Raw genomic sequence first — 115,343 nt, forward strand, 5'->3', positions numbered from 1 at the left:
ATCGTATCCATCGTTCCGATGGATACCCAGACCTAAATACACAAACTTCTTGACGCTACCCTTTTGCGGGTGGCCTCCGCAATTTTAGCGTCCCTAGATTCTTAATTAGCGAACAATGGGTCGTTAAAGTAAGAGAGGCCTGCCACTACCCATTCCTTGTATAAGCTCAAACGGTGCATACAAAGCCAGTTTGGCTAATGCAAAACTCTTAGGAGGATTCACATATGAGCTCAAACCCGTTAAAGCTGCTCCTGGTCGACGATCAGGACTTGATTAGAGAAAGTTTACATATCGTGCTCGATATGGACCCTGACATCAACGTAGTGGGCCTTGCTGAGAATGGTCATGCAGCGCTGAAGCAGTGCGAAGAACTGCAGCCTGACGTCGTCCTCATGGACATACACATGCCTGTCATGGACGGTGTCGAAGCCACACGTCAAATCAAGGCCGCATGGCCGCACATTCATGTTATTATTTTGACCACCTTCCAAGAGATCAACTATGTCGTCGATGCGCTCGGCGCGGGCGCTGAAGGCTACCTGCTTAAGGCGATTCACCCCAAAGACCTTGCCGCCGGCATCAAGTGGGTACATCAGGGAGGAACGCTCATTCCTCAAGACATCGCCAAAATGCTTGTAGAGCAAGCACGTGGCGCGAGTGATTCACCCGATCGTGAGTCAGCAGCGAAGCCAACAGTCGAAGAAGCTGTGCGAACGGACGTCTACGGACTGAGCGAACGGGAAGTCCAAGTGCTTCACTGTATCGCCGACGGACTCAGCAACAAGGAAATTGCCGAGAAGCTGTACCTATCCGAAGGCACAGTCAAGAACTACATCTCCAGCATCTACTCTAAAATGGATGTCCGCGATCGCATCCAAGCCTCGAAAAAAGCGCATGAGGAAGGTCTGCTTTAATTTGCGCGGACTCAATGAGACTTTTCATTGCCGCTTAACTGAACTTAGCGCGGTTAAACGGTACAAACCCGGGCATAGCCATCATGTTTAATTCTATCGGATGCACCGATTGCTTCGTATAATTCGAGTGCTGAAAAAAGCGCCAAGTTTATGCGTAGCTACTCATGCAGTACTTTAACTAAACACTTATCAGTTGTCCCGGTTACTGGCATAATCCTACTGAAAAACAGCACTTAACCTGACACATCCAGTCATGCTATCTCTGCTTACTGTCATCCCGCATCCCTGCATACTAAAAGCCGCCCCCTTTACATCAAGGAGGCGGCTTCGTGCTATTCAAACAATTTCTCTAGAAACGATTTTCTTCTTTTGCGAATTTTTCTGTAACTCTTTACTCTGGAATAGGTTGGTTGGGGCTCCTCAATTGGAGCGGGAAGTGTCGTCAATTCTTCCGGTACGGTCTCGCCAGGGAGTAGCTCAGTTTCTTGCGCGATGTCCGGCTTCCGCTGCAGCTCCAATCCTTTGGCCAATTGCTGCCCAAGCTGCTGTTCGAGCTGGTACTTGAATTGTCGGAGGAGCTGCTCCTGCTGTTTTTGTTGAGTGAGAAAATGCTCATGAAGCTCATCTTGAAGAGTTTCCACTTTTCTAGAAAGCAGCACAACCGCTTTTTGCAAGGAGATTAAATGCTGTGCACCAATAGGCTCGTCCGTTCCAGCATCAGGCAACGCTTCCCCGTTCTCGGCAAGCAGCACACTCAACTCTTCTAGCGTAATGAGCTCTTCTTTCTTCATGGGCTACCCCTCAATCCGTTCAAAATTGGCTGCTCCACATTGGGATTTATGCGGCCTATTACCTCTATTGTACATGAACCTTGCGAAATGTTCATCTTTTGAAACTCCGGGTTAACTTCAAGCCTGTGCTGTACCACCATCAGGGGTTGCCCCAAAATGGGCTCTCCCAATTAGCAAAGTGTATTTAATACAGTTAAATTTGCTTTAATAACTTGATTTTCTGGTTCTACGTGCATTTCCTACAGGTAATTTGACCTGAATCCCGTGGGTATGCTTAAATCACTTGATCTAGATGTATTTTTTGCAGTTCGTGTAGGAGAAAGAGTAGCTGCACCTGGAAAAGATGTACATTTTGCAGTTCCTGTAGGAGAAAGAGTAACTGCACTTGGAAAAGATGTACACTCTGCAGTTCATGCAAGAGGAACAGTAAATTCGGAAAAAATGTACACTCTGCAGTTTTCTTAGTTAAGCTTCAGTTTTACCCGGAATAATGGCAAGAAAACATCTATCCAAAAATTAAAAAGGCTATCCAGTAGACTATGGATAACCTCATCATGCGAAAGACTGCCCCGCAGCGGACCGGTGGTCTACTAGGAAGCAGTCTTTTTTCTTAAAACAGCTTAAGGCAAGTTCGACGATCCCATGAGATAGCGATCGACTTCACGAGCCGCAGCGCGACCTTCGTTGATCGCCCAAACGACAAGGCTTTGACCGCGACGCATGTCGCCCGCTGCGAAGATGCCCGGCACGCTTGTCGCGAATTTGCCGTATTCGGCCTTCGCATTGGAGCGCTCATCCTTCTCGACGCCAAGCTGATCCAGCACCGTGTTCTCCGGTCCTGTGAAGCCCATGGCGATCAGCACCAGCTGCGCTGGGTAGACCTTCTCGCTGCCCGGCACTTCGACGGGCACGAAAGCGCCCTTCTCGTTTTTCTGCCACTCGATCAGAACCGTGTGCAGCTCTTTCAAGTTGCCATTCTCATCACCAACGAATTTCTTCGTGTTGATGAGATACTGGCGCGGATCGGCTCCCTGCACGGCCGCCGCTTCTTGTTGGCCGTAGTCCACCTTGTGGACTTTCGGCCACTCCGGCCAAGGATTGTTCGCCGGTCGTGTGTCCGGTGACTTCGGCATGATCTCGAACTGGGTGACGCTCTTGCACTTGTGGCGCAAGGACGTGCCCACGCAGTCCGTTCCGGTATCGCCGCCGCCGATGACGATGACATCTTTGCCTTCGGCAGAAATATATGCGCCGTCAGCGTGTTCGGAATCGAGCAAACTCTTCGTGTTTTTACTCAGGAACTCCATCGCCAAATGAATGCCGTTCAACTCACGGCCTTCAATCGGAAGATCGCGCCCTTTCGTGGCGCCGCCGCAAAGGACGATCGCATCGAATTCCTCTTGCAGCTTCTCGATCGGATAATTCACGCCTACATGGGCGCCGGTTATGAACGTCACGCCCTCTGCTTCAAGCAGATCCACACGGCGCTGTACGTACTTCTTATCCAGCTTCATGTTCGGGATGCCGTACATGAGCAGACCGCCGACGCGATCCGCGCGCTCGAACACCGTTACCCAGTGACCGGCTTTGTTTAACTGAGCGGCTGCGGCAAGCCCGGATGGACCGGAGCCTACGACAGCCACTTTCTTGCCGGTGCGGACTTCCGGAGGCTCGGGAGTAATCCAGCCCTCCGAAAAGCCTTTATCAATAATGGCTTTCTCAATGCTCTTAATCGTGACAGGCGTATCTTTCAGGCCTACCGTACAAGAACCTTCGCACGGAGCGGGGCATACACGGCCTGTAAATTCCGGAAAATTATTCGTCTTGTGTAGACGATCCAAGGCTTCTCTCCATTGACCGCGATACACAAGATCGTTCCATTCCGGTATCAGGTTGTTGACCGGGCAACCGGCGGCCATACCGCTGATCAGCTTACCCGTGTGACAGAACGGAATGCCGCAGTCCATGCATCTGGAACCTTGCGTCTGCAGCTTCTCCTCTGTCAGCGGAGTTGCGAACTCTTTCCAATGGCCGATCCGCTGCAGCGGGGCCGCTTCGGTCGCAACTTCACGACTATATTCCATAAAACCAGTGGGTTTACCCATTGCGTTATCCTCCTGAGAATATCGATATCGTATTAGTTTCCGCCGACACGGGAAACGTCCTTCATATTCGCCTCGAATGCGACCATGATGGCTTCCTGCTGACTAAGTCCGGAACGTTTAACCTTCTCGATCGCATCAAACATCCGTTTGTAGTCTTTCGGAATGACCTTCACGAATTTCCAAACGTATTCATCCCAGTGGTTTAATACGCGATGGGCCACACTGCTGTCCGTAAATGTGGCATGATGCTGAATCATCGTCTTCAGCTCATTCATTTCATAGGATTCTTCCAACGTTTCGAGTAAAATCATTTCTCTGTTCACTTTGCTGGAGAAGTCACCTTTCTCATCGAGAACGTAGGCGATACCGCCGGACATCCCCGCTGCAAAGTTGCGGCCTGTGGGACCAAGCACGACAACGCGTCCGCCTGTCATGTACTCACAGCCATGGTCGCCCACACCTTCGACAACCGCACGCACGCCGCTGTTTCTTACGCAGAAACGCTCGCCGGCAATACCGCGAATGTAAGCATCCCCATCAGTTGCACCGTAGAAAGCGGTATTTCCGATAATGATGTTCTCCTCCGGCACGAATGTCGCCTTGTTGGATGGGAAGATCGCCAACTTGCCGCCTGACAGTCCTTTACCGACGTAGTCGTTCGCATCGCCTTCGAGCGAAAGCGTGATCCCCTTCGGCACGAAAGCGCCGAAGCTTTGACCAGCTGAGCCGTTAAAGTGAAGGCGAATCGTATCGTGCGGCAAGCCTTCCGCGCCGTAACGGCGGGTCACTTCACTGCCGACAATCGTACCGACGACACGATTGACATTGCGAATCGGCAGGATCGCGTGCACATGCTCCTTGCGCTCAATAGCAGGCTCGCAAATCGCAAGCAGCTGTGTGACGTCAAGAGAGCGATCCAAGCCATGGTCCTGCGCCTCTGTACAGAAACGGCCAACGTCTTCGCCGACTTCCGGTTGATGCAGCAGCGGCGCCAGATCTACGCCTTTGGCTTTCCAATGCTCGATGGCATCCTTCGGCTCCAGCACATCCGTGCGTCCCACCATCTCTTCGATGGTTCTGAAGCCAAGCTCCGCCATCAGCTCACGCACATCCTGTGCGATAAACGTCATGAAATTCACGACATGCTGCGGGTCTCCGGCAAATTTCTTGCGAAGCTCCGGGTTTTGCGTCGCTACGCCGACCGGACATGTGTCCAAGTGGCAGACGCGCATCATGACGCAGCCGATTGTAATGAGAGGCGTCGTCGCGAAGCCGAACTCCTCGGCGCCAAGCAGCGCCGCCACAACAACGTCGCGTCCCGTCATCAGCTTGCCGTCCGTCTCGACGACGATCCGGCTGCGCAGATTGTTCAGCACGAGCGTCTGGTGCGTCTCGGCAAGACCCAGCTCCCACGGCAATCCCGCGTGGCGGATACTTGTTTGCGGCGACGCGCCCGTTCCTCCGTCGTAGCCGGAGATGAGGACGACGTCCGCTTTCCCTTTGGCGACGCCGGCAGCGATCGTGCCAACGCCCACTTCGGATACCAGCTTCACGCTGATCCGGGCGCGCGGGTTGGCATTTTTGAGATCGTGGATCAGCTCGGCGAGATCCTCGATCGAATAGATGTCATGATGCGGCGGAGGCGAAATCAAGCCTACGCCAGGGGTAACCCCGCGGACCTCGGCGACCCAAGGGTACACCTTCGTTCCCGGCAGCTGCCCACCCTCGCCGGGCTTGGCGCCCTGCGCCATCTTGATCTGAATCTCGTCCGCGTTGACGAGATAGTTGCTGGTGACGCCGAAGCGGCCGGACGCCACCTGCTTGATCGCGCTGCGGCGAAGGTCGCCGTTCGCATCCGGCGTAAAGCGCTCCGGATGCTCGCCGCCCTCGCCGGTATTGCTCTTGCCGCCGATGCGGTTCATCGCGATCGCCAAAGTCTCATGCGCTTCCTTACTGATGGAGCCATACGACATGGCTCCGGTCTTGAAGCGCTTGAAGATCGATTCGATCGGCTCGACCTCTTCGATCGGGATCGGCTGGCGGCCTGCTTTAAAGCCCAGCAGCCCGCGCAGCGCCATAAATTTCTCATCTTCGCGAGTAATGAACTTCACGAAGTTTTTGTACATGGCGTAGTTGTTCGTACGCACCGCGGTTTGCAAGGCGTGAATCGTCTCCGGCGTATACAGATGCTCCTCGCCGTCTTTGCGCCACTGGAGGTCGCCGCCCGTATCCAGTACAGGGTCGCGTCCCTCCTGTTCGGAGAACGCACGGTTGTGGCGTAGCACGGCTTCCTGAGCTACGACATCAATACCGATTCCGCCGACTGGCGTAAACGTCCAGGTGAAGTATTGGTCAACGAACGCTTGGCTTAGCCCGATCGCTTCGAAAATCTGAGCGCCACGATAACTTTGAATCGTGGAAATCCCCATTTTCGCCAATACTTTCACGACGCCCTTCGTTACTGCCTTGATGTAATTGTAAGTTGCTTTCTCGTAATCCACGCCCACGAGCTGTTTGCGGCGGATCATATCGTCCAGCGTCTCTAAAGCCAGGTAAGGGTTGATCGCGCCCGCTCCATAACCGAGCAGCAATGCAAAATGATGCACTTCACGCGGCTCGCCGGACTCGACGAGCAAGCCGACTTTCGTGCGCGTGCCTTCACGAATCAAATGATGGTGCAGCCCGGATGTAGCAAGCAACGCCGGGATTGGCGCATGCTTACTGTCCACGCCACGGTCGGACAGAATAAGGAGCGTAGCCCCGTCCGCAATCGCTTGATCCGCAGCCGAGTACAAAGCTTGCATCGCGCTCTCCAGACCCGCCGTACCTTTCGATGCCACAAAAAGGGTCGGTAATGTGACTGTTTTGAAGCCGACGCGCTTCATATGGCGCAGTTTCGCCAGCTCTTCATTGGTGATGAACGGCGTTTTCAGGCGAATTTGCCGGCAGCTCTCAGGCTCCGGACTAATCAGATTGCGTTCAGGCCCGATCGTCGTGCCCTGCGCTGTAATAATCTCTTCAAAGTTCGCATCAATCGGGGGGTTCGTCACCTGTGCGAACAATTGTTTGAAATAGTTGTACAGCAGCTGCGGGCGATCCGACAGCACCGCAAGCGGTGCATCGGTACCCATCGAGCCGATTGGGTCCACGCCGGTTTTGGCCATTGGTTCCAGCGTCTTGCGCAGCTGCTCAAATGTATAGCCGAACGCTTGTTGACGCTGCAGCACCGTATCATAATCGGAACCGAGCACGATATCGGCGTCCTCCAGATCCTCGAGGCTAACGAGATGCTGGTTAAGCCATTCACGGTAAGGCTGCTCGCTAGCGATACAGCTTTTGATTTCCTCATCAGCGACAATTCGTCCTTGGACGGTATCAACCAGCAGCATGCGGCCCGGGCGAAGACGTTCTTTGTGCACGATACGTTCAGGCTCGATATCCAGCACGCCAACTTCCGAGGCCAAGACGATTAAATCGTCGCTGGTTACATAGTAGCGAGATGGGCGCAGACCGTTACGGTCAAGCACCGCGCCGATGATGCTGCCGTCCGTGAAAGCGATGGCGGCAGGGCCATCCCATGGCTCCATTAAGGTACTGTGGTATTCGTAGAACGCTTTTTTCTCATCATCCATCGTCTCGTGCTTGGACCATGGCTCAGGAATCATCATCATGGCCGCATGCGGCAGCGAGCGTCCGGAAAGCATGAGAAATTCCAGTGTATTATCGAACATTTGCGAATCGGAACCGTCGTTATCAATAATAGGAAGAATGCGTTTGAAATCCTCGCCGAATAAATCCGTATCGCACATCGCCTGACGGGCATGCATCCAGTTCACGTTTCCGCGCAGGGTATTAATCTCTCCATTATGGATCAAATAGCGGTAAGGATGCGCGCGCTCCCAGCTTGGGAAGGTGTTCGTACTGAACCGGGAGTGAACGAGCGCAAGCGCGGTGGACAATCTCTCATCTTGCAGTTCAACATAGTAGGCATCGACTTGTTCAGGCGTTAGCATGCCTTTATATACGATCGTTCTGCTAGACAAGCTAGAATAGTAAAACTGAATGCCGCTATGCGCATTACGGATAGCGTTTTCAGAAAGTTTGCGAATCACGTATAGCTTCCGTTCAAAATCCAAATTGCTAGTTACACTTGCGCTTTGTCCAATAAAGACTTGGCGGACAAAAGGTTCGGCCGATTTGGCGGATTTCCCTAAAGAGCTGTTGTCCGTTGGGACGGTTCTCCAGCCCAGAAATTGCTGACCTTCTTCGATCACAATGCGCTCAATGATGCTTTCGCATGCTTGACGAGCCTCCAGATCCTGAGGCAAATAGACCATTCCCACGCCGTAGCTGCCGGCTGCAGGGAGCTTGATGTTCACATCAAGGCTGGCTGCCTGAAGATACGCATCGGGAATTTGCATAAGAATACCAGCGCCGTCCCCTGTATTCTTCTCGCTACCCTGGCCCCCGCGATGATCTAAATTGCAAAGTACACGGAGCGCTTGCTTAACGATTTCATGCGATTTGACCCCTTTGATATTCGCCACGAAGCCAATACCGCAGGCATCACGCTCAAACTGAGGATCGTACAATCCCTGCTTGGGAGGTAATCCTTTTTTAGTCATGTTGTGCAACCTTTCTCTTCTGGTTTTTGGCCATTCCTTTGATGCTTTGTCCGAGGTGCGCTTTAAAGTATTAAATTGTCGAAGCGTGACAATTTCTATTTCACCGTATGTAAAAGAATGCCTAAGAATGCGAATTGATGAAATAGTCTTAATATTTTTTATATTATAGTAACATTTGAAATCGTATAGTTCAATTCAAAATTTATTATATTGTAAGGGGTTTCACGTTCATATTTTCCCATCTGCTTTCATAGTCTTCGCATGGTCCGTGTCCGGTACGATCTAATGTTATTTTGGCCCTTTCGACGGCCGCGCATCATCCCAAACATCTTTACTATCAAATAAAGGAAGCAATCTCTGCCTTTGATCATGCAGCCCGATTCCGTCAATATGCCTGCGGTCCATCATGACGCTGTCGCCTGTGAAATGCAAGTAGGGAGCAGGTCCTACCGCACAGATCATTTGAAAGCCGGATTGAAGCAGGAATTGATACTTGGCGTCCTTTAGAGGCACACTGCTTCCGTATGGGTAGATGTATATGGAGGTAGGACCGGTCAAGGGTTCGACTTCTTTTTCCCATCTTTCGGTATCCTTCTTGAAGCGCTCCAAGGAGACCTTAGCGGCATCCAGATGACCGTAACCATGAGAAGCAAACGACCAACCGGTAGCTTTTAACCGCTCGATGACCGCCATCGCTCCTTCTTTTTCATGCGCATATTCCGCCGAATCCAATTGATCCGTTCTGTACCCCAAAACGCCTTCGTACCCTGTCAGCGCGATCACTCCTTTCGCCCCCTGCAGCGAAAAATCCGGATGTTTCTGGACAAATTCGTCAAGGATCGGAACGATTTCATTATCTTTGGATACGACTTCTTTCCGGTCCGGCGTCACCGAATAGGTGGCCACCTCGCCGTTTTCGTCCAAAACTAGACGGTAAGCATTGCCGTTTTCCTTCATATAGGTGTAGTAGTTGAGATCGTCGATAGATAGGATGATCGGCTTTTTGCCGGGAGGCAGATGAAGCTCTTTCGGTTTCACAACCGTGCGATTGTCAACGACAGAAGATTCGTATAAGGCGTGTATATCAATCAGGATGTAATTTTTACTGTAGAGGGAGTCGAGAATGCTACGAAATTCTTTGATCGTGACGAACCAGTCATCGTATCCTTTACTCATCGAATCGCCGTCAAAAGCGAGCTGCGGGTACACGATAAGCGGATGGAAGAAAATGTGCTCGACCGGTCCTTTGTAGGGGACAAGCTGCTCCACGCTAGGAGCAGAGGGCTCAGGAGTCGTTATGGGGGACGAAGTAGAGAATGGAACCATTGACGGCTGAAGCGATGGCTCACTCGAAGGTTGCATCGAAGGCTGCGCAGCTGCAGGGCTTGCCGAAATTGCCGGTGCCGGTGCCTGCTCCCGCCAAGCTGCACGCATATTTTTGCCTGTTGGCAGCAAGAAGGCAGCACTCCCCGCTATACAGAGAATAGCTGCTGCGCCTATCCATAATTTATTTGATACTTTCATCCTCATCGCCCCCCACGTCATATCCTTATCATAGGAATAGACGCTGCTGCGGGGATGTCGGTTCAAGCATACAAGCCTATCTTCCGGTAATCCATAGGCATGTTTTGAGTTTCTTTTTCATACCCTCATGATAGCGAACTTTCTATGTTTCATGCTATGATAGCTTATGCCGTTGCAATGAAACAAACATCCAGATCCCACAGCTTAGGAGGAACTCTGTTTTGAGTATACAGCATTCTTGTTCAGCCGGAACGGTTTGGGAGCCTTTATATAGATGGAACATAGCTGCCCTTCCGGTCGAAGTTCAGCTTATCCGGTCGAAGCCGGTCCGCCGTTTGAAGTTTCTGCATCACTTCGGCGCGTCTGCACTTTTCTCACCGATGACACATTCCCGCTTCGAGCACACGGTTGGTGTGTGGTCGCTTGCGGCGCATTTTTTTCCAGACGATGTGATGCTTCGCATTGCGGCGCTATTGCACGATATTGGCCATCTGCCCTTTTCCCATGCTGTCGAGCGGACACTCGGCTATGATCATCATAAGCATACGGAGCGCTTGATCGAAACCGGAGAAGTTGCGGACATTTTGAACAAACACGGCATTTTGCCATCCGACATCGTCACCCTATTGAATCAGGACAGCCCTATCACTAACAAAACCCCACTAATGGGTTTAGATCACCTAGACAGCTTTCTCAGAGATACTTATCACGCCGGCAAAAACGAGCTGCATCCTGCTGAATTAGTAAAAGGGCTCCAATTTCGCGGCCATTATCTGGAAGCGGATGAGGCAACGGCTGTTGCTCTTGTCGACGCAGTTGTGGAGGATCACCGCATCATGCTGCATCCGGAATTTCTGGCGATGGATGCGCTGCTGGCCAAAGCGGTTAAGCACCATTGCGATGCCCATCCCGGCATGTCGGAGCGCATTCCCTCCCTGCTGGACCATGAACTGATTCAAGAGCTTCTGCAAAGCAGTTGCGTGACAGCCAAAGAGATCATGAACGTACTGATGTATGAGCCTCACCGCATTCAAGTTACAGATGAACCCGTCCCGGGAAGCATCCAAGTCCAAATCAGCAAGCTGTATAAAAAACAGCCGCTCATCGGAGATAAGCCCGCTGCTGAAGCGAGCTTCAATGTGGCTGTCAAGCTGACAGAGCTCGATATGCTGAAAGCAACCTACTTTTTTACGATTTAATACACCGCAGAGAGGACTGTCTCGCTTGGCAAAATTATATTTTCGTTATGGCACGATGAACAGCGGCAAATCGATTGAAGTACTGCGCGTCGCGCACAATTACGAAGAGCAAGGAAAGAAAGTGCTGCTCTTAACGCCTGTAGTAGATGACAGATATGGCGTGGGACAGGTCGCCTCCCGAATTGGCATGCAGAAGAACGCACTCGTCGTCGACGATCAGCTGGATATGATCGAACTGGCTCGTGCGGAGCAGCCGAATTGCATTTTGGTCGATGAAGCGCAGTTCTTGAATAAACTGCAAGTCGCTCAGCTCATCGACATTGTAGATGATTTGAATATCCCCGTCATCGCGTATGGCCTCAGAGCCGATTTCATGGGAGAGCTGTTTGAAGGCAGCACCGCCCTTATCGCTGTCGCGGATACGATTGAAGAAATTAAGACCGTCTGCTGGTATTGCGATAAAAAAGCGATTATGAATATGCGCTGCAAAGACGGAGAACCTATTTTTCACGGTGAGCAGATTCAGATCGGGGGCAATGAAAGCTACGTGCCGGTATGCCGGAAGTGCTATGCCTCGAGAAAAAAAGCGGCTCTGGCCGCAGAATGAAGGGATACGGATTGGAAATATCGTCCAATCTCTGTAAAGGTAGTTTAAACCGTTTCACAAAGAAAGGTGAGTTCCTTGCGAAAAAAACGGATTTTGCTCTTATCCGAGGGCTTCGGGAAAGGTCATACGCAAGCGGCTCATGCGTTGTCGGTAGAACTCAGACAGAATTCTTCTGAGGTGATTACCCGCGTGATCGAGCTCGGCGCATTTCTGCATCCGACTTTGGCCCCTTGGATCTTTTCGGCATACCGCCGCACGGTTACTTCACAACCCAAACTTTATGGTATGCTTTACCGCAATCAGTATAAAAAATCGCTTAACCGCGTGGCAGGCCTTGCGCTGCATCGCCTCTTCTATGCGCAGACCAAAGCGCTGATTAAGCAGCTCAAACCGGATATCATCGTTTGTACGCATCCTTTTCCAAGCATCATCGTTTCCCGGCTGAAGCGCGCCGGACTGCCTATTCCCCTCTTCACCGTCATTACCGACTATGATGTGCATGGAACTTGGATCGATGCCTCCGTCGACAAATATTTGGTCTCGACACCGGCCGTTCGCGAGCACTTGCTGGGGCGCGGGGTTCCGGAAACGCATGTGGAAGTGACAGGTATTCCCGTGCATCCGAATTTCCGGCAAGAGCATAGCAAGGAACAGATCCGCAGTGAGTTCGGACTGAAAGCCATGCCTACGGTCATGGTGATGGGCGGCGGCTGGGGGGTCTTCAAGAAAGAAGAGAAGGAAGAACTCCTGACTTACATCGCCTCTTGGAGCGATCGTGTCCAGCTCCTGATCTGCTTGGGCACGAACGAAAAGGCGCGTCAGCAGCTGCTGGAAGAAGAAGTATTTCGTCATCCGAACGTCCATCTCATCGGTTTTACCCGAGAAATCAACAAGCTGATGGATATATCGGATCTGCTTATTACGAAGCCGGGCGGCATGACTTGTACCGAAGCGATGGCCAAAGGCATTCCCATGCTGTTCTACTCGCCGATTCCCGGGCAAGAAGAGAAGAACTGCGAGTACTTTCAGGAGCAGGGCTATGGCCAAATGATTACGTCGCTAGATATGATCGATCACTGGTTTAAGCTGCTGCTCGAACAGTATCCCGAGCTCTCCAAGCGCAGGTCGGATGTCCGCAGCCATCAGCAATTTCGCGCTCAAGCTTGCTCAACCGCGATTATTCAATATTTAAAAATGTCCGACAAACGTCCCTACATAAAGTCTTCTACAACAACACCGCTCATACAATGGTACTAACCATATGTAAGGCGGTGTTTTTTTTATGGAGCCACTCCACAAGTTCGGCAAACAGTCCATTTTTGCTTATTTGCTTCTATGGTTCATCGGCAGTCTGTGGATGATGGCGCTGCTCGGCAGCGGCGTCTTTCACGGCAAGCTTTGGGGCATCGACATGAACCTGTATCGGGAATACGCCTCTTTCGGCTTCGCCGGCGCCTTGGGCGGGACGCTGTACGGATTGCGCATGTTTCACGAACATTACCACGACCTTACCACTCAGTGGATTTACTGGTACTTTATGCGGCCGATCGTATGCTTCGGCTCGGCTATCATCACCATCATCCTCTTCGAAAGCGGCATCCTGCTGCTGCAGGTAGGCGATTCGATGGCCGCGCGCATCAGCGTAGCGTTCCTCACCGGCTACGGCTACGGGAAGTTTATGGATAAACTCCGGGCGCTGACGGATACGTTTTTTAATGGGAACGGCAGCAACGGTGCCGGTGGGGGGAATGGAAGTAAAGGCGGAAATGGTAATGATGAGCCGCCAAAGTAGCGGAGATAAAAAACAGCCTAGTCGCAAAAGAAGTATTCATTCCCGGTGGACACGGGAAACAGCGGATGGACCAGCCTACCTGCTACGATGCAAAACATCGTTCCAGCGGTCTTCTGCGGTCAGGCATTCGCCTACTCTCCCTCAGACTTACAGTAATTCCTTTGGTTATCCACAAAAATGACAAATATTAACATAAAATGCGGGCACAATACTCGATAATGGCAGTGTAGTACTGTACAGCTCGGCAAAGGGCGGATTGTTCCGTTACACAAGCGTCGACGAGATCAAAATTCCTCGTGAACTAGCAACTGGCGTAACGTTTACCGATAATGACTCGAAAATAGGCAGCATACAAGGCATAGTGAACTGGACAAATCCGGCCGATACCTCCTATTTATCCGGATTCAGCCTTTATTTCCTAGATGGGCAAGGGCACCCGATCAGTTTGATCACAAGAGTACCAAAAACGGCAACCTCGTTTACGATTAACACGATGTCCATACCGTCCGGTGCCGTACGAATCGGTGTATACTCTTATAATCAATGGGCCGAAAGTGTGAAGTGTACATCGACACCAATTTGGGATTTTAGCAGTTTCCTGCCCAAAAATATAAATTTTCTTGATACAAATCCGGCTAAAGGACAAATTCACGGCTTGTTATCTTGGACACCGGCTGCAGACGAGTCACTCTTCAGCAAATACGCCGTTTATTTCACGGATAATACAGGACATAAGATAGGTCCTGAACCATTTGCGTTGGTAACAAACGGACAGACCACGTACTCGCTTGAAATCCCAGAATCCGACATGCCTGCCGGTGCCAGTACGGTCACCATTTACAGTTATACAAATAGCGGCGAAATGCCAACCTGGAACGCATTTGTGCGGATCACCGATAACATTTTATCTGAAGCGCCTAGTGTGGCCTCTGTTACCTATGGCCTCCCCGGCACCGGTATCCCGACGAATCCATCCTATCAAGATCTGAATCCAACCCTTGGCAAAATAAATGGGCAGATTTCCTGGACAGGTTTAAGCACAGATACGCTAGGGAGCTCATACAAAGTATATTTTTTAGATACCTCTTACAAAACGGTTGGCTCGGTTGCCGAGGTGCCAGTTGACGTTCTGAAGAGCTATCGCATCACGCTTCCTTCGGATACCACGCTGCCGGCAGGAGCCACGTATTTCGGTATCGTTAGAAAGTCATCTTCTGGAAATGAAGATACGAAAGCTTTGATTCTATCTATAAATGATCTTGGAGGAACCGTAACTCCAGCGCCAACGCCAACGCCGGCACCGGAGGGAGAACCGGATCATTCGGGTACGACGCCTCTTGGTAACGACACTGAACCATCGTCGTCACCACAACCAGACAGCTCGTCCAATCTTCCTAAACCGGTTGTCACCACCGGTACAGATAGAAAAATTACGGTAACTTTAACCTTTACCGATGAACAAATGAAGGTATGGTTAGCTAACCAATCCGCAAGTGGGGGAAACACAGTAAAGATAGAAATCCCTGGGGATGGCTCTACCATTCAGAGCGTGCTCGCAGGAACTGCTATTCAACAAATCTTAGCCGCCAACTCCAAGGCCTCCCTTGAAGCAAGCACCTCGCTCGCAGCCATTACGATCCAAGCTGCGGAAGTGCAGCGGACATTGCAGCAAATTGGACAAAATGTATCCAACGTGAACATATCCATTTCGGTATCTCAAGCCGATACGCAAATACGGAGCCAGCTGGAATCCCTGTTGAATGGTTCCCATATTACGCAGATGACACAACCGATTGACTTCCGTATAACAGCAACAGCAACGTCCGACAACCAACAATACGTGATTAGCACGACCACTTCTTATGTCATTCATACAATTCCGCTGCCAACATCGGAAACGCCTGGATCCACCAAAACACTTGCAGGCATAATGTATGATCCTGGGACCAATAAGTATTACCCAGTCCCTACCGTATTCACTACAGATTCTGACGGCACGCTACAAGCGTCTTTGTACCGCCAAGGAAACTCAATATATACAGTTGTCTCAAACCCGAAAACGTTCGCAGATGTACCCGTTAAGCATTATGCCAAAGATGCTATCGAGACGCTCGCCAGCAAATTCATTATCTCGGGTTATGATGATAACACATTCAAGTCCGAGAAACCCGTGACCCGTGCTGAGTTTGCCGCTCTTCTGATTAGAGCGATGGGTATTATACCGAAAAAGGTGACTAAAGCGCCTTTCCAAGACATTCGTGACGGCGATTGGTACTATGACGCAGTTTCGGCTGCGACGGACGCCGGCTTCATTTCCGGGTATAAGGATGGGACGTTCCGTCCGAATCAAACCGTCAGGTGATGCTGCTGCCGATCGTGCCCAAGCGGCCATAATGCTCTACCGTATGATGAAGACCCTGCATTTTATCAACTAAGCCATGATCTAAAAGACCTCCGTCGAATCGTTTGCTTTAGTACGACTCGACAGGGTATTCCACACTTATGTGGTTCGCTAATTCTTAAAGAGTCATCAATAACAACATCGCTCTTACTATGGTACTAACCATGTGTAAGGCGGTGTTTTTTTATGGGCCACTCCAGAGATTCGGCAAGCAATCCATGTTCGCTTATTTGCTCCTGTGGTTCATCGGTAGTCTGTGGATGATGGTACCGCTCGACAGCGGTACCTTTCACGGCAAACTATTGGGCATCGACGTGAAACCGTATCGGGGAGTATGCATCTTTCGGCTTCACCGGTGCCTTGGGTAGGGTACTTTACGAATTGCGCATGTTTCACGAGCATTACCACGACATTACCATGCAATGGGTATAACAGTACCTGATGCGACCAGCGGTACGGGCAGCGGTGATCTGCCGAAATGAGAAAAAGAGTCTAGTCCTATGAATCAGGACTAGACTCTTCTTTTTATTTTTGCGTCAAAGCATTATAAAGATTCGCTTCTCCAGCGCCATATAGCTGGTCAGTTCCTTTTTTACCCCAATCTAATGCGGTTTTGCTGATCAGAGCTGCTACCTGTGAAGGCGTTAGCTCCGGATGTGCGGCTTTGATGACGCCGGCCACGCCCGCAACCTTAGGCGCCGCCATCGATGTGCCATGAAGCAATGCATAGCTGGTCAGGTTGGAAGTAAAGTAAGAAGGCAAATAAGTTGGCCAAGTGCTTAGTGTACGGTAATGGAAATCCCGTTGATTCAAATCTCTGGTCGCGTCGTACACCGGTCCATTGTCGCCACCGGGAGCGGCAACATCGATCGACCTGGTCCCATAATTCGAATAAAAGGCAATCTTATCCGTAGACCATTGATTGGAGGAGGATACGGTTATGACGCCCGGTGTTTGACCCGGAACTTCTCTCGCTGCCCCTTTAAAGCTGAAGCCAAGGTTGCCGTATTCCGCATTCATGTAATCCGTGATTTCAGTAGGATTGTTCAGATTCAACGATTCGTTGCCTGCTGCTACGACTACGGTAACATTTTTACTTATCGCGTATTGGACAGCGCGTTTGTAGATGAGCGCGTCGGCTATATCGCTATAGCTTCCTCCATCGAAGGTATAACGCGAAATGGCATCAAACCCGCCGATGGACATGTTGATAACATCCACATGGTCATTAGCCGCTTGTACGATGGCGGCGGCGATCCATGAGGTAGGCGCCCCCTGACCTTCCGGGAATACACGGTAAGAGCGAATGCCCAAATCCGGTCCGATCCCTTTCACTTTACCGTTCGCCGCGATGGATCCCGCAACGTGGGTTCCGTGTCCGTCCCTGTCGCGAATGTCCGCAGGATCACCGGTTTCGCTGGCATCTACGCCGGCAGGAACAAAGTTCTTTCCGCCAACCACATTGGCCTTCAGGTCGGGATGATTCGCGTCTATGCCTGAATCGATAATACCTACGATCGCTTTATGCTTGAGAGAACCGCCGCTTAAGCCTCCTCCCGTTTCAATCTTATATGTCGCTCCGTTGTTCGTTACTTGCTTGACATCCCATTGATAGTCCCAAAAGTTTGCCGCCGATTGCGGAATATCTGTCACCGGCTGCCCATCCGATGCGGCAGGATCCAGCCGCTTATAATCAAGTTTATGCACGAGTTCGAGGTTCGCTCCGCGAATGCCGGTCAGCTTTTGAACATTTGCCAAAAACGCAGCATTAGAAGATTCGACTTCGATAGAACTCAGCTCAGGCAGGATACGCAGTACTTTTCCTCCTGCGCCTGCAATGGAAGCCTCATAATCAGTAGGAATATTGCTCTGATAGGCGATCACGTACTTTTTGGCAGCCGAGGCTTCGGGTGGCGAAGCCGGTTTGGACAAGCCGACACTGCTGAAAAGCGTCGATGTGACAATGGCGGATGAGAGAAAAGCGACAGATAGTTTCGTTTTCATGGTACTCCTCCTCGGTATGGGATTACCTGGTAACTATTCGCGCTATCCCTAAAGATCCCCTTTGATAAAAAATGTCGAATTGAACAATGGTTAAAAAATCATACTTACGACCTACTTCCCTCGATATGCGGAATTGAGGGTGTCAGGCACCTGAATTAGCTGCAGCAGGTTAATTCAGAACCCGCTTCGCAGTAACGAAACGCCCCTTCCAGGCCCCGTCCAGTTCAGAGACCGTAACCCCGATTCCAGGCCGGAAGGTATGCAGCAAACGTCCATCGCCAAGGTACACCGCTACGTGCCCGATATGGTCGATGCCGCTTTGGGCTTTCCTTTTGGGTGTGGTAAAAAACACCAAATCGCCCTCACGCAGCTGATCCAGTGACACCGTCGTCCCTCGCTGGCTCTGCTGGCGGGAATCACGCGGCAGCGTTACCCCAACGCTTGCAAATATGTATTTCAAAAACGAAGAACAGTCGAAAGAATCCGTTTGGCCTGTCTTCGCACCGAATACATAAGGCGTTCCGAGGTAGCCCAGTCCTTTAACAATAAGATGGTCGGCATTGCGCTTCCAACTTGGTTCATTTTCATCCGAATCGGCAATCTGCTCAAATTGGTTCACGACTTGAGCGATTTCAGCATCGGTGATCCGCACCTTCTTCGTAGTTGGGACCGGGTCGTTGTCATCTACAATACCTCCGCCATCCGATGCAGAAGTCTGCTTGTACTCATTGTTGTCCGTTGCAGACGTATTGCTGTCTGCAGGACTAGATTGTTCTGTAGTCTCTGTCACTGGAGTAGGCGCAGCTTTCGATCCTGAGGATGTCGGTTCAGTCGCAGCCTTTTGGCCTACTGCGACAACCGGCTTAGCGCTTGATGATGACTGGGCGAATGCCGCCTGTGCCTCTGATTTGTCCGGGACAGACTTTGAATTGTTCTTCTCAGCGTCAGCTGAAGTTTGGGAAGCCTGCTTGCTCAGTTGCTCCATTATTTCCGCTGTGGAAGTAGCTCCTCCGGCAGGTGCAGCGGTCGACCCAGCTATCGCCGCTTGATCGGCAGTGTGGCCGTCGAGGGACAATGCTGCGGCAGACTTTGTATTCTCTCCGTAATAAATAATAGAGCCTATTAGTCCCGCAAGGACTATGGCAAGTGTTATCTTAAGTTTCTTCGCTTGCATGCTGGGCCTCCTCCTCTTGATGAGCAAGTATATCTATACCATTCTCATGCTCATCTTAAGGTTAGGGGGTAAGGCGAATGGTAGTTCATGGGTGACATGTACGGCAGCGACTCTCTAGGGATAATCGCATATGCAGCTTCCACAATAGCTGGAAATCCTCCCGTTATTAAATCGGATTTCACTCTATCATTCTCATTAACCGGAAAACCTCCCGTTAATTCCAGTACTTTCGGCTAAATACTGAAAAAATGGCTAAATTAGAGGGATGTTTTCCCGCTAAATGTCGCCAGCTTGGAATTAATGACCATTTAACTGGAGAATTTCCATGTAATCTGGCGGGCGGAGCTGGCACTGCGGAGCAGGCGCCGCGAAGCTGGCACTGCGAAGCTCGCACCGCGAAGCTGGCACTGCGAAGCTCGCACCGCGAAGCTGGCGCGCCCCCGCAGAGGCCGAAGCCTCTGCTTAAACCGACAAAAGCCTTACCGAGCCACGCCCGGTAAGGCTTCCCATCATTTCGGCGCATCGAAGGTATGCACCTTTTTCCAACCGTCACCACCCGTAGCGGTGGTGTACATCACAGATGGCTGCGAGTTGTCGTTCGTGATCAGCCATCCTTGGTTCGCATCCGCCATGGCCAGCAGCATGTCGCCAAAGCCGGTGAACGATTCCTTGCCGTTCACCCATGTTTTGCCGCCGTCCTTGGTCCAGCCGAGGGTGTTCGGTTTGTCGCAGGCGGGACACTGACCGCCCATGAACGCAACTTCCGGGCTCACCACGTAGAGAGGGCCTGGTTTTGAGCCGTTATTTTTATGAGCTTGCGTATCACCGTCAGGGACGCCGGGCGCCGGCCCGCCGCCTGCCGTGCTATTCGCGAGTACCGTCTGCCAATCCTTGCCTCCATTGGACGTATGGAACAATGAATAGGAAGTCTGGGTCATCCCCGAATCCCCGATAAGTTCGATCCATGCATCATTGGCACCGGCGGAACGGATGACCGCGTCAGTGGGCGGAGCTACCGTTTTGCGCGCCATGACCGCATGCCATGTTTTGCCCCCATCCTTCGTCCGTTCTACCTGGATCGTGTCGCCAACCTGCTTCACGCCCCAACCGTTTGCTTTATCATGGAAATAGGCAACTTTCCCCGTGATGCCGTCAGGAACTGGCAAGGAAGTCCAGCTTTTGCCGCCATCTACCGTCATGGCATTGCCGCTGAAGCCTTCCTGCTTCGTGACGAAGTGAAGGAACCCGGCATTCGGCACTTTACCGACGGCGGCCCAATGCTTTCCTCCATCCGTCGTGCCAAGCAGCTTGGCATCATCACCGACTACTGCCCACGCATCCTGCCCATTCAAAGCGAATAATTGTTTCACGTCACCCGCGCCCTCGTACTGGATCTGCCATTTGGCCCCTCCATCGGAGGTATGGGCAATCCAGCCCTTTCCTCCGATCCATCCTTGCTTGGCATCCGCCAACCTGGCAGCCGTTACCGGACTCATCGGAGCTTTCGAAGGTAATTCACTGGCCGTACCCGAACCGGTGCGGGTATCCGGCGTAGGTGTTGCTGTGGCTGTCGATGCAGGTGTCGTAGGCTGTGCGGCAGCAGTAGATTCCGCTTGCGGCGAATCCGTACTATTCGCCGTTCCACTTGTCGTTCCGGACGATTGCTGACATCCAGAGAGCACAAACAGGGAGAGCGCAATCGTTATCATTGATTTTTTTATGAACATAAGATTGTTACCTGTCCTTTCTCATTAATATCTTTATTCTTTGTATATCTCAATAGACGTAATAACCTCCAAAAAGTTGAGGAGCTAATCAAAACTACGAATAGAAAGTTCTGTAAATCCAATTTCCGACAAAAAGAACACCGCCCAAAGCGAGATTGAACCATCCCAAAATACGAGTTACCTTTGCCTCTTTTATCAGATTGCTGAGCTTGTAGCTCTTCAAATCAAAACGCAGCATAATAAACCCTGTCATCCACAACAACATAATCGTGAACTGAACGTAGCCAATAGATGTCCCTGAAGCCATCCAGGTTCCTCCATTCAATCGTGAATGGCCAATTTCTTAAGTCGCTTTCATGCCGACACGACGAATTTGTATTTGTACAGTAAGGTCGACCTTAATATCCCGATACATTTCCTGCCATTTTTCCTTCGTCTTAATATTTTGATCCCAATATTTCCACTGTCTTGCACGCACGTGTTCGCCAAAACCGAATATGTCAGATCCCTTCTTCTGCGTCCGATGGATTAAATCCAAAAACTCTTTCTCAGCGTCTTTCTCCAGCTGTTTTTCCATGGTTTGAATGATATCATGACTTAACACGACCTCTTCATTGGATTTCTCCCGTATATTCCCTTCCAGAAGGATTCTCACATTTATATGCGGTTGTCCATTCACGATATCGACTCGTGTTATCGCTTTTCGGCTTCTTCCGCTGTATTCCAAGTACTCCGACGTGCCTGGAATCTTAACGAACGCCTGTCCTCCAGACGGATTCATCCCCATGACAGACATATAAAAAATGATATCGACGGGTTTTGTCACTCCAACTAATTTATCGCCCCGGAAATAAGCAAAGCCATCGATCTCGATGTTGTCACGGCCTATATGTTCAGCATATGGCAAGTACCCCTCCTTACCTTTGGAAGACATGGAACTCCAGAAAATACCTAGAAAATCATTCGGAAACCGGCCCATTTTGACCGATTGGTCCATAGTTGTCATCAGGTATATAGTAGGTACCCGTTCCAGCTGAGGTGAGGCTTTCATAATGTCCATAGCGCTCCCTTTGGAGATAAACATCCAACTCATTCGCCGGATATCGGGATTACGGCGAAAGTAATCGTTTAAATTTTGCATTCCTTTTTTAGCTACCTTTTCGGAAACGACAATGATCCGCAAATGTCCAAAAAATAACGGAGGCGCTATGCGCTGCTGCAGACCTGTAAGCGCATCATCCATCGTATGACCTACGCCGGAAACGATCCACAACGTCTTGTTTCCTCCGGCACTTGACTCACCGCCTGCACCGGGACCTAAGGGAATACGTCCGGGAACGGCAACTTGCACGGTCAGACGAATCATCCCTTGCTCAGGTGGAGTCAGAGTGCCTGGCTTATGGGCAATCGATTCCTCTTTTTGCGCGGCACCGGGTTCTGCTTGATCAACCCCAATACCTAGAACAACAGCGCGTTCCTCGATTTCCTGTCGATCCCAGCACCCTGCAGTCACCATAAAAAGACTGACCAGCAGTACACCTTTTAAAAAGTTGGACATCCATCCTTTATTGATCATCAGTTGTCCCTCGCTGCTTGCGGATGGAAGCTACGATAAGGAGAAGCAAAGGATAGGCGATGGTGATGATGAGGCCATATTGACCAACAATTTGGATAACCTCATACATCTGCAAAATACTTTGAGGAAGCATCGCCATCACGAACAAAAAGGGCACTACAAACAGGGAGAGCATGCGATGATCCCGCAATCCGATTAATTTGCTTGCTAAGTGAATGGTGAGGTAATAACTGGAAAACAGGGTTGTAAATACAGCCGTTACCCACACCGCCAAGAAAGCTGCGTCCAGTCGTTCCAAAATGTTCCCTGGCAATGTCGTTGTTTTGGCTAACTCCAAAGTAGGCCACAATAATTGTTTTGTTTCCTCAGGGCCAAACACGCCTACAGCGGCTACTACAATGGTTATGTAAAGAGAACCTACGATAAACATACCCCAAAAACTGGCCTTCATCGCATTCTGTGGTCGACGCATAGCCGGAATGACTATCGCTTGTACAAAAGATCCTTGGAATAAAGCCGCGATGATCAACACGCCGCTCAGCATATTTCGCGGTGCATTACCCCAGAGCGGCAGCAAATAATCGGCATTCGCATTTTTCAAAGATAGAGAAACGATGAGTATGGCTGGCCCTAAGATAATAGGCAAATAGAGATGGTTAATGTAGGTAAATGTGGTCATATCATTACGTGCCGCCAGTGTCGCCAGCAGCAGCATGATGATGACCGTCACTTCAAGCGGTGTTTTCTTCAAGACGGACGTGATAACGACCTCTCCAAATTCCCTGGACGCCAAGGAAGCGAGAAGAGCGAAAAAGAGGATGACCACCCAACTGCCGATCCTCCCCGGCCATTTGCCCAAAATGACTTCGCTATATTGCGTCAATTGCTGTCTTGGAAATCTCATGCCTAATTTGGTTACGACCCATAGCCCGAACGAAGAAAGCAGCACGGCCAAGAATGTGACCAGAGGCGCTCCCGTATTTGCTGAGCGAACAGCAAATAGCGGAAGCGGAAGCACCCCTACACCAATGATCGTACTAATGAGAATCGCTGCCGCTTGAATCGTTGTGACTTGTCTGGGATACTCCATCGGACACCTCCCATTTGGTATTCCCTACTTTTAGAGGGTCTAAGGTATTGTGGGGCGATTCTTTGAGATTGTTCATCACACTGCCGTCTACACGATTCCGATTAGGTGTATGCAAAAGCGAGGGACGTTTCTTCATCCACCATAACGGCCCGCGGATGACCGTGTCTTTCATGCCTTCATAATTTCCCGGAACGATCGGACTCATATAAGGAACCCCAAAAGATTTCAAAGAAAGCACATGGTTTGCAATTAAAATCAATCCCACCATCACGCCGTAAAGACCAAACATTCCCGCAAAAAAAACGAGAGGAAAACGTAGCAATCTTAATGCTAACGCTGCATTGTAAGCCGGTGTTGCGAACGAACCAATGGTCGTCAAAGCAATGACAACAACGGTGATCGGGCTTACAAAGCCCGCAGACACCGCTGCTTGTCCAATAACCAGGACGCCCACGATCGATAGGGCACCACCGACCTGCTGCGGCAAGCGAAGAGTCGCTTCTCGAAGCACCTCCATGGACACATCCATCAGCAGCACTTCCACCACGGACGGAAACGGAACCCCCGCTCTACCTCCTGCTACCGCGACTGCGAACTTCGTTGGAATCAGCTCCGGATTGAATGAAATAACCGCTACATATAGGGAGGGAGTAACCAGAGAGAAGACAAGTGCCAGTAAGCGAGCCAAACGAATAAAGCTGACCATCAGAAAACGTTCCGCATAGTCTTCAGTCGTTTGATAGAACTGTGTGAACACCGACGGGGCAATAAGGGCAAAGGGAGAGCCGTCGACGAGAATAATGACTCTTCCTTCCAGCAGGTTAGCGACCGCTTTATCTGGCCGTTCGGTATTCTGGATCTGCGGGAATGGCGACAGATGGTTGTCTTCAATAAATTGCTCCAGGTAGCCGACATCCAGTACACCGTCGATATCAACCTCGGATATGCGTCTCTCGACTTCCTCCACAAGTGCATCGTTTGCAATGCCTTTGAGATAACAAACCGCTACACGGGATTTCGTCACCCGTCCGACTTCCTGAAACTTAAGCGTAAAATCCGTTGTCGGCAACCGGTAGCGCAGCAGTGCGATATTCGTGCCAAGCTGTTCTATGAAACCTTCGCGCGCCCCGCGAATAACCTGTTCGGTTTGTGGTTGATCGATCGCGCGTTTATCGACTTTGGTTGTTCCTATAATAAACGCTTCATCCATGCCATCGACAACGATAATCGTCTGTCCGCGTAAAACGACTTCAACGATAGCGGACAACTTATTTTCAAGCTTGCCCATACTGTGATAAAGCGTCTCGTATAAAATGACTTCCTTCAACCGGCTCAAGTCAAAATCGGTTGTTAAGAGATGAGCTGGCGCCGTCATCAATGGCCGCATGATGTCAGCATTAACCGCCTCTTGATCAATCATATTGAGGAAATACACCATGACAGCCTGATATTGCCCAAAAATACGAAATTTGCGAGTAATCAAATCATCGTTATCTCCGAGGACCGTTTGAATGAAGTTGATCGTGTCATCTAGGCTACCCGACAATTTATCGTTGCGGTGCTGCTCCAGAAAACTATCGGGTATGATTTTAGGCGTTTTTTCCTTTTCACGCTGATTAGTCGGTGCCGGCCTATATTTCATCCACTGCCAAACAGACATTCGAAATCACCTCGCTTGTCTCATGCTATACGCCCATCTAGTATGCCCCGCCATTTTTAAAGTCATGTATAATTTTCCATGTTTGCCGGTACGGCAAAAAGGCCAGCAGGCACAATGGCGCAGCTGACCGTATCGATCATTTATTATTTCGCTAGTAACTTTCTCATCTTATTTAAAGTATCATACTCATCTCTTGGCGTATTAACGGTAACTTGCAAATCAGGCGATTCATTAACCTGAAAGGTAATGTGGTTAAAAGACATTGGCCCTGCGATGGGATGATAGATGACTTTCTGGCCTTCCGGGTTATCCAGCACGTCATGAAGCTGCCACCATGCTCTAAATTCCGGGCTGATTTCCGAAAGATTGTGAATGAATTGGTTCCACCATTGATCCTCCGTATGTTTCCCGTAATGCGCCCGAAACTGGGCAAGACGGCGTCTAGCGTGGCTTTCCCAATGCTCTCCGCGCAGTTCCCGAATATAGGGCGATGTGAACGCTCGCCAAACCGTATTTTTCTCCATCTCCGGCATGTGGTTGTAATCTCCAAACACGGCACAGGCCGCATCATTCCACGCGACGACATCCCACCTGGCATTCGTAACAATGGCTAAAGTCGTACCCAATTGATCCAGAAAATCCTGCAAAGCCGGACTGACGATCGCTTGCTGTGAATGAGCGTCCGGCGGGATATGATGAAGCGCCAAAACATACAGGTGTTTTCTTTCATTATTGTTCAGCTGAAGCGCCCGCGCCAAGCTCTCCAATACTTGCGCAGATACCTGAATATCTCGCCCCTGCTCCAGCCACGTATACCAGTCTGCGCTGACTCCAGCGAGCATCGCCACTTCCGAACGCCTAAGCCCCGGCGTTCTTCGCCTGCTTCCACGTGGAAATCCTGCTTGCTCCGGGGAAATTCGCGCTCTTCTCGTTTGTAGAAATTGGGCAAGCTCCTTCAATCTTCCTTGATTACTGGTTTCCATTCCATCTATTCTCCATTTTTACCGTCTAGGGTTGATCATAGAACTTTTTCTCCTAGGATAAATGCCTTCCTAGCTCGGATATCCAAATAAACCTACAATGCCTCTATGATACCATCTTCAACATGAGAAAGGAGTTTTTTCATTGAGAAAAAAATCAGGTTTATTACTTCTAGGTGTATCCTTGGGATACTTCATGGTGCTGCTCGATACGACCATCGTCTCCGTAGCGCTGCCTTCCATTCAAGAAGAGCTGGGCGGCAGTCTCTCGAAGCTGGAGTGGATAACCAACGCCTATACATTAGTATTTGCAAGCTTGTTGCTGACCATGGGAAGCTTGAGCGATAAGCTTGGCGGTAAAAGGATGTACAGCATTGGCCTTGCCATCCTTGGCCTCGCTTCCGTTATCATGGTCGCCACCTCATCGGTTGGCGTCCTCATCGGCATGCGTGCTGTTCTTGGCATCGGCGCTGCTGCTTTGCTCCCTTCTTCGATGACCCTTCTCTCGCACGCTTTTCCGGTACCTGCTGAACGCGCTCGCGCGCTTGGTATCTGGGCCGGGGTAACAGGCGCTGCACTGGCGGCTGGCCCTGTCGTAGGCGGCATACTTATCGATGCGATAGGCTGGCGAAGCATTTTCTTGCTGAATGTACCCATCGCGTTGATCAGTTTTGGGTTAACGTGGACCTTGCTTAAGGAGACACCACGGCAGACACAGAAACATATCGACTTCCCGGGTCAGATAGCGGCAATGATCACGCTGGGATTCTTAACATTTGCTCTCATCGAGAGCCAGACGTTAGGCTGGAGCTCACTCGGGGTGCTTACTTCTCTTGGCATCGCTCTCCTTGCAGCCTGTATGTTTCTCTGGATTGAACTGCGTACCAGCCATCCTATGCTGCCCCTTCATCTGTTCCGTCAACGAACCTTATCTGCAGGACTGCTCGCAGGTATGCTTATTAATTTTGGATTTTCGGGCATTTTGTTTATCATGCCCCTATTCTTCCATCACGTTCTGGGATACACAGCTTCTCTTACCGGGCTTGCCTTCCTCCCTCTGACTGTTCCTACCGTGGTGGGTCCGATGATTTCCGGCAGAGTGGTTAGTCGGATCGGTTCGAGAATACCTATGTCCCTCGGTTTTATCGCCACATCTCTTGGGACATTCCTGCTAGCCGCAGCAAGCTCCAGCTATGCAGTCATGTTGATCGGTTTTGTGCTTATTGGAACCGGCGTTGCATTTACAATTCCACCGCTTGTCACCGCTACCCTCTCCGCTGCACCCCAAGGACAAGCCGGCATTGTCTCCGGGGCCCTGAATGCGAGCCGACAGCTTGGCGCCGTGTTAGGTATCGCGATTTTAGGGGCGATTTTGCAAGGAAATTCTTCTTATTCCAGAGGGTTTGAGCTGGATCTGATCATCATCGGCATTTTACTGTTGGTCGGCGCCTTGCTTTCTTATCGGTACATGGTCGGAGGCAGCAGACAAAATAAGGGGGTATGACGTTCATTATTGTCCAAATAAAGTAGTCATGACTCTACTTGCCCACGAATACAATCGAATCAAGGAGGGGGACTTTGTCACGGAAAGGAAGAGGATCGGTTGAAGTTCATCTGGGGTAAGAAGGAATTCACCTTAATGATCATTCCGGGCGCCAACCGCCGAACCGTAAGAATCAAGCTTCCACACAGCAGTTTATATGTTGTGCCCAGCGTGATCCTGCTCGTACTGGTTGGATTTTTTGTGACGATTTACTTGATGAACACCTACTTCCATCAGACCACGAACACGATGCAGCAATCGTTTGATGGACAAGAGCGCCAATTGGTTGATCAAATTACACTTAAAAATAGCGAACTCGAACAGCTTCAAAACAATTTGATTGACCTGTCCCAACAAGCCGGTGAATTCAAAGCCAAGCTCGAAGAAATCAAAAAGCTGGATCATGTCGTTCAACTGATGAGCCAAACAGACGGGACAAGCAAAAAATCCGCGGGTCCCACTACCGGAACCGGCTCTGGTGTCGGCGGCGCCGAAGTTCCCGTCACATCGCAGGAAGTTTCCCAGCTCGTTACCAACACAAAGCAAGGCCTAACCTCACTTGTCGGGGACATTAATGCGCTGCTCACGAATTTGACAGAATCCGAGGCGAAGCTGCAAGAAGCCGAGCGGCTTCGCAACATTACACCGACCCTTTGGCCCACCGTTACACACAGCATCACATCCGGATTCGGCATACGCAAAGACCCTTTCACGCAAAAGCCCACTATGCACACCGGACTAGACCTCGACGGCGAACTGAACGATTCCGTGTATGTAACGGCCGCAGGCAAAGTGGTGGAAGCCGGCTATGACGATCAGCATGGAAACCACATTATTGTCGATCATACGCGCGGGCTGCAGACCGAGTATATGCATCTGAATAAAATGCTCGTGAAACGCGGAGACTCAGTAACGAAAGGGCAAAAGATCGGCCTCATGGGAACGACGGGGCGAAGCACAGGTACCCATCTCCATTATGAAGTGCATAAGAACGGTGTCCAGATCGACCCCTCCCCTTATCTTATCCAGGATAGAAAGGATGACCGCTAATGCTTGGAAGCAGCAAATCCAAACCCATCAACGATAAGACGACAGACACCCTAATCGGCGGAAGTACGATCTGTGAAGGTAAAATCATGTCCGAAGCCAGCCTTCGCATCGAAGGCCAAATGAACGGCGACATCGAATGCGCGGGCGACATCACCATTGGCGAGAACGCCGTCGTGCAGTCCAACATCCACGCCCGTGATGTTATCATTGCCGGTAAAGTTAAAGGCAATGTCCATACCAAGGGCAAGCTCATTGTAACCAGCTCCGGCGTGCTGGTGGGCAACATTGATGTGCGCTCCTTCATCATTCAGGAGGGCGGAATTTTCCAAGGCAGCAGCTCTATGAATATGACGACGGCGGATCGAAGCAGCGGCAAGGTCATCGACGCCAAAGCCCATAAGCAGCAAAAGAGCGAGCAGCAAGCTGCTTCCGGCGGTAATTAGGGGTTGAACCTGACACAACGAGCTCATAAGGCTCGTTGTGTTTTTTTTGGATAGAGTATAATGAAAAAAAGGAGGAATCTCGATGAAAGAGCTCGTAGGACACTGTCAAGAATGTCAAAAGGAAATCTATTGCTTGGACGGCTTCCTGGATGGGATCGTGAGAGAGGATCAGTCGCTTATTTGCTTCGAATGCTTGGGTAAAGAACGGGATTCGTCTCTTGCTTTCTATTTCACCCGCGAAGATTAACTCCGTGCTCTTTTTTACGCGTGCATGCATCCTAAATATGGTAATATGGATAACATCTGATCTTATATGCTATATGATTTTAAGCGGAGGTAGAGCATTCCTTGAAAAAGAAGCTTTTATATATAGAAGACGATAAGGAAATGGGCACTTGGGTAAATGAAGATTTAACGGAAAGAGGCTATCATGTAACTTGGCTTACATCTGGAGATGGCGCAACCCCGCATATGGAAGAAACCGACCTGGTGATACTCGATATTATGCTTCCTGGACTGGATGGCTTTTCAGTCGGACAACGTTTGAAAAAGGGGTTCTCCAAGACCCCTATTTTAATGCTTTCCGCGAGATCGGCAATTGAGGATAAACTGCAGGGGCTTCAGTTTGCAGACGATTATATGACCAAACCTTTTCACCCTGATGAGCTGGCGGCAAGGGTTGAAGTGCTGCTCCGACGGTTTGAGAAAATATCCCCTCCGCTCATTGAACTCTCTCATCTGCACATCTTTTTAGATCAAAATGTCATTATGGATGCAAGGTCTAACCGTGAAGTTATACTGACGGCAAAGCAATTCCAAATTTTCATTTATCTACTTCGTCACCAAAATCAAATATTAACAAAGGAACAAATTTATGAAGCTGTTTGGGGCGATCCCTATATCGAAGGGGATAAAACCTTAATGGTACATATTCGTCATTTGCGAGAGAAAATTGAACAGGATCCGAACAATCCGCAAATTGTAGAAACGATCCGGGGAATCGGATACAGGGTGAAAGTATGAAATTACGTCATTCCCTGTTGACCAAGTATTTACTAATCGTAATTGCTGCTCTTGCTATATGGCCGCTTGTTTTGCCCCTCTATTACCTCCCTGGGCTACTCCTTGATAAAAATGCGGAGCAAAAATCAAAATACTATAATACCCAAAAATTGGAATACATGTGGCGAGATGAAGCGAAAAAGTTGAACGGCGCCTCCTCGGAGCAGGTAACCAATCAACTTCTTAGTTTAAAAGAACAATATTCTTTGGCGACAATGTTCTGGGTTGACGGGGCAGGAAAAACGAAGTTTAAGCTTTCCGACGATTCAGAGAGTATACCTGACGAATGGACATTTACAACGAATATGAAGTTTATTGAGAAAAGTGTCGGTAATGGCCCATTCACGATCATTTCTTTTATTGGAGGCGATCCTAACCAAGGCGTCATGGTTTTCCAGGTGCCGCTCTCCCTTACCAAGTCACCCAGCTTATCGCTTATTGATGACAGGTATTTACTGGTCTACGTCTTTTCTGTATTCGTTGTTTTTCTGTTTGTCTCCTGGTTGTTTTTCTCAAGTATTCGGAAGCGGCTCGTTCACCTCCAAAACGCAATGACGCTTGCGGATGAGACTGGAATTCCCGCCCCGATTGTCGTGAATAAACAAGATGAAATCGGAGAATTAGGATTGGCATTTAATCACATGACCGTCGAATTGAAAAACAGCAAGAAAAGGGAGCAAGAAGAGGAATCACTGCGCAAGGAACTCATTTCCAGCCTGTCTCACGATTTGCGCACCCCGCTCACCAATATTCAGGGTCATACGTATACACTGCAAAAAGAAAACTTATCTTCAAAAGGAATAGAATCGCTTCTTTTGATTGAAGACAAAGTGGCTGTACTGGACCAATTGCTGGAGAACCTTCTTTCCTTTACGTTATTATCTGCAGGAAAGTATACCTTGCGGAAAAAAATGACGGATATGATACGTTTAATCCGCACGTCTGCAGCCGGTTGGTACCCGGTATTTGAAAAGGAGAACTTTGAGGTCGATGTCCGGTTGCCGGAAACTTCGCTAATCTGGGATGTAGACCCGCAATGGTTCAACCGCATATTGGACAACCTTTTCCAAAATGTAATTAGACATGCGCAAAACGGTCGTTACTTGGGCATATACACAGAAGAACTTGCTGGAAGTACAGCAATTGTCATTGAAGACAAAGGGCCTGGTATGCAGGGAGTTTCTGATCGAAAAGGGGCCGGAATCGGCTTGTCCATCGTTTCGCTCATGCTTCAGGAAATGAATCTGAAATGGAAAATATCAAGTTCAGCGACTGGAACCCGCATTCATTTATATATTTAAACGAAATTTAAACAAGACCCTACCTTCATTTTAACCTTCGCCGGTTAGAGTGGATGTAGGGTTAATTTATGTAATAGATGCGAAATTGGAGGAGGATGGTTATGAATTTATTTGAACGGTTTACAAAAGCTTCGGTATGGCCTGCTTATGCAGGTTTCCTAATGGCGCTCTTTTATGCGATTTTCGTTCGTTTCTATGAAGCGGCAGGCGGTAAAATAGGCGGTGGGGAAAGTCAATTCAAAGATCCGATAGTTCTACAAGGGTTTTATATGGCCAGCTACATCGCTGGTGTCATCATCCTGATCTGCGGCTTTATCCTGCTCGCACTCGTTAAGCCGTGGGGAAAAGTTATTCCGGCGAACATCCCTTTGATAGGAGGAAAGCAGATCCACCGTCTGCTCATATTGATTCCCACCCTTGTTTGTACGGCTTTTTTACTTGCGCATGGAATGAGTGGGATCATAACAAAGTCCTTGTTTTTGTGTGGGATTATTACGATTCATTTCCCTAACTTGATCGGCGATCTCCGTCATATGGCTTTATGGGATCTCTTATTCTACGAGCCTTGGTTTGTGATCATGGGCATCTTGGCCGGCTTAACGGCTGCCCATTACGCTCAAGCGACCGGCGCTTCTCCTCGCACATTCAGACGGGGGACGGTCGTTTATTTGCTCCTCATTGTTCTTCTGACCACGCTTTTTGTACTGGCAATAAGTCGAAACTCAGCCAATTTCGATCAAGGTTTATTCGCCCAATTTAACTTTTTTCATAAGTAGAGGTGATTGAAATGAATGAAATTCAAATGAACAAGGAAAATAGAACAATGAATAATACAGGAAACAAATGGCTTTACTCAAAGCTATGGGGTTATACAGCAGCTGTAGTATTAATGCCTTATGCCGTTATGAAAACTTTATGGGCATTTGGAATCGCTCTGGGTTGGTCCGATAAAGGCGTTTCAGAACTGCACATTTCCATGAATTCGGGGAATCCCGTCATATATTTTCTTTATTCGTACGGGATCGATATCACCGCTATTCTTGCCTGCATAGCCTCACTGCTTGGGCTGTCACTAGTTCAATCCTGGGGGAGAAAGATCGATCGCCGGTTGATACTTTTGCCGGCTTGGCTAGGCGGTACGGCATTCACTTATTTTGGATCCGCTGGCTTGAATATTCTTCGTCATGCAGCAATCGGAGATATGCAGCTTTGGGTCTGCATCCTTGTATATGGCGGGTTTCTTCTATGGGGGATGACAACCATATTGGCCGCTGTATCTTTCCAAAATAGAAAATGAATGATCCTAGTCCTTATTTTGTCGGATAAAAGCTTCCATGTCTTCCCTGTCCGGCGTGCCGGTGCTGCCTCCGTAAGCTCCGACCGACAGAGCTCCGCAGGCATTGCCGTACAGCAGGCATGTTTCAACATTTTCGCCCGTTAAATACCCGTATATGTAGCCGGCATTAAAAGAATCGCCCGCTCCTGTCGTATCGACCACCTGAACCGAAAACCCCGGCTTATGCGTTTGCAAGTCATCCTTCATCGCAACGGCGCCTTTCGAACCGAGTTTGATGACAACATGGCTGCAATAGCCCGACATATAACTCAAGCTGTCATCTATATGCTCGAAGCCGGTATAATGATGTGCTTCGGTTTCGTTCATGAGGAAGACATCCACATGACGCATCAACTCGAATACCCCGGAATACCACTCTCCGGTATCATCCCAGCCAACGTCGCAAGACAGCGTGACGCCTGTCTCTTTCAACTTTTTGACCATTGTGACGAACTCATCATGATTGCGCCGTCCTCGATAACCGGTTATATGGACATGTCGGCCTAATGCTGCTTGGGCCAGATCCAGATCGCCTACTTGAAGCTCGCCGTTGGAACCCGCATATGTAATAAAGGAACGATCTTGCTCCGGATTAATCGCGATCGTGATCCCCGTTTGGCTCGTTTTACTGATCCGAATCATGCTGGTATCGATACCATATTGAGCGAACTGCTCCCGGATATAATGACCGTAGCCATCATTTCCAAGAACGCCGTCAAAGGCCACATGCAGCCCCAGCTTGGCTAATGAGATCGAGAATAATGCCGCTCCGCCGCCTACGTGCAGCATCATATTCTCAACAAAAATTTCCTGACCCGGTTGAGGAAGCTGGTTACAACCGACCACCACAAGATCTATATTGGCATCACCGATGACAACCGCATCAAATTTTTTCAATGTGCTACCCCTCTTTCCGATAAGCCCTGCAGCTGTCGCGGACGATCAGCTTGTGCTTCAAAATCAAATCTTCCCGCGGGGCATCCGCTTGTTCTGATATCAACTCGATCAACGTATTGACCGTAATTTTCCCCATTTCCTGGATAGGCTGCTCCATCGAGGACAACCGCGGACGAACCAGCTCCGTGAGCTGGCTTCCGTCGAATCCGATAACGGAGATATCGTCCGGTACTTTGAGCCGGTGGTCATGAATGCAGTTGATCGCTCCGACCGCCATATCGTCACTGACCGCAAAAACGGCAGTAGGACGAGGCTCGCAGGACAGAAGCTCCTTCATTAAAAGGTACCCGCTTTGCGTCTTATAGTCACCGAATCGGATATAATCGTACACGATTTTGATACGCTGATCCGTAAGGGCATTGCGATAGCCTACATAACGGTTTTGACCTGAAGTGACGTCGCGCATATCCCCGCCGATAAAAGCAATTCGCTCGTGCCCAAGCTCGATTAAATAGCGGGTAGCGTCATAAGCGGCCTCATAATCGTCAATAATGACGGATACGAATTTCTGATCTATGGGTCTTACGCTTGAGAAAATCACCGGAATATCCAGCTTATTGATAAAACTGCGAATTTCATCGCTTAATTTTTCATGCATAATAATAATGCCGTCAACGCGCATTTCTTTGAACACGTTTAAATATTTAAGCTCTTTATCCGTATCCTCGATAATGTTGCAAACCAGAAGATTGTAATCATTGATACTCGCCGTTTCTTCGATGCTGCTGAGTATCGTGGAATAGAAACTTGATGTAAGATCAGGAACAATGACGCCAATCAGGTTCGTCTTCTTCCGCACCAGACTCCTTGCGATATGGCTCGGCGCATAGCCTAGCTCATCAATCGCCTGCTTGACTCTGGCTTTCAGATCGTCCTTTACGTATTTTTCTCCGTTCAGCACCCTGGAGACGGTTGTCACGGATACGCCCGCTTTCTTGGCCACGTCCTTAATCTTCGGCGCCATGATCATCATCCTTCCTGCTTGTAACATTATCTCTTATGATTCGACAAAAAGCGGCTGAGAAAATGTTCCGAATCCGCCTTTTATACATTTTATCATACAATAGGATCGACCGAAGATCATAAATAATTTGCGTTCACAACTTCGTTACCGTTATGCCGCTGCATTTATTCTTTGACGGATCCGATCATCGCGCCCTTGGCGAAATATTTTTGAATAAAGGGATAAGCGCAAATAATCGGCGCCACGACGACGATGATCGTGGCCATCTTCAAGGAGTCCCCAGTAAGCTGCATGCGTTCCAGCATTTGAAACTGCGTCGAACCGGCTGCCTGCATAAGAGATTCCCGGATCGCATCTTGCTTGGTTAACATCTCCTGCAGCAGTGTGGATAAAGGTCTAAGAGAAGCGGTTCTGACATAAAAAGCTCCCGTAAACCAGTCATTCCAGTGACTTACTGCGGTAAAGAGAGAGATGGTTGCCAGTACAGGCTTGCTGAGCGGCAAAATGATCCGCATAAAAATGCCAAAATCATTGCAGCCGTCAAGCTTAGCCGATTCTTCCAGGCTGATGCTGATTTGCTGGAAGAACGTGCGCATGATGATCAGATTCCACGCACTATATAGCCCCGGAATCACATAGACCCAGATCGTATTGGTCAAATGCAGGTTTTTGAGCAGCATATAATATGGAATAATCCCGCCGGAAAAAAGCATCGTAAAGAAGACCATAAGCGTAAAAGGACGTACACCCGGCATCGTCTTGCTCTTTAACGCATAGGCAGCCATAGCTGATAAAAAGACGCCTGCCAAGGTCCCCAAGGCCGTCCGGAATATGGAAATGGCAAACGCTTTGCCAATATTGGCCGATGTAAACACTTCGCGATAATTTTCCAGCGTCCAAACCCGGGGCCAGAAGTAGATGCCTCCACGTTCTGCATCTTTGCCTGCATTGAAGGATAGTGCCAGTATATTCAGAAACGGCAGTACGATAGAGAGGCACAGGAGAATAATCATTGCATAATTAACGAACTTAAATATCTTTTCACCTGCTGAGAGCTTGTAAAATTCATTTACCACGTTAATCTCTCCCCGTGCTCAGAAGTGCGCCCCGCCAAGGGGGCCGCCTGCAAAGTCGCTTCTTCCCTTTGTCGGCAGCCCGCCACCCTGCGGGTGCGCCGACTCCCCAGCTCAACAAAATTCGATTATTTGAGAATGACCTTCGTTTTCGGATCGCTGTCTTTCTTCTGCAGCAGCTCTTCGAATTGATCCAAACCGGCTGCTTGCAATTGTTTTTTTGCAGCATCCAGAATTTTTTGCGCTTCATCCGTGCTCTTGGCATAGAACGCGCGAATGACGTTTTCATTATAGTTGGTTAACGCTGTTTTCAATTCATTACCTTGGGCGAACTCGTTTATGAAGGAGAGCGGACGGTAGCCGTCGTTCATGATGGCGTTTTTCTTTTTCTCGTCATAGCCCCAATATTCGGCAATTTTCAATGGTGCCGCATTCGCTTCCGGCGCGACGGCATCGCCATACTGCATTTCACCGAAATCGCCTAGTCTGTTGATATCCGTACTGCCGAGATAGCCTCCCCAGCTATTTCCCACGCCGTCAAAGCCCAACTCTTTAGCCGCTTTCGGATCTTTGTTCCGAAGCTCAATCACTTCTTTTTTAACCAAAGGGTTGCCTTTGGCATCAAGCGTATAATCTCTTCCTTCCAGACCATACTGCCATAGCAGCTTCCCTTCACGACTGGCCAAGAAATCGGCAAATTTGACGATATCCTGCGGATTCTTCGTTGTTTTCGGAATGGACCAAGCCATGTACCCGCTCTTATAGTCAACCGCCATCTGGTAGCTGCCATCTACGGAGTTAATAGGACCAAGCGGAAGATAGGTCAGATCTTTATCGAAATCCAGATAATTGTGCATATCGCCGATAATGCCGAATGAGCCGTTAATCGCTCCTTCCGTCGCTTTGTTTTCCGGCATGGCGTAATAATCGGGTGCCATCAATTTTTCCTTCAAAAGCTTTTGAACCAGCTCGATACGCTTCATCGGATATTCCGTTTGGCTTTCATGAACGATTTTGCCGTCCTTGTTCTTTTCAAAACCTTGGTCAATCGCTCCCCAAGTCAGATCACTGAACAGAGGCCCGTTCTCATGATTGCTATTTCCCCAATAACGCGGTCCAATCGGGATAATTTCTTTTCCGTTTTTATCTTTGAAATTGCCCGCTTTGATCTTTTGCGCAAGCTCATACACTTGCTCCGTTGTATGTATCGTTCTAGGATCGACCTTCAGCGCATCAGCGATATCTTTACGAATGTACGGCCCTCCGACATATTTCCGCTCTTCGTAGCCGCCCTCTCTTTGAACGTTCATATGGACAAAATAACTGGACCCGTTAAATTCCGGACGGAACATAACACCGTACTTCGTATCCAGCGGCAAATACTTCTCCTCCAGATATTTGCTGTATACCTTGGTGCCTTTCAGAAGAGGAGTCAGATCCGTGAACATATCTTCTTTCGCTGCTTTCATAATAACCGGCATTTCCTTACGTCCGCTGTTGTTCAGATAGTAAACGATAAAGTCCGGCAAATCATTTGAAGCAAGCCCTGCAATCAGACCGTCAATCGCATGCTCCGAGTTTACGCCTTCCATTTGCAAAGTAATCCCCGTCATTTCTTTCAGCTTTTTGGCAATCTCCGGGTTGATGTCTTTAGTTACATCGTCGCTGTCAATAAACAGCAGCCCCTTGATGGTTCTGTCAGCAATCCAGGTTGCGGGCTTGCTGCTGTCGGTCGTAACGGCTGAAGGCGTAGGACTGTTCCCTTCCCCCGCAGTAGGACTGGAACTTTCGCAACCGGCAAGCAGCAAGCTTGCTGCCAGAGGCACGGAAAACCATTTGACCCATCTTTTGCTCATACCTGACTCCTCTTCTCCATTAATTTTTATGAAAAACACCTGGAGGTGTCCTTCAACATTGAAAAGCGGAACATCCTGGTATCGCTACCATATTGATTCGTCAAAAAACTTTCTTGATGCCCGATTGGCAGCAACGACTAGAATTAATCCTATGATGCCCTGCATCAAGCCTACAGCAGTCGCATAGCCGTATTGTCCGTTTTGAAGTCCGACGCGAATGATATAGGTATCAAGAATATCGGCCAGTTCCATATTTCCGGGCGTTCTCATCAGATAAATTTGATCAAATCCGGCCTGAAGGATACTGCCCAGCGACAATATAAAGAGAATGGAAATCGTTAACCTGATACCTGGCAAGGTCACATGCCAGATTTCATGCCATTTGTTCGCGCCGTCGATTCTGGCGGCTTCGTGCAGCTCCGGATTGATCCCGGCCATTGCAGCCAAATAAATGATCGAATCCCATCCTATGCTTTGCCAGATATGGCTTCCAAACATGAGCGGATAGAAGTATTTGCTCTCCATCATGAAGAAGGTGCTTCCGTCCCCCCCGAAAAATTGGATCGCTTCGTTGAGCAGCCCCGTATCAGGAGCAAGTACCCGCTGCATGAGACCGACGACGATGACCCAAGAAAGAAAATGCGGGAGATACGAAATGCTTTGTGTGATACCCCTGAATCTGCGATTTTTGACCTCGTTGAACATCAGCGCAAGCAGAATCGGAAAGGGCAGGCCTAGAAATACCTTGATACTGCTGATAATCAGTGTGTTTTTAATCAACATCCCGCTCTGATAATCGTTAAAAAAAGCCTTGAAATACGTAAATCCCACCCACGGACTGCCCAGGATCCCTTTGTTAAACTGATAATTCTTGAAGGCCAGCATCAGTCCGCCCATCGGGATGTACGAAAAAATAACGAAGAATACGATACAAGGAAGGAGCATGAGATACAAATACTTGTGCTGCAGTATCCTTTTCCCCAAAAGAGCGTTGCTCTTTTTCGCCGCAGTACCCACTCTGGTTTGCGACAAATTCGTTTCCATGAGATAACCACCTTCCTATGGGTTGCTGCTAATCCATATGGTAGCGATTCCAAAATGCGAATGACAGAAAACATTTCTTTTTTGGCATGGCACCCGCATAAAGTAAGCGTTTTCTGGTATCGATACCATATACAACTATTCCCAGTATAAGACCATCATTTTGTTTTGACAACACAATTTTAATTTAACATTCTAAATTATCTGTAAATTAGGTGGACGTTCCTATACTAGACAACTTTTTATTCGCATAAATCTGTCTTACATCATTTCCGAATAGGGACGAAATCAGCTTTCTGGAGATTGAATGTATTAATGATTTAGTCATAACTTGTGGCGAGTTCGTAACAGAGGACATGGACGGGTTTCGCAAAACCGAACATGGACGAGTTAGCAAGAGAGAACCTAAGCGATTTTCGTAATAACGAACATGAGGCGCTAATAGTGTACCAGTTTGACGCAAATTTAGTGAAAATTGGTCAAAATCGAGCTCGATAGAACAAAAGTCTATAATTAAAGAACATTATTCGTTATACATGGAATCTTGTTCTCTATGCTATCTTTGGCGGGTTGAATCTCACATTTTTAGAGTCATTTGAGTGTCTTATTAGAGAACCATGGGCCTTAGAATAGTCTGGGAGAGTGAGTGAGTGAGTGAGTGAGTGAGTGAGTGAGTGAGTGAGTGAGTGAGTGAGTGAGTGAGTGAGTGAGTGAGTGAGTGAGTGAGTGAGTGAGTGAGTGAGTGAGTGAGTGAGTGAGTGAGTGAGTGAGTGAGTGAGTGAGTGAGTGAGTGAGTGAGTGAGTGAGTGAGTGAGTGAGTGAGTGAGTGAGTGAGTGAGTGAGTGAGTGAGTGAGTGAGTGAGTGAGTGAGTGAGTGAGTGAGTGAGTGAGTGAGTGAGTGAGTGAGTGAGTGAGTGAGTGAGTGAGTGAGTGAGTGAGTGAGTGAGTGAGTGAGTGAGTGAGTGAGTGAGTGAGTGAGTGAGTGAGTGAGTGAGTGAGTGAGTGAGTGAGTGAGTGAGTGAGTGAGTGAGTGAGTGAGTGAGTGAGTGAGTGAGTGAGTGAGTGAGTGAGTGAGTGAGTGAGTGAGTGAGTGAGTGAGTGAGTGAGTGAGTGAGTGAGTGAGTGAGTGAGTGAGTGAGTGAGTGAGTGAGTGAGTGAGTGAGTGAGTGAGTGAGTGAGTGAGTGAGTGAGTGAGTGAGTGAGTGAGTGAGTGAGTGAGTGAGTGAGTGAGTGAGTGAGTGAGTGAGTGAGTGAGTGAGTGAGTGAGTGAGTGAGTGAGTGAGTGAGTGAGTGAGTGAGTGAGTGAGTGAGTGAGTGAGTGAGTGAGTGAGTGAGTGAGTGAGTGTTCGTTGAGACTGATGCAACCAAGTAACAACTCTTGCAGATGTAAGAGGAGTGTTAAGCTACCTTAGGCGGGGATTCCTTCCTTTTGGCGTCTCTGCGGGCTTCATTAACGAACGATTGTTCTCGATGCAAAAGCATCGCACGGTTAAAGAAAAGAGCCTGTCACCACTCCTTCATCGGGTTGTACCAGCGAAGCTGGCACGCACTATCCCTTCATCGGTTGGAAACAGGCTGCTTGTGCTTACTTCCCATTCTCGACCTCATGCAGCATCGAAAGATCGACGAATTTGCTGAGATCGAGCTCCTCTTTCCTAATGCCCTTCACATATCGGGCATCAATCGACACCTTAGCCATCTCCTCCATGACCTTCACATCTACGTCCGTGGTCAGTTTGAGCCGCGAAAGCGAGGCTTTGATCAACGCTTTGTCCATGCCTTTACCGCTGTATTTTTTCAGCTCGTTATTGATGAGATCGTACGCTTGATCGGGGCTGTTCTGAATGAAGGCGATACCCTGAATGTTGGCCTGAATCGCACCTTTCACCATATCCCTATGCCGCTGGATAAACTTGTCGCTAGCTACCATGATGACCGTCGGATAATCGCCATGATTAGGCGGTATTTCCTGCCAATCGGCCACGACCTTGCCAAGTCCTGCCTTCTCAATCTGCGTTCCCCACGGCTCCGGCACGAGCGTCGCGTCGATTTCTTGCTGCCGGAACGAGATCAGCGTATCCGACGGAGAGCGTACGATAAGATGTGCACTGTCCGCTCCTCTTCCCAGACTTACGCCCTCTTGCTGCAGCAGCATGCGCAGCGAGATTTCGTTCGTATTCCCTTTAGACGGAATCGCAATTGTTTTATCCACTAAATCTTTAATAGTGTTAATGCCTGCCCCATTGCGGGCTACCAGCACAGCGCCGCCGTTGTTCGACCCGGAGATGACCCGGAAATTCTGGCTTTTGAGATAAAAAGTCGTCGCCGGCCCCGGCCCAACGAAGCCGATATCGATATCTCCGGTCGCCATGGCGATGGACAGATCGGAACCGTTATCGAAAGCGGTGACTTCGATGTCCACATCCTCGCCCCATACCTGGCGGAAATAGCCTTTTTCCAGTGCGATGTAGGCTGCCGCGTGCGTGACATTTTTGAATATGCCCAGCCGAACTTTCTTCGCTTTGCCGCTAGGTGTGACCTCATCTCCGCAAGCCGTCAGCAATGTGGAAGCCAGTAGAAACAGCGTTAGGACCCACGCCCATTTTCTCATTGTCATCGTCTGCACTCCCATTATGACTTCGAGCCTGCGAGGCCGTAGCGCTCCAGCACTTTATCTTCCAGCTTCTTAAAGCAGAAATGGTCGGAGACCGTGCCCAGCACCGCAATAATGATGACAATGCATAGCATGAGCGATGTATCTCCAAGGTTGCGCCCATCCTGCAGCAGCTGCCCGAGACCGGCGCCCTTGGCGATCAGCTCGCCGGCTACAAGCGCGCGCCATGCGAATGCCCAGGCGGTGCGTACGCCATTGATCAAATGAGGGAACGCCGCTGGAATCATCACCTGCACGAACATCTTGAGGCCATTGCCGGTGCCCATCGTCTGCGCGGCGCGCAGGTAGATCGGCGGGATGTTCTTAATGCCGGTGCGGCTCGACAAGGCCATCGTCCATGTAGCGCCCAAAGTCGTGATAAAAATTACCGAAGTTTCGTTAAGACCGAACCAAATAATAGCAAATGGAAGCCATGCAATGCTGGGAATCGTCTGAAGCGCGACCACAACGAAGCCGATGGTGTCATCCAGCAGCCGATAGCGTGCAAACAAGAATCCAAGCGTTGTCCCAATCAGTAATGAAATGATAAATGAGACCAATAGTCTGGCCATACTCGCAATTGTCGCTACAATCAGTTCCCCGTGGACGATACCATCATAAAACGCTTGCAGCGTCTGCGTAACCGAAGGAAACTTCCAGCCCCAACCGAAAATTCTAAATCCCGCCTCCCAAGCTATCAGAAGCAGTACCAGAAAAATCGTTCTTCTTAATGCTGTACTCATCGCCGGTTTCCTCCCTTACCACTTTCTCCAGCTCATCCGCTAATGCGTCCATGATCGAGTTCTCCACATGATGCAGCACCGAATCCGCGCTGTCCCGCGGCCTCGCAGCTTTCACGACAAACTCTTTCTTAATCTTGCCCGGTCGCGTGGACATCACGACCACCCGATCGGAGAGAATGACCGCTTCGCGGATGTTATGGGTGATGAAGAGGATCGTTTTGCGCGTGCGCATCCAGATTTCTTCCAGTTCCTTGTGTAAAATGAGTCGTGTCTGCTCATCCAAAGCCGCGAACGGCTCATCCATGAGCAGAATCTCCGGATCCATGGCCAAAGCGCGGGCGATCGCCGCCCGCTGCCGCATTCCGCCGGAAAGCTCGTGTGGATAGCGGTCCGCAAAACGGCTCAGGTGCACGGCCTTAATCTGCTCCATCGCGAGCTCGTGGCGCTCTTTCTTGCCGATGCCCTTCTGCTTGAGGCCGAAAGCGACATTGTCCAGCACCGTCAACCACGGGAACAGGCCGTGCTCTTGAAAGACGACGACACGGTCAGCACCGGGACCGGTCACCTTTTTCCCATTGACCTGAATCGTCCCCTCACTAATCGTCTCGAAGCCGGCGACCAGATTCAAAACGGTTGATTTCCCGCATCCGGATGGCCCGAGCAAGGAAACGAACTCTCCTTTTTGAATCGTGAGCGAAACATCGTCAAGTGCTTTATAGCTGCCGCCGATCCGCTGTATGAAGGTCTTGCTGACATCCTTAATTTCAATCAAAATGCGTACCTCCAATCGTCTTAATCCCCCAAAAAAATAATACAAATAAAATTAAAACATGAGTTTCAACCCGGTCAGAGCAAGGCCGATAATAAAGCCGCAAATTGCGCCGTTGACGCGAATCCATTGCAGGTCTTTACCGACCTTGTCCTCCATCATTTCAATTAGCGTTTCGTTATCCAGCTTATCCAGGTTTTCTTTGACGAGCTGCCCGATTTTGCTGTGATTTTGCTCCAGATAGGTGACGATCTGCTGTTGAATCCAGCTCTCGCCGCGATCCATTCGCTCAGGGTCTTCTTTCACAGAAGCAAGCAGCTTCCGTAACAGAGGGACCACGAATTGCGGCGCAAATTCCGGTTGCTCCACGAAAGCCTCCGCTTTGCCTTTCAACCGCTCCAGCACGGCCGCAAGCTTCTCTTCGAGCGAGAAAAGCTCAGGAAGCTTTTCCTTTAAACGCTCCAGTTCCGCCAAAAGCTGAGGATGCTTATCCAACTTGTCCAGCTCGTTGCGAATAAAACTAAGGACAGCTTCTCTGCGTGGGTGCTGCTTGGCTCTCATTTGCTCGATGTAGGTGAGCAGGAAATTTTGGATGATGCTGCCGAGCTTCTCCTCGCTGACCATACCGATGAACGCATTGACGGCAAAGGCCATGAAGCCGTTCGATTGCAGGCCCTCGAAAGCTTTGATCGCCATGCCCCCGAGCTGGTCGCGCGTCTCGAATTTGACCGCCCACGCCTCCGCTTTATCCAGCACATAATCGAGCGTCTTGCCTTCGTAACCAGCTTCCGTAATACCATTCACGATCGTTCGAACGAGCCCGTTTGAATCGATGTCCTGAAGCGCTTTATGAATTTCTTCCGCCAGCAGCGGCGTTAATTTTTCAAGATCAACGGCATGCAGCGCCTGCTTGGCGATAGCGGCCAATCCCTTATGAAGCGCTTCATTGTCCAAATGGCTCTCGGCGAGCTCCAATCCCCGTTCCAGAAAACGAATTTGCTGCAAACGCGCGCGTATCGTTTCTTTGGACAACAGCTCATTCTCGACCGTGGAGACGAGTGCCTTTGTAATTTTATCACGATTCTTCGGCAGCAGCGCCGTATGCGGAATCGGAATGCCCAGCGGGTGGCGGAACAAAGCGCTAACCGCAAACCAATCGGCCAAGCCACCGACGACGCCCGCTTCGAAGCCGCCTTGCAGGAAGGAGCCCCACACCGCTGAAGACACCGGAAGCGTGGCGATAAATCCAGCCCCCATAACGCCAAGCGATACTGTTGCGATATATTTAGCTTCTTTTTTCATATCCGTAACATCTCTTTCTTCGATTGTAGTGTTGGTTCATTTTCATTTTATTTTAACACAAAATTCGACTTTGCTTGTTCTTGTTGTTTTTTGGGGCGAATACAATTCGGTGTGGAGCATTTCAACCCGTGATTTATCGGGATTTTTCGATAGGGAGGGACAATTCCCATGAGCTTGAATGGGACGATGACGCCTTGGCAGGAGCACTTGTTTTGGGTGGAAATTTTGCAGGACCATGCGATCTTCGTGGATGAGGCGCTGGCTCCGGAAGAAGTTCAATGGATAGCTACAGCAAGGCGGTATATCGGGGCTTTTACCGAGCTGCGCGATCGCGTGCTCAAGACCGATCCTTCCTTGCCGGTTTCGTCTGATATAATGGTTCAGCTGTCTAAAGATATTTATCCGGTGGCGCTCGGGTATTATCAATTTGAAGGCTACTTACAGCATCTTCGCCTGCAAAATAAAATCGTTATCTCTCTAACGCCGGTTTATTTTAATGGAACGCTGCTCGAAAACGGGGAGTATTTACGGATCCTCTCCTACTGGACGAACGGTGCGCCTTATGAACCTCTGCCGCTCGTGAGTTTAATGGATATGTGGCTGGAAGATCAGTTAGGCCATGCGGTGCTGCTCGGCAATCATCTCGATCCTACCGAGATTGAGCTTGGCAAGAGCACCCAACAATTCGCCCAGCAATTTGAAGCCCATATTGTCAAAAACACGGCGATACGCGGCTTTCTCCGCTTTACGGCGCCGAACTTCCCCGTCCAGCAAAAATTCGCTCGACAAGTCGCAGTGACCGTCGTAGCCTTCTACCGCCTTGTGGAAGAAGTGATTCGCGAGTACCAGCATACCGAGCTGTTAAGCCGCCTGACCCTGCGTTTCCTGGAGCATCATCTTCCTGAAACTTGCTATTTCTTGCACAAGCTTGCCGACTTCAATGTAGAAATCCTCGGCTTGCCGAATTGCCCGTTGACGAAGCCTTCGTTTGAGTAGGGAGGGGCTGATAGCGAGGCGCGGGGGTGAGCGGGCGGGAGCGGGTTAAGCGCGAAATTCAGCGTTGAATTCACGCTAACGAAGGCGAATCCGCATGGAGAGGGAATAGGGCGCTGGGTTCCAACCGTTTCCGATCCGGAATCACAATGATGCCCCAGCCCTTGCACTTACAGATTGAAAAGCTAAATAGGGGGGCTACTTTTAGCATCCTTTGACGCTAAATGATGGCAAAAGGCATAAATCGACGAAGTAAAATAATTCGAGTGCCAAAATCGCAAATATTTGCATCCGTCATTCCGAAGGATACCCAAACTTAAATAGACAACCTTCTTGACGCTATCGCAACAGAGAACATGAGGCGCTATTAGTGTACTAGTTTGACGCAAAATGAATGAAAAATGGTCAAAAACGAGTTCGATAGAACAAAAGTCTATAATTAAAGAACTTTATTCGTTAAACATGGAATCTTGTTCTCTGTGCTATCTTTGGCGGTTGAATCACAACTATTTAGAGACTATAGAGTGTCTTATTAGAGACCAACGATGCCTTAGAGTAGAGAGGGAGAGTTAGTGGGCCTGAGACGAAAGAAAAGAAACCAAGTAAGAACTTAAGCAGATGTACGAGGGCGTTATGCAGACACATCAAGTCATAATAACTGGAAATAAACTCCAATTTCTGATGAGGGTACCTTGGTAACTGTCTATCTTCTCAAACACGCAAATGTGCTTCCCCCAACATATAAATTCTGGCAGTGAGATAAACCTCTATCGATGTCTTTCGAAGATGAGCAACCGCTCTTCCACCCCACAAAGTGAAGTCATGCTTCGAGGCAACTTCCGAATACTTTGTGGGGACCCCAATGAGACGGTAGGTTTATTCGCCAATCAGACATTCATGCCGCGTTGTTTTACGCGCTTTAGCGCTGTAAAGAACTTAAACATTCTGAGGTGGTAAAAAAGAGCCGTTGCCGGCTCATTCATACAGATGCATAGTTTTGCTGCTCGCTATCTTTCGCCATCCCACTCCGCATAGAACTGCTCCAGATACTGCTCCATGAAACGGTGCCGCTCCTCCGCGAGCTTGCGGGCGAAGTCGGTGTTCATCAGCTCCTTCAACTTCAGGAGCTTCTCATAAAAATGATTAATCGCCGTATCGTTCCCGCTGCGATACTCAGCTTCCGTCATGTGCTCGCGCACCATGACGGAGGGATCGTGAATCGGGCGCCCCTTCCAGCCCGAATAAGCGAACACGCGCGCGATGCCCACCGCGCCGATCGCATCCAGCCGGTCGGCATCCTGCACGACCTGGCCCTCGAGCGTGCGCATGGGCGGCCGCGCGCCGCCCTTGAACGACATCGTGCTGATGATCTCCAGCACGTGGTCGATCTGCGCCGCCGGCGTACCGCTGCCGGCCAGCCACGCCGCCAGCTCCCGCTGCGCAGCAGCCGGATCGGCGTTCAGCTTCTCGTCGGCGACGTCATGCAGCAGCGCCGCGAGCTCGCAGACGAAGCGATTGGCGCCCTCTACGGCGGCGATCCGCTTCGTTGTTTGCACAACGCGATAAATATGCCACCAATCGTGGCCGCTGCTATCGCGCTCCAGCTTTTCCTTCACGAGCGCTTCCGCCGCGAGTAAAATACGCTCTTGCTCCTGCTCTCGCTCTCGCTCTTGCCCTTGCCCTTGCTCTTGCTCCCGCCCTTGCTCAGTCCCCTGCTCCTGCCTACGCTGCATCATTTCTTTTTTCTCCTCTTCCCTTCCGCTGTCTTCCCCTCGGCTGTCTTCCCTTCAGCCTGATTGGCCTCAGCTGGCTTAACCTCCGTGTACTTCTGAATGATTTTCTTAAAGCTCTTGCCGTACTTATCCTCCAGCTTGGCGCCCATATCTCGCTGCAGCTCATACATCACGACATCATGAAAAAAATTATTCAAAAGCAGCTCCACCATCGCCGGATGCTCCGTCAGCATCGCTTTGGTCGGCTCCCCGCCGCCTCGTGTGCCGATGATCGCCAGCTTGCGGTCGAGGAGCAGCGTGAACTTGCGTCCATTCCGCGCCTGCCAAACTTCCTCGCGGCCATGCGGAAACTGATGCACACCGTTCGGCAGCTCCACTTCACCGACGGTTGAAGCCAAGATCCGCACGCCTTGCTTTTGCGAGTGCGCCAGCTCGTCCTTCAGCAGCTCTGCTTCTTCCGACCACAGATCACAGAGCGCTTCTTCCCTCGCCTTCTTCAGCTCGGTGCGGATGCGCTCGATGACCTTGGCGTCGCCCTCTAGGCTGAAGTACTCGGTCCGATCCGCATCCTGCTTCGGCATATGCGACTTCACAAAACGGAGCGAAGCCTGCAGCTCCGCCTCAATCTTATCGCCGATCTCGTCGATCGGCACGCTCTGGTAGAGCGTCGGCTCACCGTGGCTGGTGAGCAGGGCGCCCTTCTCCGCAAGCTTCTGCAGCGCGGAGTATACGTTCGAGCGCGAAACGCCAAGCCGCTTGGCGATTTCGTAGCCAGTCTGCGTGCCGCAATCCGCGAGCACGTGCAGGCACTTGGCTTCAAGCTCCGTGAAGCCGAGATTTTTTAAATGTTGCAAGACTTCTTCCATGCAAGCGCCCCTCTTTCCTTAAGCCGGTTAATCATTTACATGGTTATCATTGTAACATGATTTCCCGCATTTAGGTCGTATAGGCTTCTGCTTCCATTCCCAGCACTTCAGTTTCATAAGCTTGGTACGCATTCTGGATCCCATATATGACATCCTTGATGCGGTAATAACCGCCGCTGAATCCTTGAGAATCCTTAAGCGCCTCCCACATGTAGTGATACTGGGCCGTATTCTGCGTTTCGCAGATAACAAAGTCCGAGCATTTCCCGCTAAAGGCATCCGCGTCGAAATACCGCACCCTCACTTCTGCCGCATGTCGCCCAATGATCTCATACAGCTCTGACGCATACTCCCTGCGCATTTCTCTGGACAGCGCCAGCCATGTAGGATCAACCTCCAGCAAGACAACGAAACAATGATTCATCAGTAAGTCTCCCTCTTAGTTATTAGTAGTATTATTAAGGACTACTATAATACAGCTTTTTATTTTTAACAAGCCTATTTTGGAAATCAATAATTTGGAAATACTAGCTGGAAACCGCTGATTGGAGTGTTAAAAACGATGATGGTTACAATCATACTGTGGACCTCCTTAATTCTCCCCTGGATCTCTCTGTTTGCGATGAAAAAATCCATGGTCAAACGCTATATGCCTGTTTCTATTTTAGCTGCGCTTATCGTCACGATTTTTTTCGAAATTGCTTATGTCTATAACTGGTGGACCATCAAAATTAAAATCGTTCCTTGGGGAAACATTACGAATGTTTCATTTGTTTACGGCTTATTCCTCGTCGGCACGTTGTGGATTTTCCGTTTCACCTACGGCAAGTTATGGCTCTATTTCATTGCAAATGTAATCATTGATAGTGTATATATCTACGTATTTAACGATCCCCTGGAAAGAACGGGTTTATTTACGCTTGTTAACGTCACGAAATGGCAGCTCGTGTTACTGATGAGCGGTGTTTCCCTCTTGCTTTACGCCTACCAACGCTGGCAAGAAACCATTTTCCAGCCTTCAAGGGACGATGGCGGTTACTTTTTCGATAAGGAAATCGAGTTTAAAAAATTCTCCCGCGATAAAAGCAAAACCTAAACCCTTTCCCATTTTGGATAATTGTCTTAAACTTGGAAAACCTACTTTCCATGAAAGGAGGTTCCTACATTGGTCGAATATACGAATCTTCGAGATAACTCTGAAGAAATAATGAAATGTATCGTTAACTGCGACAAAGAACAAACCCAGGACAATGCAAAAGCAGATAAAAACCTCTTTAACAGCATTCCGAACGAAGAAGAATACATCGATGAACCTTAACTTGCTGACCGCCCGAGATGGCGGTTTTATTTATTTTATCAACCTATTGAAAGTTCCGTAGATTGATGCGGCTCGGGACATATTTTCATAGGAAAACGAATAAATTGGCAGTGTGTATTCTTTACGATTCTACTGGAGGACCTCTATGAAAAGATGGATAACCGCTGCTGCCGTGATATGGATACCTATCCTCGGAGTTTCACTACTCCTCTATAGCAATCATCCTAAACCTTTAACACCGACAATTAACACAGAAAGTCCTTCACCGATGCCGACGCCTATAACATCGATCGTTGCTGCGGATTCGCAAGACAGCGAGCCGTTACCAGTAACATTCTTGACTCCTTCTACGCCTTTGCCAACTCTAGCAGAAGCTCCAATCACGCCTACAGTTACACCCGCAGCCCCTGCTAAAGAACCCGAACAACCGACTGAATCGGAGGAAATTTCCATTCCTGTGCTCAATTATCACAGCATTGGCGATGAACCCGGTAATACGCTTGTACTCCACCCTGACAAGCTTGCCCGGCAAATGGCGTATTTAAAAGAAAACGGCTACACGCCGCTTACGCTGTCCGATTTTATACTTATTCTTGAAAAGGAACTGAAGCCTCCAGCCAAGCCGGTACTGCTTACGTTCGACGATGGGTATACGGATAACTATGAGCTCGCTTTGCCAGTACTGAAGCCGTACGGATTTCCTGCGACACTCTTTATATCGCCGGGAGCGATTGGGCAGCCCGACTATTTGAACTGGGAACAAGTCAAGGACATGCATAAAGCTGGATGGACCATTCAGCCCCATGGGATGACGCACCCTTATCTTTCGAAACTTACCGCAGAGAAACAGAAAGAAGAGATCATGGAAGCGCGGAGACAAATCGAGAAACAGCTCGGAACGAAGGCAGATGTATTTTGTTATCCATACGGAGATTTCAATTCGAAAACGCTCGCAATTTTAAAAGAGGTCGGTTTCCGGTACGCCTTTACTATTGAACAAGGCCGGACGACTTCTTCGCAGAAACCTTTGCAGTTGAAACGCATTTACGTGAACGGAGAAGATAGTTTGGCAGCGTGGAGTAAGAAGCTCAAGTGAATGCCTTGTGGGCATAACGTGTGGTCACATTGGAAATTTATTTAAAAATAGGGGGTAAATTCTTTAATTTGTTACGTGTTTATGTATGCGCTTACTTTTATAATTTGCTTAGGGAGGAGGTAATATTCAGAAGTTCACGAGATATGACACAGTATAAGTTATGTACTGCAAAGAGAAACAACCGACAAAAATGAAAGGGAGTGAATTTTAAAAGGTAATATGCAAGTGGTTTGTAGGTAAGTATCGACAAATAAAAATATAAATATTTTAGGAGGTAACATATGTTTAAGTTTAATAAGAAAATCTTGACGTTAGTTATCGCAGCTTCAATGAGTTGTACCAGCTTGCTTGCAGCAACCGCAAATGCAGCGACAGACTACTGGCAAAATTGGACCGATGGTGGCGGGACAGTAAATGCTACCAATGGATCTGGTGGCAATTATAGTGTTACATGGACAAATAGCGGTAACTTTGTTGTTGGTAAAGGCTGGACGACGGGATCAGCATCCAGGACAGTAAACTACAATGCCGGCGTCTGGTCGCCATCCGGCAATGGGTATTTATCTCTGTATGGATGGACGAGAAACTCGCTCATTGAATATTACGTCGTCGATAGCTGGGGCACTTATAGACCTACTGGAACGTATAAAGGCACAGTGAACAGTGATGGCGGCACATATGACATATATACGGCTACGCGAACCAACGCACCTTCCATTGACGGCACTCAAACCTTCACCCAGTTCTGGAGTGTCCGACAGTCTAAGAGAGCGACCGGGAGCAACTCCGCTATCACTTTTAGCAACCACGTTAACGCATGGAAGAATTACGGAATGAATCTGGGGAGTAGTTGGGCTTACCAGATATTAGCGACAGAGGGATATCAAAGTAGCGGGAGCTCTAACGTAACGGTGTGGTAACAGGTCTCCTGCAAGCAGGGCAACTGACGGGCTCCTGATCTTTTCCAGAATATGGCGAATGCCTTTTAATCATTGATATTGCTAAGGGCGGCCGGTCTCGCAGCCGGCGGCCTTATATTTCATTAACTTTCCTATCCGTTTAAAGGAGATTATCAATGAGAAAGCTATTAATTTTCTTATTTTTAATGGCAATAACGGTCGTTGTTAGCGCTTGTGCGCAAGAAAAGCCTGCAAAGAATGATAACTTTGTATTCGTCAAAGGCGGGGCTTTTGTGAACACAAAGTCCAACTACTATGGAAAAAGCGTAACCATATCGAACTTTTATTTCGGCAAATTTGAGGTAACTCAAAAAGAGTGGATTGAGGTAATGGGAAGCAATCCTTCAACATTCCAAGGCGATAATTTGCCGGTAGAAACGGTAAGCTGGTATGACGTTGTTGAGTACTGTAATAAAAGGAGCCAAAAAGAGGGCTTAAAACCGTATTACAATATAGATAAGAATACAAAAGATCCGAATAATAAGAGTGATAACGATGATATAAAATGGACAGTAACGATCGATTCAGGAGCTAATGGCTACCGATTGCCGACAGAAGCAGAGTGGGAATATGCTGCAGGTGGAGGTCAGATGAGCAAGAGTTACACATACAGCGGAAGCAATAATGTAGATGAAGTAGCATGGTATTGGAAAAACGCTGGAGATAAATACTTATCAGGAGAATGGAACTGGCCTATCATAAAAAACAACAATAATAAAACAAAACCTATCGGTCTCAAGAAACCCAACGAGTTAGAAATTTACGATATGTCAGGTAATGTAAGGGAATGGTGCTGGAACTGGTACGGAGACTTGGATAGTAATAGCGGTTCTTTCCGGGTTGTGAAGGGCGGCGGTTGGATCGGCGACGTCAGCAACACCGAGTTATCTTTTCGGGGCAAGTTCGAGGCGAATGGCAAGGGCCCCGATCAAGGTTTTCGTGTGAGTCGCGGCGAGTAAACGGACAAAAAGGATGAAGGAGCTTGCGCAGCACTTCATCCTTTTTATTTTTTTCACGCAGAACCGCATCATCAGACACGAACGGCGTATTGATCGCCCTAAAAGGAACGTTCTCCTTCAATCTCCTTCCACATAGCTCTTGTAGGGGGAAATGGGTCGAATCGTACCGTCCTCGTTATATTCAAGCTCGGTGAATTTAACACAACGTTTGTTGTCTGCGCCTCCTGACAAAGAACTGTCATGATAGAATAAATACCATTTGTCTTTAAATTGCACGATCGAATGATGTGTTGTCCATCCGACGACCGGCGTAAGGATTGTTCCTTTGAATACAAACGGTCCCTTGGGATTCTCGCTCATCGCATAAACGATTTTATGGGTCGTACCCGTCGAATAGGACAAGTAATACTTCCCTTTGTATTTATGAACCCATGGTCCTTCAAAATATCTTCGTTCCTCATCTCCAGCAACAAGAGGGTTTCCCTGCTCATCGAGAATCAAAATTTCTTCAGGGAAATCTTGAAATGTAAGCATACCTTCGTTTAATTCTGAGACTCTTGGTCCTAAAGCCGGCTCTTCTGGGGCAGGCCCCTGACCATCAGTAACATACTCGCCCGTTTTCCATTTCTCCAATTGTCCACCCCAGAGACCACCGAAATACATATACGCCCGATTGTCGTCGTCCATGAAGACTGCCGGATCGATGCTAAAGCTCCCTGGAATATAGCCTGGTTCGGGGATAAATGGGCCGGAGGGAGAAGAACTCGTCGCCACTCCGATTCGAAAGATATCATCGTGGTCTCTGGCAGGGAAATACAAATAATACTTTTCGTCTTTATACGCTGCGTCCGGAGCCCACATTTGTTTGGAAGCCCATGGAACATCTTTGACATGAAGCGCTTCTCCGTGATCGGTACAAGAAGATTCCGTATCTTCCATAGACAGGACATGATAATCTTCCATATCGTACTGATCGCCATTATCATTAGAAGTATTGTTGCGGTCAAGGTCATGAGAAGGATAAATATAGATTTTTCCATCAAAAATATGTGCAGAAGGGTCTGCCGTATAGATATGCGTGACCAGCGGCTCGTTGCGTTTAACAGTTTTTGACATTGAAATTGGTTCCTTTCCAACGTGTCTATTCAACCTATGACCCCATTCTCTGTTATTTCGTTCATAAACAGAAGTACATATTGATGCTGCTTTTGCTTGTTAGCCTTTGACAGATCCTGCAGCAATACCTTCTACGATGCGGTTGCTAAGCAGTACGAAGGCAAGCAGAATAGGCAAAATGCTGATCATCAGCGTCGCGCCGATTGCGCCCCAATCCGTCGTATACTGGCCGATAAAGTTTTGGATACCGACCGTCAGCGTTTTGTATTTATCCGAACTAATAAACGTATTGACGAAAATAAACTCGTTCCAATTGTAGATCATATTGATGATGACAGCAGTCGATATGACCGATGCGGTCATTGGCAGCGTAATGCTGAAAAATAGACGATTCACGGAGCATCCGTCCATGATCGCCGCTTCTTCCACTTCCCGCGGCAGCGTGTAATAAAAACCGAGCATGATCATGATCGTTATTGGCAAGTTAAACGCGATATAAGATAAAATCAGAGACAGTGGATGATTCGTCAGATGGGTTTTCGTAAATAAGCTGAACAGCGGAATGAGCGTCGAATGTACCGGAATCATGAGTCCCACCATGAATAGCCCAAGCACGAACGACTGCAGCTTCCACTTCATTCGCGTCACAGCGAAAGTTACGAAGCTAGCGAACAATACGGTCACAGCAACCGAAGTGACCGTCATCCAAATACTATTAAAAAAGTAGGCGCTAATATGGCCCTGCGTCCATACTTTCTCGTAGTTCTCCCAGCGGAACCGTTCGGGAAGCGCAAAAGGAGCCAGATTAAATATTTCTTCGTTATTTTTCAAAGAGAACAACAGCAGCCACAGGAGCGGAAATATTTGAAATATAGCAACAACCGTCAACAGAATATACAATACGCCGTATCCGATTTGCATGGGAAGCTTGCTTTGAACCGCTTTAGTCCGCGTTTGACGTTTTATCGTTTCGATATTCATCGGAATCTCCTTTCGTTACGAATATTGGATACTGTCTTTGGTAGCCGTCGCTTTGCGGATCAGCCATGTCATGAATAGGCAAATGATAAGCAGGAAGAAGCCGATTGCGCTGGCATAGCCAAAATCGTATTCTTTGAACGCTTTGATATACATATAGGAAGCCATCACTTCACTGGAACCGTTGGGACCTCCGCCCGTCATAACGTAAATCAAGTCAAAATATTTGAGCGAACCTACAACGGCGAGAACGATCGTCACTTTCATGACCTCGGCAATAAGCGGAACCCGAATCGATATCGCAATGCGCCATGGACTAGCGCCATCAATGCGGGCTGCTTCAACCAGTGAAGAAGGAACGTTTTTCAAAGCGGCATAATAAATCAAAATATAGAATCCTGCGTACTGCCATAAAATCGGGATGAAAATCGCATATAAAACAATGGAAGGATTTGAAAGCCATTCAGGTGTATTCTCAATCCCCAGCGACATCAGCATATGATTCAATATGCCGTTTGTCGGGTGAAATATTTTCAACCATAGTTGGGCAATGGCAACAGAAGACAGCAGCATCGGAATTAAGTATACTTTGCGAAACGTGTTTGCGCCGCGAATTTGCGCGGAAAGGACGAGCGCGACGAGAAGATAAACGATTAGACTGAGCGTCGAGAAAACTGCAAGCAGAAATGAATGCTTCGCACTGTTCCAGAACATTTCGTCATGCAGCAGCTCCGTATAATTTTGCAAACCGATAAAACTCATCTTGCCTACGCCGTTCCATTTCATTAATCCGTAATAGCCCGTCAACACGATCGGCATATAAATTAGGGCCATAATCAGAAGCAATGAGGGAATGACGTACAATGCAATAATGGATTTGTTGGACATGACTTTATCCACACCAGACACTCCCCTTCCTTACTAAATAGAGGGAAAGGTCATATCACAGTAGGGAGATATGACCTTTCCGGTTAATCTTTAAAATTACCTCTTTTACTTGGCCTCTTTCGCCAAAGCTTCCTCATGCTTCTTAGCGAAATCTTCCGGCGTCACGGCTTTGCCGTACAACGCTTGAATCATGTTCAAGTGCACTTCAGCGGAAGCAGGCTTCATTTGTACGTCAGCAAAAAGTGTGATGTTGCTTGCTTTATTTAATTCATTAAGAAGGTCGATATACATTTGCGGCAGTTTCACTTTGGAAGTGTCTACTTTCGTCGCTGGGATGACGCCTGCTTCGGAAATCGCGTGCTCACCCCATTTTTGAACGAAGAAACTTACAAATTTTTTGGACTCTTCTTTAACTTTAGAGTTGTTCGCTACGAACAAGCCTACGCCTGGTCCGCCAACCCAGCTGTCCATGTTGCCTTTTCCGCCACCGACAGTCGGGAATTTAAAGAAACCGATTTGGTCTTTGAACTGTTGTGGTACATCTTTATTCGTTGTGTAGTTCGGAAGCTCCCATGTGCCCATCATGTACATAGCGGCTTTGCTGTTCATGAACTCTGCTTTGCCTTCGTCGTTGGAAAGTCCGTTGAATCCTTTATTGAATGCGTTCATGTCAACCAATTGCTGGATTTCAGAAGCAGCGCGAATCAGGCTTGGATCGTTGAAAGTACCTGTGCGGTTAATCGCATTTTTCAATGTTTCCGCTCCAGCAATACGGTCTGCGAGGTACATGTACCACAGCGAACCTGTCCAGCGATCTTTGTTTCCGAGCGCGATTGGTTCTACGCCATTAGAGCTAAGCGTTTTCACGATATTTTTAAGATCGTCATATGTTTTTGGCGGTGTCAGATTATATTTGGCAAAGATGGCTTTATTGTAATAAACCGGTACGATGTTGAGCTCTACAGGAAGACCGTAAGTTTTGCCGCCGAATGCATAAGCGTCCGTGGTTCCGTTCACGAACTTGTCTTTCAGATCCCCTTTCAGCAAATCGTCAAGCGGAGCAAACATATCGCCTTTTACATAAGGGTCCATGTAACCCGCCGCCCAAGTGATGCCCACGTCAGGAAGATCGTTGGAAGTCGAAAGCACTTTCATTTTGTTTTTGTATTGCTCATTTTCAAGCACTTCTTGTTCGATCGTTACATTCGGATTTGCTGCTTGGTACTCATTGATGATATCGTTTACAATTTTGTTCTGTGTTGCCGAACTTCCAGTTGGCCATAGGTGCATCATTTTGATCGTAACTTTTTTAGCCGGTTGAGCGGAGCTCGTGCTGCTTGCTGTATTGTCTTTCGAAGCATCCTTTGCCGGCGCGCTTCCACCGCTGTTGCCCGAGCTGGAGCAACCTGAAAGGACTAAACTAAGGCCAAGCATTGACGTCAATGTCCATGTAAGCGTTTTTCTTACCATCTGCAAATCCCCCTCATTTCATTTGTGTGCTACGTAAATAATTGTAGCGTTTTCATTTCGATTGCAGGAGGTAACGACCATCGGGAAATATTCCACAATTTTTAGATTTTTGCTCCTAATTCGGCCTCAATCGACCTGCTTGCGATATTGATTCGGACTGATTCCTTCGTAATCTTTAAATATTTTGATAAAATATTTCGGCGTTTGATACCCGACCTGCTCGGAAATGTCGGCGATCGTAAGCCGCGTTTGCAGAAGCAGCTCTTTGGCCTTCTGAACTCGGCTCCGCGTGACAAATTCGCTGAACGTAAAGCCCGTCTGCTCTTTAAACAGCGCGCTGAAATAGCTCGGATTCAGATGAATTTGGTTTGCGATTTCGCGCATGCCCAGCGGCTCTGTCAAATGCTCTTCGACGTAAGTCAAGGCCTGTTGAACGGGCGGGCTATAATGGTTCGCCTCAATTTTGGCCTGCATCAGCCTGGAATCAACGATTTTCTCCATCGCTTCCACGCGGCCTCGCTCTTCTTCGATCCGCAGCGCCTGTTCAACCGCATCCAGCAGCTTGCTCCTTTGAACCGGTTTAAGCAAATAGTTGACGACACCCAACTGGATGGCGGATTGGGCATATTGAAAGTCCGGATGCCCGGAAATAATAATGACAACGGGCTTATGAAGGATGCCTTGCGTTGCCTCAACGACCTGCAGACCGCTCAACTCCGGCATTCGGATATCCGTGATGAGCAGATGAACAAGGCGGGTTTTCAGCAGTTCCAACGCCTCCGAACCGTTGCTGCTGCTTAATATTTGATGGCGTCCTGCCGACCAGGACTCCAATGATTTGCAAATGCCTTCTCTTGTCAACGGTTCGTCGTCAACGACTAGAATAGTCTTCCCCGATTGAATCATGGTGAACCTCCCTATGAATCGGAATGTCAAACCGAACGCTTGTCCCTTGTCCGGGCGTGCTGTCGATCGACAAACCGCGATTGTCTCCGGTTAGCGACGGGTAATAGAGCTTAATGCGGCGCATGACATTGGAAAGGCCCATGCCCTTCCCTTTGCCGGATGAAGCGCCTTCGCTATTCACGGCTCCCATAACGTCGCTCCGCGTACGTTCATTCATACCCGGACCATCGTCACTGACCGTAATCCGCAAATCGGATGTATCCGTTGGTGACGGCTCCACGGCAATGGTAATCAGCCCGGGTCCTGTTTTCCCTTCCATGCCGTGAAGAATCGCATTCTCCACCAATGGCTGGATTAGCAGCTTCGGAATCGGAACGTTGCTATACGTGTTCGAGGCATGAATTTGCCAGTCCAGACGGGAGCCGAACCTTACGCTCATAATGCCCAAATACCGTTTAATATGGTCCAGTTCATCGCCCAATGTCACCCATTCGTCCTTATTCGGGCCGCTAATAACATAACGAAACAAATCGGACATGGAGATCACAAGATCGGCCAGTTCTTCCTCACCCTTTTTCTCTAATGACCAATAAAGCGCCTCCAAGGTATTATATAAAAAATGCGGATTGATTTGGGCTTGCAACGCCAGCAATTCCGTCCGGCTCTGAAGTATTTCTTTCTCATACACCAGTTTAATAAGCCGATTAATATTATCCACCATTTGGTTGTAGGTCATATTGAGGTCGTTCAGCTCTGTCGTATACGTTTTCGATAGATTAGGCGTCAATACGCCTTGCCTGGTATTTCTCATCGCCCGCATAAGTCGCAAAATCGGCCGCGTGATCATCATTGAAAGCAGGAATGACAAAATAATAAAGAGGACAGAGCCTATCGCGCCGGAAACAAAAATCGCCACACGCAAAATAGATATTCCATCTGCAATATCGCTGACCGGATACAGAATCATTAGTGTCCAGCCTGTCTTCTCGGAAAGCTTTTTCACTAAAATATATCGCTGCCCCCCGAGCGTAACCTTCTCGGAATCCTCATGCATCAGCTCGGTTACATCCGCGAGAGCTTGACCATCGCCAACAATAGGTCTCGACGCGCTATCGGCCAGCAGCATCAATTCCCGATGGCCTGACTGAGGCATCTCAGGCTGAAATTCAAAATAGCTGCGCTTTATGGTCACAAGCAAATAACCGCCATTAGAGAACCAGCGATCAATTAAATTAATACGACGAATGGCCAGGACTGAACCAGGGGCTCTAGGATCGTTGCCAATCCAAAGCAGCTTTCCTTTTTCCTTGTCCGCCTGTTCAATCCAATTGCTCGTCACTCGGTTACTCAAATTTTGTTCATCCAGCGGATACATTCGCTTAAAATCTGAGGAATACAGTTCGACACTGCTTACGCCGTTGCTATACGCTTGAATATGATTATCGATTTGCATCAAAGCCTGCCGTTGGCTGAAACTTACGGCCTCGCCATTAGCAAGCGAGAAAAAGAGCTGTTGTAGGTACGTATCGTTAATAGCCTGCAAAGTCAAAGTATCAATCTGATTTATAAGCGCTTCCAACCTGCCGTCAGCTAGACTGGCGGTTTGCAGCATCTGCGTCTCAGCCTTCGTATTCAGAAGCGTGGAAACCGAATTGAACGTAAGAATGCCTGCGCAGATAAGAACGACAATCATGACCGACACGAATCCGGCCAACATCTGATTGCGCAAGGTGTTCCAGTTAGCGACCTTCTGCCACACGTGTTGTCATCCCTTTCATAGCTTCATTCGATAAATTGCTTTATTTTCGAGTCCCCTGATCTTCGGCGTCCATGGCCGGTTGTGTTCTTCCCACACTCGTTAGAAACATTATACTCGATAATACCCGGGTGGGAATGGCAAAAAAGAAAAGAACCCTTGCGGAGTTCTTCTCGACGGTGAAATCGTTTTGGTATTTGTGAATGACCTTATCCTCGCTCCCATATAGGTTCAATTAACCACTAACCTGGATGTTATTTCGTTGAATATCTAACGGAACCTGTATCATGAAACTATACTGCTGTTAAACTCGTGCATACGGAGTTAAATAGTCCGAGGGTTTTCGGCGCCAAAAGCTGCAGGGCGGGGAGCGTTTCACTAGTATCACACCCAGCAGCCCCATCGAAAGTTAGAGCGTCTCAACCTCAACGATTTCAATATATTCCATACTTTTCAGCTCATCATATACTTCCGAAGCATACTTGCGATCGATGAATACGATGAAATTCAGCTCCTGATGTTCAGGATTCAATTCCTTAATGTGAACGCTTTGCATTCTATAACCTTTGGCGATGATTGCTTTAATAATTGCGGTTAAATTCGCATCATGCGACACGATGAGTCTGACGCGCAGGTCTTTCATGATTAAAGGTTTAGGGCCGACTTTTTTAATGAAATAGGGCAGTCCGACCACGCTGATCATGATGAGTACAAGTCCGAAGAACGCCTCCACGTAAAACCCGGCTCCAACCGCAATACCAAGCCCCGCCGCTCCCCAGATCATCGCAGCCGTCGTCAGTCCGATAATGACATCATTATGCTTCCTGAGAATAACGCCTGCTCCCAGAAAGCCGATTCCGCTGACGACCTGCGCAGCAAGGCGCATCGGGTCCATCACATGCAAGCCTGCAACCGCATACTTATTCGCGGACTCTATAGAAACAATCGTCAGTAAGCAACTGCTTAAGCAAATAACGAGTGAAGTTTTCAGCCCCAGCGGCTTATTTCTCACTTCCCGTTCCAAACCGATAATTAAACCAAATACAGCCGAGATCCCTAATTTGAGTAATAAATGAACGTCTACGCTAAGCATCATAAGTGCTCTCCCCCTACGTAAGAAACTAGAAGCAAATATTCACACAGAAAAAGCGGGATTTGTAAATAACTTTTACAATATCTTAACATTTACATTTTGTAAATAACTGCATTTGCCATTTGCTAATTTATATGCAGGGTTTGTCAAGAAAACACAAAAACTCTTGATCCAAAGGAGCAAGAGTCATGATACAATTTCCAATAATCGTATGTTTAAAGAAAGAAGGCTGTCATGGAGATTAGGCAAATGGAGTGTTTTATCGCTGTATGTGAGGAACTGCACTTTACAAGGGCCGCAGAGAAGCTCGGTATTGCCCAGCCTTCCTTAAGCCAGCAGATTCGGAATCTGGAAGACGAATTCGGTACGCCATTAATTGACCGGATCGGTAAAAAAAACGTTATAACCGAAGCCGGGACCATTCTGCTCCAGCATTGCTATAATGTCTTTCATGAGCTTGCGCAAGCGAAAATGGCCATTCGCGATTTACAAGGCCTTCAAAGAGGGAGTTTGAAAGCCGGCGCTCTGCTTTCGGCGATTCATTCCGTACTACCGTCCAGCGTAGCTGCTTTCCGCCTAGCCTATCCGAACATCCGCCTGTCGCTTCAAACAATGCGCAATCAGGAGATCTACGAGCAGCTACTGCATAATGAGCTGGATCTGGGCATTGCTTATTTGATGGAGACACACGAAAGTTTGGAAAGCGTACGGCTCTATACGGAAACACTCAGCCTCGCCGCACCTGCCGATCATCCGGTTGTCCAAGTGAACGAGGTGACGCTTGCAATTCTACAAGAAACGCCGAGCATTCTGCTTCCGGATTCTTATTATGTGCGCCAACGAATTAACGAGGCTTGCCGCACGTTTGACTTCGTCCCCGCGCCCGTGCTTGAAATGTCCTCGGTCGATTCGATTCTGGCGATGGTACTTCAAGGGATAGGGGTTACTGTGCTGCCCAGCTCGTACCTCGCTCACCGAAACTCCCCCGCTATTCGTGTCATACCGATATCAGTTCCTGCTGTGCTCTCCGAAGTCGGCATCTTATACCGGAAAAATAAATTTCTTTGCACCGCCAGTCGGGCATTCATCGATCAGTTAATGACATCAACCCGTTCCAAGCAACCTTACTGTTAGACGGATGGCGTGTGCTCTGGGCACTCCTTAAGCGTTGCCTCACGAGACAAAAATTTTTGGATCATGGCGCAATAATGCTGGAGCTCCCCTGTCCCCTCATCCGGGCGAAAATGTATGCAGCCCATGCATGGCTCGGCAACAATTAAAACCTGTTGCTTTTGAAGAGCCTCAAGCACCGCCCCGAGCCCAAGCTCGAAGCTGTCCATCAGCTCCTCCGGGATGTTCTGTACGGCCTCTTCAAGCGCTGTTCCCCACTCGTCGAGTTGCTCTACAGCCGCCGCTCCCTCAGACGTAAGCTGCAGCAGCGTGACTCTCCGGTCATCCGGGCTGGATTGTTTAACGGCGAGTCCTTTGTCTATCAGTCCGTTGATCAATTTAACTGCTGTCACATGCGTCGCCCCTATGGCAGCAGCAAGGTTTCCGATGGTCGCAACATCACTTCGGGTATGATACATATACAGCAGTGCCTGTACCTGAACCGGGGATAGGCCTAATGCGTCGCTATCCTTTTGGGTGATTTTTTTCACAGCCTGCGTCATTCGAAATAACGCCATTCCGACACGGGCCGTGTGATTCGTCTTCCGATCCTGAGGGTTAAACATCACGTGCACGTTCCCTTTCGTGAAAAGAGATTGATTTACGTCCCATTTTACACGCACGCTTCTGGTTTCTCAAGACTAAGAACGAGCTCTGCATAGTGAATCAAGCACGCGATTATAGTCTCGCAGGAAACAAAAAAACGAGGCACGCGCGCCCCGTCTCATTGTATTCTCGCTCATGTGTTACTTATCAATCAGCTATTTTTGACATCCTCCAGGCTGGCGCCGTAGTTAATATGGTAAACTACTCCATCGATAACCAGCGCCGGTACGGATTTCACACCCGTCTGCTCCGCTTCGGCGATCCGGCTCCGGTTCGTCCCCAAATGAACGATCTCCGCTGCAACTTTCCCGTTATCCAAATACCCCAAAAACACTTGCTCCGCCTCCACACAAACCGGGCACCCTGCATGATAAAATACTGCTTTTGACATGGTCATCGCTCCCTCACGCAACATTTATGTAGCATTGCTACATTTATTATTGTAGATGCAGAGCCTTCTGGGAACAATTACTAATTTCCAATCATTTTCATAGGACCTGCCTATCGTTTTAAGATGTAGAGAGCTTGAGGAATGACAATCCAGAACCCGGAAATAGGCATACAAATGGCCCCTATGATGGAGAGAACGAATACCTGCCAGCCAACGAAATGCGGATTGGAATGCCTTACCCAAGGGTCAACTAGCGCAGCAATTGTCCGATGATCCATATTAAGCTAACTTCGTAAGTCGCCTTACTCTTCAACAGGAATCTGCTTCAACCGAGCTCCTTCATGTCTTCGTATCTCGGCGTTGTCTTCCTCCAAACGGTCAATTGCCGCATCAAGCAGAGACCGCACTCCAAGTAATGCCTCTTTTTCCGCTTGCCGAAAATGGGTCCTTGCCTTTTTCGGTACAAGTCTTGCCCATACGATGCTTTTCACATCCTCCAGACAGTTCGCGATGTCCTCCAGATCTTGCAACTTTGTTCGATTGCCCATAAGCCGTGTCCTCCTTCTTGTTCAATCAGGTCAAAATCAGGTCGGCTCCCAATTAATACGATATCGTAGTAATAGAACAAAAAAACTCACTTGATTGCAATTTCGCTTCCGCTAATAAACTACGATATCGTATTAAATGCCACACAATTAAATTACTACACTTTCGTAGTATTTTCAAGTCCATTATGAATAAAAGCCATTTTATCATAGCGCCCTTATTAGGTGTTTTGCACGTGAGACGTGAACAAAGAACCAAGGTCGTTAATAAGGATATAGTTTGACGCTAAATCGTCCAAGGTATGGTGAAAATCGGCTCGATCGAACAAAAGTCTTTAAATAGCGCACCTTATTCGTTATTTATGGAACATTGTTCTATATAACCCTATTTGGCATCCAAACTCGAAATATTAACGTCTCTTGAGTGTCTTATTAACGAACAGAAGTCTCTAACGAACAATGAGCAATAGCCTAAAATGAGATCCTCTATACAACCATTGTCAGCTATCCCCACGCACTTTAAGTATCAAACGTCTTTTTTAGTGCAAAAAAGCCTAAAATGAGGTCATCGCTCATCTCAGGCTTTCTTTTCGTCATATCCGGAACCGGTACCCCGCTCCCCAGATCGTTTCAATATATTGCGGATTGGACGGATCCTGCTCAATTTTCTCCCGCAACTTGCGGATGTGAACCGTTACGGTGGCGATCTCCCCCATGGAGTCCATCCCCCACAGATGATCGAACAGCTGGTCTTTGCTGAAGACCCGGTTCGGGTTCATCGCCAAAAACGCCAGCAAATCGAATTCCTTAGTCGTGAAGATGACTTCCTTGTCGTTGACGAAGACGCGGCGCGCTGTTTTATCGATCAGTAAGCCGCGGATGCGGACTTCATCGTTCTTAGTCTCCCGTTTGCCCATTAACCGTTCATAACGGGCCAGATGCGCCTTCACTCTCGCCACGAGCTCTCCCGGGCTGAAGGGCTTGATGATATAATCGTCGGCACCGAGGCCCAAGCCGCGTATTTTATCGATGTCTTCCTTTTTGGCCGAGACCATCAGGATGGGAATATCCTTTTCGCTGCGGATTCTCCGGCAAATTTCGAAACCATCCACCTTGGGCAGCATCAGGTCGAGAATGATCAGATCATAATCGGTGCTGATCGCTCTTTGGAGTCCTTTGTCCCCGCTGTTCTCGATATCCGCCTCATGCCCGTTGATCTCTAGATAATCCCGTTCCAGCTCGGCGATGCTCTGTTCGTCTTCAATTATTAAGATGCGGCTCATCCTGCTTGCCCCCTACTCCTGCTTGTTCAGCGGTAATACCATATAAACGGTCGTTCCTTTGCCCAGCGTACTGGTGGCCCCGATTCTACCGCCATGCTCTTCCATAATTTGTTTGGCAATCGCGAGTCCGAGCCCACTTCCTCCTGTCGAGGTGTTCCGGGACGGGTCCGCCCTGTAAAAGCGGTCAAATATATGCGGAAGCGCCTCTTCGGAGATGCCTTGGCCGTTATCTTCTATTTGAATGACGGCGTTGCCGTCAATTTCTTTCACATCTAAACGGATGGTGCAGTCAGACTCATCGCTGTATTTCATCGCATTTTCGATCACGTTCAGCAGGACGCGTTTGAGCTTTTCACGGTCGGCTGTGACGAACAGCGGCACCTTCGGAAGTGTGCCAAGAACGAAATGGACGCCCTTTTTCTCCATATCGAATTGCAATTCTTGCGCGCAATCCTGCACGTATCCGCCAATGTCGACGTTTTCGAACTGAAACGGCACTTTGCCCAGATCCAGCTTGGAGAACAGGAATAGCTCATCGATAAGCCGGTCCATGTCGGCCGCTTTGTTATAGATCGTTCTTACATACCGGTCCAACTTGTCGGGCGAATTGGTAACGCCGTCCATGATGCCTTCCACATAACCTTTGATCGCGGTTACCGGTGTTTTCAGATCATGGGAGATGTTCGATATGAGCTCTTTGCGGTTTTCCTCGTATTGGAGCTGCATCTCGACGGATTGCTTCAATTTGCGCCGCATTTCTTCGAATGCGATGCTTAGCTCGCCGATCTCGTCATCGGAATGAGGAACCACCTCGAAATCGAGGTTGCCTTCCTTAATTTCCTCAGCTGCCCGCTTGAGCGCCTTCAGAGGACGGATAATGCTCTTGGATACGAAATAAGTCAGCACTCCGTTCGTTACGACGAGAATCGTAACAAAGGCAAAAATGACGGCATTCGAAAATTGATGCAAATATTTTTGAAACGAGCTGCCATCTAAAAAGATGAACACAGATCCTTTGCTCTTATCGCTAAAAAGAAAATCCTGCTGGCGAGTTATCCACAGCGAACCTTGATTTCTCTGAAAATGCCCTGATGAGGTGCCGAAGGTAGGCAGTTTGGATGTATCTTCGGCCTCCCCCTGTTTTAAATAGGGCGAAGCGTACGTAATTTCTTTATCCTTGCGAATGATTAAGCCCATGTTGATTTTGTGCAGACGCTCTTCCAGATCTTTGACAAACGTTTCATTGAGAAACAAATCCGGCTCCAGCTCTGACTTCGCTTTCATGTAAGCGACGGTCTCCGCTTCCTGATCGATGACACGTTTGATCGGATTGCCTTGAGAAAAATCGACCTGAAACACCGACTTTAAATTGCCTAGCGTCGCGATGCTGATCAAGATCACGGCTAGCCCCGAAAGCACAAGCGGCACAAGTAGCATGGCTATATAAGAAAGCACCAGCCGTAAACGAATCGACATCTGGATCAAATCTCCTTTTTGTCAAAAAAATAGAATCCTGCTGTAAAAAATAATATACTACACGCTACCAAAAACATAAAGATACTAGCAATTTTATTGCCCGCCATGGTGCTGCCAATCCAGAGCATATGCCAATCCGTGTATGCGGTCGGTGAGTAAGTCGCAATTTGCGGGATGAAGAACGCCGCCACTTTAAAGGCCAGGTACAAAAGAATGCTCACCGTCAAAGCCGAACTGCTGCTGGAGAAAAATTGCGCCAAGCATACGGCCACGATGCTAAGGACGAGCAAAGGCACGAAAGCGGAACCATAGGCTAGCATCCAGTCTATTACGGTGCCGAAGCCGCCAAAATGCTGGAAAAATTGCGCCGATAAGATCGAAGCCAGCAAACCTGCGATTAGATAGAGAGCAATGTAAATGGCGAGCGCCATTTGTTTGGAAGCAAACACCTTGAACCGTGTGATGGGGCGGGTCAGTGTGACTTTCATCGTGCGATCGCCCATTTCGCCGGAGAACACATCTGCGGCTCCCATGAAAACGAACAGCGGCAAAAATAGGCTAGTGAATAAACCAAGCATAATGATGGGAAAATCCTGCGACGCGATGGCGCCAATACCGATGCCGTTTTGGAAGCGAGCCAGCAAGAGGCCTGCGGCTGCCGGCATTAGCAATGTGACGGCAAGAAAAAAGAGCGTCTTCCTTTTGGACGCGATTTTTATCGTTTCGTTCCATACGTTGGCTGTTAAGCTAAGCATGAGCGGCTAGCCCCCTGACTTCTTTAATTTCGCGCAAATACGCTTCTTCCAGCGTTGCGCTGCCTTTGACTAAATCGGCAACGAGTCCCTCGCGAACGAGCCGTCCTTGATGGAGGATGCCCATCCGATTGCACATCAGCTCCATCTCGTGAATGAGATGGCTGGAGATGAGGAACGTGATGTTCTCTTCGCGGGCAAGCCGCATAATGATCTCGCGAATGTGTACCATGCCCTCGATATCGAGGCCATTCGTAGGCTCATCGAGGATTAGCAACTCCGGCTTGGATAGCATGGCCGCAGCAAGACCGAGCCGCTGCTTCATGCCTAGCGAGTAGCCCGTCACCTTTTCATGCTGATACGGGGTGAGGTCCACGATCTCCAGCACTTCATCGACTCGCTTCTTTCCGATCCCGGGGTAAAAACGAGCCGCCAGCTCCAGATTGCGTCTGCCGCTCATGTACGAGTAGGCTTCCGCCGTTTCGATCAGCACGCCGACTTTCGCCATCGCTTGCTCGTAATGGGTTGAGACGTTATAGCCAAAAAGCTTGACCTCGCCTTGTTGCGCTCTGCTTAAACCGGTCATAATCTTCATGACCGTTGTTTTACCGGCGCCATTCGGACCGAAGAAACCATAGATATCGCCTTGCTGCACAGTCATATTCACTTCGTGAATGCCGCGCAAGTTGCCGAATATTTTCGTTAATTGCTTAATTTCCACAACGGGATTCATGATCCGCCCCACCTCTTTTGTTAAAGGAATAAGGAGGAGAAATGGTCGCCATTCCGCCTCCACTCTGCTTTGTTTGCGAATTAGTTCGCTGCGCCCCAATGTTTGCGGGACTGTTCGTCGAATTTCACAGTTTCCACTTGTTTACCGGTTAAATCTACGGTGTCAGGCGTAGTGCTGTTCAAGCTGGAAAGCGTCATATCTACGTTCAATACAACGTCATGTGCCGCACCTTTTGCATCTTTACCTGAGATGTGAACCTGCGCCGTTTGGTTCGTAATATGGTTATCTGCATCTACTGTCGCATTCACCTCGACCGCGTCCATTTTGATGTCTGTCGTCAATTGCGGAAGGCTGTTTCTCAGCGTGCTGACATCGATACCCAGCGTATCTGCTTTGGCCGGTACCGGGTGCTGATTGGATTCGGAAGTGCCATGCTTAATGACCAGCGATCCGATCGTATTCACCACCGGAGAAATTTGGCTGCCTGACAATTTAAAATGAATCTCCTTGGCATTGCCGGCCCCTTGATCCATCGTCACATAATTCTTCATATTGCCGACCAAAGCGTCGACCACATTCTCAACCTCTTGAGCCGTCGCCGGATCCGGGGTGTGCTGCTTCCCTTCGAGCTCGCGGAACTTGCCGTGCATGTTGTCGCCTTCCATCACTTTGTAGACATCGGAATCATCCGATTTCACGATCTGTTTGCCATTTTGGCTGTAAAAATGGATCGTTTGCGTGTCCTTTCCGTTCACCACAGTCACTTCTGCGCTGCCTGTGCGGTCGCTGCGGTCACTCTTAATGGTAGACTTCACGTTCAGGAGTGAAGCTCCGTTATCCTCTAAAGATACATTCACCTGACGAGTCACATTGTCTACCGCGGCCGTCTGTTTGAAAGCTGATTTGAATGCCTCGTATCCGGGAGCATCACCAACGCCTGCATATACCGAAGTCACCAGCATCATACTTCCTACCGCCACACCTAATCCCATCATCGCTAACTTATTGTTCATATCTCTTCCTCCGTAAGCTTTTCGCTTTATCTAATTTGAAAGCGTCCCTCGCTTCCATGTATTCATCATATCCCCCCAGCCTTAACTGCCTCTAAAACAGTTCTAAACCACGCCTAAAACAATTCTTAAATATTTATTAATTGGATGAAGGAAAAGAAAAAAGAGCCTATCGATGATAGACTCCAAATGGTATAATATGCAAGTTCAGCTCAACCTTGGGTGGATAGGCTGCCTCCGGAAAGGAGGATCTTGCCTATGAAAATATTCTCGTTTAACAATCTGGTTTTGTTCGGAATGTTTATTCTGGCACTTCTGACGTTCATGAAACGAAAAATAACCCACCTACAGGTTGGTCGCCTAGTGGGTTATTTCTCTACTTACATCTTGGAGGTTGCCCACCCAAGTCTGTACAGGAGACGGTCGCGACACCGTCTCTTTTGTTATTATCATCATACTATGGATCATTTAGACGCGCAAGGTTCAACCGCCAAACCTCAGTATTCCTTATGCTTCTTCCGCATTTTATACATCCCGGAATGCATGAGATCGACATCGATCTTCACATTGTCAATCCGGATGGCCTTTAATGGCTTAGCGCCGTTGTTAGTTAACCTCGACCAATCTGCAAAAGATTTTCGGTATACGAGATGTTCCAACTGGTAGATATCGACGTCTTGGGCTTTCCCGATCTCAAAAGTCTGCTTGACTTCATCGGCGATTTGCTTTTCAGTTTGCTTTCTCTGTGTCTCGTCATCCAATTCAATTAAGATTTCAGTCACAATCGCCTTACATTTCATATGAATGTCGAAGCTAACCTGATCGTCATGGATGATCGGTTTGATCTTTACCTTTGGCTTCTGAATAGAAACAGAACCAGCTTTCTTGCCGTCCATGACCACCACTAGCGGTGTACGCGACGTTGCTTCCTGCAGCCATCGTAAGCCCTTCAATTGTTCTTCCGATAGCCATTCCAGCTTATCCTCACCATTCATGGCATGAATGCCGCTAACTTCCAATTTCGGATCCGGCTTATTATTCTTCTTCCATACTTCTCTCTCAATGGCTAAAGAGGGCAGCATCAGCCGGTTTCCGGGCTCTCTCACGTTCGCAATTACTTTATATAGCCTTACAGGTTTTATGAAGGAGTGTTGCCGGTAACTGTCCTCAGGGTGAGCAAGAATCGAGGCCATCGGCGATAAATTAAAAAAAGGCATCACGGCGAATAAACGATCAATGGGCTCCTCCGTACTGTATACCCACTGCTTGAACCTTGTTTCGTTATACCTTGCAAAGCCATCCAAGAATTTCCCCATACCACGACGCAAGGCCTCATCACTAAACACAAACGCGGATACGTGCCCCCAGAACACTTGCTGTTGGGATGTCTTGTACAATTTATTGTAAGCCTCACTAACCGTTTCCCCTTCTTCTCGCCCCACCCATACCGAAGCTGCTCCGCTTGTTTTCCCGGTTTCTTGCTTAGCAACATTAGAAAAATCAAGCATTTGGCTATAGACTTGGAAGTGACCGTTCTTGTAATCGAAGCCTATCGCTGTGATATAGTTCATATCTTGAATCGTCTTCATATCCCAGCATCCGGTCTGAGTAACCAAAAGAATTAGACTAATGCCTATTAGGTATAACCTGCGTTTCATGAGGGCCCTTCTCCTTGACCTTGACGCGTAGCATCATTCGGATTCAAAGAATGGGGTCTTCGCTTTAATTTGCTCCAGGGTTTCGCTAACAAAGAAGCAACCATTTCCCCGAATTGAGGCGGCGACAAGGGGGATAAGTACGGAACTCCGAATGACTCCAGCGTTGACAAATAGAGGATAACGCCCATAAGCGCCAGCATGAAGCCGAATATACCGAATATCGCAGAAATCACTAATATCAAGATACGCAGCACAGTTACCGTTCCTGATAAGGATTGATTCACAAGTGTGTACATGGAAATGGTCGATATTGACGTAACAACCAGCGTGGTGGGACTCGTGATGCCTGCTCGTATAGCCGCGTCCCCGACAATAAGTCCGCCCACGACGGTGACTGTTTGTCCAACCACTTTAGGCAGCCGCATGCCTGCTTCACGGAACAACTCAAACAATACGAGCATGATAATAATATCCATCGGTCCCGAGAGGGGAAGCCCCAATCTGGATGAAGAAATGGTTGCAACCAGCGGGAAGGGGAGCTGTTCAATATTAAATGCGGAAAGCGCAATCCAGAAGCCCGGGAGGAGCATCGATACGATCAATCCCCCTATCCTTAGGATACGTTCGAAGGCGACATAATAAAACGGAAAGTGAACGTCCTCCGGGGATTTCAAAATCAGCATCAGATTGGCCGGGGCAATCAATACCATTGGCGACCCGTCAACCATAATGACGAATCGCCCTCGCAGCAAGCAGTCGGTTACATAGTCAGGTCTTCCTGCATAGTCCACAAGCGGAAAAATTGGCGCTTTCCGCCCCGATACCCGTTCCTCCAATTGAGCGCTGCTGATTAAGCCATCTACGTCGAGAGCCAGCAGCCGCTGCCTGACTTCCGTAATCATATTCATATCCATGATATCGTCCATATAAAGAAGAGCCACTGCGGTATGGCTCCTTTTCCCGACTTCCATTTTCTCACAGCAAAGCGAGCGGGTCAGCAGACGTTTACGCACGAGCGCAATATTGGTGGTGATATCCTCCGTAAACGCATCACGAGGACCTTTGATCGATGTTTCCGTGCTGGATTCTTCAGGCGAACGGTTAGGCGGAGATGCGATATTCAAGGCATACACGAGCTGAGTATCTTCAAAAAAAAGTAGAAGCTGCCCCTGGTACAGGCGAACCGTCAGCGATTCCATGAGGTTAGGGCCTGTAATCTCTTCCAACTGAAGCATCGTATTGACGTCCAGTCTCGATATCTCAAGATTCAGCTCGTCGGTGAACATGGCATGCAGCTGAGGAAGAACCACATGCTCGATTTGATCGATTTTGCTCATCCCCTCACAGTACATCAGTAGAACGTTAGGGGCTTGGTTCGTGTCACTTAATCGGTACGACTTGAGGACGACATCCGCAGATTTAGCAAACCATTCACGAAAATGTTGTTCATTCATTCAGTTCTTCCTCTCCTTTCGTTTCACCGGCAGGTTCGATAAGATAAGCAGGGCAAGCAGCAAAAGCAAACCAACACCAAGAATGAGAGGATAGTACCACGTCTCGATTTGCATCCTGAACCAATTGTCTTCCATCGGATACAAGCCTATTGCTAAGAAGAAAAGACTCAATCCTATCATTAGGTAGGTCCGTCTTCTAGGCTTACTGACGCCGATAACATCCAGTATGAGGAACAATAAAACGGACATCCGGACGCACGCCCCGGAAATCCACTGAAATATGGATAGGAAGTCAAGGTGGGAAATGTATTTGCCGAGTGCCACCATGCGCCACTGTTCGAATGCCGGGTATCTCAGATCGGATGCTTCAAAGGGCCCGAATATGGTAATTGCTCCCATCAATGGCCCTATTGTTAATCCAGTAAGGCAGATCGATACCATCAACAGAGAGGATAATCGAATTTTCGCGGAGACATGATGTTGGAGAAACAGAACGGTCATCAACTCGATGGATGCCCCATTCGTTAGTAAGGCCGATTTGATTGCAGGTCCGTAACCATGTGTAAAAAGAGGCATAAGCAAGCTGTAATCCTTATAGTGAAAATTACTTCCCATAACAAAAAAACCGAGTAAAGCGACTACCGGAAGCAGTAAACCCGAGGCGATCGCGATGGCTCGCAGACCTGCTAAAGCGGCAAAAAAACAAAACATGAGGAAAATAATCGTAATAACCAAAGGCGGTGTGCGAGGTAAATAAGAGACATGCGTCCATATGACAATATCTTTCAAAGTGACGCTGGCATGTAAAACGCATGCAGCAATGACAATGATCTTAATCGGAAATGCAACGAATGCCCCAAATCGCTGTTTCAGCCAATCGATCATTTTCTGTTGAGCTGTTTTTCGGATCACCAAATAGATCAGGATGACACAGAGGACAAATGGAACTATGGAAGCAGCGGCGCCAATCCAGGAGTCCCGTTTCCCATAATGAAGAAGAACCGGAATTAACAGTACATGATTCGTGATGCCGATGGAAAGGAAAAAGACAAAATATAATTGCAGAGGCGAGACCTTCTTGTTGGCAAACATGCTTCATTCTCCCTCAAGGATATCGAATCGTTCCTTTTTTTGTTAAGATATCCAGAACCGTACAATCCATACATCTGAGAACACAAAAAGACCGCCCCCACTTTGTCGTGGAATGCGGCCCCTTGATTGCAAGATAATCGGAACTAGAATGTTGCAAGAATGATGACTAACAGAATGTACAGTACCAGAACAACAGCTGTGCTAGTGTATCCAACATGAGACATGGTTATTCCTCCCTTCTGCCCTTCGAAAACTGCTCCTTGTTGCTTGATACATCCTATGAAGATCAGGGCAGATGGGTATGGACTTCCGTCTATTTCGTCCTGAGAAAAGGTGTAAGTTCACCTAGAAAGAACACATCCAGGTGATGCTGAGCGCGGGTGCAAGCCGTGTAAAACAGCTTGCGCTCCCGGGCCTCCGCGTAGACGGCAGCGCCCGCGTCGTAGAGGATCACCGCGTCGAACTCGAGCCCTTTGGCGAGGTACGCGGGCATGATCATGACGCCAGCTTCGTAGTGCTGCGTCTGCTTATGGATGCGCTGCAGGCCCGGCAGCAGCGGTAGCAGTAGGGCGTGCGCGCGCTCCGTCTCGCGCTCGGTCTTGCACAAGATCGCGACGGAGCTGGCTCCGCCGTCGCGCCGCGCCCCTACAGCCGCCGCGATGAGGCGGCTGAGCTCGGTCTCGTCCGCCGCGCGCGTGAGGCGCGGCGGCTCGCCGCTGCGGCTGAACGGCTCGATCGGCTCGCCGTTCGGCAGTACCTGACACGCGAACTCGGTGATTTCGCGTGTCGAGCGGTAACTCTTGACGAGACGGATGGTCTCCGTCTCGTCCTCTTTCATCAGCTCGCTGATCGAGGCATACTCGCCGGCTTGAGCGCCGCCGCCGGTACCTCCGCTCGCATTCGCGTGCGTGAAGATGCCTTGATTCCAGTCGCCCAGCAAGGTAAAGCGGGCACGCGGGAACAGCTTCTTCAAGTACGCGTAGTGAAACGGCGAATAGTCCTGCGCTTCATCGACCAGGCAATAGCGAATTGTGCCGACCCGCAGCTGCCCCTCAACAAGGCCCTTCAAATAAACAAGAGGCGTAGCATCCTCGTAAAGAATCGTGCCTTGATCAAGAGCTTCTACCGTGAAGGCACGAATCGTATCCCATGCTGATGGAAGCTCTTGTCCTGCGCTTTGCGCCAGTTCACGATGAAGCGCGGGATCCGTAAATAAATCGCGGTACATCCCGAGCGCGTCGATATAAGCGAGACTGCGCGCTTGTTCCTTGAGCGGCTCAATCGCTTTATGCGCTTTGCTTCTGCTCATGCGCTTCATTTCCGGATCTGTGCCGATGTACTTCGGCTCGCGTACCATTTTACGGTAGAACCGCTTCTCCACATCGATTTGAATCTCATCCAGCTGACCGAGTATCCATTCCGTCAGATGTTCCATCCGATCACCGATCGTCTGTGTAGACGCCTTGCCGTAGAAGCGATTGCTGAGCTGCTCTGCGGTGAGCAGCACTTTCTTGCCGACCGCAAAATCGCGGAACCGGATGCCGCTCGTCTTCAGCTTGTCGCCGTATGCTTCAATAACCTGCAAGAATGCTGCCGATGTCTTGTAGCGTATGCCTTGCAGGCGGGCCTCATAGGCACCGGAATCTTGCCCCTGCTCCGTTCCGTTCAGAATGAACTCCAGTTGGTCGTAGGGATCCTCAATGGCAAGCCCCGTTCCGCTCAGCTTATGCGCTAAATAATCCTGGAACGTCGTCTGCTGCATATTGGCTTCGCCCAGCTCCGGCAGCACGTTCGAGACGTAATCGCTGAACAGTGAGTTCGGTGAGAATAAAATCATATTATCGGCGCTTAGCGTCGACCGATATTTGTACAGCAAATACGCGATGCGCTGCAGCGCGACCGAGGTTTTGCCGCTGCCGGCCGCCCCCTGCACGACGAGCACCTTGTGCCGGTCATCGCGGATGATCTGGTTCTGCTCGCGCTGAATCGTCGTCACGATGCTTTGCATCCGCTCGTCGGCGCTGCGGCTGAGCATCTGCTGCAGCATCTCGTCGCCGATGCTGATGCCGGTGTCGAACACATCCTGCAGCGCCCCGGCTTTAATAATATATTGCCGCTTCAGCAGCAGCTCGCCGCTGACGTCCATTTCCGGCGTCCGGTACGTCGCAGGCCCCGGCGGATAATCATAGAACACGCTGGCGATCGGCGCTCGCCAGTCATAAATCAGGATTTCATCGGTCTTCGGTTCGATGAAGGAAGTCAGCCCGATATAGATCTTATCGGGCTGGTTTTCCCCCTTCTCGATGAAATCGATCCGGGCAAAATACGGCGAATCCACGACGCGTTGAAGCTTGCGCAGTGCATCCTGCGCGACGCCCAGGCTTCGCTTTTGTCCGAGCAGAACCTGTTCCTGCTGCGCCATGCTGGCCGCGGTCTCGATAATATCGTCAGCGTTGTCCGCGTTGACCGAGATATCGTCCCAGAAGGCGCGGCCGATCGCCGTCACCTCGGATTGACGTTCATCGGCAATTTGACCTAGTTCGCCGATTCGCTTTTTGATACTTGCTCGCACGGCGACAACGCGCTGCGCTTCTTGCTCGCGTTCTTCTTTTTGAATAGCCATTGTTGGGTTCTCTCCTTCCGTACCGACCGAGTATGCTGTGCTATCTATTTATATACCCCGTGTATAACCTCTTCAAACTCCGGTTCTTCCATATGTACATCGTCCATGTCGCCCCAACCGCTGACGACACGCAATACTTCCATTGCCTTCAGCTCCTGACGATTGCAGGCTAAAGTAAGTATATCCGCCTGTTGTTCCACGATGCGAAACGGGAGTTCCCAGCTTGGCGGGACTTGATAAGGACCGCGAAAGGTCACCTTCATCATCGTAGGCAGCCCAATCCGTTCGCGCAGCTCGGCAATCGAACCGTCGTAGCCGATTTGCCCATGGTTGATGACGATGACGCGTTCGCAGAGCTGCTCAATGTCGTCCATATCGTGCGTGGTGAGCAGGATTGTTTTCCCGAAATCCCGGTTCAGCGCCTTCAGAAAGCCGCGAATATTCCGCTTAGCGACCACGTCGAGCCCAATCGTCGGCTCATCGAGAAATAAAATATCCGGGTCATGCAGCATCGCCGCAGCCAGATCAGCCCGCATGCGCTGCCCAAGCGACAGCTTGCGTACGGGCGTATCAAGGAACTCGCCAAGTTCCAGCAGTTCTGTTAATTCGCCTAGCCGGCGTCGTGCAGAGGCTTCATCGACGCGATACATGGCAGCCAGAATTTCGTAGGAGTCCTTGACCGGCAAATCCCACCATAGCTGGCTTCTCTGACCAAACACAACACCGAGGTGCTGAACGACGCGTCTGCGATGTTTTTGCGGGCTGAGCCCGTGAATCAGCACCTCACCGGAACTTGGGTGGAGGATACCGGTCAGCATTTTGATCGTTGTCGATTTGCCTGCGCCATTAGGTCCAATATACCCGACAAATTCGCCAGGTTCAATCTTGAAGCTCACATCCCGAACCGCTTCCTTCTCTTTGTAGGCTCTAGATAGCAAGGTGCGGATGCCGGCGAATTTCCCCTCCCGGACAAGCGGGGTTTGAAACGTTTTGCGTAAATGAGTGACGGTTATCATGAAGATCGCTCCCCTCTTTTCATCGTTCAATCAGCTTCCCGTGCTTTGGTATCGAGACAAGCCCAGCTTCCAGAAACGCATAGCAAGCAGTAATGCTGCTGCAGCGACAGCTACCGTTCCCAGGAGCATGCCGATCCCGCCTTGATCGCGGAGCAGATATAAAGTGGGTATGTAGTTCACAAAACCGACTGGAATAAGCACCAACAGCGCCCCCTGCAGCCACTTGGGATAAAGGGAAAGCGGGTATCGCGCCGCCGTTTGCGAGGCGTCTTCGGTCATATTTTGCAGCGACTCGATTCGGGTTAGCCAAAAGCCCGCAGCCGCTGTCGCCAGACCGATGGCGAATAGGATGATGGCTCCCGTTGCTATAATCAGCAGCGTAAATGGAATGGCGGACCAGCTGAGCTGCCCGTCTGCCATCAATTCTCTCATGGCAACAATGAGCAGCAGGATGCCTTGCGCCATTTCAGCGAATAAAATACGGTTATTTTGCGTCATGAGTGCTAATAGCACCGGTATCGGCCGTGTCAGCAGCGGATCAAGATCGCCGGTAACGAGATATTTTTCCAAGTGATGCACATCCGAGGCAAAAGAGCGATAGATCGCTTTCGACATCATCATAACGCCATACAAGTAACATACCTCATATAGGCTCCAACCTTTAATATTGCCGAACCGCATGAGCACAAGCGCTACCATCAGAAACTCCGAAATATGTACCATTGCAGCCATCACGGTCGAAAATAGGAAGTTGAATTTGTACTGCATCCGGCTTCGCAAACTCGCTTTAATGAGCAGCATATAGAGCCTCAGACTCGTCATCCTCCCTGCACCTCCAGCTTTCGGCGCACCCCATGCGTAACCGCCAGACAGACACAAGTAAACCCGATGCACCAGATAAGGGCGCCGAGCACAACTGTTCCATGTTCAAGCTGCATGTAGATCCGAGTCGGATAATAAAGCAAATACGGGTAAGGGGACCAAAAGCTAATCGTGCGCAGCCAGCCTGGCAACCACTCCAAAGGGATAAAAAAACCGGATAACAACATGCTCAGCGCATAATTCACCCAGTAGAACCATCGAGATTCAGTTGTCCATAAAGCGGCGACGCCAATTAAATAGTTCGTACAAATGGAAATGTAGGCTGCCAATACGAGCGCTATCGCTGTCCAGCCGTACACGGATGCTTGATGCGGAAGCTGTAAGGAGAAGATGAAGAAATAGAGGATATAAATCGGCAGAAACTTGTAAAGAAAATGGTAGAGCACTTGCCCCCACTCCCGGCTCATCGCCTGGTAGAACAGGTGCACGGGCCGCATCAGATCGACCGCAATCTGTCCGGTACGAACCGACTGCTCGAGTCCGAGCCCGTTGGTCGTGAATAACGTGATCCACAGAATCGCCTGGTTAAAAGCGATATAACTCACGATCCCCTTCTGGCCGTAGTCGCCTAGCGACGCATCCCCGCCCAAACCCGTCCAGATGCTCGCATAAATAAAGCCAAACGCAGCGCTTACCGCATTATGCAGCAAATGCGCCCCTCGATACTGCAAGTTCCTGGCGTACGCCTTGCGCGCCAAAACTGCAAAAAGCATGTAACACCTCCTGTTTTTCAGAACATGTTTCCGTTAATAAATCTAGCTTATCGTCGCAGCCGCCGCGTAGAGAGAGAAATTTATATTACCAAAATCCCCCTGCTGTTGGCAATGATTTTTTTGTAAAGTAATCTTGCACTCAAACGAAATAACACCTTGCTACGTCTAGAGTAAAGGTGTTATGATTAAAATAATATTAGGGAGAGGCAGGCGAGAGGCGCGAACCAATGCGCCTGCCCATCCTGGTTATCTCATATCTTTGTCACTGGAAGAACTCGATTCGTGGTCGGGTTCTTTCTTTTTTCGTGAATTGCGATCAGCCTTCAATTCAATCTCAATTTTGCTCCATTTAGCGCGAAAACTGACTGTTGAATAAAATAATGCGATCACAAATACGGCGATCAGAGCTATGAGGGTTACGAAGTGATCAATAGGTATCACCTCCCTTCCCTTTTTTTACTATATCATGTATAAATATTGTTTAATAGAATTAAAATTGCATTTTTATTATAGTTTTACTGCACTTTTAGGCAACCCTCCCTCATTTTAGATCAAATTTGCTGTAGGAAATGCATTTTATAAGCCATTATAGATGTATCCCTCTCCACTGCGATCTACTTTTGCCAGAAAACAAGCCTTCAATTCCACATAGACCGTGGATTTGAAGGCTATTTTAGTGAAACTTACTGCGCACTCACCGGCTTCGCGGCTGGCGTGCTGCCGTTTTCTACTGCCGCCCGCGAGCCACTCTGTGCGCCAAACTCGGCGTTATAATCGGCCTGCGAATTCTTCGTCAAATAGTCATGGTCGATATGCGCAGCCATGTACTGCTTGCCGAAGAGCAAGTCATATTGCACATTGCGGTAGTCCTCAATGAGGGCCTTGGCGGAATCCGGCGCTTGGGCATGAAGTCCTTGGTTGTTGTCCACAACCAAATTGTTTAAGAGACCGGGCACCTCAGACGCTACTTTGTCGTTCAGCGCGAAGTTCGCCGGTTTCTCCATATGCAGCATATCCAGCACATGCGCGCCGAGGAACGAATCGCTCAACAGCGGAATTTGCTGCTTCGGCATGTCGAAGTTCGACCACATAACCAGGGGGATGCTGTGCATTTTCTTCACCTCATCGAGCGACCAGTCGTTCGCGTTGCCGGTATGAACGAAGCCGGACTCGGCGTACACTTGGTAATCGAGTCCGAGCATCGGCAGGTGATCGCCGTAGAATACGATCATGGTCGGTTCGCTGGACTTTTCGTAGTGATCGATCAGCATCTGCAAGCTTTGATCCGCATCATGCGCGCCTTGCGTGTATGTTTCCAGAATCGACTTCGCCGATGGCGTCAAGTCGCCCTGGACTTGTATGGAGTTTTGGCCGTAGCGCGGGTCATCGTATGGTCCGTGGTTTTGCATCGTCACCGTATAAATAAACATCGGATTCGCCGTGTTATCGACTTCCTGAATGATGTTCTTGGATACTTCCGCATCCGAGATGAAGTAACCTTTGACCTCAGGATTTTGGAAATTTTCGCTGCTCTTAAAGCTTTCGAACCCAAGCTGCTTATATACCGAATTACGATTCCAGAACCATCCCTCATAGGAGTGGATACCCATGCTTTTATAACCCTGATCGGCAAAATAGCTTGCCAAACTCGGAACCGGCTTATTCACATACTGCTGATACGGAATCGAGCCGCCGGGCAGGAAGCTCATGGAATTGCCGGTCAGCACCTCGAACTCCACATTGCTCGTTCCTCCGCCAAATTGAGGAGAAAGCAGATAGCCCGAGCTTGATTCCTTCTGTAATCGATGGATTGTTGGGAGCGGATCCTCGCTAAAAGAGACATTCGGCAACAAGGTCGGGTCCCAGAACGCCTCGCTCATGATAAAGATGACGTTTGGCTTTTTCCCGTTCAGAGGGTCCGCCCCTGTCGGCTGCTTGAGTCCGGTTTGTTGAATATCAGCAGCGACTGTCGCAAGCGATTGTTCGCTATAAGTGGGCGGCTTCGGAACGATGGAATTTTTGACATTCAGCGTAAAGGCCAATGTAAGTCCATTGTCCGTATAATTCTGCTGCTGATTCCACACAATTTCGTTCACATTGGCGCGGTCCAAAATCTTGCCTGCCATTGGCGTTTTCACCCCGAATGCATAGAGCGCATAAAGGGCGCAAGCCCCCATAACAACGCGCAAAATGACCGGCATTTTCCAACGCGGCATCACCCATCTGAGCAGCAGGACTACAATGACGGCCAACGCGACAGATCCAATTCGTATCAGCGCGGCTTTGCCAGTGACTAGCGAAGCAATGTCCATGCTTTCTTTATTCAGCAAAATATCCCACGGGAAGAAAGGCTCCCCGATCATTTTTACCTTCATATAACTGATTAGCGCCATAGCGCCCAGGACTAAAGTGGAGATGGCCCCGGATATAGCGAACGATCCTACAATTGCGTAAATCAAGGCCAGTAAGCAAAAAGACAAGCCCACATTCAGAAGGAATAGCCGTTTATAAGATAAAATCCAATGTATCGTATCATGTAAGGAACCGCGTTCGAGAAATTCAATCCCAACTACCGACAAAATCGGTAAACAAACTAGGAAAAACAGACAAACCAAAATCGCCCCCGGACGGTTTGGTCTCATCTTCAAAAGCCGATGGTTCCGGGGCCTCAAGTTCAAGTGCATGTTCATCACTCTCCTCTAGCCCCTCATTATAAAGTTCAATTGTGAAGAAATTATGTAGGCAACCTGAAAATAACATGAGTTTTCATTTATTTGAGTCCTGCCAGCCAAGATGCCAGGGCCTTCAGCTCTTCATCCTTTAAAGCGACTTGGAACGGCGGCATACCGCCTCCGCCCTTTTGGATCCGTTTTATAATCTCATCTTCCGTGAGGCGTTCTCCGACTTTCTGAATGTTAGGCCCCTCACCGCCTTGCAAGTTGTTGCCGTGACACGAAATGCAAAAGTTTTTATAAACCGTAGGGGCATCCGCTTTCACGGCTACCGGCTCGATTTGTTTGTCTTTATTCCCGCAAGCGGACAAGCTCAGAGCCAGCGTGGCCACACAGAGCAGCTTCCATTTCATACGCCTATAACTCTCCCTTGGTAAGTATTTCTCCTCATCATACCAGAGCATAGTCGGAAAAATAAAGAAATGAAGACAGTGCGGGGAGCTGTTGCAGCTTCCTTCACTGTCTTCGGTCTGTTTTCGCCCGGCGGGCTCGGGGCTGCCTACGGGGGCGGCGGGTTAGCGCGGTTTTTCCGCCTTATCCGGCTCGAACCCGCCTCAGATGTCCCTTTAACGCGGTTTTCCCGCGTAAAAGTACCAGACAGTCTCGGATTGCATCCGGAGCGGCGGGTTAGCGCGGTTTTTTCGCCTTATCCGGAACTGTCCCGCACAAGATGCCGCTTTAACGCGGTTTTTTCGCGTTAAAGTACCAGACGGGCTCGCGCTGCCTACGGGGGCGGCGGGTTAGCGCGGTTTTTCCACGTTAACCCGCTCAATCCCGCTCCAAATGCCACTTTAACGCGGTTTTTCCGCGTTAAAGTACCAGTCGGGCTCGGGCTGCATCCAGTGGCGGTCGGTTAGCGTGGTTTTTCCGCCTTATCCGGCTCGATCCCGCTCCAGATGTCGCTTTAACGCGGTTTTTCCGCGTTAAAGTACCAGTCGGGCTCGCGCTGCATCCAGTGGCGGCCGGTTAGCGCGGTTTTTCCGCCTTATCCGGCTCGATCCCGCTCCAGATGTCGCTTTAACGCGGTTTTTCCGCGTTAAAGTACCAGACGGGCTCGGGCTGCATCCAGTGGCGGTCGGTTAGCGTGGTTTTTCCGCCTTATCCGGCTCACTCTCGCACAAGATGTCGCTTTAACGCGGTTTTTCCACGTTATCCCGCTCAATCCACCAGTTTCAAGCGGATCACGTTCCACGAAGCCTTCGACAATACAGCTTGCACCTGTCCGCTGCTAGATACTGCAGCATTGCCGCCAGAATGAGGCTTCACCTGATCTTGTGCGTCGATCGTGTTCGCCGCCTTCAGATCGTCATTCTCCAGCACGATATGCTCAATAACGCGACAGGCGCCGAAGCTGCGCAAGTCCAGCTCAAGAGGCAGCGCTTCCTGCAGGTTGCGGTTGACGGCGAAAATCGTCACTTCCGAATTCGGTTCGTTGTGAACAGCCACGGCTTCCAGGTACGGCACATCCGTATAGTCCTTGGCGTCATACTTTGGCGATTTAATCAAAGGCACTAATACAGTTCCTCTACCGAATACACTTGTGTGCATGTAAGGGTAGTAGATGGTTTGCTTCCAAGCCGCTCCTCCATTTGCCGTCATAATCGGCGCGATAACGTTGACGAGCTGTGCCATGCAGGCCATTTTCACGCGGTCCGCGCGTTTGAGTAAGGAAATGAGCATACAGCCGACAAGCAGCGCGTCTTCATGGTTGTAAATGTCCTCGAGCTGCGGAGGCGCCACGCTCCAAGGCTCGATTTGGCGATCAGCATCGTTGGAATGATACCATACGTTCCACTCGTCGAAGGAAAGATGAATCTTCTTCTTGCCTCGTTTCTTGGTCTGCACATAATCAGCCGTCGCGATAACCGTGTTGATGAATTTATCCATGCCGAGCGATTGCGCGAGGAAGTTAGCTGAATCCTTGTCGCGATTGCCATAATATTGATGCAGCGATATGTAGTCCACATGATCGTAAGTGTGTTCAAGAATGGTCGCTTCCCATTCAGGGAAAGTCGGCATGCTCAGCGCCGAACTGCCGCAGGCGACCAGCTCAATGCTCGGATCGACCCATTTCATCACCTTAGCCGTTTCGCAAGCGATACGCCCGTACTCTACTGCAGTTTTGCTGCCGATTTGCCAAGGACCGTCCATTTCGTTGCCTAAGCACCAAGTTTTAATATTGTGCGCTTCTTTGTAACCATGCGAAATGCGCAAATCGCTCCAGTAGCTGCCTGACGGATGATTCGCATACTCCACCAGCTCCCGCGCTTGATCCGGTCCGCGAGTTCCCAAGTTCACCGCCATCATCGCTTGTGTGTTTGCCTTGCGGCACCAGTCCATGAATTCATTCAGTCCAAAAAGATTCGGCTCCACCGTACGCCAAGCCAACTCAAGACGCTTTTTGCGCTGCTCCAGGGGACCTACGCCATCTTCCCAATTGTATCCGGATACAAAGTTTCCGCCCGGGTAACGAACAATCGGTACATCCAGTCCTTTGACCAGCTCCAGCACATCGGTGCGGAAACCTTGCTCATCGGCCTGTGGATGATCCGGCTCATAAATGCCGCCATACACCGCACGGCCCAGATGCTCGATAAAAGAGCCGTATATCCGCGAATCCACTTCGCCGATTTGAAAATCTTTGTCCACAATCATGTTTGCTTTCATAGACATGGCCATCACCTCATAGTATAATTAATATAAATATGAATCAATTAATACATTAACTACCCACCTAAACCCATTAAACAACATCACCGATGGAATTTCAAGCTTTTCATTTTGCTTTTTTTGAATTAATATTTTCCTTAACTAGTCGATGAACCTATAAGGAGCTAAGGACATGATCCAAACGACAACTGACCGCAAATGGCTGCCGCTTTATGAAGCATTGGCGAGCGACGTGCGGCTTAAGATATTGGAGCTGCTCGCTGAGCAGCCAAGGAATGTGAAGGATTTGGCGACACTGCTCGGATTGAGCAGCGCCATTGTGACGATGCATGTAAAAAAGCTGGAGAAAGGCGGATTAATCGTTACCGAGTTAGTGCGCAAGCAAGGGGGTACGCATAAAATATGTTCGCTGGCGGTTGCCCGCATCGAGGTGCTCCTGCCCCAGCAGACCGAACAGCAGCGTGCTTTTGACGAAGTGTCCATCCCCGTCGGGCATTACACGCGGTTCGAGGTGCATCCGACCTGCGGTCTGGCAACAGCCGAGCACATGATCGGCCAGTATGACGACCCGCGCTACTTCTTTGAACCGGAGCGCATGCATGCGCGCATCCTCTGGTTCGGGCGGGGATTCGTGGAATACCGCATCCCAAACTATGTACTCGCCGGGCAGACGCTCGAGGAGATCGAGATCTCGATGGAGATCGGCTCGGAGGCGCCTGGCATCCAGGAGCACTGGCCTTCTGACATTCACTTCTATGTGAATGATACATTGCTCGGCTATTGGACCAGCCCGGGGGATTCCGGGAAGGGACGCGGCCTGCTCACCCCAGCCTGGTGGCCGGACTCCATCAACCAATACGGCTGGTTGAAGGTTATCCGTATTACCGAGGAGGGCACCTATCTGGACGGACAGCGGCTCTCGGCCGTCACGATCAAAGATATCCGCATGTCCCGCAACGAGTGGACCCTGCGGCTGGAAGTGCCGGAGCATGCGGCTCATGTCGGCGGTTTGACGCTGTATGGCGAAGGCTTCGGCAACTATAACCGCGACATCACATTCCGCACGTACAGACGCTAAAAATAATAAAACCGACCTTCCCCTCGTGGAAAGTCGGCTCTATTATTTACTCAGTCCCTTCAGTTTCCATCCATGCCCCGGCCTATACGATTCTAAGACAAATCGTTACCTCCATATACTTTGGGTAAAGGAGGAGAATGCCTATGCGATTCACTGTACAATATGTACCACTGGACCGGATCAAACCCGATTTGCCGGCTACAATGACGTCGCATCTCCGCAAACTTCGCAGCCTGATGTGGGACTGCATGCATCTCATTGTGGTTAGAAAAAATCGCAAAGACAAAAGTTATACGATCCTGTTAGGAAACGACCGGTATGAATATCTTCGTACGCATACAAAAAAGTTAACCGCCCCCTGCCTGGTTGAGGAAAACAGGCCTAGGAAACAGATAACATCGTGGATTTATAAGCTCCGCAATAACACGTCGTTAACTCATTTTCCTCATATTAAACGAGACCGGATGACTCCTGCCACATGGTCCATCGTACGCGTTTTCTTGAATGAGGAGCCCCGGATGAAGGAGCTGACCCGTAGACAACAGCTTCAAGTACTGGCGCTTGCGTTTCGTTACAAAAAAACAGTCATAGCTTCCATGAAGTCAAAAGTAGATCAATTGAAGCAGCTTTAAGAAGCGCATCCCAAAGTGATGCGCTTCTTCGTTCGCTACTCGATAAGTAGTCCGAAACTCCTATCCCCCATTGAAACTACTTCCATATTCGGCTCTTTAGCATATCTGATACTTGCAAGCAGCACGTTGTCCTGCAGGATATGAGTGAACCGCTCCAATGCAGCTTTCAACGTTGAATCGACGTCAAGGATGAGGTTGACTCGTTTTTCAATAGGCAATTCTCGTCTTTTACGATAATCTTGAACGGCACGAACGATCTCCCGTACAAAACCTTCCTGCTCCAACTCTTCGGTTATCGAGGTATGGATAGCAACGGTGATCCGGTTTCCCGATGCCGATGCAAACCCTTCTTTGGCTCGTTTTTCCACAAGCAGTTCATCCATAGTGACATGGAGCCCTTCACTGTCGATCGTGATTGCTATATAACCGTTGTCGACGGCTTTTTTGGCATCGGAAGCTGATAACTGCTTCAAGCAGCTTTGCACGGCTCCGACTAATTTGCCGTACTTTTTGCCTGCCTCTTTCAGATTCAGCTTCAAGCTGATGTCGGCAAAGCCGTTATCGCTTTGTTCTAAGCGGATTGCTTTGACATTTATTTCGTCTTTTATTATGTCTTCGAATCGGCTTAGATCGAAATGGCTTTCGGTTGAAACGATCATTTCAGAAAGCGGCTGGCGGGTCTTGATTCCCGTTTCGTTCCGAATCATCCGCGCCAATTCAACGATTTGCCGTACGGTTTCCATGTCACTCTCAAGCGCTGGATCGATGGCAGACCCTGTTACCGCCGGGTAATCCGCGAGATGTACACTTCCTTCCCCGCCAAGGTTGCCGAAAATATCTTCAGCAATGAGCGGCATGTACGGTGCAATCATTCGCGAGAGCACCAGCAGCACTTCACGCAGCGTTTGATACGCCGCCACTTTATCCGCATTCATTTCACTGCCCCAGAAACGGCTGCGCGAACGGCGGACATACCAGTTGCTTAGCTCGTCGACAAACCGTTCGATTTGTTTGGCCGGATTCAGAAAGTCGTTAACTTCCAATCCCTTCCGCACATGTTGCAAAGTGCTGTTCAGTCTTGATAAAATCCAGCGATCCAATTCGTTCACGCGCTTCTGCGGCAAGTAATCTTCGTGTCTGTATTGGTCAATCTCCGCATATAGCGCGTAAAAGGCATGGGTGTTATGGATCGTATCGACCACTTTGGATTTCGCTTCAGCTACGATTCCTTTAGAAAAACGTTTGCTATTCCACGGGGCGCTGTCTGACAGCAAAGCCCAGCGGAACGCATCTGCGCCAAACTCCTCAATGATTTCCCAAGGATCGATGCCGTTTCCTTTGCTTTTGGACATTTTTTGCCCGTTTTCATCCAATACGTGCCCGGTCGACAGAACGGCTTTATAAGGCAACTGGCCATTATAGAGCGTTGAAACTGCCAACAGGCTGAAGAACCAGCCTCTCGTTTGGTCAATCCCTTCGCAGATCATGTCAGCCGGGTATTGCTCATTGAACAACGCTTCATCCCCAAATGGGTGATGATATTGCGCAAACGGCATAGAACCGCTGTCGAACCAGACGTCGATCACTTCAGGCGTTCTGTGCATGACGCCTCCGCAAGAGCAGCGCAGCTTGACTTCATCGACGTAGGGTTTGTGCAGCTCCAAGTTTTCGTCAATCGGGCGTATCGATTTTTCCCGCATCTCTTCATGGCATCCCGGCGCACACTCCGCTCCGCAATCCTCGCATAACCACACGTTAAGCGGGGTTCCCCAATACCGATTCCGGCTGATGTTCCAATCAACGAGATCCTCGAGAAACTTGCCGAAGCGTCCATCGCGCAAATGGGAAGGATACCACTCGATTTTACTGTTGTTCTCGATCAGTTGGTCTTTGATTGCGGTCGTACGGATGAACCAGCTTTCCATCGCATAATAGAGCAGCGGGGATTTGCAGCGCCAACAGAAAGGGTAACTATGCTCATAACGCTCTTTGGCAAATAACAAGCTGCGCTCCGACAAGTTTTTCACGATATCGACGTCACAATCTTTAACGAATCGTCCTGCAAAATCGGCAATCTGATCCGTATACCGGCCGGCCAAGTCCACTACATTTACAAAATCCAGTTCATGCCCACGAGCCGTTCGGTAATCATCTTCTCCATGCGCCGGAGCAATATGAACGATGCCGGTACCGCTCGTATCCATGACATAGTCTGCTTCAACGACAATATGTCCTCTTTTCGGGCTAACATAACTGAATGGAGGTACGTAAGAGGTGCCGACAAATTCCGATCCTTTATGAGCAGATAATATTTCGTAGTCTTGGCGGAATACTTTTTCCACTAGATTTCTGGCGACGATGTATACCTCTCCTTGCCATTTCACCTTGACATAGTCAATGTCTTTATTCACCGCGAGCGCTACGTTTGCAGGAAGGGTCCACGGGGTCGTCGTCCAAGCGAGAAAGATTTCGCTTCCGCCCGTGCTCTTGAATTTCACCGTGGCACTTAAATCTTTGACATCCTCATAACCTTGCGCCACTTCATGTGAACTAAGCGTTGTTTGGCAGTCAGGACAATAGGGGCTGACACGATGGCCTTTGTAGAGCAACCCTTTGCGATGAATGCCGGCTAAAATATGCCAAACGCTCTCGATATAATCGTTCGTAAGCGTCACGTAAGGATGATCCATATCCGTCCAGTATGCAATCGCTTCTGTCAATTCACGCCACTGCTGTTCATATTCAAATACGCTGTTTTTGCACATTTCAACGAATTTGGCTACGCCGTATTGCTCGATCTCCTGTTTACCGGAGATGCCGAGCTGCTTCTGTACGCCAAGCTCGACAGGCAAGCCGTGCGTATCCCAACCTGCTTTGCGGACGACACGGTGCCCGGTCATTGTTTTGTAACGGCCGATGAAATCTTTGATAACGCGACCGAGCGCGTGTCCGATATGGGGCGTTCCGTTGGCAGTCGGCGGTCCTTCGTAAAAGACGAAGTTCGGCCCGCCTTTGCGGTTTTCAATTGATTGGCGGAACGTATCGCTTCGTCTCCACTGCTCCAGAACACGAAGTTCGCGGGTTCTTGCTTTCTCTTTGACATCCACTTTTCTCATGGGTGACATCCTCTCTTTTTCTAAAATAAAAAACAAAAAAATCCCGCCCCGTAAGGGACGAGATTTCATCTCGCGATACCACCCTAGTTCCATCGTGACCATTCAGCAAATGATCAGGACAGCTCCTCATTCTACGTACTATCATACGCGGCCCTTGTAACGGCGGGATCCCGGGGCTGCTTACTCAGATGCTTCAGCGTTCCTTCTCGGAGAGGATTTTCAGCTAAGTCTTGAATATCGGCTTTCAGCTCTAGGCCGACTCTCTGGGAAACAAGGGGTTAGCGTACTCGTTCTCGTCAATGAATTTAATAAGAACATTCAGTTAATTTATTATTGCACCCCTTCAAAAGAATGTCAACTTCGTTACAAACCTGATCAATAACTCCTATGGACAACAGCTGTGCGACGCATCATAAGTACCACTGGCGCTAATGCGATCAGAAAACAACCAACAGCGAGAACCGGAAGTGCGGACCACTCTAAGATGGAGCGGCCGAGGATCGTCTGCCAGCCGATCGCAGCTAACCCTAATAAATAGGTGCAGCCTGTTATATGGATCAATCTGCTGCGTGTAAGCGATGCGCGTTCAGCAAGCCAGCCCACAAACGGGATTGCCTGAAGAGCGTGAAAGCCAAGGCCATGCAGCCAAATAATATTGCCGTGAAGGCCGACGGTACGTCCTTGATTGAAAGAAATCCAGATGCCGGCGGCAAACGAGATCATGATTGCGACCATCGCGTATCGGATACCCACCACCAGCTCCGGGCGGAGCTTATAGGCTTTTTTGCGAAAATATTGAATGGCCAAAAACAGATAACACAGAATCAACAACAAAGCTACGAAAGCAAAAATGGAACCGACTGCGACATCGAAGGGGGCTCCTCCGTTCACGAACCTCGGGTTCACACCGCGAAAATTTTGTACCGTTTCCGCCAAGTAAGAATAAAGCGCAAGTAAGATATATGACCATCGGAAGAAAGCTCTGCCTTTCGGACCCATCGCAGTCAACGGAGTGATTGCTGCCGTCGACAACAGAAATATGCCTATAGCAGCATCAAAGGAGCATGCATTTAAAACATTGCCTTTAGGGGATACGGGTCCCCCATACAGCAATACCCACACTGCGCATATTCCTGCCAGCAGAAATCCGAGAAGCCCTGTAAGCACCAGCCATTTTTCCCCTTCAAATAACTTGCCCGCCGGGTTCGTTGCCCTAATTGCTTGATTACTCAACCCCAAACACCCTTTCCTGTAAATGATTTGATACCCTCACTTTACAGGAACAATATGGAACGAGATAACAGGCGTGAGAATGAAATCCGGCTGGACCCCGGGATGGTTCTGTGCTCGACTTAAGTCCGGTTACAACACTGCAGACTTGCCGCCATCAATGTTTACCGAGGTTCCGGTCACGTAGGATGCCGCTTCGGAGACAAGGAAAGTAATCACCTTAGCGGCTTCTTCCGTATGGCCGATCCGGCCCAGCGGGATTGCGTGGCTCGGGTCCGTTGCAAACTGTTCCCAGGTGAGCTCCGGCGCTTTGGCCCGCCACATCCGTTCGATCTGATCGCTGCGGATTAACCCGATACAAACCGCGTTGACCCGGATATTATCGCCGGCCAAATCTTTGCTCATCGCCTTGGTCAGCGCTAGTCCCGCAGCACGACTGACCGATGTCGGCATGGAGGAAGCGGACGGCGTTTTCCCCCCAATTGCGGTAACATTGAGAATAGCGCCGCCTCCGTTCTTCCGCATGCAAGGAATGACAGCCCGTGCGAAGTGAACCGCACCGAAAAGCTTCAAGTCCAAATCAGCTTCCCATGTCTCGGTTGGCACATCTTCAAAGGGCTTCGCAGCCGAAGTGCCGGCATTGTTAATCAGAATATCGATGCCGCCGAATCGTTCCATCGTCAGCTCTACCGCTCGGTGAACATCCTGTTCCACGGAAACGTCAGCCGCAACAATCAACGGCTCCACGCCTGTTTTCTCCGAGATCAATGCCGCAGCCTCTTTCAAAGACTCGATATTCCTGGCCACGATGGACACTTGAGCCCCTTCTGCCGCCAAAGCAAGTGCGGAGGCTAGCCCGATGCCTTTGCTCCCGCCCGTAATAATCGCCGTTTTTCCTTGCAATCCTAAATCCATCCTTATATCCTCCTCATAAAATACTGATTGGTTTGCTACTTTCTTATCACTCGAGTATCCATATTATATAATCAATGCATGAACAAAATCACCCTCCAAGGATTGAAAGTATACAGCTTCAGCTGAGAGGAATAGAGAATATAGTCGCTATTAGCGCACCCGTTGGACGCAATTTGATGGGAGGGATGTTCCAAATGGGTCTCGAAAGAACAAAGGTCTATAATTAGAGAACCACGTTCGTTATATATGGTCATTTGGTCTCTAATCACCTCTAGATCGGAATTCGCTCTCCTTTTAGCGTCTCAATGGTCTCTATTAACGAACAATTGTTCTCTACAAGAGAAAGTCATAATATGGTGACGGTCTCCCCAGAGAAGCATCAGCCAGAATAAACAAATATCGGTTCCAAAGATCATCATTACCCGCAGATCAGCATCTTGCATAATTTCCGATACAACCAAAAAGCGACACCACCTCGTTCAATTTCCGGGTGATGCCGCTCATTATAGCTAAGCGTGAATGCCTATTTCGCTGCCGCCAGCACCGCCAGCAACAACAATCTCGCTCTGCCTTTGCCGCTCTGCCCTTCGCAAGTACTTCTGCTGCCGCCACCTGATGACGACCAATATACCGCGTAAATACTCATCGCATATACTTGCGACATAAATGCCCGCCAGTCCCCAACCAAGGTGGATGCCGAGCACATACGAGAGCCCCGCTGCGACGCACCACATGGAGATTAACGAGATGATCATATTGTAGCGGGTGTCTCCAATGGCATTGAGGGCGTTGCCCATACCCATATTCAGCATTCTGCCCGGCTGCAGGATGACCGTCAACACGATGCAAGAAAGGCCAAGTTGAATAATCGCTTGATCCGAGGTGAAGAGACCGAGGAAACTTTTGCCGATCAGAACAAGTATTCCGCAATTCAAACCCACTAGCGCCAAGCCGATCCATGTTCCGCGATACCCGCTTCGATACGCCTCCTTGATGTTCCCTGCACCATACAGGTGGGCAATTTGAATTTGTACAGCGAGCGCGATCGAATAGCCCAGCATAAAACAGATCGATTCAAGCGTATTCATGTACGTTCTCGCAGCCAATTCCATGGCTCCCATCATCGCCAGAAACGTGTAAATCGTCAGCTGCGTGAACACCCAAGAGGACATATTGACCCCGAGCGGCCAGCCGATTTTCAGCACTTCTCCAAATAATTTCCGATTGAACACATGGAGATCCCTCCATTCCATCCGCCGCTCAAAAACAGTAAGAAACATAAATAAAAGCAGCATAACGGCAAGAAGTCGGCTGACCAGCGTCGAGATGGCAACACCGGTTAAACCAAGCTGGGGAAGACCGAGCGCCCCATAGATGAAGCCATAATTAAATACGATATGGATGATATTCATACCTATAGCTGTAATCATCGGCCCCTTCGTATTCCCTGTATTCCGAATGACCGTGCTGAGAGCTGCCGACAAAGCCGTTAATACCATGCCTCCGCCAACAATGGAAATGTAGGTTTCCGCCAAAGGCAGCAGCCGTTCCTCCAAATGAAACAGCTGCGCTAACGGACGCGCTTCGAAATATAAGATGAGGCTGAGGGTGAGACCAATCAAAGCGCTGACCTTTACGGCCATAACCGCAACCGTGCGGGCGTCTTCTTGCTGTCGCGCTCCTAATTTTTGAGCAATTAGAATCCCTGCTCCGCTGGCGACCGTCATGAACAAAGTCGTTACCGCTTGAAATAGCTGATTTGCAAGTCCAACAACCGCTACGGCATCATCGGACACGCGGCTTACCATCAGCGTATCGACCGCTCCGAGAAGCAGCTGGAGCAGCAGTTCGATAAAAATCGGCCACGCCAGCAGCCATAGTGAAAATTCATTTTTCTCTGTACGCACGGGCTCTCCACCATCCAAGCATCTGTTTTTTTCTATAAATGAAACTCTGTAGTCTGCTCAAATTATAGATGCTATACTTGATTCCATGTAACATGAATGCAACGCAAACTTTCAAAATTCAAACTTCCACTTCTTGGAACCATGAGGATGAGTTCAGATGTCGCTTATTGAAATAACCGTCCCCCCGCTTCCGCACTATATCATTAGCGGATTCAACACGATACCTAAAGGCGGCAAGCATCCGAGCCGTCGCAATATCCAAGTGTTCGATCTGGTTGTTACAACCAGCGGCTGCTTTTACATCTCCGAAGATGAACACCGTTTTACGGTATCTGCCGGTCATGCCGTCATTTTGCGCCCCGATCGTTATCACCTCGCCACACAGGCATGTACGGAGGATACCGATACGCACTGGCTGCATTTCCATGCCGGAGGCCCTTGGACGATGATCGACGAAGCTTTGCCGCCCCTGCCGCTTGATGATTCCGGCTTGGCATCGAAGCCGGTCGAACCTTTTGCCGTGGAGCCTTTTACCATACGGATTCCGCAATTTACCCGGCTCTTGCAGCCGGAGAAGACGTATGATCTGCTGGATCAGCTCCACCAGCTTCAGCCGCGCGCACACGTGAACGGCATTCGCTGGACGCAGCAGCAGTTGTTTCAAGAGCTGCTGCGCCATCTATCGGCCTCCATCGAGGCGGAAAGCCCGTCGCCATGGGCCGATTGTGCGGAAAAAGCCGCCTCCTATTTGCGCCAGCATTACTGTGAACCCATCACCGCCAAAGAGCTCGGCGACAGCGTTAATTTCCACCCCGTATATATCGCACGCTGCATGCAAAAGGAATACGGCTGCTCACCTACTGAATATGTGACCAGGCTTCGCGTCCAGCAAGCGAAGCTGCTCCTGCTGCAAACCGATCTGCCGATCGCCCGGATCGCCGAGGAGGTGGGCTACGAGCAGCCCGCATATTTTGCGACCTGCTTCACAAAGCTGGAAGGCATTTCGCCGCGCAAATATCGACAGCGATTCTCGCATGGCTGATGCGATATGGTATACTGAACGAAAAAAAAGCAAGGAGCACCATTCATGCCTACACCTTTGCATTGGAAACAGTCATTGTGGATTCTTTGGGTAGCTAACTTCGCTATTATGTGCGGGATGAACCTTGTTCTCCCCTTTTTGCCGTTATATATCGAGCAGTTGGGCGTTCATCAGCTTGCCGATGTGGAACGTTGGACAGGATGGGTTGTGGCCGCTCAATTCATCACTTCGTTTCTCACCCAGCCGCTCTGGGGCGCCATTGCCGATAAACGCGGGCGTAAGATCATGCTCCTTCGCGCCGGCTTCGGCATGGCGGTCGTTACTGCGCTAATGGGCATCGTATCAGCTCCTTGGCAGCTGCTCGCCCTGCGCTTATTGAACGGTATTTTCTCCGGCTTCATCTCGATGGCCGTTTCTTTGCAGGCATCGATCACACCGACGGAGCATTCCGGCCGGGCGCTAGGCACCCTTCAAACCGGGGCTATCGCCGGATCGCTGATCGGCCCGCTGATCGGCGGCCTGCTGGCGGAAGTCATCGGTTACAGCCGCGTCTTTTTCTTCACAGGCGCGCTTATGCTCTGCGCCAGCATCGTGGTTTTGATCTTTATCCATGAGGATCATAAGCCGGCGTCCACGAAAAAAACCAAACAGCGCATGCAGTGGAGCCTGTTTCGGCCCTTGCTGCCGGTCTTCGCCGCTTCCCTGATTACTCAAGTCGGGATGATGAGCATCGAGCCTATCGTCACGGTCTATGCGAAGACCCTGTATACCGGCAGCCACCTGGAGCTGCTGGCCGGACTTGTCGTCGCGATTACAGGTATCGCGAATCTGTTCGGCGCCCCTACCCTCGGCAGGTTGGGCGACCATATCGGACAGCGCAGGACGCTCATCCTCGCGCTGACAATGGCTGCGCTTGCCTTTATCCCGCAAGCGTTCGCTACTGGCGTCACCATGCTGCTGGTCGGAAGATTCCTGCTCGGACTCTTCATCGGTGGCATGATTCCATCTCTGAATGTGCTCGTGAAGAAGCTCGCCCCTGTACAAATCCAAGGGACCGCCTATGGCTTCAATACCTCGTCTCTGTTCCTCGGCAACCTGATCGGCCCCTTGATGGGCAGCCATCTTGCCGCAGCGTACGGCTTCACCTCCGTGTTCTATGTCACCATGGGGATCCTACTGCTGAACGCCGTATTTATTTTCACCAGCCGCGGCCTGGATCGACAACCGGAGATGAAATTAAACTAATGCAAAAAAAAGCTATCCTCACCGCAGCATTCAGTCTGCTTAAGGATAGCTTTTTCTCATATTAAATCAGATCCATCCGCGCCATTTGGCGGCATCCACGACTCGTTTCAGCCCAACCATGTATGCGGCTAATCTCATATCCACCTTTTTTTGCACGAAAGTTTCATAGACCGTATGGAAGGATTGAATCAAGATGCGTGTCAGCTTCTCGTTCACTTCTTCTTCCGTCCAGTAATAACCTTGATTGTTTTGCACCCATTCAAAATAAGATACGATAACGCCGCCTGAACTGGCGAGCACATCGGGCACCAGCAAAATGCCTCTTTCCGTCAAAATCTCCGTTGCCTTCAAGGTTGTAGGTCCATTAGCCGCTTCAACTACGAGTTTGGCCTTAATATCCCAGGCATTATCCTCTGTAATTTGGTTTTCTATCGCGGCAGGTACTAGAATATCACACTCTTTGACCAACAGCTCTTGATTCGTTATGGTGTTCGAAAAGAGATTGGTCACAGCCCCGAACGAATCACGCCGATCCAGCAAATACTGTACATCCAATCCATCCTCATTGTAGAGGGCTCCGCCAGCATCCGCTATCCCTACGATTTTGGCTCCCGCTTCATGAAGAAAATGGGCAAGGTAGCTGCCTGCATTTCCGAATCCTTGAATGATAATTCTTGCGCCTTCTAATTGAATGCCCGCAACTTTAGCCGCTTCTCTGATTAATATCGTTACGCCCATGGCCGTCGATGATTCTCTCCCGGCAGAGCCACCTAAAACGATGGGCTTGCCTGTGATGAATCCAGGAGAATCAAATTCACGGATACGGCTGTATTCGTCCATCATCCACGCCATAATTTGCGAATTCGTATATACATCAGGAGCAGGTATATCTTTGGTCGGTCCTACTAGTTGGCTTATTGCTCGTACATATCCACGGCTCAACCGTTCCAGCTCCGCAAAGGATAAAGCACGGGGATCGCATTGAATACCGCCTTTTCCCCCGCCATAAGGAAGATCCGCGATGCCGCATTTAATCGTCATCCACATGGAAAGCGCTTTGACTTCCTCTTCCGTCACGCTCGGGTGAAAGCGGATGCCGCCTTTAGTCGGTCCGACAGCATCATTATGTTGCGCGCGATACCCGGTAAATACTTTTACCGAACCATCGTCCATCTTTACTGGGATACGAACCGTCAACAGCTTAAGGGGCTCTTTTAATAATTCATAGCACCCCTCTCCGACGCCCATTTTCTCCAGTGCTGTTTGTATCACTTGTTGCGTTCTCTCCAACACATTTAAATTTTCCGCCCGCTGTGTGACCTTAATGGGTTCTTTCGTCGTCGCTCCCATTGATTTCCCTCCAAATTAATCCATAAAATAAAGCGCTTTCTTTTCTTTGCTGAAAAGGTGCTTTCGCATTCATTCTATATTCCGGTCTACAGAATCCAACAGAAATCTATAAAAAATAAATTTATTTTTTCTTTAATTATTTAGACAAATCGTTTCTGCCAGATGTTTAGTCTCATTTTCTAGTGTATCATCTAGCGGAATTAACTCCCTTGTCCCATATTTTCTTTCAATGGCTGCTGCGATCATTCGATCGGCAAGAGAAGGATTTTTAGGCAGAACGGGACCATGCAAATAAGTGCCGATTACATTTTTATAACAAAGACCTTCCGTCCCGTCTTCTCCGTTATTGCCAAAACCTTTTATAACTGTTCCTAAAGGTTCATGCCCATGATAGGTTCTCCCGGAATGGTTCTCGAATCCTACTATATTTCCATGTTCCTTCGATTCAATCAGCATGTTGCCGACCATACGATCATTTCGCGCAATAGAGTAACAATCACAAAGATCCAATCCCATAAGGGCGTCGCCTGCTGAAGTCACATAGTAATTTCCTAAAAGCTGGTATCCGCCGCATATGGCCAGACAACCTACGCCGTCATCTATACAATCTTTAAAATCCTTCTTTACTCTCAGCAATTCATGAGCGACCAGACCTTGTTCCCGATCGCTCCCTCCGCCGATGAATAACAGATCCACTTGTGAAAAATGCAAAGCATTCGTCGTTTTGATATCCACAACCTCTAATTGAATACCTCGCCACTCGCAGCGCTTTTGAAGGGCTGTCACATTTCCCCGATCTCCATAAAGATTCAACCGATCTGGAAAAAAATTATAGAGCACCAATTTCATTTTCCTTCTTTGCACTCCTTGTCATATAGCGTTTCACCGGTTGTAAAGCTGTATAAGTTGGCAATAAATAAGTCGGCATCGGGTTATAACACGCAAATAGAACGGCTTGTTGAATGGAAGGTATACGGATGATTTTATTTAGATCAATACCTGCATATTTGAGTCTTAATGAAAGATCGGCTGCCCGACGTCCTGAACAGATGATTCTCGTGATATCCTCCCTTTGCAAGCACTCAAAATCCGCATCCCAGATCCATGACACGTCCTCGCCATCCGCAACCCAATCATTAATAAAGAATGCGATTTGCTTCTCATGCCGGGTCGCAAGGATTTCAGATAATGAAACATTGGTACCCGAAGGATTTTTGCTCAGATTTACGATATAAGGATACCCTCTGTGATAAAACAACTGCATTCGCCCGTTGTCGGAATAGAACTGAGGTAAAGATTCTTTAATCGTCTTATGTTGAACTCCCATTTCTACCGCACATGAGATTGCGGCTAAAGCATTATACGCATTGTAAGCCCCTGTCATATTCATGCTATATGTTTCATTTTTCAAGGTGAACGATAAGGGATTACTCTGAATGCTTTCGATCTCGTAATGTGGGGCCGGACGCCGGAATCCGCAGGTGCAAGCATAATGTCCAAGCTGGTTAAAATGAATATGCTCATACTGAATTTCTTTACCGCATGCGGGGCAATACTTGGACTCGCTCATCGCATAATCTCCAAAGGGATAGGCCTCTTTCCGAAGTCCATAAAAGATCATGTCTTTATTTAGAATGCTCAAGCGAAATACCAAGGGATCGTCGGCATTTAATATCAATTTTGTTTCGACGGGATCTATAGACGTAATAATCTCTTTAATCAGCACATCGATTTCTCCGTATCGGTCGATTTGATCACGAAAAAAGTTAGTAATTACGACCACTTTTGGAGTAACTTGTTTCAAAACGACAGGCAAACTGGCTTCATCCACTTCAATTACCGCATAATCGTATGGAATGTTTTTGAATAACGCAGCATGATTGATTAAACAGGCCGTTATCCCGGACAACATATTCGCACCTTCGGCATTATTCAAAATTTTCATTCCCGTTGACCGCAGGATGTGGGCTAATAAATTGGATGTTGTCGTTTTTCCGTTCGTGCCCGTTATGAAAATAAACTGTTTGATGGGTTCAGCCAATTTTTTTAATATGTTCGGATCTATTTTCAAAGCCACAACTCCGGGGAGGGTTGATCCATTATGACCCAGCAACCGACTTAATTTCCCGACTGTTCTGCCGCTGATAATTGCCATTTTTCTTTTCATCGTCTTGTTCTCCCCGCTTCCCCTATGCTAACCATGCGTTCCTCATCAGAATCGACTATTAATATTCCCCGCCCCATATGGAAACATACAAAATAACCCTTACTCACTTGGGTAGATTGTCTAATTATTTCGTCCAAGCAATTATTGGAACAAGTTCGTACTCTATATAGTCACCACCACTCAATACCAAAAGGAGGTAATCACTATGGGTTATGGAGCCGGTTCATATTCTGGTTATGGTAGTTTCTTCACTTCACCCGCAACGATCCTTGTTCTTTTCATCTTGCTGGTTATCGTTTTAACAACATTCAGCATCTAATGGCCCTAAGGGGAAAACAGCATCTGGAGGTGATTCAGAATGTCAGTCAGCCATGATCAGCTTAAATCCCTCGTTGGCAAACATGTCTTTGTTATGACACGTCAAGGTGAGGTCTTAGACGGCACATTGCAGAAAATCAAAGGCGATAAAATTTATCTTCGTTCCAACAAAAAAACGGTTAATACAAGTGCCTTTTCGCCGTTCTTCAGCCCATTCTTTAATCCTGTGACTCCGCTCGTTCTATTTGATTTATTAGCAATTTCGGAATCGCCGTTCTTCTTTGGGTCTCCGTTTTTCATTTAGAAAAACTTAATTAATCAAATTAGCCTATAGGAAAAGAGGTGAGTAACTATGTCAGAAGGTGTAGGAATTGCTCGTACTAGTACAGCTGCAGTGTTGGTTCTCTTTATCTTATTGGTAATCATTACTATGACTTTTGTATGGTAATAATAAAATAAATCCTGTTAGCAAACTAGAGATAGCCATTCGAGAGTTTTTAGCTCGAATGGCTATCTCTAGTTCTAATGTCCAAGCACTTTAGGAATGAATATCATAGAATATAGTATCTTGATGGAAAGGGGGAGAGAGTATGAGTTTCTCAGGCCTTCATACTTCTACTGCAACTGTTTTGGTTCTTTTCATCCTTCTCGTCATTATCCTTCGTATGGTTTGGTAATTTAAGAGAGTTAGAAATGAGAGTAGCCTAGAACATATTGAACTAGGCTACTCTCATTTTCATTTATACGCAATCTTCATACCTTTCGCATGATCACTTCGTGATAGCTATCATCCGCATTTTGTTTTCGTATTTTAATTTCTAAAAGGCCATCTTTCACAAATGCTCTTCCACTTGTGGAATGGACGAGTGTCGGCAATTGAATCACTTGTTCTTTCTTTCCAGGCAAACCCTTCAGTTTCAAATCACTTGTGCTGGCGAGCACCCTTACATGGTTTAGATTCATGGTTTCCGGAGTTCTTATTTTAATAATAAGATGATGATCCGTCTCAGAAGTATCGACCTGAAGTTCTTCTTGTGAACTCTTTCCACTTCCATTTCCATACGACCTCATAAAATTTTTTAAGGCTGCCTGCATATAATTTTGGATCCAATCAAGATGACCTAATTGATCTAAGGGAATATCAGGCATTTTCCCTTTAAAAAATTGCTCAAAATCAAAAAAATGATTTGGATTACTGTTATCTTGGTTCATTTTAACATTACCTCCAACCTAAGTTAGAGTATTCAGGCACCCAGAATAAAGTGAGTGCCTAGGTGAACAAAAAAATGTATACCCAATTTTGCAGGTCTACATTTTCATTGGAGAAGGAATCCATAGTTTCTACTCATATGTCGGCGCAGCCAATTTCATAGAACGAATATACGGCTTTCCCGTATCTAAATCCGTTTCTATGCGAGCTTGCACACCAAATACTTCCGAGAGTGTTTGTTCGTTTATGACTTCGAAAGGTGTCCCTGAGCATCGGATCGCACCATCTTTCATGATGATCAAGTCATCCGAGTACATCGAAGCATGATTCAAATCATGTAATACCATAACAATGGTCATGTTCATTGCTTCTTTTAGCTGAACAACCAATTCCATGACTTCAAGCTGATGGTTGATATCGAGATATGTGGTCGGTTCATCAAGAAACAGCAAGCTAGGCTGTTGAGCAAGTACCATCGCCATCCAGGCCCGTTGCCTTTCTCCTCCCGACAACGAAGCTACGCTTCGGTCCGCCAGAGAGAGCACGCCTGTCTCTCTGAGTGAGTTATTGATGATTTGCTGATCATCCTCATCCAGCCTTTGCAACATGCTTTTGTGGGGAAAACGTCCATAGGCTGCCAAGTCACGGACGCTGACATCCATTGGTTGTTCATGCTGTTGCATAAGAAAAGAAAGCTGTCTGGCCAGGTCTTTGGGCTTCCATGACCAGATCTCTTTATTGTCCAAATGTACACTTCCCCGATCTATTTTTATCTGCCGCGCCAAAGCTCTGAGCAAAGTGCTTTTCCCACAGCCATTCGGTCCAAGAATCGTTGTAATTTGACCCTTCTTAATTTCCGTTGTTAAGGAGGAAATGATGGTACGATCCCCATATCGAATAGAAAGCTTATCCACGCTGATCAAATTCATGGTTCCCTCCTGCGAAGTAAAAACAAGAAGAATGGCCCTCCCAGCGCCCCCATGACAATCCCAACTGGAAGTTCAATCGGAGCAAAGGCGATACGGGCCACCGTATCTGAAATGGTCAAAACGGCTACTCCTAACAAGACACACGCAGGGAGCTGCCAGCGATAATCGCCGCCAATGAGTAACCGGGCTGCATGAGGCACAATCATGCCTACAAATCCAAGCAATCCGACAATACTCACCGTACTGGCTGCGAGCAAAGTCGCAATGGCTGTAAAATAAAGCCTATATAGTTCCACACGCAGACCAAGTGCTTTTGCCTGTGTATCACCAAGCGCCATAATATTCATATGCTGACTCCCGAGCAATGCAAGCAGCGTCCCACTAATCGTATACGGAAGCAAGATATCTACATGCGGCCAACTTTTAGCTGACAATCCTCCCACCAAGAACAGCAGCGCTCCCCCCACTTTATCACTGTAAAAGGTCAACAGTGCGGATATTCCTGAATTCAGCATAGCTGAAACGGCAACACCCGCGAGAATGACCCTTAGTGGACTGACTCCACCGCGCCACGCCAACAAATAAATGAGAAAAGCAGCACCAATAGCCCCTATGAACGCAACAGGCGTAAGCCAATTAACGTATGCAGGAAATAAGATGAGAATTCCAATTCCAAACAAACCTGCTCCTGAAGATACACCGATAATATGAGGATCGGCCATGGAATTCCGCATTATTCCCTGAAGCAAAGCTCCAGATATCGAAAGACTGATACCAACGAGCGCGGCAACAATTGTCCTAGGCAGCCGAATGTTCCAAATAATATCGTGATATGTACTCTTCTCACCTAATAACGACTTCATAATTTCATGAATATCAACTTTTACTGCTCCATAAATAAGACTTATACTTATTCCCGCCAGAGCGAAAATTGCAAGGATGACAAGTGTACTTGCACGCCATAGTGCATTCCTTTGTAATAGCATTTTACTTTATTAGTTCCCAAAGATATCGGGATAAGCCAGTTTTGCCATATTTTCAAATGAGGTGTCGAGATTCAGTCCCGGTGTTTTTTCAATGTCTGACGGGAGGAAGTAGATCTTCTTCTCCTTCACGGCACGCAGCGAAGCCCACGCTGGATTGCTTTCCATATCATCTTTCAGCTTCTTCCTTCCAAATTCCTCCGTACCGTGCACAGTCATAAACAGGTAATCCGGATTCGTCTCCACCAATTTCTCCAAGCTAAAGGGCACGTAATCCGGCATTTCCCCTGAAATCATACCTTCTGCAACGTTTTTCAGTTTCAACCTGGAAGCAATATCTACCGCCGTACTGCCTCCTTTCTGAATGTAAACGCCCATAGGCATAATCGTAACTTGCGCAAACGTCGGCGACTGGCCTGGAACTCGGCTTACTATGGATTGAACACGGGAGTCTGTTTCCTTCAGCGCCTTATCAGTTTCGGACTCTTTGCCTAGAATTTGCCCGTAAATTTTAGCGACTTGCTTTACATCCTCATAACTGGTAATTTTCATTAACGCAAACGGTACATGACTTGAAGAAAATGTATCCTTCAAACCGGTATTGAAGTAATACTGTCCGATTACAAGGTCGGGATGCAGACTTGCGATCTTCTCAACACTGACTTGATTGATTGCTCCTACATCCTGAGCTTCTTTTTCTGCATCCGAAACCGGAGTTCCGGGGGCGCTAGCCCGGCCAACGGCCTTTCCCCCAATTTGATAAAATAAATCAAGCGTTTCAGTGGCCAGAATAACAATGCGTTCCGGCTTTTTAGGTAAAATAACATCCTGGCCCGCCATATCCTTGAATGTCAAAAAAGGCTGATCTGACGATGCCGCTTTTACAACAGAATCAACGTTCTTAGGCGTACCCGTTCCCAATGTGTTTTCTGACTTTGCACCGCAGCCGGTCATAGACAATATCAACAATGTACAAATCATTGATAATAAAATTTTGCTTTTCAACTTCGATTCCTGCTTTCTTCGTTAATATTGGGGCGCATGTTTACCCCGCTTCATTTCCGGATGTGATTGATATTAGCGGATACTTGACCAAATCGGATGACTCAAAAGAGCTAAAAATTGGGCAATTATGTGAAATCCTTTGTCGAGTGTTAGCTTACACTCCTTATGACCTCTTGTTGTTTAACCAGCCCTGCTCAAACACATATCGGGTTAGTTGCACCCTATTTTCCATTTGCAGCTTTTGCATAATATTTTTCAAATGATTCTTGACCGTATGCTCAGAAATTTCAAGCCCATTCGAAATATCCCGATTGGATTTGCCGCTGGCCACCCATTCAAGGATCTCTCGTTCCCGTCCGGTTAACAATGCATTCGGAGCACAGCGTCTTTCCTTCGGGGTAAATTCTTGAAGTAATCTTAAAGCAAGTTCTCTAGACATTGGAGCTTCATCAACTGCAATAGCCTTTAAGTATTCATGCCAAGAATTAGGACTCAAGTTCTTTAACAAATAACCTTGAGCTCCTTTTTTCAATGCTTCAAACAAATGCGTAATATCATCCGATACGGTCACCATGACAATTTTGACGTAAGGGAATTTCTCCTTGATCTGCTTCGTTGCCTCTAATCCGTCCATTTGCGGCATGTTAATATCCATCAATATCAGGTCAGGCATCCATTCTTCCGTGAGCTTGACCGCTTCCGCTCCATTCTTCCCCTCGGCAACGATATCAAATGAAGCGTCCATGCTTAAAATACTACGAATCCCCTCTCTGGCATGATGGTGGTCGTCTATAATTAAAACACGAAACGGCTGTGTCATTTGGATGCCTCCTTCCGAATCTCCACTTTCGTTTTGCCGTGATCTCGCGTAAATTGAAGCATCCAGCCCATCTCAGCCGCTCTTTCATTCATAATTTTCAATCCATATCGGTCCTGGTGATAAAAAGGATCCCCTTCCATCCCGACTCCATCATCTTCCACTATGCAACTCCAGCAATTCCCGCCATCCTCCTTGCTTTGAATCCAGACATTTTGGGCTTGTGCATGTTTGCGCACATTAAGCAGCGCCTCTCGAATCGATGCATAGAGCTCTACCTTTTCCTTCGCTGACAACAGTTCCTCAGAGATCCGCCAATTTAAGTATGCTTGAATGCCTGTCTCAGTGGTGAAATCATTCACCATATTCTCCAAAAACTGCATCCATGGCAAGGCGTCAAGATCAGTCGGATAACGCAGGTTCGAAATCGCTTGTCTGACGTATTCGTTGACTTGATGAACGGTTTTTCGCAGCCCATTCGTCCGCTCCGCTTGCTCTTCATCCTGTTGTCCTAGCGCTAGTTGATCCATTTTCACCGACATGAGGAAGAGGGATTGGGCAATGCCATCATGAAGTTCTCGGGCTATTTTTTCCCTTTCTTTTAATGCCGCCTGACGGGATCGTTCCCGATGGAGCTCTTCTTGTGTCGCCTCCAACATCGAGAATAACTTTAATAAGAATATAATACTGACTGCCAGTTCAATTAGGGGGGATAGCCAATTTCCAAGCTCCATAGAGATGTGATCTAAGAAAATATGGTGTCGTGTATACTCCCACACAGTGAGCGTCAGGGTTGGAACAATCAATATAAGCCATTTGATTTGTTTGTAAGACATGCTATTCACCTTTTCATCGTCACTATAACTACTATACTCAATTACACCTATTTCAAAATGACTCGAAAGAGCTATTAAGCGCTCTCAAATGAATGACCGTCATGGAATATTCAAAAATTCATGATTGGCATAGCACTTTCTAGTCATGGCAGACTTGTTTCCAGTGGTTATAATAGCTAGGAACAAATGCCAAAGAAATGGTTTCATATAAACTGGAACAAGGAGAAGTTCATCATGCCATTCGTCAAAGGGGCTCAAAAACACTGGTTTAAAGCATTCGTTCTACTCTTAATCGTCATCATCTCTGCATATACCGTGTACTGGCTCAAACAAAGCAGCGACCCTTTTCCGAAAATGAAGAAAGCACCTGAATTTACGCTGCAAAACCTGCAGGGGCAAAATGTGAGCTTAAGCGAATCCAATAGCAAGGTTCGTTTGGTTGAATTCTTTTTCGCCAGCTGCCCGGACATTTGCCCTGCCACGACTTCCAACATGGTACTTATGCAAAATAACCTGAAAGAGAAAAAGGTGTTTGGGAGCAAAGTGCAATTTATAAGCATCACCTTTGACCCGCAGCGAGATACGCCCGAAGTCTTGCAGCGATATGCCAAGATGCTTGGGGTTGACAAAGGGGCAGGTTGGCAAATGCTTCGCGGGACGGAGGAGAAGTCGCTGCAGATTGCCAATGATTTCGGTCTTATGGTAGTGAAACAAAAGGACGGACAATTCGCGCATTCCATTCGCTCCCTGTTTCTCATTGATCAGGAAGGCTTCATCCGAAAAGTGTTTGATATGGGAGAAAACATGGATAATGTGGCTATTGAGAAGGCTATCGTTCAATTGACCAAATAACAAGAAGGGGAATCTAATCATGATGAAAAAATGGATCATGTTCGCACTTTTCTGTTCAGCAGCCGTACTTGGACTAGGGATTTTATTTGAGAAAGCAGCCACTCATACAACCGCTGAGCAAAAAACAGAAACTTCATTTAAGATGCCGGAAGGCACTTTGGATGCCAATTCGGCGCAAACTACTTTTAAGCAAAAATGTATGTCTTGTCATGGTACAGAACTCCAGGGTGGAGCAGGACCGAACCTGCAAAAAGTCGGAGGCAAGCTCTCCACTGAGCAAATTTATAAAAAAATCGAAACCGGTGGCGGCATTATGCCTTCCTTCAAAACTCAGTTAAAAAACGAGGACGTCGCCAATCTTACCCGTTGGCTCGCTGAAAAAAAGTAACTCCATTAGAAGTTCCTGAAATCCTGATTTCACCATCTTAACTTATGAACGTTCCAATTCAGGCACCATATTTTTCATTTGAGAGCATGGATGCCGACGCACGCTTTCGTTGTTTTCGTTTTTGACTCAAACTGAATAAGCCATATGCAAAAGGTAGCATACCAACGGCCACCCAAAGCCACCACATGGATGTGGTTCTAACCACCCCACTGCTAGGTTTGGGAGGATCAATAGGAGCGACTTCTTTGGTAGACACGATAGGGATTTGCGTCAGCAATTCCCCATTTTTCTTAATTTGATAAGCGCCAATAACCTCTCCTGCACCGATCGTTTTTTGCCCGCTTTGCCACTGCGTGAATACAGGCGTATACGTATAATCGGCGGCATCGCCTTTTAGCTTGGTTAGCACATAGGAATTACCAAGGGCACCTTCAACGCTCGTACCATCAAAGTTCGTCTCACCGACGACATCCCCTTTTTGAAACATTCGCTGCACATCAATATGGTCGAGTCCAAAATTGCCTATCGTTTGCACATCGTGATATTCATTTCCACGCGATGACTTCATTACAACCGCGATGACAGTTTTATTGTCTTTTTTCATATACTCGATTAAAGTGTTATGAGCCTGGTTTGTAAAACCGGTTTTTCCGCCCAAAGCTAGCGGATTCTGAAAAATGAAGCTGCGATCTTTTATCGTCACTTGCCGTTGGTCCGTTTTCACCGCCGTCTTTTCGGTTCCCATCGCTTCCATAACAGCCGGGTACTTCATGGCTTCTTTGGCCAGCAGAGCCAAATCATTGGAAGTCGTAAAATGCTGAGGGTCGTGCAAACCGTTAGGTGTGACAAAATGGGTATGCTTCATGCCGATCGAAGCTGCCCTCTTATTCATCATCGCGGCAAAAGTCGCCTCATCGCCACCGATATGTTCAGCAATCATCATCGCCACATCATTGGCAGAGATTACAAGCAATGCCTTTAAAGCTTCTTCTTTTTGCATCTTCTCGCCCACTTTTAAATTAAAAACAGAATTACTCGCTTCTTGCAGCGTTGCTTTTTTACTCGCAGTCATCCATTCCCCGTCTGTCATGTTATCCTCTAGGAGGATAGCCGTCATCAGCTTCGTTAAGCTAGCAGGATACGCTTGTTCATCTTTGTTTTTTTGATAGAGAATTTCGCCTGTCGAACTATCTATTACAACACCTGTGCCGCTATAAATAGCCGGTGGATTGTCGTCTCCATAAACAATTCCTACTTGGCCTAACACAACTACGAACATAACGGTGATTATCACCACTAGCTTCATGACATATCCTCCTACGTATGAACAAACTAATCATCTTCTTGCTTATAGCTTTTTAATAAAATTAGAAGAACCCTGGAATAAGCGGTTCTCCTTTAAAGTTCAAAAACAAATTTATTATAGACTCTGTTCCTTAAAAACAGATTAAATTCGGATTAACCCCTTGAATTGGGGACATGGTATTATTTAACGGTGATAGTTCCATAATACATGTACATCCCACAGTGGTATTTATACGTTCCCGGTTTCAGGTCATTTAATGTAATGAAATTATCTCCTATCTTAAGATTTACATCTATACCCAGGTCTTGAGATTCAACGTTTGTTATACACGTAAAACCTGATTGCTTTTTAAATTCAATTTTTGTCGGGACTCCTGCTTTTACTTCAACATTTTCAGGGCCAAACCCATCAGATTTGACATCCGCAGTTACAACTTGATACCCTTTGATCACACTAAAGCCGTACGATTGGGAACGAACTTATCTTTGTCAATCCTTCAGCTTTTCGTTTGTAAAGATGAAAAATATCGTTTGAGACTCGATTCCCACATCCCGACATGTCTCTTACGATGATATACATCTTTCCAGAGCCTCGCTCAGCGTACAAGACTGCTTTTTCTCGTTTGTAAGCATTCAAAACATCGTTCGAGACACGATTCCATTTCCCCCTCGCCTCTGCAACGATGAAAAACATCGCTACAGCTGTGCACTTGCTGTTTGTTGTAAATCGCTTTGCAACTTTCATGGTGGCTGACCTGTCGAAGCCGATGATGACGCCTAAATACAGCATGAACAGCATGCCATAGACCAGCACGTAATACATCACCATCTGCGATTCTATTTTTCCTGCGGCTGCCCCTTCTGTTGAAAAAAAAGACTGAACGATGTGATGAAATCACGTCATTCAGTCTTCTATCATAATCCAAAAATCGCATCTAACACAGGTTTTGTCGTGCCGCCTGGATATAGTATATAAAGCATCACGTATACGACAACGCCAGTTGGCGCTGTGAGCAGCCAGATGATTGCGGCCACGCGACCAATTTTTTTATGTTTCAGAAATCTTTGCTTGTAAGCTAGCCAGAGCGTAATCAGTCCTAGCACACCGCCAACGGTTGCCAGGGTAATATGAAAGAACAAGAACAGATGATAGGGTAACTTTAAGCTTTCCGGTCCGCCAAACGCCGTGTTCCCTTCGAACAACGTCCTGGACATGTAAATGATGAAAAAGGCCAGTGCGAAGATCGCACCGAACACCATGAGCTTTTGATGCGTCTCCCTGTGTCCCTTGACTATATGATACCATCCGAAGCCAACCAAGATGGCGCTAATAACGATAAACGTCGTAGATATCGTTGGCAAAATATGCATCTTCCTAATTCCTTTCTTAGGCGCGATTCCAGTTGCCGCCTTGTTGATTCAAGTTATCCTGAGCTTCATAACTATCCGAGATTTCGTCCTCTTTGCGCTCTCTGCGGTACCATCTGAAGAAAATATAAGCGAGCGTCGCTCCATAAATAATTTCTTGCAGAATTTTCATAATAACGCCACCTAACTGCTGATCGTCAAGAGGCGACAAATGAGCGAAGGGAACCGTTACATTCGTATACATATCATAAATGATCGTATCTGCGAAAATAATAAGTGCACACGCAGGTGTGAGGAGGATACCGTTTCCGAAAATATAAGCCAATTTTTTTAACTCACTCAGGCGATTCAGCTCAGGAACCGGACAAAACACTGGGAACCACATCGCAAAGGCTGAGATCATTAGGACCGTATGGTAGCCTAGCTGCAGAAGATCATTCCGCATTAAGCTATCCATAATAAATGGCATATGGTAGATCGAAAAGAGCATGTTAAACAAAAACAGTGCAATAAGCGGTCTCGTTAATAACGAAAACAAAGCGTTAACCACTCGATTCTTCAGCAGCTTACGAATGATCCAAGCCGGCGTCCCAATCCAAATGAAGATAGGAACGGCTAAATAAAGCATCGTTTGCTGCAGCATGTGCATGCTAAAGAGATAGTGATGTCCAATGTAATTAATCGGGCTTCCCTGTCCAATATAGAATAGGACGAGCCCGGTATAGAAAGATAGTTTCTGCTTAACCGTAACCGGCTCCGCATCTGTAGATATACCATTTCCCTTAGCGACTAAGCGACTATACACATACCCGACAATCATGACCACCAGCAGCAAAACAGGACTCCACAGATCGAAAAAACCGCCAATTTGGTTCATAGCTTATGTCTATCTCCTTCCATATATAGCCCCCAGTAGTGAAGAAATCCTTCGAGGCATAGTCCTTTTACATTTGGGGAAATCCCCATAAACCTAAAAAAAGAGGAGGCACTTTGTCAAGACAAAGTTGCCTCTTCCTTCTTTCTTACCACCACATCCAGTATACAGCCGTGATTACACCAGTCAGAGCTACAAATGCGCCTCCTGCGAGGAAAATCAGCGGGAACAAATGTCCTCTTTCTTTGGCATGCATCCAGAAGAAGAGCTGTATTAACGCCTGCACCAAAGCAAGCGTCACGATGAAAATCAAGATAAATGAGCGATCCAAATCTCCGTACAGTACGACAGCGAATGCCAACATTGTGAGCAGAATCGAGATAATGTAAGACAGGTAATGATTTAATGGTGATTCAGGTTTGTGGCGTTTGCTAGGTGCGGATGCTTCATGAGAATTATTGCTCATCTTAATGCCCCACCTTCCCCATCAGATATACGACTGTGAAGATAAATACCCAAACCAAGTCAATAAAGTGCCAGTACAGAGCAGCTACATAAAATTTCGGCGCTGTAACGACTGTCAAACCTTTTTTCAATCCTTGCAAGATCAACAATGTGATCCAAGTAACACCGAAAGCTACGTGAGCTCCGTGGAATCCAACAAGTGTGTAGAAGGATGTGGAGAATGCACTGGTCACGAATTTGTGGCCCTCATGCACATACTCATTGAACTCGTAAATCTCCATGCCCAAGAACGAAAGACCGAATAACACGGTGATCAATAGCCAGAACAGCAATTGTCCAAGCTTTTGTCTGTGCATGGCCATAATGGCAAATACACTTGTTAAACTACTTGTTAAGAGAATGAAGGTTGACCAGCCAACCGTATTAAGCTTGAAAAGCTCATCTGCCGTAGGACCATCTGGAACCGAATTGCGAAGGGCAATGTATGTTGCGAATAAGCAGCCGAACAATACAACTTCGGCGCCAAGGAATAGCCAGAAACCAAGTACCTTATTTTTCCCTTCAAGGGTTGCCGTTTCCGGGTGCGCAGGCAGAACGCCTGTATGATGAGTACTCACGCTTTTCCCCCCTTGTCTTCAAGCTCTTCAGGTTCAATGTGCCAGCCATGGTCATCAAATACGGAACGCAAGAACATGCTGAGCAGTGTAATCGCCATACCGATAGCGACGATAATGTAGTGTTTATACATAAAGCCAAAGCCTGCGATAAACAATCCGAGCGACATTGTAAGCGGCAGAATCGATGGAGACGGCATATGTATCGAACCTACAGGTTCAGCCGGAATCATCTCTTTATTGCCTGCCATTTTTTCTTTCCAAAGCGCATCCAAACCGCGAACAAGCGGAGTTTGTTTAAAGTTATATTCTGGAGCTGGTGAAGGAATCGCCCACTCCAAGGAACGACCATCCCAAGGATCTGCAAGTGCATTTTTAGCTTTAGTCGATGTAGCAATGATGTTGATCAAGAAGATCAATGTACCGATACCCATCAAGAATGCGCCTGCTGTACTAATTAAGTTACCCATTTCGAGGTCATGACCTGGCTGGTAAGTAAAGACACGTCGTGGCATCCCCATCAATCCCAAGAAATGCTGAGGGAAGAATGTCATATGGAAACCGATAAAGAAGAACCAGAAATGGAACTTACCTAACGTTTCATTCAGCATACGGCCGAACATTTTAGGCCACCAGTAGTATAGACCTGCGAACAAGCCAAGAATTAGACCACCAACGATAACGTAGTGGAAGTGAGCGACTACGAAGTACGTATCGTGATATTGAAAGTCAGCCGCAGGAATCGCGAGCATAACCCCTGTTGTTCCGCCCATAACGAATGTAGGGATGAACGCTGTTGCAAAAATATTAGCCGTTGTGAAACGGATTTGACCGCCCCACAGCGTGAACAACCAGTTGAAGATTTTCACACCGGTAGGAACTGCAATTGCCATCGTAGCGATGGAGAAAATCGAGTTCGCTACAGGACCTAAGCCTGTTGTAAACATATGGTGAACCCAAACCATGAAGCCTAAGAAACCGATCAATACGGTTGCGAATACCATGGAGCTGTAACCGAAAAGACGTTTTTTCGAGAAAGTAGATACAATCTCAGAAATGATACCGAAAGCAGGTAGAATCAAAATATAAACTTCGGGATGCCCAAAGATCCAGAACAAGTGCTCCCATAAAACGTTGTTACCGCCTCTGGCTGCATCAAAGAATGCGCCACCGAAAATGCGGTCAAACATAAGCTCAACGAGCGCGACAGTAATTGCCGGGAAAGCAAGCACAATCAAACCCGAAGTGATAAAAGCCGTCCATGTGAACATTGGCAAACGCATATACGTCATACCAGGAGCACGCATGTTAATGATCGTTACGAGGAAGTTAATCCCCCCGATCAGTGTACCGATACCCGCAATCTGCAAGCCAAGCACATAGAAATCCGTACCTTGCAAATTGTGTTGCAGCGTTGCGCCCCAGCTTGAATCCGTAATGGATGACAATGGCGCATATCCGGTCCAACCGGCATCAGGCGCGCCGCCCAAAAACCAGCTTGTGTTCATAAGTACGCCGCCCAAGAAGAACAGCCAGAAACCGAGTGCGTTAACGAAAGGAAAAGCAACGTCACGCGCACCAATTTGTAAAGGAACGATAGCATTCATGAAAGCGAAAATCATCGGCATTGCCGCAAAGAAGATCATCGTCGTTCCGTGCATCGTTGTTAATTGGTTAAATGTATCCCCGATAAAAATATGTTGATCGGGATACGCGAGCTGAATCCGAATCAGTATCGCTTCCAAACCTCCGACGAGGAAGAAGAAGCCGCCTGCTATTAAATACAGAATTCCGATTTTCTTATGGTCAACGGTAGTGAGCCAATCCATCAGTCCGCTGTATCTTTTAGCTGTGTGAGAATGAGCCAACGTATTTACCTCCTTTGTCCCGAGAAGTTGATTATTTCAAAGTTTGTAAGTAATTAACAATGTCTTTGATTTGGGCATCGTCGAGCTTGCCGCCTGCCTCTTTACCGAAGGCCGGCATTTTGTTGCCCGGTTTTTGTTCTTGAGGATTATGTATCCACAATGCCATTTTCTCAGGAGTGTGCTCCAGAATACCTGCGAGCGTATCGCGATCTGCGAAACCTTTAAGGTTCGGCGCAACACCAGGACCGTTAGCATTCACAGCATGACATGTCATGCAATTTTCTTTGAAGAGCTCTTCACCTTTTTGTGCAGTTGCAGGCACTGTAGCAGGCGTTTTCATTTTGGTTACCCAAGCGTTGAAATCAGCTTCGCTCTTAGACACTACAGTAAAGTTCATCAAGGCATGAGAAGCTCCGCAAAGCTCCGCGCATCTGCCTTGGAAAGTAGAAATTTCATCAGCTTGCAAGTATAAGGTATTAGTTATGGCTCCTGGATTTGTATCGACTTTACCGCCTAGAGACGGCACCCAGAAAGCATGGCTAACATCGGCAGACAATAACTCGAAGGCGACCGTTTTGCCTTTAGGTATAACGAGTTGCTGAGCTGTAGAAATACCTAATTCGGGATATTCAAACTGCCACCAGAACTGATGTGCAGTTACTTTCACATGAATGGCATCTTTGTCCTTTGTGTGGTTAGCTGAATGCTTAAACGTGTAGGACACTGTAGGTACGGCAAGGACTAGCAGCAACAGAATCGGAACAACGGTCCAGATAATCTCCAGCACGTGGTTACCTTCAACTTGTTTAGGAATGCTGTCATCGCCTTTACGTTTGCGAAAACGCACCAGCACATACAAATAAATTGCAAATACGACAATTACGACAAAAATCATGATAAAGAGACTTAATTTCATTAAGAAAAGCTGCTCTTCTGCTACAGGACCTTTCGGATTCAAAGCAGAAAGGGTCGGGTCTCCGCATCCCGTTAGCAAGTACGTCATCACCGCAAAAAGGGGTATTAGACGCCACATCTTTTTCCATCGACTCATTGTATCAACCCCACTTTTCAAACCAATATTTTTACCACAAAGGCCACGCACATGTCAATTTACCAAAATCACACTTTATTAAATATAAATTCGTGAAAAGTTTTTGTCAATCGCTGTAGAGAAGTTCACAAATTGTTCTTAAACCGCTCTCCAGCCATATATTTTCCCTTCATCGTCATTTCCATACAACCACCTCTTTATGCATAAATGCGTATATTTGAACAGGCGAATAAAAGACCGGAAACATCCCATCCTAATGACATAACGACATAAATGGGAGGTCTGTTTATTATGCTCAGAAAGTTATGTTTTCCGATTTATGGAATGATATTCCTTCTGCTGCTTTTATCCGGATGTGCTGAAAAAGGAAGAGAATATGGAAGAAGTCCGGATCACACTAATTTCGGAAACGTTTCGCAAGGTTCGACAGAATCTGAGAGAGCCTACCAGACTCAGCAGCTCGCCGGACCCGTCACCCACAATAATAAAAAGCTGGAGTACAACCAGTTCCTCTCCAATCAGTTAAATGCATTGAATGGAGTCAATACGGCCATCGTCATGACGACGGATCAAAATGCATATGTAGCGATAATGATCGACCGCACAGCGACCGGCACGAAAGGGACGACCCTGGAGACAAACAATCAAGGGACAACCAAAGGTTTTTATAATGATCGGGCGCCTCATGATGATACCATGTCTTCGAATGATCTGAATAAAGGCGTTAATAATTATGAAACGGCCGTTCATCATGACTTGCTCTCGCATCGCTTCAAACAAACCATCGCAGAGAAAATCCGCAGCTTGCAGCCCAACCTAATGGATGTGTATATATCCGCTAATCGTGATTTTCTGAATAAAATGAATAACTATGCGCAGGAGAGCTGGAAGGGTAATTCTTTAATGCCGCTGCTGACGGATTTCAATAAGACCGTCGAAAATGTCTTCGGCACAGCCCAAGTGCTTCCGGATCGTTAAAATTTTGAATCGGTATAGCGGCCTTTCTTCTATATAAATAGTATCCGTCTGGATACTTACGGCCAGCTCCTGTTTTCATTTGCCGGGCATTCCTGTAGAATGAGGGGATCGTCTGCAATAAATAGGAATTTTAAAAAGTCGACTTTTTAAACAACTCTAATTAAGTAGGAAAAAGGGAGCTGGCCAATTACCATGTCAAATGGATTTGCCTCATTAGGCATTAGAGATCGTCTTGTACAAGTACTGCAAGCAAGTGGAGTCACAGAACCGACTCCCGTTCAGAAAGAAGCGATCCCGGTTTTATTAACCGGATCGGATGTAATTGCGCAAGCGCAAACAGGAACAGGTAAAACCCTCGCATTCGTTCTGCCGATGCTGGAAATGATTAATGTGGAGAAGCCCGATGTTCAAGGATTGATCCTCACGCCTACCCGTGAGCTTGCCATTCAAATCAGCAGCGAGCTGCAAAAGCTCGCACCTGTAACAGGAGCAAGCGTCTTGGCGGCATATGGCGGGCAAGATGTAGAAAGGCAGCTTAGAAAGCTGCAAGGTAACATACATATAGTAGTAGGAACACCGGGAAGGTTGCTGGATCACCTGCGCCGGGGCTCGATTAACTTCTATAAGCTGAAAATGCTTGTATTAGATGAAGCGGACCAAATGCTGCATATGGGCTTTTTGAATGAAGTCCAGGATATTATTGCGCAGACCTCCTCTCATCGCCAAACCTTGCTCTTCTCGGCCACAATGCCGCAACAGGTACGCAACCTGTCCAAAGCTTATATGAAGGAAGCAAAAGAAATTCAGATCGCCAGCAAACAGGTAACTTTAACCGAGATTGAACAAGTGCTGGTTCAGACAACGGATCGCGGCAAACAGGATGCATTAATTGAGTCGATTAAACAATACAAGCCTTATTTGGCTATGATCTTTTGCCGGACGAAGCGAAGAGCTTCCGTATTAAATGAAGCTTTGCAGGACATGGGCTTGATGTCGGATGAACTGCATGGCGATCTGTCCCAAGCCAAACGTGAGCAAGTTATGAAACGGTTCAGAGAAGGAAGAATCGAACTTCTGGTTGCTACGGACATTGCGGCACGCGGTCTTGACGTCGAGGGTGTCACGCATGTCTTCAATTATGACGTGCCTCAGGACGCGGAGAGCTATATTCACCGAATCGGCAGAACCGGCCGCGCGGGGCAAACAGGTGTAGCCGTGACCTTTGCTACGCCGAGAGATATGTTCCATATTGAGCTTATAGAAAAAGGCATCAAAATGTCGCTTCGACGTAAGGAACAGCCGCGCCGGGTGAGAGCAATGACGGAAGAAGATTACTTAAGCGAAGGCAGAGGCTCTGCACGCAAAGGCGGGCGCGGTTCGCAAGAGCAGCGAGGCCGTGGTGGCAGAGGAGCCGCTCGCGGCGGCGAAAGAGCCGGCGGTGCGGAGCGTGGAGCCAGAGGCGGCGCAACTCGCGGCGGCGAGAGAGCCGGTGGTGCGGAGCGCGGAGCCAGAGGCGGCGCAACTCGCGGCGGCGAGAGAGCCGGTGGTGCGGAGCGCGGAGCCAGAGGCGGCGCAACTCGCGGCGGCGAGAGAGCCTTTGG

At 48.4% G+C, this 115,343-nt stretch carries 106 protein-coding genes and 1 other annotated feature (1 of these 107 running past the window's edge); of the genes, 34 read left to right on the forward strand and 72 right to left on the reverse strand.

Annotated features, from left to right (window positions below):
• The first annotated feature begins 224 nt into the window (after positions 1 to 224).
• The gene (locus tag ACFQZT_RS15570) at positions 225 to 914 is read left to right on the forward strand and encodes a response regulator (protein WP_379301394.1); all 690 of its coding nucleotides are present in this window, start codon (positions 225 to 227) and stop codon (positions 912 to 914) included.
• A gap of 332 nt (positions 915 to 1,246) precedes the next feature.
• On the opposite strand, the gene ACFQZT_RS15575 is transcribed toward ACFQZT_RS15570, so the two are convergent.
• From ACFQZT_RS15575 to ACFQZT_RS15590, 4 genes are all read right to left on the reverse strand, one after another.
• Entirely contained in the window at positions 1,247 to 1,705 is a 459-nt protein-coding gene (locus ACFQZT_RS15575; protein ID WP_379301396.1) for a hypothetical protein, read from the reverse strand.
• Between the two features lie 620 nt (positions 1,706 to 2,325).
• Complete coding sequence (locus tag ACFQZT_RS15580; protein WP_379301398.1) at positions 2,326 to 3,810, reverse strand: glutamate synthase subunit beta; 1,485 nt, start codon at positions 3,808 to 3,810, stop codon at positions 2,326 to 2,328.
• 32 nt (positions 3,811 to 3,842) lie between these two features.
• Positions 3,843 to 8,435, reverse strand: a complete 4,593-nt coding sequence (gene gltB, locus ACFQZT_RS15585; protein ID WP_379301400.1) for a glutamate synthase large subunit — start codon at positions 8,433 to 8,435, stop codon at positions 3,843 to 3,845.
• A 288-nt stretch (positions 8,436 to 8,723) separates the two neighbouring features.
• On the reverse strand, positions 8,724 to 9,959 hold the full coding sequence (locus ACFQZT_RS15590) for a polysaccharide deacetylase family protein (protein ID WP_379301402.1): 1,236 nt from the start codon (positions 9,957 to 9,959) through the stop codon (positions 8,724 to 8,726).
• A 221-nt stretch (positions 9,960 to 10,180) separates the two neighbouring features.
• Between ACFQZT_RS15590 and ACFQZT_RS15595 the strand changes: the two genes are divergently transcribed.
• From ACFQZT_RS15595 to ACFQZT_RS15615, 5 genes are all read left to right on the forward strand, one after another.
• Complete coding sequence (locus ACFQZT_RS15595) at positions 10,181 to 11,158, forward strand: HD domain-containing protein (protein WP_379301404.1); 978 nt, start codon at positions 10,181 to 10,183, stop codon at positions 11,156 to 11,158.
• Positions 11,159 to 11,183: 25 nt separating this feature from the next.
• Positions 11,184 to 11,765, forward strand: a complete 582-nt coding sequence (locus ACFQZT_RS15600) for a thymidine kinase (RefSeq protein WP_379301406.1) — start codon at positions 11,184 to 11,186, stop codon at positions 11,763 to 11,765.
• 75 nt (positions 11,766 to 11,840) lie between these two features.
• The gene (locus tag ACFQZT_RS15605) at positions 11,841 to 13,022 is read left to right on the forward strand and encodes an MGDG synthase family glycosyltransferase (protein WP_379301408.1); all 1,182 of its coding nucleotides are present in this window, start codon (positions 11,841 to 11,843) and stop codon (positions 13,020 to 13,022) included.
• 25 nt (positions 13,023 to 13,047) lie between these two features.
• The gene (locus tag ACFQZT_RS15610; protein WP_379301410.1) at positions 13,048 to 13,557 is read left to right on the forward strand and encodes a hypothetical protein; all 510 of its coding nucleotides are present in this window, start codon (positions 13,048 to 13,050) and stop codon (positions 13,555 to 13,557) included.
• A 256-nt stretch (positions 13,558 to 13,813) separates the two neighbouring features.
• Positions 13,814 to 15,919 (forward strand): S-layer homology domain-containing protein, encoded by a 2,106-nt coding sequence (locus ACFQZT_RS15615; protein ID WP_379301412.1) that lies wholly within the window; start codon positions 13,814 to 13,816, stop codon positions 15,917 to 15,919.
• Between the two features lie 564 nt (positions 15,920 to 16,483).
• Here ACFQZT_RS15615 and ACFQZT_RS15620 read toward each other — a convergent pair.
• The 8 genes from ACFQZT_RS15620 to ACFQZT_RS15655 all read right to left on the reverse strand — a co-directional run bounded on the left by ACFQZT_RS15620 (position 16,484) and on the right by ACFQZT_RS15655 (position 26,172).
• The gene (locus tag ACFQZT_RS15620) at positions 16,484 to 17,962 is read right to left on the reverse strand and encodes a S8 family peptidase (protein WP_379301414.1); all 1,479 of its coding nucleotides are present in this window, start codon (positions 17,960 to 17,962) and stop codon (positions 16,484 to 16,486) included.
• 169 nt (positions 17,963 to 18,131) lie between these two features.
• On the reverse strand, positions 18,132 to 19,136 hold the full coding sequence (locus tag ACFQZT_RS15625) for a C40 family peptidase (RefSeq protein ID WP_379301416.1): 1,005 nt from the start codon (positions 19,134 to 19,136) through the stop codon (positions 18,132 to 18,134).
• 509 nt (positions 19,137 to 19,645) lie between these two features.
• Entirely contained in the window at positions 19,646 to 20,863 is a 1,218-nt protein-coding gene (locus ACFQZT_RS15630; RefSeq protein ID WP_379301418.1) for a YCF48-related protein, read from the reverse strand.
• A gap of 94 nt (positions 20,864 to 20,957) precedes the next feature.
• Complete coding sequence (locus tag ACFQZT_RS15635; protein WP_379301420.1) at positions 20,958 to 21,170, reverse strand: CLC_0170 family protein; 213 nt, start codon at positions 21,168 to 21,170, stop codon at positions 20,958 to 20,960.
• A 36-nt stretch (positions 21,171 to 21,206) separates the two neighbouring features.
• A complete protein-coding gene (locus ACFQZT_RS15640) occupies positions 21,207 to 22,439 on the reverse strand; it encodes a Ger(x)C family spore germination protein (protein ID WP_379301422.1) in 1,233 nt (410 codons plus the stop codon).
• Positions 22,429 to 23,529, reverse strand: a complete 1,101-nt coding sequence (locus tag ACFQZT_RS15645; RefSeq protein ID WP_379301424.1) for a GerAB/ArcD/ProY family transporter — start codon at positions 23,527 to 23,529, stop codon at positions 22,429 to 22,431. Before ACFQZT_RS15645 ends, ACFQZT_RS15640 begins: the two co-directional genes overlap by 11 nt.
• Entirely contained in the window at positions 23,477 to 25,189 is a 1,713-nt protein-coding gene (locus ACFQZT_RS15650; protein WP_379301426.1) for a spore germination protein, read from the reverse strand. Before ACFQZT_RS15650 ends, ACFQZT_RS15645 begins: the two co-directional genes overlap by 53 nt.
• Positions 25,190 to 25,332: 143 nt before the next feature.
• A complete protein-coding gene (locus ACFQZT_RS15655) occupies positions 25,333 to 26,172 on the reverse strand; it encodes a helix-turn-helix transcriptional regulator (RefSeq protein ID WP_379301428.1) in 840 nt (279 codons plus the stop codon).
• Between the two features lie 142 nt (positions 26,173 to 26,314).
• Between ACFQZT_RS15655 and ACFQZT_RS15660 the strand changes: the two genes are divergently transcribed.
• From ACFQZT_RS15660 to ACFQZT_RS15695, 8 genes are all read left to right on the forward strand, one after another.
• Positions 26,315 to 27,673 (forward strand): MFS transporter, encoded by a 1,359-nt coding sequence (locus ACFQZT_RS15660; protein ID WP_379301430.1) that lies wholly within the window; start codon positions 26,315 to 26,317, stop codon positions 27,671 to 27,673.
• Between the two features lie 99 nt (positions 27,674 to 27,772).
• Complete coding sequence (locus ACFQZT_RS15665) at positions 27,773 to 28,762, forward strand: peptidoglycan DD-metalloendopeptidase family protein (RefSeq protein WP_379301432.1); 990 nt, start codon at positions 27,773 to 27,775, stop codon at positions 28,760 to 28,762.
• Positions 28,762 to 29,205, forward strand: a complete 444-nt coding sequence (locus ACFQZT_RS15670) for a bactofilin family protein (protein ID WP_379301434.1) — start codon at positions 28,762 to 28,764, stop codon at positions 29,203 to 29,205. The genes ACFQZT_RS15665 and ACFQZT_RS15670 overlap by 1 nt, the downstream gene beginning before the upstream one ends.
• 82 nt (positions 29,206 to 29,287) lie before the next feature.
• Positions 29,288 to 29,452: a hypothetical protein gene (locus tag ACFQZT_RS15675; protein ID WP_379301436.1), complete on the forward strand. Its 165-nt coding sequence runs from the start codon at positions 29,288 to 29,290 to the stop codon at positions 29,450 to 29,452.
• Between the two features lie 140 nt (positions 29,453 to 29,592).
• Positions 29,593 to 30,228 carry a response regulator transcription factor gene (locus ACFQZT_RS15680; protein ID WP_379301742.1) on the forward strand — a complete coding sequence of 212 codons (636 nt, stop codon included), beginning with the start codon at positions 29,593 to 29,595 and terminating at the stop codon, positions 30,226 to 30,228.
• A complete protein-coding gene (locus tag ACFQZT_RS15685; protein ID WP_379301438.1) occupies positions 30,225 to 31,568 on the forward strand; it encodes a HAMP domain-containing sensor histidine kinase in 1,344 nt (447 codons plus the stop codon). The genes ACFQZT_RS15680 and ACFQZT_RS15685 overlap by 4 nt, the downstream gene beginning before the upstream one ends.
• Positions 31,569 to 31,669: 101 nt before the next feature.
• Positions 31,670 to 32,344, forward strand: a complete 675-nt coding sequence (locus tag ACFQZT_RS15690; RefSeq protein ID WP_379301440.1) for a DUF3995 domain-containing protein — start codon at positions 31,670 to 31,672, stop codon at positions 32,342 to 32,344.
• Between the two features lie 11 nt (positions 32,345 to 32,355).
• Entirely contained in the window at positions 32,356 to 32,865 is a 510-nt protein-coding gene (locus tag ACFQZT_RS15695) for a hypothetical protein (protein WP_379301442.1), read from the forward strand.
• Positions 32,866 to 32,871: 6 nt separating this feature from the next.
• On the opposite strand, the gene ACFQZT_RS15700 is transcribed toward ACFQZT_RS15695, so the two are convergent.
• From ACFQZT_RS15700 to ACFQZT_RS15740, 9 genes are all read right to left on the reverse strand, one after another.
• The gene (locus ACFQZT_RS15700; protein ID WP_379301444.1) at positions 32,872 to 33,801 is read right to left on the reverse strand and encodes a carbohydrate kinase family protein; all 930 of its coding nucleotides are present in this window, start codon (positions 33,799 to 33,801) and stop codon (positions 32,872 to 32,874) included.
• Between the two features lie 4 nt (positions 33,802 to 33,805).
• On the reverse strand, positions 33,806 to 34,825 hold the full coding sequence (locus ACFQZT_RS15705; RefSeq protein WP_379301446.1) for a LacI family DNA-binding transcriptional regulator: 1,020 nt from the start codon (positions 34,823 to 34,825) through the stop codon (positions 33,806 to 33,808).
• Positions 34,826 to 34,989: 164 nt separating this feature from the next.
• Positions 34,990 to 35,838, reverse strand: a complete 849-nt coding sequence (locus tag ACFQZT_RS15710) for a carbohydrate ABC transporter permease (protein ID WP_379301744.1) — start codon at positions 35,836 to 35,838, stop codon at positions 34,990 to 34,992.
• Positions 35,839 to 36,026: 188 nt separating this feature from the next.
• Positions 36,027 to 37,754 carry an extracellular solute-binding protein gene (locus ACFQZT_RS15715; RefSeq protein ID WP_379301448.1) on the reverse strand — a complete coding sequence of 576 codons (1,728 nt, stop codon included), beginning with the start codon at positions 37,752 to 37,754 and terminating at the stop codon, positions 36,027 to 36,029.
• 84 nt (positions 37,755 to 37,838) lie between these two features.
• Positions 37,839 to 38,786, reverse strand: coding sequence for an ABC transporter permease (locus ACFQZT_RS15720; protein WP_379301746.1), 948 nt, complete (start codon positions 38,784 to 38,786; stop codon positions 37,839 to 37,841).
• A 1,594-nt stretch (positions 38,787 to 40,380) separates the two neighbouring features.
• Positions 40,381 to 41,412 (reverse strand): ABC transporter substrate-binding protein, encoded by a 1,032-nt coding sequence (locus ACFQZT_RS15725; RefSeq protein WP_379301450.1) that lies wholly within the window; start codon positions 41,410 to 41,412, stop codon positions 40,381 to 40,383.
• Between the two features lie 14 nt (positions 41,413 to 41,426).
• Positions 41,427 to 42,191 carry an ABC transporter permease gene (locus ACFQZT_RS15730; RefSeq protein ID WP_379301451.1) on the reverse strand — a complete coding sequence of 255 codons (765 nt, stop codon included), beginning with the start codon at positions 42,189 to 42,191 and terminating at the stop codon, positions 41,427 to 41,429.
• Positions 42,124 to 42,963: an ABC transporter ATP-binding protein gene (locus ACFQZT_RS15735; protein WP_379301749.1), complete on the reverse strand. Its 840-nt coding sequence runs from the start codon at positions 42,961 to 42,963 to the stop codon at positions 42,124 to 42,126. The genes ACFQZT_RS15730 and ACFQZT_RS15735 overlap by 68 nt, the downstream gene beginning before the upstream one ends.
• A gap of 51 nt (positions 42,964 to 43,014) precedes the next feature.
• A complete protein-coding gene (locus ACFQZT_RS15740) occupies positions 43,015 to 44,262 on the reverse strand; it encodes a DUF445 domain-containing protein (protein ID WP_379301453.1) in 1,248 nt (415 codons plus the stop codon).
• 168 nt (positions 44,263 to 44,430) lie between these two features.
• Here ACFQZT_RS15740 and ACFQZT_RS15745 point away from each other — a divergent pair, with 168 nt between their 5' ends.
• Complete coding sequence (locus ACFQZT_RS15745; RefSeq protein WP_379301455.1) at positions 44,431 to 45,258, forward strand: DUF2935 domain-containing protein; 828 nt, start codon at positions 44,431 to 44,433, stop codon at positions 45,256 to 45,258.
• Positions 45,259 to 46,262: 1,004 nt separating this feature from the next.
• Here ACFQZT_RS15745 and ACFQZT_RS15750 read toward each other — a convergent pair.
• From ACFQZT_RS15750 to ACFQZT_RS15760, 3 genes are all read right to left on the reverse strand, one after another.
• Positions 46,263 to 46,991, reverse strand: coding sequence for an HD domain-containing protein (locus tag ACFQZT_RS15750; protein WP_379301457.1), 729 nt, complete (start codon positions 46,989 to 46,991; stop codon positions 46,263 to 46,265).
• A complete protein-coding gene (locus ACFQZT_RS15755; protein ID WP_379301459.1) occupies positions 46,988 to 47,842 on the reverse strand; it encodes a TrmB family transcriptional regulator in 855 nt (284 codons plus the stop codon). The genes ACFQZT_RS15750 and ACFQZT_RS15755 overlap by 4 nt, the downstream gene beginning before the upstream one ends.
• Before the next feature lie 82 nt (positions 47,843 to 47,924).
• Positions 47,925 to 48,278 (reverse strand): darcynin family protein, encoded by a 354-nt coding sequence (locus tag ACFQZT_RS15760; RefSeq protein ID WP_379301461.1) that lies wholly within the window; start codon positions 48,276 to 48,278, stop codon positions 47,925 to 47,927.
• 138 nt (positions 48,279 to 48,416) lie between these two features.
• On the opposite strand from ACFQZT_RS15760, the gene ACFQZT_RS15765 reads away from it, so the two are divergent.
• The 5 genes from ACFQZT_RS15765 (at position 48,417) to ACFQZT_RS15785 (ending at position 52,186) form a co-directional block, all read left to right on the forward strand.
• Positions 48,417 to 48,950 carry a hypothetical protein gene (locus ACFQZT_RS15765; RefSeq protein ID WP_379301463.1) on the forward strand — a complete coding sequence of 178 codons (534 nt, stop codon included), beginning with the start codon at positions 48,417 to 48,419 and terminating at the stop codon, positions 48,948 to 48,950.
• A 69-nt stretch (positions 48,951 to 49,019) separates the two neighbouring features.
• The gene (locus ACFQZT_RS15770) at positions 49,020 to 49,172 is read left to right on the forward strand and encodes a hypothetical protein (RefSeq protein ID WP_379301465.1); all 153 of its coding nucleotides are present in this window, start codon (positions 49,020 to 49,022) and stop codon (positions 49,170 to 49,172) included.
• 145 nt (positions 49,173 to 49,317) lie between these two features.
• Positions 49,318 to 50,268, forward strand: a complete 951-nt coding sequence (locus tag ACFQZT_RS15775; RefSeq protein ID WP_379301467.1) for a polysaccharide deacetylase family protein — start codon at positions 49,318 to 49,320, stop codon at positions 50,266 to 50,268.
• A 281-nt stretch (positions 50,269 to 50,549) separates the two neighbouring features.
• Complete coding sequence (locus ACFQZT_RS15780; protein WP_379301469.1) at positions 50,550 to 51,188, forward strand: glycoside hydrolase family 11 protein; 639 nt, start codon at positions 50,550 to 50,552, stop codon at positions 51,186 to 51,188.
• A 155-nt stretch (positions 51,189 to 51,343) separates the two neighbouring features.
• Entirely contained in the window at positions 51,344 to 52,186 is an 843-nt protein-coding gene (locus tag ACFQZT_RS15785; RefSeq protein ID WP_379301471.1) for a formylglycine-generating enzyme family protein, read from the forward strand.
• Positions 52,187 to 52,303: 117 nt separating this feature from the next.
• Here the strand turns inward: ACFQZT_RS15785 and ACFQZT_RS15790 are convergent, their stop codons facing one another.
• The 7 genes from ACFQZT_RS15790 to ACFQZT_RS15820 form a co-directional block, all read right to left on the reverse strand.
• Positions 52,304 to 53,302, reverse strand: a complete 999-nt coding sequence (locus ACFQZT_RS15790) for a glycoside hydrolase family 43 protein (RefSeq protein WP_379301473.1) — start codon at positions 53,300 to 53,302, stop codon at positions 52,304 to 52,306.
• Between the two features lie 99 nt (positions 53,303 to 53,401).
• Entirely contained in the window at positions 53,402 to 54,223 is an 822-nt protein-coding gene (locus ACFQZT_RS15795; RefSeq protein ID WP_379301751.1) for a carbohydrate ABC transporter permease, read from the reverse strand.
• A 75-nt stretch (positions 54,224 to 54,298) separates the two neighbouring features.
• Positions 54,299 to 55,180: a carbohydrate ABC transporter permease gene (locus ACFQZT_RS15800; protein ID WP_379301475.1), complete on the reverse strand. Its 882-nt coding sequence runs from the start codon at positions 55,178 to 55,180 to the stop codon at positions 54,299 to 54,301.
• Between the two features lie 93 nt (positions 55,181 to 55,273).
• On the reverse strand, positions 55,274 to 56,638 hold the full coding sequence (locus ACFQZT_RS15805) for an extracellular solute-binding protein (RefSeq protein WP_379301477.1): 1,365 nt from the start codon (positions 56,636 to 56,638) through the stop codon (positions 55,274 to 55,276).
• A gap of 126 nt (positions 56,639 to 56,764) precedes the next feature.
• Complete coding sequence (locus ACFQZT_RS15810; RefSeq protein WP_379301479.1) at positions 56,765 to 57,544, reverse strand: response regulator; 780 nt, start codon at positions 57,542 to 57,544, stop codon at positions 56,765 to 56,767.
• Entirely contained in the window at positions 57,510 to 59,303 is a 1,794-nt protein-coding gene (locus ACFQZT_RS15815) for a sensor histidine kinase (RefSeq protein ID WP_379301481.1), read from the reverse strand. Before ACFQZT_RS15815 ends, ACFQZT_RS15810 begins: the two co-directional genes overlap by 35 nt.
• Positions 59,304 to 59,709: 406 nt before the next feature.
• The gene (locus ACFQZT_RS15820; protein ID WP_379301483.1) at positions 59,710 to 60,396 is read right to left on the reverse strand and encodes an MgtC/SapB family protein; all 687 of its coding nucleotides are present in this window, start codon (positions 60,394 to 60,396) and stop codon (positions 59,710 to 59,712) included.
• Positions 60,397 to 60,627: 231 nt separating this feature from the next.
• On the opposite strand from ACFQZT_RS15820, the gene ACFQZT_RS15825 reads away from it, so the two are divergent.
• Positions 60,628 to 61,527 (forward strand): LysR family transcriptional regulator, encoded by a 900-nt coding sequence (locus ACFQZT_RS15825; protein WP_379301485.1) that lies wholly within the window; start codon positions 60,628 to 60,630, stop codon positions 61,525 to 61,527.
• Here ACFQZT_RS15825 and ACFQZT_RS15830 read toward each other — a convergent pair.
• The 18 genes from ACFQZT_RS15830 to ACFQZT_RS15915 all read right to left on the reverse strand — a co-directional run bounded on the left by ACFQZT_RS15830 (position 61,524) and on the right by ACFQZT_RS15915 (position 80,882).
• Positions 61,524 to 62,129 carry a MarR family winged helix-turn-helix transcriptional regulator gene (locus ACFQZT_RS15830; RefSeq protein WP_379301487.1) on the reverse strand — a complete coding sequence of 202 codons (606 nt, stop codon included), beginning with the start codon at positions 62,127 to 62,129 and terminating at the stop codon, positions 61,524 to 61,526. The genes ACFQZT_RS15825 and ACFQZT_RS15830 overlap by 4 nt on opposite strands.
• A 191-nt stretch (positions 62,130 to 62,320) precedes the next feature.
• Positions 62,321 to 62,560, reverse strand: coding sequence for a thioredoxin family protein (locus tag ACFQZT_RS15835; protein ID WP_379301489.1), 240 nt, complete (start codon positions 62,558 to 62,560; stop codon positions 62,321 to 62,323).
• 110 nt (positions 62,561 to 62,670) lie between these two features.
• On the reverse strand, positions 62,671 to 62,838 hold the full coding sequence (locus ACFQZT_RS15840; protein WP_379301491.1) for a DUF6463 family protein: 168 nt from the start codon (positions 62,836 to 62,838) through the stop codon (positions 62,671 to 62,673).
• 24 nt (positions 62,839 to 62,862) lie between these two features.
• Positions 62,863 to 63,108 (reverse strand): hypothetical protein, encoded by a 246-nt coding sequence (locus ACFQZT_RS15845; protein WP_379301493.1) that lies wholly within the window; start codon positions 63,106 to 63,108, stop codon positions 62,863 to 62,865.
• Positions 63,109 to 63,698: 590 nt separating this feature from the next.
• A complete protein-coding gene (locus tag ACFQZT_RS15850; RefSeq protein WP_379301495.1) occupies positions 63,699 to 64,388 on the reverse strand; it encodes a response regulator transcription factor in 690 nt (229 codons plus the stop codon).
• Positions 64,389 to 64,400: 12 nt separating this feature from the next.
• Positions 64,401 to 65,864, reverse strand: coding sequence for a sensor histidine kinase (locus ACFQZT_RS15855; RefSeq protein ID WP_379301497.1), 1,464 nt, complete (start codon positions 65,862 to 65,864; stop codon positions 64,401 to 64,403).
• A 5-nt stretch (positions 65,865 to 65,869) separates the two neighbouring features.
• A complete protein-coding gene (locus ACFQZT_RS15860; protein ID WP_379301499.1) occupies positions 65,870 to 66,619 on the reverse strand; it encodes an ABC transporter permease in 750 nt (249 codons plus the stop codon).
• Positions 66,612 to 67,349 (reverse strand): ABC transporter ATP-binding protein, encoded by a 738-nt coding sequence (locus ACFQZT_RS15865; protein ID WP_379301501.1) that lies wholly within the window; start codon positions 67,347 to 67,349, stop codon positions 66,612 to 66,614. Before ACFQZT_RS15865 ends, ACFQZT_RS15860 begins: the two co-directional genes overlap by 8 nt.
• 80 nt (positions 67,350 to 67,429) lie before the next feature.
• On the reverse strand, positions 67,430 to 68,362 hold the full coding sequence (locus ACFQZT_RS15870; protein ID WP_379301503.1) for a hypothetical protein: 933 nt from the start codon (positions 68,360 to 68,362) through the stop codon (positions 67,430 to 67,432).
• Positions 68,363 to 68,856: 494 nt separating this feature from the next.
• Positions 68,857 to 70,017, reverse strand: coding sequence for a Ger(x)C family spore germination protein (locus ACFQZT_RS15875; protein ID WP_379301505.1), 1,161 nt, complete (start codon positions 70,015 to 70,017; stop codon positions 68,857 to 68,859).
• Positions 70,014 to 71,471 carry a spore germination protein gene (locus tag ACFQZT_RS15880; protein WP_379301506.1) on the reverse strand — a complete coding sequence of 486 codons (1,458 nt, stop codon included), beginning with the start codon at positions 71,469 to 71,471 and terminating at the stop codon, positions 70,014 to 70,016. Before ACFQZT_RS15880 ends, ACFQZT_RS15875 begins: the two co-directional genes overlap by 4 nt.
• Entirely contained in the window at positions 71,472 to 72,563 is a 1,092-nt protein-coding gene (locus ACFQZT_RS15885) for an endospore germination permease (RefSeq protein WP_379301508.1), read from the reverse strand. It lies immediately after the preceding gene.
• Between the two features lie 313 nt (positions 72,564 to 72,876).
• Positions 72,877 to 75,186, reverse strand: a complete 2,310-nt coding sequence (helD, locus tag ACFQZT_RS15890; RefSeq protein ID WP_379301510.1) for an RNA polymerase recycling motor HelD — start codon at positions 75,184 to 75,186, stop codon at positions 72,877 to 72,879.
• A gap of 44 nt (positions 75,187 to 75,230) precedes the next feature.
• A complete protein-coding gene (locus tag ACFQZT_RS15895; protein ID WP_379301512.1) occupies positions 75,231 to 76,202 on the reverse strand; it encodes an ABC transporter ATP-binding protein in 972 nt (323 codons plus the stop codon).
• A gap of 30 nt (positions 76,203 to 76,232) precedes the next feature.
• Positions 76,233 to 77,024, reverse strand: coding sequence for an ABC transporter permease (locus ACFQZT_RS15900; protein WP_379301514.1), 792 nt, complete (start codon positions 77,022 to 77,024; stop codon positions 76,233 to 76,235).
• Positions 77,021 to 77,797 (reverse strand): ABC transporter permease, encoded by a 777-nt coding sequence (locus tag ACFQZT_RS15905; RefSeq protein WP_379301516.1) that lies wholly within the window; start codon positions 77,795 to 77,797, stop codon positions 77,021 to 77,023. Before ACFQZT_RS15905 ends, ACFQZT_RS15900 begins: the two co-directional genes overlap by 4 nt.
• A gap of 683 nt (positions 77,798 to 78,480) precedes the next feature.
• Positions 78,481 to 80,481: an LTA synthase family protein gene (locus ACFQZT_RS15910; protein WP_379301518.1), complete on the reverse strand. Its 2,001-nt coding sequence runs from the start codon at positions 80,479 to 80,481 to the stop codon at positions 78,481 to 78,483.
• Positions 80,482 to 80,567: 86 nt separating this feature from the next.
• Positions 80,568 to 80,882: a c-type cytochrome gene (locus ACFQZT_RS15915; RefSeq protein ID WP_379301520.1), complete on the reverse strand. Its 315-nt coding sequence runs from the start codon at positions 80,880 to 80,882 to the stop codon at positions 80,568 to 80,570.
• A gap of 69 nt (positions 80,883 to 80,951) precedes the next feature.
• Between ACFQZT_RS15915 and ACFQZT_RS15920 the strand changes: the two genes are divergently transcribed.
• A complete protein-coding gene (locus tag ACFQZT_RS15920; protein WP_379301522.1) occupies positions 80,952 to 81,230 on the forward strand; it encodes a hypothetical protein in 279 nt (92 codons plus the stop codon).
• Between the two features lie 457 nt (positions 81,231 to 81,687).
• On the opposite strand, the gene arfA is transcribed toward ACFQZT_RS15920, so the two are convergent.
• The gene (gene arfA, locus ACFQZT_RS15925) at positions 81,688 to 83,202 is read right to left on the reverse strand and encodes an arabinosylfuranosidase ArfA (RefSeq protein ID WP_379301524.1); all 1,515 of its coding nucleotides are present in this window, start codon (positions 83,200 to 83,202) and stop codon (positions 81,688 to 81,690) included.
• 169 nt (positions 83,203 to 83,371) lie between these two features.
• Here arfA and ACFQZT_RS15930 point away from each other — a divergent pair, with 169 nt between their 5' ends.
• Together ACFQZT_RS15930 and ACFQZT_RS15935 are read left to right on the forward strand one after the other, a co-directional pair.
• On the forward strand, positions 83,372 to 84,277 hold the full coding sequence (locus ACFQZT_RS15930; protein WP_379301526.1) for an ArsR/SmtB family transcription factor: 906 nt from the start codon (positions 83,372 to 83,374) through the stop codon (positions 84,275 to 84,277).
• 143 nt (positions 84,278 to 84,420) lie between these two features.
• A complete protein-coding gene (locus tag ACFQZT_RS15935; RefSeq protein WP_379301528.1) occupies positions 84,421 to 84,909 on the forward strand; it encodes a hypothetical protein in 489 nt (162 codons plus the stop codon).
• 35 nt (positions 84,910 to 84,944) lie between these two features.
• On the opposite strand, the gene ileS is transcribed toward ACFQZT_RS15935, so the two are convergent.
• The 4 genes from ileS to ACFQZT_RS15955 form a co-directional block, all read right to left on the reverse strand.
• Positions 84,945 to 88,025 carry an isoleucine--tRNA ligase gene (ileS, locus tag ACFQZT_RS15940; protein ID WP_379301530.1) on the reverse strand — a complete coding sequence of 1,027 codons (3,081 nt, stop codon included), beginning with the start codon at positions 88,023 to 88,025 and terminating at the stop codon, positions 84,945 to 84,947.
• Positions 88,026 to 88,075: 50 nt separating this feature from the next.
• Positions 88,076 to 88,334: a binding site (T-box leader), on the reverse strand.
• 66 nt (positions 88,335 to 88,400) lie between these two features.
• Positions 88,401 to 89,258: a hypothetical protein gene (locus tag ACFQZT_RS15945; protein ID WP_379301532.1), complete on the reverse strand. Its 858-nt coding sequence runs from the start codon at positions 89,256 to 89,258 to the stop codon at positions 88,401 to 88,403.
• Positions 89,259 to 89,387: 129 nt separating this feature from the next.
• Positions 89,388 to 90,170, reverse strand: coding sequence for an SDR family NAD(P)-dependent oxidoreductase (locus tag ACFQZT_RS15950; RefSeq protein ID WP_379301534.1), 783 nt, complete (start codon positions 90,168 to 90,170; stop codon positions 89,388 to 89,390).
• A 509-nt stretch (positions 90,171 to 90,679) separates the two neighbouring features.
• A complete protein-coding gene (locus ACFQZT_RS15955; RefSeq protein ID WP_379301536.1) occupies positions 90,680 to 92,077 on the reverse strand; it encodes an MATE family efflux transporter in 1,398 nt (465 codons plus the stop codon).
• Between the two features lie 157 nt (positions 92,078 to 92,234).
• On the opposite strand from ACFQZT_RS15955, the gene ACFQZT_RS15960 reads away from it, so the two are divergent.
• Together ACFQZT_RS15960 and ACFQZT_RS15965 are read left to right on the forward strand one after the other, a co-directional pair.
• Positions 92,235 to 93,119: a helix-turn-helix transcriptional regulator gene (locus ACFQZT_RS15960; RefSeq protein ID WP_379301538.1), complete on the forward strand. Its 885-nt coding sequence runs from the start codon at positions 92,235 to 92,237 to the stop codon at positions 93,117 to 93,119.
• 45 nt (positions 93,120 to 93,164) lie between these two features.
• Positions 93,165 to 94,364, forward strand: coding sequence for an MFS transporter (locus ACFQZT_RS15965; RefSeq protein ID WP_379301540.1), 1,200 nt, complete (start codon positions 93,165 to 93,167; stop codon positions 94,362 to 94,364).
• Between the two features lie 66 nt (positions 94,365 to 94,430).
• On the opposite strand, the gene ACFQZT_RS15970 is transcribed toward ACFQZT_RS15965, so the two are convergent.
• The 3 genes from ACFQZT_RS15970 to ACFQZT_RS15980 all read right to left on the reverse strand — a co-directional run bounded on the left by ACFQZT_RS15970 (position 94,431) and on the right by ACFQZT_RS15980 (position 97,881).
• Positions 94,431 to 95,714 carry a Glu/Leu/Phe/Val family dehydrogenase gene (locus ACFQZT_RS15970; RefSeq protein ID WP_379301542.1) on the reverse strand — a complete coding sequence of 428 codons (1,284 nt, stop codon included), beginning with the start codon at positions 95,712 to 95,714 and terminating at the stop codon, positions 94,431 to 94,433.
• A 132-nt stretch (positions 95,715 to 95,846) separates the two neighbouring features.
• Entirely contained in the window at positions 95,847 to 96,563 is a 717-nt protein-coding gene (locus ACFQZT_RS15975) for a type 1 glutamine amidotransferase (protein WP_379301544.1), read from the reverse strand.
• The gene (locus ACFQZT_RS15980) at positions 96,544 to 97,881 is read right to left on the reverse strand and encodes a MurT ligase domain-containing protein (protein ID WP_379301546.1); all 1,338 of its coding nucleotides are present in this window, start codon (positions 97,879 to 97,881) and stop codon (positions 96,544 to 96,546) included. Before ACFQZT_RS15980 ends, ACFQZT_RS15975 begins: the two co-directional genes overlap by 20 nt.
• A 205-nt stretch (positions 97,882 to 98,086) precedes the next feature.
• Here ACFQZT_RS15980 and ACFQZT_RS15985 point away from each other — a divergent pair, with 205 nt between their 5' ends.
• The 4 genes from ACFQZT_RS15985 (at position 98,087) to ACFQZT_RS16000 (ending at position 98,876) form a co-directional block, all read left to right on the forward strand.
• Complete coding sequence (locus tag ACFQZT_RS15985; protein WP_379301548.1) at positions 98,087 to 98,200, forward strand: YjcZ family sporulation protein; 114 nt, start codon at positions 98,087 to 98,089, stop codon at positions 98,198 to 98,200.
• Between the two features lie 39 nt (positions 98,201 to 98,239).
• The gene (locus tag ACFQZT_RS15990; RefSeq protein WP_379301550.1) at positions 98,240 to 98,503 is read left to right on the forward strand and encodes a hypothetical protein; all 264 of its coding nucleotides are present in this window, start codon (positions 98,240 to 98,242) and stop codon (positions 98,501 to 98,503) included.
• A 48-nt stretch (positions 98,504 to 98,551) separates the two neighbouring features.
• Entirely contained in the window at positions 98,552 to 98,647 is a 96-nt protein-coding gene (locus ACFQZT_RS15995; RefSeq protein WP_379301552.1) for a YjcZ family sporulation protein, read from the forward strand.
• 142 nt (positions 98,648 to 98,789) lie between these two features.
• Positions 98,790 to 98,876 (forward strand): YjcZ family sporulation protein, encoded by an 87-nt coding sequence (locus tag ACFQZT_RS16000; RefSeq protein WP_379301753.1) that lies wholly within the window; start codon positions 98,790 to 98,792, stop codon positions 98,874 to 98,876.
• Positions 98,877 to 98,952: 76 nt separating this feature from the next.
• Here the strand turns inward: ACFQZT_RS16000 and ACFQZT_RS16005 are convergent, their stop codons facing one another.
• The 6 genes from ACFQZT_RS16005 to ACFQZT_RS16030 form a co-directional block, all read right to left on the reverse strand.
• Positions 98,953 to 99,411 (reverse strand): hypothetical protein, encoded by a 459-nt coding sequence (locus tag ACFQZT_RS16005; protein ID WP_379301554.1) that lies wholly within the window; start codon positions 99,409 to 99,411, stop codon positions 98,953 to 98,955.
• A 129-nt stretch (positions 99,412 to 99,540) separates the two neighbouring features.
• Positions 99,541 to 100,338, reverse strand: coding sequence for an ABC transporter ATP-binding protein (locus ACFQZT_RS16010; protein WP_379301556.1), 798 nt, complete (start codon positions 100,336 to 100,338; stop codon positions 99,541 to 99,543).
• The gene (locus tag ACFQZT_RS16015; protein ID WP_379301558.1) at positions 100,335 to 101,324 is read right to left on the reverse strand and encodes a FecCD family ABC transporter permease; all 990 of its coding nucleotides are present in this window, start codon (positions 101,322 to 101,324) and stop codon (positions 100,335 to 100,337) included. The genes ACFQZT_RS16010 and ACFQZT_RS16015 overlap by 4 nt, the downstream gene beginning before the upstream one ends.
• Positions 101,325 to 101,333: 9 nt before the next feature.
• The gene (locus ACFQZT_RS16020) at positions 101,334 to 102,326 is read right to left on the reverse strand and encodes an ABC transporter substrate-binding protein (RefSeq protein ID WP_379301560.1); all 993 of its coding nucleotides are present in this window, start codon (positions 102,324 to 102,326) and stop codon (positions 101,334 to 101,336) included.
• 163 nt (positions 102,327 to 102,489) lie between these two features.
• Positions 102,490 to 103,146 carry a response regulator gene (locus tag ACFQZT_RS16025; RefSeq protein ID WP_379301562.1) on the reverse strand — a complete coding sequence of 219 codons (657 nt, stop codon included), beginning with the start codon at positions 103,144 to 103,146 and terminating at the stop codon, positions 102,490 to 102,492.
• Entirely contained in the window at positions 103,143 to 103,979 is an 837-nt protein-coding gene (locus ACFQZT_RS16030) for a sensor histidine kinase (RefSeq protein ID WP_379301564.1), read from the reverse strand. Before ACFQZT_RS16030 ends, ACFQZT_RS16025 begins: the two co-directional genes overlap by 4 nt.
• Before the next feature lie 234 nt (positions 103,980 to 104,213).
• Here ACFQZT_RS16030 and ACFQZT_RS16035 point away from each other — a divergent pair, with 234 nt between their 5' ends.
• Together ACFQZT_RS16035 and ACFQZT_RS16040 are read left to right on the forward strand one after the other, a co-directional pair.
• On the forward strand, positions 104,214 to 104,831 hold the full coding sequence (locus ACFQZT_RS16035) for an SCO family protein (protein ID WP_379301566.1): 618 nt from the start codon (positions 104,214 to 104,216) through the stop codon (positions 104,829 to 104,831).
• A gap of 19 nt (positions 104,832 to 104,850) precedes the next feature.
• On the forward strand, positions 104,851 to 105,219 hold the full coding sequence (locus ACFQZT_RS16040) for a c-type cytochrome (protein ID WP_379301568.1): 369 nt from the start codon (positions 104,851 to 104,853) through the stop codon (positions 105,217 to 105,219).
• Positions 105,220 to 105,277: 58 nt separating this feature from the next.
• Here ACFQZT_RS16040 and ACFQZT_RS16045 read toward each other — a convergent pair whose 3' ends face one another.
• The 9 genes from ACFQZT_RS16045 to coxB form a co-directional block, all read right to left on the reverse strand.
• Positions 105,278 to 106,525, reverse strand: coding sequence for a D-alanyl-D-alanine carboxypeptidase family protein (locus tag ACFQZT_RS16045; RefSeq protein WP_379301570.1), 1,248 nt, complete (start codon positions 106,523 to 106,525; stop codon positions 105,278 to 105,280).
• A gap of 179 nt (positions 106,526 to 106,704) precedes the next feature.
• Positions 106,705 to 106,977 carry a cupredoxin domain-containing protein gene (locus ACFQZT_RS16050; protein WP_379301572.1) on the reverse strand — a complete coding sequence of 91 codons (273 nt, stop codon included), beginning with the start codon at positions 106,975 to 106,977 and terminating at the stop codon, positions 106,705 to 106,707.
• A 1-nt stretch (position 106,978) separates the two neighbouring features.
• Complete coding sequence (locus ACFQZT_RS16055; RefSeq protein WP_379301574.1) at positions 106,979 to 107,353, reverse strand: hypothetical protein; 375 nt, start codon at positions 107,351 to 107,353, stop codon at positions 106,979 to 106,981.
• 86 nt (positions 107,354 to 107,439) lie between these two features.
• Positions 107,440 to 107,895 (reverse strand): DUF420 domain-containing protein, encoded by a 456-nt coding sequence (locus ACFQZT_RS16060; RefSeq protein ID WP_379301576.1) that lies wholly within the window; start codon positions 107,893 to 107,895, stop codon positions 107,440 to 107,442.
• 16 nt (positions 107,896 to 107,911) lie between these two features.
• Positions 107,912 to 108,769: a cytochrome c oxidase assembly protein gene (locus tag ACFQZT_RS16065; protein WP_379301578.1), complete on the reverse strand. Its 858-nt coding sequence runs from the start codon at positions 108,767 to 108,769 to the stop codon at positions 107,912 to 107,914.
• Between the two features lie 145 nt (positions 108,770 to 108,914).
• Positions 108,915 to 109,232: a cytochrome C oxidase subunit IV family protein gene (locus tag ACFQZT_RS16070; protein ID WP_379301580.1), complete on the reverse strand. Its 318-nt coding sequence runs from the start codon at positions 109,230 to 109,232 to the stop codon at positions 108,915 to 108,917.
• A 1-nt stretch (position 109,233) separates the two neighbouring features.
• Positions 109,234 to 109,848 (reverse strand): cytochrome (ubi)quinol oxidase subunit III, encoded by a 615-nt coding sequence (locus ACFQZT_RS16075; RefSeq protein ID WP_379301582.1) that lies wholly within the window; start codon positions 109,846 to 109,848, stop codon positions 109,234 to 109,236.
• Positions 109,845 to 111,713 (reverse strand): cytochrome c oxidase subunit I, encoded by a 1,869-nt coding sequence (ctaD, locus tag ACFQZT_RS16080; RefSeq protein ID WP_379301584.1) that lies wholly within the window; start codon positions 111,711 to 111,713, stop codon positions 109,845 to 109,847. The genes ACFQZT_RS16075 and ctaD overlap by 4 nt, the downstream gene beginning before the upstream one ends.
• 31 nt (positions 111,714 to 111,744) lie before the next feature.
• Complete coding sequence (coxB, locus tag ACFQZT_RS16085) at positions 111,745 to 112,764, reverse strand: cytochrome c oxidase subunit II (RefSeq protein ID WP_379301586.1); 1,020 nt, start codon at positions 112,762 to 112,764, stop codon at positions 111,745 to 111,747.
• Positions 112,765 to 113,055: 291 nt separating this feature from the next.
• Between coxB and ACFQZT_RS16090 the strand changes: the two genes are divergently transcribed.
• Complete coding sequence (locus tag ACFQZT_RS16090; protein ID WP_379301588.1) at positions 113,056 to 113,742, forward strand: hypothetical protein; 687 nt, start codon at positions 113,056 to 113,058, stop codon at positions 113,740 to 113,742.
• Positions 113,743 to 113,934: 192 nt separating this feature from the next.
• A protein-coding gene (locus tag ACFQZT_RS16095) for a DEAD/DEAH box helicase (RefSeq protein WP_379301590.1) crosses the window boundary here: on the forward strand, positions 113,935 to 115,343 show its 5' portion. Its footprint extends 607 nt past the window's final position; only the first 1,409 of its 2,016 coding nucleotides appear in the window; it begins with the start codon at positions 113,935 to 113,937; its stop codon lies off the right edge, out of view.

The organism is Paenibacillus sp. GCM10027628, assembly GCF_042676385.1.
GTDB lineage: Bacteria > Bacillota > Bacilli > Paenibacillales > NBRC-103111 > Paenibacillus_E.

Bases quoted from the DNA above. Each gene is read 5' to 3' on its own strand.
- ACFQZT_RS15870 (WP_379301503.1), bottom strand. From the start codon at position 68,362: ATGAACAATAAGTTAGCGATGATGGGATTAGGTGTGGCGGTAGGAAGT.
- ACFQZT_RS15855 (WP_379301497.1), bottom strand. From the start codon at position 65,864: ATGTCGATTCGTTTACGGCTGGTGCTTTCTTATATAGCCATGCTACTT.
- ACFQZT_RS15920 (WP_379301522.1), top strand. From the start codon at position 80,952: ATGAAGACAGTGCGGGGAGCTGTTGCAGCTTCCTTCACTGTCTTCGGT.
- ACFQZT_RS15975 (WP_379301544.1), bottom strand. From the start codon at position 96,563: ATGAAATTGGTGCTCTATAATTTTTTTCCAGATCGGTTGAATCTTTAT.
- ACFQZT_RS15635 (WP_379301420.1), bottom strand. From the start codon at position 21,170: ATGGCTTCAGGGACATCTATTGGCTACGTTCAGTTCACGATTATGTTG.
- ACFQZT_RS15900 (WP_379301514.1), bottom strand. From the start codon at position 77,024: ATGACGAGTCTGAGGCTCTATATGCTGCTCATTAAAGCGAGTTTGCGA.
- ACFQZT_RS15680 (WP_379301742.1), top strand. From the start codon at position 29,593: ATGGGCACTTGGGTAAATGAAGATTTAACGGAAAGAGGCTATCATGTA.
- ACFQZT_RS15810 (WP_379301479.1), bottom strand. From the start codon at position 57,544: ATGATTCAATCGGGGAAGACTATTCTAGTCGTTGACGACGAACCGTTG.
- ACFQZT_RS15895 (WP_379301512.1), bottom strand. From the start codon at position 76,202: ATGATAACCGTCACTCATTTACGCAAAACGTTTCAAACCCCGCTTGTC.
- ACFQZT_RS15850 (WP_379301495.1), bottom strand. From the start codon at position 64,388: ATGAGCCGCATCTTAATAATTGAAGACGAACAGAGCATCGCCGAGCTG.
- ACFQZT_RS15990 (WP_379301550.1), top strand. From the start codon at position 98,240: ATGTCAGTCAGCCATGATCAGCTTAAATCCCTCGTTGGCAAACATGTC.
- ACFQZT_RS15840 (WP_379301491.1), bottom strand. From the start codon at position 62,838: ATGGATCATCGGACAATTGCTGCGCTAGTTGACCCTTGGGTAAGGCAT.
- ACFQZT_RS15630 (WP_379301418.1), bottom strand. From the start codon at position 20,863: ATGTTCATAAAAAAATCAATGATAACGATTGCGCTCTCCCTGTTTGTG.
- ACFQZT_RS16055 (WP_379301574.1), bottom strand. From the start codon at position 107,353: ATGGTGATGTATTACGTGCTGGTCTATGGCATGCTGTTCATGCTGTAT.
- helD (WP_379301510.1), bottom strand. From the start codon at position 75,186: ATGGCTATTCAAAAAGAAGAACGCGAGCAAGAAGCGCAGCGCGTTGTC.
- ACFQZT_RS15590 (WP_379301402.1), bottom strand. From the start codon at position 9,959: ATGAAAGTATCAAATAAATTATGGATAGGCGCAGCAGCTATTCTCTGT.
- ACFQZT_RS15845 (WP_379301493.1), bottom strand. From the start codon at position 63,108: ATGGGCAATCGAACAAAGTTGCAAGATCTGGAGGACATCGCGAACTGT.
- ACFQZT_RS15930 (WP_379301526.1), top strand. From the start codon at position 83,372: ATGATCCAAACGACAACTGACCGCAAATGGCTGCCGCTTTATGAAGCA.
- ACFQZT_RS15980 (WP_379301546.1), bottom strand. From the start codon at position 97,881: ATGAAAAGAAAAATGGCAATTATCAGCGGCAGAACAGTCGGGAAATTA.
- ACFQZT_RS15650 (WP_379301426.1), bottom strand. From the start codon at position 25,189: ATGTCTGTTTGGCAGTGGATGAAATATAGGCCGGCACCGACTAATCAG.
- ACFQZT_RS15765 (WP_379301463.1), top strand. From the start codon at position 48,417: ATGATGGTTACAATCATACTGTGGACCTCCTTAATTCTCCCCTGGATC.
- ACFQZT_RS15960 (WP_379301538.1), top strand. From the start codon at position 92,235: ATGTCGCTTATTGAAATAACCGTCCCCCCGCTTCCGCACTATATCATT.
- ACFQZT_RS15740 (WP_379301453.1), bottom strand. From the start codon at position 44,262: ATGAAAAAAGAAGCTAAATATATCGCAACAGTATCGCTTGGCGTTATG.
- ACFQZT_RS15570 (WP_379301394.1), top strand. From the start codon at position 225: ATGAGCTCAAACCCGTTAAAGCTGCTCCTGGTCGACGATCAGGACTTG.
- ACFQZT_RS15790 (WP_379301473.1), bottom strand. From the start codon at position 53,302: ATGTCAAAAACTGTTAAACGCAACGAGCCGCTGGTCACGCATATCTAT.
- ACFQZT_RS15820 (WP_379301483.1), bottom strand. From the start codon at position 60,396: ATGATGCTTAGCGTAGACGTTCATTTATTACTCAAATTAGGGATCTCG.
- ACFQZT_RS15905 (WP_379301516.1), bottom strand. From the start codon at position 77,797: ATGCTTTTTGCAGTTTTGGCGCGCAAGGCGTACGCCAGGAACTTGCAG.
- ACFQZT_RS15670 (WP_379301434.1), top strand. From the start codon at position 28,762: ATGCTTGGAAGCAGCAAATCCAAACCCATCAACGATAAGACGACAGAC.
- ACFQZT_RS16000 (WP_379301753.1), top strand. From the start codon at position 98,790: ATGAGTTTCTCAGGCCTTCATACTTCTACTGCAACTGTTTTGGTTCTT.
- ACFQZT_RS15950 (WP_379301534.1), bottom strand. From the start codon at position 90,170: ATGGATTTAGGATTGCAAGGAAAAACGGCGATTATTACGGGCGGGAGC.
- ACFQZT_RS15745 (WP_379301455.1), top strand. From the start codon at position 44,431: ATGAGCTTGAATGGGACGATGACGCCTTGGCAGGAGCACTTGTTTTGG.
- ACFQZT_RS15675 (WP_379301436.1), top strand. From the start codon at position 29,288: ATGAAAGAGCTCGTAGGACACTGTCAAGAATGTCAAAAGGAAATCTAT.
- ACFQZT_RS15915 (WP_379301520.1), bottom strand. From the start codon at position 80,882: ATGAAATGGAAGCTGCTCTGTGTGGCCACGCTGGCTCTGAGCTTGTCC.
- ACFQZT_RS15795 (WP_379301751.1), bottom strand. From the start codon at position 54,223: ATGCAAATCGGATACGGCGTATTGTATATTCTGTTGACGGTTGTTGCT.
- ACFQZT_RS15750 (WP_379301457.1), bottom strand. From the start codon at position 46,991: ATGATGCAGCGTAGGCAGGAGCAGGGGACTGAGCAAGGGCGGGAGCAA.
- ACFQZT_RS16015 (WP_379301558.1), bottom strand. From the start codon at position 101,324: ATGCTATTACAAAGGAATGCACTATGGCGTGCAAGTACACTTGTCATC.
- ACFQZT_RS15805 (WP_379301477.1), bottom strand. From the start codon at position 56,638: ATGGTAAGAAAAACGCTTACATGGACATTGACGTCAATGCTTGGCCTT.
- ACFQZT_RS15970 (WP_379301542.1), bottom strand. From the start codon at position 95,714: ATGGGAGCGACGACGAAAGAACCCATTAAGGTCACACAGCGGGCGGAA.
- ACFQZT_RS15875 (WP_379301505.1), bottom strand. From the start codon at position 70,017: ATGAAACGCAGGTTATACCTAATAGGCATTAGTCTAATTCTTTTGGTT.
- ACFQZT_RS16070 (WP_379301580.1), bottom strand. From the start codon at position 109,232: ATGAGCAATAATTCTCATGAAGCATCCGCACCTAGCAAACGCCACAAA.
- ACFQZT_RS16035 (WP_379301566.1), top strand. From the start codon at position 104,214: ATGCCATTCGTCAAAGGGGCTCAAAAACACTGGTTTAAAGCATTCGTT.
- ACFQZT_RS15645 (WP_379301424.1), bottom strand. From the start codon at position 23,529: ATGGAGTATCCCAGACAAGTCACAACGATTCAAGCGGCAGCGATTCTC.
- ACFQZT_RS15760 (WP_379301461.1), bottom strand. From the start codon at position 48,278: ATGAATCATTGTTTCGTTGTCTTGCTGGAGGTTGATCCTACATGGCTG.
- ACFQZT_RS16040 (WP_379301568.1), top strand. From the start codon at position 104,851: ATGATGAAAAAATGGATCATGTTCGCACTTTTCTGTTCAGCAGCCGTA.
- ACFQZT_RS15780 (WP_379301469.1), top strand. From the start codon at position 50,550: ATGTTTAAGTTTAATAAGAAAATCTTGACGTTAGTTATCGCAGCTTCA.
- coxB (WP_379301586.1), bottom strand. From the start codon at position 112,764: ATGAGTCGATGGAAAAAGATGTGGCGTCTAATACCCCTTTTTGCGGTG.
- ACFQZT_RS16010 (WP_379301556.1), bottom strand. From the start codon at position 100,338: ATGAATTTGATCAGCGTGGATAAGCTTTCTATTCGATATGGGGATCGT.
- arfA (WP_379301524.1), bottom strand. From the start codon at position 83,202: ATGTCTATGAAAGCAAACATGATTGTGGACAAAGATTTTCAAATCGGC.
- ACFQZT_RS15965 (WP_379301540.1), top strand. From the start codon at position 93,165: ATGCCTACACCTTTGCATTGGAAACAGTCATTGTGGATTCTTTGGGTA.
- ACFQZT_RS16060 (WP_379301576.1), bottom strand. From the start codon at position 107,895: ATGCATATTTTGCCAACGATATCTACGACGTTTATCGTTATTAGCGCC.
- ACFQZT_RS15830 (WP_379301487.1), bottom strand. From the start codon at position 62,129: ATGTTTAACCCTCAGGATCGGAAGACGAATCACACGGCCCGTGTCGGA.
- ACFQZT_RS15690 (WP_379301440.1), top strand. From the start codon at position 31,670: ATGAATTTATTTGAACGGTTTACAAAAGCTTCGGTATGGCCTGCTTAT.
- ACFQZT_RS15885 (WP_379301508.1), bottom strand. From the start codon at position 72,563: ATGTTTGCCAACAAGAAGGTCTCGCCTCTGCAATTATATTTTGTCTTT.
- ACFQZT_RS15695 (WP_379301442.1), top strand. From the start codon at position 32,356: ATGAATGAAATTCAAATGAACAAGGAAAATAGAACAATGAATAATACA.
- ACFQZT_RS15655 (WP_379301428.1), bottom strand. From the start codon at position 26,172: ATGGAAACCAGTAATCAAGGAAGATTGAAGGAGCTTGCCCAATTTCTA.
- ACFQZT_RS15825 (WP_379301485.1), top strand. From the start codon at position 60,628: ATGGAGATTAGGCAAATGGAGTGTTTTATCGCTGTATGTGAGGAACTG.
- ACFQZT_RS15730 (WP_379301451.1), bottom strand. From the start codon at position 42,191: ATGAGTACAGCATTAAGAAGAACGATTTTTCTGGTACTGCTTCTGATA.
- ACFQZT_RS15610 (WP_379301410.1), top strand. From the start codon at position 13,048: ATGGAGCCACTCCACAAGTTCGGCAAACAGTCCATTTTTGCTTATTTG.
- ACFQZT_RS16065 (WP_379301578.1), bottom strand. From the start codon at position 108,769: ATGAACCAAATTGGCGGTTTTTTCGATCTGTGGAGTCCTGTTTTGCTG.
- ACFQZT_RS15935 (WP_379301528.1), top strand. From the start codon at position 84,421: ATGCGATTCACTGTACAATATGTACCACTGGACCGGATCAAACCCGAT.
- ileS (WP_379301530.1), bottom strand. From the start codon at position 88,025: ATGAGAAAAGTGGATGTCAAAGAGAAAGCAAGAACCCGCGAACTTCGT.
- ACFQZT_RS15625 (WP_379301416.1), bottom strand. From the start codon at position 19,136: ATGCAAGCGAAGAAACTTAAGATAACACTTGCCATAGTCCTTGCGGGA.
- ACFQZT_RS15865 (WP_379301501.1), bottom strand. From the start codon at position 67,349: ATGAATCCCGTTGTGGAAATTAAGCAATTAACGAAAATATTCGGCAAC.
- ACFQZT_RS15575 (WP_379301396.1), bottom strand. From the start codon at position 1,705: ATGAAGAAAGAAGAGCTCATTACGCTAGAAGAGTTGAGTGTGCTGCTT.
- ACFQZT_RS15785 (WP_379301471.1), top strand. From the start codon at position 51,344: ATGAGAAAGCTATTAATTTTCTTATTTTTAATGGCAATAACGGTCGTT.
- ACFQZT_RS15880 (WP_379301506.1), bottom strand. From the start codon at position 71,471: ATGAATGAACAACATTTTCGTGAATGGTTTGCTAAATCTGCGGATGTC.
- ACFQZT_RS15995 (WP_379301552.1), top strand. From the start codon at position 98,552: ATGTCAGAAGGTGTAGGAATTGCTCGTACTAGTACAGCTGCAGTGTTG.
- ACFQZT_RS15725 (WP_379301450.1), bottom strand. From the start codon at position 41,412: ATGACAATGAGAAAATGGGCGTGGGTCCTAACGCTGTTTCTACTGGCT.
- ACFQZT_RS15620 (WP_379301414.1), bottom strand. From the start codon at position 17,962: ATGAAAACGAAACTATCTGTCGCTTTTCTCTCATCCGCCATTGTCACA.
- ACFQZT_RS15985 (WP_379301548.1), top strand. From the start codon at position 98,087: ATGGGTTATGGAGCCGGTTCATATTCTGGTTATGGTAGTTTCTTCACT.
- ACFQZT_RS16025 (WP_379301562.1), bottom strand. From the start codon at position 103,146: ATGACACAGCCGTTTCGTGTTTTAATTATAGACGACCACCATCATGCC.
- ACFQZT_RS15685 (WP_379301438.1), top strand. From the start codon at position 30,225: ATGAAATTACGTCATTCCCTGTTGACCAAGTATTTACTAATCGTAATT.
- ACFQZT_RS15775 (WP_379301467.1), top strand. From the start codon at position 49,318: ATGAAAAGATGGATAACCGCTGCTGCCGTGATATGGATACCTATCCTC.
- ACFQZT_RS16030 (WP_379301564.1), bottom strand. From the start codon at position 103,979: ATGTCTTACAAACAAATCAAATGGCTTATATTGATTGTTCCAACCCTG.
- ACFQZT_RS16090 (WP_379301588.1), top strand. From the start codon at position 113,056: ATGCTCAGAAAGTTATGTTTTCCGATTTATGGAATGATATTCCTTCTG.
- ACFQZT_RS15580 (WP_379301398.1), bottom strand. From the start codon at position 3,810: ATGGGTAAACCCACTGGTTTTATGGAATATAGTCGTGAAGTTGCGACC.
- ACFQZT_RS16045 (WP_379301570.1), bottom strand. From the start codon at position 106,525: ATGAAGCTAGTGGTGATAATCACCGTTATGTTCGTAGTTGTGTTAGGC.
- ACFQZT_RS16005 (WP_379301554.1), bottom strand. From the start codon at position 99,411: ATGAACCAAGATAACAGTAATCCAAATCATTTTTTTGATTTTGAGCAA.
- ACFQZT_RS15910 (WP_379301518.1), bottom strand. From the start codon at position 80,481: ATGCACTTGAACTTGAGGCCCCGGAACCATCGGCTTTTGAAGATGAGA.
- ACFQZT_RS15705 (WP_379301446.1), bottom strand. From the start codon at position 34,825: ATGGCGCCGAAGATTAAGGACGTGGCCAAGAAAGCGGGCGTATCCGTG.
- ACFQZT_RS15710 (WP_379301744.1), bottom strand. From the start codon at position 35,838: ATGATTATTCTCCTGTGCCTCTCTATCGTACTGCCGTTTCTGAATATA.
- ACFQZT_RS15715 (WP_379301448.1), bottom strand. From the start codon at position 37,754: ATGAGCAAAAGATGGGTCAAATGGTTTTCCGTGCCTCTGGCAGCAAGC.
- ACFQZT_RS15835 (WP_379301489.1), bottom strand. From the start codon at position 62,560: ATGTCAAAAGCAGTATTTTATCATGCAGGGTGCCCGGTTTGTGTGGAG.
- ACFQZT_RS15860 (WP_379301499.1), bottom strand. From the start codon at position 66,619: ATGCTTAGCTTAACAGCCAACGTATGGAACGAAACGATAAAAATCGCG.
- gltB (WP_379301400.1), bottom strand. From the start codon at position 8,435: ATGACTAAAAAAGGATTACCTCCCAAGCAGGGATTGTACGATCCTCAG.
- ACFQZT_RS15640 (WP_379301422.1), bottom strand. From the start codon at position 22,439: ATGATCAATAAAGGATGGATGTCCAACTTTTTAAAAGGTGTACTGCTG.